115 protein-coding genes and 1 riboswitch (1 of these 116 running past the window's edge) are annotated in these 115343 nt (G+C 27.7%); of the genes, 95 read left to right on the top strand and 20 right to left on the bottom strand.

Annotation, left to right across the window (positions count from 1 at the left end; translation table 11 throughout):
• The 7 genes in view from GFJ41_RS11230 to GFJ41_RS11200 are tightly spaced (at most 36 nt apart) and all read left to right on the top strand, a layout consistent with a single transcriptional unit that may run on beyond the window.
• A protein-coding gene (locus GFJ41_RS11230) for a fused FliR family export protein/FlhB family type III secretion system protein (protein WP_170075342.1) crosses the window boundary here: on the top strand, positions 1–1381 show its 3' portion. The gene continues 452 nt to the left of window position 1, outside the view; only the last 1381 of its 1833 coding nucleotides appear in the window; the start codon falls outside the window, past its left edge; it ends in the stop codon at positions 1379–1381.
• Between the two features lie 13 nt (positions 1382–1394).
• Positions 1395–3452, top strand: a complete 2058-nt coding sequence (gene flhA / locus GFJ41_RS11225) for a flagellar biosynthesis protein FlhA (protein ID WP_170075341.1) — start codon at positions 1395–1397, stop codon at positions 3450–3452.
• A 20-nt stretch (positions 3453–3472) separates the two neighbouring features.
• Positions 3473–4177, top strand: a complete 705-nt coding sequence (locus GFJ41_RS11220; RefSeq protein ID WP_021429636.1) for a sigma-70 family RNA polymerase sigma factor — start codon at positions 3473–3475, stop codon at positions 4175–4177.
• 8 nt (positions 4178–4185) lie between these two features.
• Positions 4186–4959 carry a flagellar hook-basal body complex protein gene (locus GFJ41_RS11215; protein WP_170075340.1) on the top strand — a complete coding sequence of 258 codons (774 nt, stop codon included), beginning with the start codon at positions 4186–4188 and terminating at the stop codon, positions 4957–4959.
• A 9-nt stretch (positions 4960–4968) separates the two neighbouring features.
• Positions 4969–5724: a flagellar hook-basal body complex protein gene (locus tag GFJ41_RS11210; protein WP_035115100.1), complete on the top strand. Its 756-nt coding sequence runs from the start codon at positions 4969–4971 to the stop codon at positions 5722–5724.
• Positions 5725–5741: 17 nt separating this feature from the next.
• On the top strand, positions 5742–6632 hold the full coding sequence (locus tag GFJ41_RS11205; RefSeq protein ID WP_035115097.1) for a flagellar motor switch protein FliM: 891 nt from the start codon (positions 5742–5744) through the stop codon (positions 6630–6632).
• Between the two features lie 36 nt (positions 6633–6668).
• Positions 6669–7787 (top strand): YeeR family protein, encoded by a 1119-nt coding sequence (locus GFJ41_RS11200; protein WP_035115095.1) that lies wholly within the window; start codon positions 6669–6671, stop codon positions 7785–7787.
• 44 nt (positions 7788–7831) lie between these two features.
• Here GFJ41_RS11200 and GFJ41_RS11195 read toward each other — a convergent pair whose 3' ends face one another.
• A complete protein-coding gene (locus GFJ41_RS11195) occupies positions 7832–8017 on the bottom strand; it encodes a hypothetical protein (RefSeq protein WP_114543864.1) in 186 nt (61 codons plus the stop codon).
• Between the two features lie 329 nt (positions 8018–8346).
• Here GFJ41_RS11195 and GFJ41_RS11190 point away from each other — a divergent pair, with 329 nt between their 5' ends.
• From GFJ41_RS11190 to GFJ41_RS11060, 27 genes are all read left to right on the top strand, one after another.
• Entirely contained in the window at positions 8347–8667 is a 321-nt protein-coding gene (locus GFJ41_RS11190; RefSeq protein ID WP_170075339.1) for a MazG-like family protein, read from the top strand.
• 202 nt (positions 8668–8869) lie between these two features.
• The gene (gene murQ / locus GFJ41_RS11185; protein ID WP_170075338.1) at positions 8870–9775 is read left to right on the top strand and encodes an N-acetylmuramic acid 6-phosphate etherase; all 906 of its coding nucleotides are present in this window, start codon (positions 8870–8872) and stop codon (positions 9773–9775) included.
• A 21-nt stretch (positions 9776–9796) separates the two neighbouring features.
• Entirely contained in the window at positions 9797–11158 is a 1362-nt protein-coding gene (locus tag GFJ41_RS11180; protein WP_170075337.1) for a PTS transporter subunit EIIC, read from the top strand.
• Between the two features lie 162 nt (positions 11159–11320).
• Positions 11321–12394, top strand: a complete 1074-nt coding sequence (locus tag GFJ41_RS11175; protein WP_170075336.1) for a DUF871 domain-containing protein — start codon at positions 11321–11323, stop codon at positions 12392–12394.
• A 3-nt stretch (positions 12395–12397) separates the two neighbouring features.
• Complete coding sequence (locus GFJ41_RS11170) at positions 12398–13243, top strand: MurR/RpiR family transcriptional regulator (RefSeq protein WP_035115088.1); 846 nt, start codon at positions 12398–12400, stop codon at positions 13241–13243.
• Between the two features lie 457 nt (positions 13244–13700).
• A complete protein-coding gene (locus GFJ41_RS11165; RefSeq protein WP_170075335.1) occupies positions 13701–14228 on the top strand; it encodes a hypothetical protein in 528 nt (175 codons plus the stop codon).
• Between the two features lie 303 nt (positions 14229–14531).
• Positions 14532–15224, top strand: a complete 693-nt coding sequence (locus GFJ41_RS11160) for a polyphosphate polymerase domain-containing protein (RefSeq protein ID WP_035115085.1) — start codon at positions 14532–14534, stop codon at positions 15222–15224.
• 12 nt (positions 15225–15236) lie between these two features.
• A complete protein-coding gene (locus GFJ41_RS11155; RefSeq protein WP_170075334.1) occupies positions 15237–15905 on the top strand; it encodes a DUF4956 domain-containing protein in 669 nt (222 codons plus the stop codon).
• 10 nt (positions 15906–15915) lie between these two features.
• Positions 15916–17427 carry a CotH kinase family protein gene (locus GFJ41_RS11150; RefSeq protein ID WP_170075333.1) on the top strand — a complete coding sequence of 504 codons (1512 nt, stop codon included), beginning with the start codon at positions 15916–15918 and terminating at the stop codon, positions 17425–17427.
• A 15-nt stretch (positions 17428–17442) separates the two neighbouring features.
• Positions 17443–19509 carry a glycoside hydrolase family 113 protein gene (locus GFJ41_RS11145; RefSeq protein WP_170075332.1) on the top strand — a complete coding sequence of 689 codons (2067 nt, stop codon included), beginning with the start codon at positions 17443–17445 and terminating at the stop codon, positions 19507–19509.
• A 13-nt stretch (positions 19510–19522) separates the two neighbouring features.
• Positions 19523–20659: a HEAT repeat domain-containing protein gene (locus GFJ41_RS11140; RefSeq protein ID WP_170075331.1), complete on the top strand. Its 1137-nt coding sequence runs from the start codon at positions 19523–19525 to the stop codon at positions 20657–20659.
• Entirely contained in the window at positions 20653–22062 is a 1410-nt protein-coding gene (locus GFJ41_RS11135) for a glycosyltransferase family 2 protein (protein ID WP_170075330.1), read from the top strand. Before GFJ41_RS11140 ends, GFJ41_RS11135 begins: the two co-directional genes overlap by 7 nt.
• Positions 22063–22166: 104 nt before the next feature.
• Positions 22167–22937: a LamB/YcsF family protein gene (locus tag GFJ41_RS11130; RefSeq protein ID WP_170075329.1), complete on the top strand. Its 771-nt coding sequence runs from the start codon at positions 22167–22169 to the stop codon at positions 22935–22937.
• 14 nt (positions 22938–22951) lie between these two features.
• Complete coding sequence (locus tag GFJ41_RS11125) at positions 22952–24142, top strand: NRAMP family divalent metal transporter (protein ID WP_170075328.1); 1191 nt, start codon at positions 22952–22954, stop codon at positions 24140–24142.
• Positions 24143–24171: 29 nt separating this feature from the next.
• Positions 24172–24867, top strand: a complete 696-nt coding sequence (pxpB, locus tag GFJ41_RS11120) for a 5-oxoprolinase subunit PxpB (protein WP_170075327.1) — start codon at positions 24172–24174, stop codon at positions 24865–24867.
• Positions 24867–25883: a 5-oxoprolinase subunit C family protein gene (locus tag GFJ41_RS11115; protein WP_170075326.1), complete on the top strand. Its 1017-nt coding sequence runs from the start codon at positions 24867–24869 to the stop codon at positions 25881–25883. Before pxpB ends, GFJ41_RS11115 begins: the two co-directional genes overlap by 1 nt.
• Positions 25884–26152: 269 nt before the next feature.
• On the top strand, positions 26153–26722 hold the full coding sequence (locus tag GFJ41_RS11110) for a hypothetical protein (protein WP_035115068.1): 570 nt from the start codon (positions 26153–26155) through the stop codon (positions 26720–26722).
• 27 nt (positions 26723–26749) lie between these two features.
• Complete coding sequence (locus GFJ41_RS11105; RefSeq protein ID WP_035115066.1) at positions 26750–29920, top strand: ligand-binding sensor domain-containing protein; 3171 nt, start codon at positions 26750–26752, stop codon at positions 29918–29920.
• A gap of 161 nt (positions 29921–30081) precedes the next feature.
• Positions 30082–30930, top strand: a complete 849-nt coding sequence (locus GFJ41_RS11100) for a GGDEF domain-containing protein (protein WP_035115064.1) — start codon at positions 30082–30084, stop codon at positions 30928–30930.
• The gene (locus tag GFJ41_RS11095) at positions 30920–32545 is read left to right on the top strand and encodes a DUF2334 domain-containing protein (protein WP_052169091.1); all 1626 of its coding nucleotides are present in this window, start codon (positions 30920–30922) and stop codon (positions 32543–32545) included. The genes GFJ41_RS11100 and GFJ41_RS11095 overlap by 11 nt, the downstream gene beginning before the upstream one ends.
• 2 nt (positions 32546–32547) lie before the next feature.
• Entirely contained in the window at positions 32548–33804 is a 1257-nt protein-coding gene (locus GFJ41_RS11090; protein WP_035115062.1) for a glycosyltransferase family 2 protein, read from the top strand.
• 11 nt (positions 33805–33815) lie between these two features.
• Positions 33816–35882, top strand: coding sequence for a cellulose biosynthesis cyclic di-GMP-binding regulatory protein BcsB (locus GFJ41_RS11085; RefSeq protein ID WP_035115060.1), 2067 nt, complete (start codon positions 33816–33818; stop codon positions 35880–35882).
• Positions 35883–35891: 9 nt separating this feature from the next.
• Entirely contained in the window at positions 35892–36923 is a 1032-nt protein-coding gene (locus GFJ41_RS11080) for a glycoside hydrolase family 113 (protein ID WP_206001549.1), read from the top strand.
• 75 nt (positions 36924–36998) lie between these two features.
• Positions 36999–38627, top strand: a complete 1629-nt coding sequence (locus tag GFJ41_RS11075) for an EAL domain-containing protein (protein WP_170075325.1) — start codon at positions 36999–37001, stop codon at positions 38625–38627.
• Positions 38628–38649: 22 nt separating this feature from the next.
• Positions 38650–38751, top strand: a riboswitch (purine riboswitch).
• Positions 38752–38848: 97 nt separating this feature from the next.
• Positions 38849–39421, top strand: coding sequence for a xanthine phosphoribosyltransferase (locus GFJ41_RS11070; protein ID WP_035115056.1), 573 nt, complete (start codon positions 38849–38851; stop codon positions 39419–39421).
• A 135-nt stretch (positions 39422–39556) separates the two neighbouring features.
• Positions 39557–39718 carry a hypothetical protein gene (locus GFJ41_RS11065; RefSeq protein WP_170075324.1) on the top strand — a complete coding sequence of 54 codons (162 nt, stop codon included), beginning with the start codon at positions 39557–39559 and terminating at the stop codon, positions 39716–39718.
• Between the two features lie 249 nt (positions 39719–39967).
• Positions 39968–40912, top strand: a complete 945-nt coding sequence (locus tag GFJ41_RS11060; protein ID WP_052169087.1) for a polysaccharide deacetylase family protein — start codon at positions 39968–39970, stop codon at positions 40910–40912.
• A 142-nt stretch (positions 40913–41054) separates the two neighbouring features.
• Here GFJ41_RS11060 and GFJ41_RS11055 read toward each other — a convergent pair whose 3' ends face one another.
• Both GFJ41_RS11055 and GFJ41_RS11050 read right to left on the bottom strand, forming a co-directional pair.
• Positions 41055–41792 (bottom strand): NAD-dependent protein deacylase, encoded by a 738-nt coding sequence (locus GFJ41_RS11055; protein WP_035115054.1) that lies wholly within the window; start codon positions 41790–41792, stop codon positions 41055–41057.
• 242 nt (positions 41793–42034) lie between these two features.
• The gene (locus GFJ41_RS11050; RefSeq protein WP_170075323.1) at positions 42035–43261 is read right to left on the bottom strand and encodes an NAD(P)-dependent oxidoreductase; all 1227 of its coding nucleotides are present in this window, start codon (positions 43259–43261) and stop codon (positions 42035–42037) included.
• Between the two features lie 213 nt (positions 43262–43474).
• On the opposite strand from GFJ41_RS11050, the gene modB reads away from it, so the two are divergent.
• The 4 genes from modB to GFJ41_RS11030 all read left to right on the top strand — a co-directional run bounded on the left by modB (position 43475) and on the right by GFJ41_RS11030 (position 46388).
• Positions 43475–44149, top strand: coding sequence for a molybdate ABC transporter permease subunit (gene modB, locus GFJ41_RS11045; RefSeq protein ID WP_035115048.1), 675 nt, complete (start codon positions 43475–43477; stop codon positions 44147–44149).
• 1 nt (position 44150) lies between these two features.
• Complete coding sequence (locus GFJ41_RS11040) at positions 44151–45197, top strand: sulfate/molybdate ABC transporter ATP-binding protein (RefSeq protein ID WP_035115046.1); 1047 nt, start codon at positions 44151–44153, stop codon at positions 45195–45197.
• 27 nt (positions 45198–45224) lie between these two features.
• Complete coding sequence (locus tag GFJ41_RS11035; protein WP_035115044.1) at positions 45225–46055, top strand: DegV family protein; 831 nt, start codon at positions 45225–45227, stop codon at positions 46053–46055.
• Positions 46056–46241: 186 nt separating this feature from the next.
• Positions 46242–46388, top strand: a complete 147-nt coding sequence (locus tag GFJ41_RS11030; protein WP_021429609.1) for a hypothetical protein — start codon at positions 46242–46244, stop codon at positions 46386–46388.
• A 39-nt stretch (positions 46389–46427) separates the two neighbouring features.
• Here GFJ41_RS11030 and GFJ41_RS11025 read toward each other — a convergent pair whose 3' ends face one another.
• Positions 46428–47483 (bottom strand): PTS sugar transporter subunit IIC, encoded by a 1056-nt coding sequence (locus tag GFJ41_RS11025; protein ID WP_332841143.1) that lies wholly within the window; start codon positions 47481–47483, stop codon positions 46428–46430.
• 273 nt (positions 47484–47756) lie between these two features.
• Here GFJ41_RS11025 and GFJ41_RS11020 point away from each other — a divergent pair, with 273 nt between their 5' ends.
• A complete protein-coding gene (locus GFJ41_RS11020) occupies positions 47757–48203 on the top strand; it encodes a MarR family winged helix-turn-helix transcriptional regulator (RefSeq protein ID WP_021429767.1) in 447 nt (148 codons plus the stop codon).
• 97 nt (positions 48204–48300) lie between these two features.
• Here the strand turns inward: GFJ41_RS11020 and GFJ41_RS11015 are convergent, their stop codons facing one another.
• Positions 48301–49515: a pyridoxal phosphate-dependent aminotransferase gene (locus GFJ41_RS11015; RefSeq protein ID WP_170075322.1), complete on the bottom strand. Its 1215-nt coding sequence runs from the start codon at positions 49513–49515 to the stop codon at positions 48301–48303.
• A 259-nt stretch (positions 49516–49774) separates the two neighbouring features.
• Here GFJ41_RS11015 and GFJ41_RS11010 point away from each other — a divergent pair, with 259 nt between their 5' ends.
• From GFJ41_RS11010 to GFJ41_RS11000, 3 genes are read left to right on the top strand one after another with little or no spacing between them, the layout of a single operon-like run.
• Positions 49775–50725, top strand: a complete 951-nt coding sequence (locus GFJ41_RS11010) for a galactose-1-phosphate uridylyltransferase (RefSeq protein WP_035115039.1) — start codon at positions 49775–49777, stop codon at positions 50723–50725.
• A 17-nt stretch (positions 50726–50742) separates the two neighbouring features.
• Positions 50743–51495, top strand: coding sequence for an exodeoxyribonuclease III (locus GFJ41_RS11005; RefSeq protein WP_025161605.1), 753 nt, complete (start codon positions 50743–50745; stop codon positions 51493–51495).
• A gap of 60 nt (positions 51496–51555) precedes the next feature.
• On the top strand, positions 51556–51882 hold the full coding sequence (locus GFJ41_RS11000) for a hypothetical protein (RefSeq protein ID WP_021429765.1): 327 nt from the start codon (positions 51556–51558) through the stop codon (positions 51880–51882).
• Between the two features lie 35 nt (positions 51883–51917).
• On the opposite strand, the gene GFJ41_RS10995 is transcribed toward GFJ41_RS11000, so the two are convergent.
• Positions 51918–52757, bottom strand: a complete 840-nt coding sequence (locus tag GFJ41_RS10995; RefSeq protein ID WP_025161604.1) for a 3'-5' exonuclease — start codon at positions 52755–52757, stop codon at positions 51918–51920.
• 224 nt (positions 52758–52981) lie between these two features.
• Between GFJ41_RS10995 and GFJ41_RS10990 the strand changes: the two genes are divergently transcribed.
• Positions 52982–54880, top strand: a complete 1899-nt coding sequence (locus GFJ41_RS10990) for a type I glutamate--ammonia ligase (RefSeq protein ID WP_170075321.1) — start codon at positions 52982–52984, stop codon at positions 54878–54880.
• 103 nt (positions 54881–54983) lie between these two features.
• Here the strand turns inward: GFJ41_RS10990 and GFJ41_RS10985 are convergent, their stop codons facing one another.
• On the bottom strand, positions 54984–55364 hold the full coding sequence (locus tag GFJ41_RS10985) for a hypothetical protein (RefSeq protein ID WP_035115037.1): 381 nt from the start codon (positions 55362–55364) through the stop codon (positions 54984–54986).
• Positions 55365–55526: 162 nt separating this feature from the next.
• Here GFJ41_RS10985 and GFJ41_RS10980 point away from each other — a divergent pair, with 162 nt between their 5' ends.
• The 3 genes from GFJ41_RS10980 to GFJ41_RS10970 all read left to right on the top strand — a co-directional run bounded on the left by GFJ41_RS10980 (position 55527) and on the right by GFJ41_RS10970 (position 58746).
• Positions 55527–56321 (top strand): M23 family metallopeptidase, encoded by a 795-nt coding sequence (locus GFJ41_RS10980; RefSeq protein WP_170075320.1) that lies wholly within the window; start codon positions 55527–55529, stop codon positions 56319–56321.
• A 292-nt stretch (positions 56322–56613) separates the two neighbouring features.
• Complete coding sequence (locus GFJ41_RS10975; protein ID WP_021429695.1) at positions 56614–57882, top strand: cation:proton antiporter; 1269 nt, start codon at positions 56614–56616, stop codon at positions 57880–57882.
• A 177-nt stretch (positions 57883–58059) separates the two neighbouring features.
• Complete coding sequence (locus tag GFJ41_RS10970) at positions 58060–58746, top strand: hypothetical protein (protein ID WP_170075319.1); 687 nt, start codon at positions 58060–58062, stop codon at positions 58744–58746.
• A gap of 9 nt (positions 58747–58755) precedes the next feature.
• On the opposite strand, the gene GFJ41_RS10965 is transcribed toward GFJ41_RS10970, so the two are convergent.
• Entirely contained in the window at positions 58756–59874 is a 1119-nt protein-coding gene (locus GFJ41_RS10965; RefSeq protein ID WP_029878033.1) for an MGDG synthase family glycosyltransferase, read from the bottom strand.
• A gap of 94 nt (positions 59875–59968) precedes the next feature.
• On the opposite strand from GFJ41_RS10965, the gene GFJ41_RS10960 reads away from it, so the two are divergent.
• From GFJ41_RS10960 to GFJ41_RS10940, 5 genes are all read left to right on the top strand, one after another.
• Positions 59969–61303, top strand: coding sequence for a YjiH family protein (locus GFJ41_RS10960; RefSeq protein ID WP_170075318.1), 1335 nt, complete (start codon positions 59969–59971; stop codon positions 61301–61303).
• A gap of 19 nt (positions 61304–61322) precedes the next feature.
• On the top strand, positions 61323–62354 hold the full coding sequence (locus tag GFJ41_RS10955; protein ID WP_025161600.1) for a M42 family metallopeptidase: 1032 nt from the start codon (positions 61323–61325) through the stop codon (positions 62352–62354).
• Between the two features lie 292 nt (positions 62355–62646).
• Positions 62647–62958 carry a PadR family transcriptional regulator gene (locus tag GFJ41_RS10950; protein ID WP_021429543.1) on the top strand — a complete coding sequence of 104 codons (312 nt, stop codon included), beginning with the start codon at positions 62647–62649 and terminating at the stop codon, positions 62956–62958.
• 13 nt (positions 62959–62971) lie between these two features.
• A complete protein-coding gene (locus GFJ41_RS10945) occupies positions 62972–63688 on the top strand; it encodes a DUF1700 domain-containing protein (RefSeq protein WP_035115029.1) in 717 nt (238 codons plus the stop codon).
• Positions 63681–64679, top strand: coding sequence for a DUF4097 family beta strand repeat-containing protein (locus GFJ41_RS10940; RefSeq protein ID WP_170075317.1), 999 nt, complete (start codon positions 63681–63683; stop codon positions 64677–64679). The genes GFJ41_RS10945 and GFJ41_RS10940 overlap by 8 nt, the downstream gene beginning before the upstream one ends.
• A 28-nt stretch (positions 64680–64707) precedes the next feature.
• Here the strand turns inward: GFJ41_RS10940 and GFJ41_RS10935 are convergent, their stop codons facing one another.
• On the bottom strand, positions 64708–64896 hold the full coding sequence (locus tag GFJ41_RS10935; RefSeq protein ID WP_035115025.1) for a hypothetical protein: 189 nt from the start codon (positions 64894–64896) through the stop codon (positions 64708–64710).
• A gap of 104 nt (positions 64897–65000) precedes the next feature.
• Positions 65001–65216 (bottom strand): hypothetical protein, encoded by a 216-nt coding sequence (locus GFJ41_RS10930; RefSeq protein WP_170075316.1) that lies wholly within the window; start codon positions 65214–65216, stop codon positions 65001–65003.
• Positions 65217–65447: 231 nt separating this feature from the next.
• Between GFJ41_RS10930 and GFJ41_RS10925 the strand changes: the two genes are divergently transcribed.
• Both GFJ41_RS10925 and GFJ41_RS10920 read left to right on the top strand, forming a co-directional pair.
• On the top strand, positions 65448–66665 hold the full coding sequence (locus GFJ41_RS10925; RefSeq protein ID WP_035115021.1) for a hypothetical protein: 1218 nt from the start codon (positions 65448–65450) through the stop codon (positions 66663–66665).
• A gap of 115 nt (positions 66666–66780) precedes the next feature.
• Complete coding sequence (locus tag GFJ41_RS10920; protein ID WP_052169085.1) at positions 66781–67479, top strand: M15 family metallopeptidase; 699 nt, start codon at positions 66781–66783, stop codon at positions 67477–67479.
• Positions 67480–67506: 27 nt separating this feature from the next.
• Here the strand turns inward: GFJ41_RS10920 and GFJ41_RS10915 are convergent, their stop codons facing one another.
• Both GFJ41_RS10915 and GFJ41_RS10910 read right to left on the bottom strand, forming a co-directional pair.
• Positions 67507–67827 (bottom strand): YlbF/YmcA family competence regulator, encoded by a 321-nt coding sequence (locus GFJ41_RS10915; RefSeq protein WP_021433607.1) that lies wholly within the window; start codon positions 67825–67827, stop codon positions 67507–67509.
• A 187-nt stretch (positions 67828–68014) separates the two neighbouring features.
• Positions 68015–68617 (bottom strand): GNAT family protein, encoded by a 603-nt coding sequence (locus tag GFJ41_RS10910; RefSeq protein WP_206001548.1) that lies wholly within the window; start codon positions 68615–68617, stop codon positions 68015–68017.
• 176 nt (positions 68618–68793) lie between these two features.
• Here GFJ41_RS10910 and GFJ41_RS10905 point away from each other — a divergent pair, with 176 nt between their 5' ends.
• Both GFJ41_RS10905 and GFJ41_RS10900 read left to right on the top strand, forming a co-directional pair.
• A complete protein-coding gene (locus tag GFJ41_RS10905) occupies positions 68794–69939 on the top strand; it encodes an amidase domain-containing protein (protein ID WP_035115622.1) in 1146 nt (381 codons plus the stop codon).
• Positions 69940–70127: 188 nt separating this feature from the next.
• Complete coding sequence (locus GFJ41_RS10900; RefSeq protein WP_021429554.1) at positions 70128–70532, top strand: CBS domain-containing protein; 405 nt, start codon at positions 70128–70130, stop codon at positions 70530–70532.
• Between the two features lie 40 nt (positions 70533–70572).
• On the opposite strand, the gene GFJ41_RS10895 is transcribed toward GFJ41_RS10900, so the two are convergent.
• Together GFJ41_RS10895 and GFJ41_RS10890 are read right to left on the bottom strand one after the other, a co-directional pair.
• Positions 70573–71328: a peptidylprolyl isomerase gene (locus tag GFJ41_RS10895; RefSeq protein ID WP_021429681.1), complete on the bottom strand. Its 756-nt coding sequence runs from the start codon at positions 71326–71328 to the stop codon at positions 70573–70575.
• Positions 71329–71431: 103 nt separating this feature from the next.
• Positions 71432–71878, bottom strand: coding sequence for a hypothetical protein (locus tag GFJ41_RS10890; RefSeq protein WP_021429704.1), 447 nt, complete (start codon positions 71876–71878; stop codon positions 71432–71434).
• Positions 71879–72079: 201 nt separating this feature from the next.
• On the opposite strand from GFJ41_RS10890, the gene GFJ41_RS10885 reads away from it, so the two are divergent.
• Positions 72080–72337, top strand: coding sequence for a TIGR03905 family TSCPD domain-containing protein (locus tag GFJ41_RS10885; RefSeq protein WP_021429622.1), 258 nt, complete (start codon positions 72080–72082; stop codon positions 72335–72337).
• A gap of 49 nt (positions 72338–72386) precedes the next feature.
• On the opposite strand, the gene GFJ41_RS10880 is transcribed toward GFJ41_RS10885, so the two are convergent.
• Positions 72387–72839, bottom strand: coding sequence for a hypothetical protein (locus tag GFJ41_RS10880; protein WP_021429741.1), 453 nt, complete (start codon positions 72837–72839; stop codon positions 72387–72389).
• A 342-nt stretch (positions 72840–73181) separates the two neighbouring features.
• On the opposite strand from GFJ41_RS10880, the gene GFJ41_RS10875 reads away from it, so the two are divergent.
• The 6 genes from GFJ41_RS10875 to GFJ41_RS10850 all read left to right on the top strand — a co-directional run bounded on the left by GFJ41_RS10875 (position 73182) and on the right by GFJ41_RS10850 (position 80438).
• Entirely contained in the window at positions 73182–73370 is a 189-nt protein-coding gene (locus GFJ41_RS10875) for a DUF1858 domain-containing protein (RefSeq protein WP_035115013.1), read from the top strand.
• 160 nt (positions 73371–73530) lie between these two features.
• Positions 73531–74781 carry a SulP family inorganic anion transporter gene (locus tag GFJ41_RS10870; protein ID WP_052169122.1) on the top strand — a complete coding sequence of 417 codons (1251 nt, stop codon included), beginning with the start codon at positions 73531–73533 and terminating at the stop codon, positions 74779–74781.
• 185 nt (positions 74782–74966) lie between these two features.
• The gene (locus tag GFJ41_RS10865) at positions 74967–75419 is read left to right on the top strand and encodes a hypothetical protein (RefSeq protein ID WP_170075315.1); all 453 of its coding nucleotides are present in this window, start codon (positions 74967–74969) and stop codon (positions 75417–75419) included.
• Between the two features lie 160 nt (positions 75420–75579).
• Positions 75580–77814: a formate C-acetyltransferase gene (gene pflB, locus GFJ41_RS10860; RefSeq protein ID WP_150843142.1), complete on the top strand. Its 2235-nt coding sequence runs from the start codon at positions 75580–75582 to the stop codon at positions 77812–77814.
• 443 nt (positions 77815–78257) lie between these two features.
• Positions 78258–79796, top strand: a complete 1539-nt coding sequence (gene glpK / locus GFJ41_RS10855; RefSeq protein WP_021433598.1) for a glycerol kinase GlpK — start codon at positions 78258–78260, stop codon at positions 79794–79796.
• Positions 79797–79871: 75 nt separating this feature from the next.
• The gene (locus GFJ41_RS10850) at positions 79872–80438 is read left to right on the top strand and encodes a hypothetical protein (RefSeq protein WP_170075314.1); all 567 of its coding nucleotides are present in this window, start codon (positions 79872–79874) and stop codon (positions 80436–80438) included.
• Positions 80439–80501: 63 nt separating this feature from the next.
• Here the strand turns inward: GFJ41_RS10850 and GFJ41_RS10845 are convergent, their stop codons facing one another.
• Positions 80502–81269 (bottom strand): hypothetical protein, encoded by a 768-nt coding sequence (locus GFJ41_RS10845; protein WP_035115007.1) that lies wholly within the window; start codon positions 81267–81269, stop codon positions 80502–80504.
• Positions 81270–81347: 78 nt separating this feature from the next.
• Positions 81348–82115 carry a YaaA family protein gene (locus tag GFJ41_RS10840; RefSeq protein ID WP_035115004.1) on the bottom strand — a complete coding sequence of 256 codons (768 nt, stop codon included), beginning with the start codon at positions 82113–82115 and terminating at the stop codon, positions 81348–81350.
• A gap of 91 nt (positions 82116–82206) precedes the next feature.
• On the opposite strand from GFJ41_RS10840, the gene GFJ41_RS10835 reads away from it, so the two are divergent.
• On the top strand, positions 82207–82968 hold the full coding sequence (locus GFJ41_RS10835; protein WP_081949202.1) for a DUF975 family protein: 762 nt from the start codon (positions 82207–82209) through the stop codon (positions 82966–82968).
• Positions 82969–83006: 38 nt separating this feature from the next.
• Here the strand turns inward: GFJ41_RS10835 and GFJ41_RS10830 are convergent, their stop codons facing one another.
• Positions 83007–84629: a carbon starvation CstA family protein gene (locus tag GFJ41_RS10830; RefSeq protein ID WP_035115001.1), complete on the bottom strand. Its 1623-nt coding sequence runs from the start codon at positions 84627–84629 to the stop codon at positions 83007–83009.
• On the bottom strand, positions 84626–85114 hold the full coding sequence (locus GFJ41_RS10825; protein ID WP_500048748.1) for a DUF8052 family protein: 489 nt from the start codon (positions 85112–85114) through the stop codon (positions 84626–84628). The genes GFJ41_RS10830 and GFJ41_RS10825 overlap by 4 nt, the downstream gene beginning before the upstream one ends.
• A gap of 188 nt (positions 85115–85302) precedes the next feature.
• On the opposite strand from GFJ41_RS10825, the gene GFJ41_RS10820 reads away from it, so the two are divergent.
• From GFJ41_RS10820 to GFJ41_RS10805, 4 genes are read left to right on the top strand one after another with little or no spacing between them, the layout of a single operon-like run.
• Positions 85303–85659, top strand: a complete 357-nt coding sequence (locus GFJ41_RS10820) for a GntR family transcriptional regulator (protein ID WP_035114999.1) — start codon at positions 85303–85305, stop codon at positions 85657–85659.
• 11 nt (positions 85660–85670) lie between these two features.
• Complete coding sequence (locus tag GFJ41_RS10815; RefSeq protein WP_021429577.1) at positions 85671–86363, top strand: ABC transporter ATP-binding protein; 693 nt, start codon at positions 85671–85673, stop codon at positions 86361–86363.
• Positions 86356–87180: a hypothetical protein gene (locus GFJ41_RS10810; RefSeq protein WP_170075313.1), complete on the top strand. Its 825-nt coding sequence runs from the start codon at positions 86356–86358 to the stop codon at positions 87178–87180. Before GFJ41_RS10815 ends, GFJ41_RS10810 begins: the two co-directional genes overlap by 8 nt.
• Before the next feature lie 12 nt (positions 87181–87192).
• A complete protein-coding gene (locus GFJ41_RS10805; RefSeq protein WP_170075312.1) occupies positions 87193–88431 on the top strand; it encodes a hypothetical protein in 1239 nt (412 codons plus the stop codon).
• A 53-nt stretch (positions 88432–88484) separates the two neighbouring features.
• On the opposite strand, the gene GFJ41_RS10800 is transcribed toward GFJ41_RS10805, so the two are convergent.
• A complete protein-coding gene (locus GFJ41_RS10800; RefSeq protein WP_025161588.1) occupies positions 88485–88829 on the bottom strand; it encodes a RidA family protein in 345 nt (114 codons plus the stop codon).
• 225 nt (positions 88830–89054) lie between these two features.
• Between GFJ41_RS10800 and GFJ41_RS10795 the strand changes: the two genes are divergently transcribed.
• The 28 genes from GFJ41_RS10795 to GFJ41_RS10660 form a co-directional block, all read left to right on the top strand.
• Entirely contained in the window at positions 89055–90347 is a 1293-nt protein-coding gene (locus GFJ41_RS10795; protein ID WP_021433587.1) for an NCS2 family permease, read from the top strand.
• An 86-nt stretch (positions 90348–90433) separates the two neighbouring features.
• The gene (locus GFJ41_RS10790; protein ID WP_156317171.1) at positions 90434–90595 is read left to right on the top strand and encodes a hypothetical protein; all 162 of its coding nucleotides are present in this window, start codon (positions 90434–90436) and stop codon (positions 90593–90595) included.
• 197 nt (positions 90596–90792) lie between these two features.
• Positions 90793–91764: a sulfurtransferase gene (locus GFJ41_RS10785; protein ID WP_170075311.1), complete on the top strand. Its 972-nt coding sequence runs from the start codon at positions 90793–90795 to the stop codon at positions 91762–91764.
• A 10-nt stretch (positions 91765–91774) separates the two neighbouring features.
• Positions 91775–92458: a TVP38/TMEM64 family protein gene (locus GFJ41_RS10780; protein ID WP_170075310.1), complete on the top strand. Its 684-nt coding sequence runs from the start codon at positions 91775–91777 to the stop codon at positions 92456–92458.
• Positions 92459–92538: 80 nt separating this feature from the next.
• Complete coding sequence (locus GFJ41_RS10775; RefSeq protein ID WP_035114990.1) at positions 92539–93648, top strand: (Fe-S)-binding protein; 1110 nt, start codon at positions 92539–92541, stop codon at positions 93646–93648.
• Between the two features lie 16 nt (positions 93649–93664).
• Positions 93665–94321 (top strand): TVP38/TMEM64 family protein, encoded by a 657-nt coding sequence (locus GFJ41_RS10770; RefSeq protein WP_035114987.1) that lies wholly within the window; start codon positions 93665–93667, stop codon positions 94319–94321.
• An 8-nt stretch (positions 94322–94329) separates the two neighbouring features.
• Positions 94330–94911 carry a CDP-alcohol phosphatidyltransferase family protein gene (locus GFJ41_RS10765; protein WP_170075309.1) on the top strand — a complete coding sequence of 194 codons (582 nt, stop codon included), beginning with the start codon at positions 94330–94332 and terminating at the stop codon, positions 94909–94911.
• Between the two features lie 62 nt (positions 94912–94973).
• A complete protein-coding gene (locus tag GFJ41_RS10760) occupies positions 94974–95846 on the top strand; it encodes a DMT family transporter (protein WP_035114982.1) in 873 nt (290 codons plus the stop codon).
• A gap of 375 nt (positions 95847–96221) precedes the next feature.
• Complete coding sequence (locus tag GFJ41_RS10755) at positions 96222–96380, top strand: hypothetical protein (protein WP_021429484.1); 159 nt, start codon at positions 96222–96224, stop codon at positions 96378–96380.
• A gap of 30 nt (positions 96381–96410) precedes the next feature.
• Positions 96411–97046, top strand: coding sequence for an endonuclease/exonuclease/phosphatase family protein (locus GFJ41_RS10750; RefSeq protein WP_170075308.1), 636 nt, complete (start codon positions 96411–96413; stop codon positions 97044–97046).
• 109 nt (positions 97047–97155) lie between these two features.
• On the top strand, positions 97156–98442 hold the full coding sequence (locus tag GFJ41_RS10745) for a VanW family protein (RefSeq protein ID WP_170075307.1): 1287 nt from the start codon (positions 97156–97158) through the stop codon (positions 98440–98442).
• Between the two features lie 336 nt (positions 98443–98778).
• Positions 98779–99768 carry a protein kinase domain-containing protein gene (locus tag GFJ41_RS10740; RefSeq protein WP_170075306.1) on the top strand — a complete coding sequence of 330 codons (990 nt, stop codon included), beginning with the start codon at positions 98779–98781 and terminating at the stop codon, positions 99766–99768.
• A gap of 123 nt (positions 99769–99891) precedes the next feature.
• Entirely contained in the window at positions 99892–100836 is a 945-nt protein-coding gene (locus GFJ41_RS10735) for a potassium channel family protein (protein WP_170075305.1), read from the top strand.
• Positions 100837–100913: 77 nt separating this feature from the next.
• Positions 100914–102101: a D-alanyl-D-alanine carboxypeptidase family protein gene (locus tag GFJ41_RS10730; RefSeq protein ID WP_170075304.1), complete on the top strand. Its 1188-nt coding sequence runs from the start codon at positions 100914–100916 to the stop codon at positions 102099–102101.
• Between the two features lie 316 nt (positions 102102–102417).
• On the top strand, positions 102418–103140 hold the full coding sequence (gene rpsB, locus GFJ41_RS10725) for a 30S ribosomal protein S2 (protein WP_021433574.1): 723 nt from the start codon (positions 102418–102420) through the stop codon (positions 103138–103140).
• Positions 103141–103203: 63 nt separating this feature from the next.
• The gene (gene tsf, locus GFJ41_RS10720; protein ID WP_025161577.1) at positions 103204–104109 is read left to right on the top strand and encodes a translation elongation factor Ts; all 906 of its coding nucleotides are present in this window, start codon (positions 103204–103206) and stop codon (positions 104107–104109) included.
• Between the two features lie 66 nt (positions 104110–104175).
• Positions 104176–104880 (top strand): UMP kinase, encoded by a 705-nt coding sequence (pyrH, locus tag GFJ41_RS10715; protein WP_021429515.1) that lies wholly within the window; start codon positions 104176–104178, stop codon positions 104878–104880.
• A gap of 24 nt (positions 104881–104904) precedes the next feature.
• A complete protein-coding gene (gene frr / locus GFJ41_RS10710) occupies positions 104905–105462 on the top strand; it encodes a ribosome recycling factor (protein WP_021429446.1) in 558 nt (185 codons plus the stop codon).
• Between the two features lie 2 nt (positions 105463–105464).
• Positions 105465–105668 (top strand): hypothetical protein, encoded by a 204-nt coding sequence (locus GFJ41_RS10705; RefSeq protein ID WP_035114975.1) that lies wholly within the window; start codon positions 105465–105467, stop codon positions 105666–105668.
• A 30-nt stretch (positions 105669–105698) separates the two neighbouring features.
• Positions 105699–106433, top strand: a complete 735-nt coding sequence (uppS, locus tag GFJ41_RS10700) for an undecaprenyl pyrophosphate synthase (protein ID WP_021429498.1) — start codon at positions 105699–105701, stop codon at positions 106431–106433.
• Between the two features lie 12 nt (positions 106434–106445).
• A complete protein-coding gene (locus GFJ41_RS10695; protein WP_021429455.1) occupies positions 106446–107222 on the top strand; it encodes a phosphatidate cytidylyltransferase in 777 nt (258 codons plus the stop codon).
• Between the two features lie 64 nt (positions 107223–107286).
• On the top strand, positions 107287–108438 hold the full coding sequence (locus tag GFJ41_RS10690) for a 1-deoxy-D-xylulose-5-phosphate reductoisomerase (RefSeq protein ID WP_021429534.1): 1152 nt from the start codon (positions 107287–107289) through the stop codon (positions 108436–108438).
• 12 nt (positions 108439–108450) lie between these two features.
• Positions 108451–109470 (top strand): RIP metalloprotease RseP, encoded by a 1020-nt coding sequence (gene rseP / locus GFJ41_RS10685; protein WP_206001546.1) that lies wholly within the window; start codon positions 108451–108453, stop codon positions 109468–109470.
• A gap of 31 nt (positions 109471–109501) precedes the next feature.
• The gene (ispG, locus tag GFJ41_RS10680) at positions 109502–110563 is read left to right on the top strand and encodes a flavodoxin-dependent (E)-4-hydroxy-3-methylbut-2-enyl-diphosphate synthase (protein WP_035114973.1); all 1062 of its coding nucleotides are present in this window, start codon (positions 109502–109504) and stop codon (positions 110561–110563) included.
• Positions 110564–110695: 132 nt separating this feature from the next.
• Positions 110696–112630 carry a [FeFe] hydrogenase, group A gene (locus GFJ41_RS10675; protein ID WP_035114970.1) on the top strand — a complete coding sequence of 645 codons (1935 nt, stop codon included), beginning with the start codon at positions 110696–110698 and terminating at the stop codon, positions 112628–112630.
• A 74-nt stretch (positions 112631–112704) separates the two neighbouring features.
• Positions 112705–113286, top strand: a complete 582-nt coding sequence (locus tag GFJ41_RS10670; RefSeq protein ID WP_170075303.1) for a hypothetical protein — start codon at positions 112705–112707, stop codon at positions 113284–113286.
• Between the two features lie 15 nt (positions 113287–113301).
• Complete coding sequence (locus GFJ41_RS10665) at positions 113302–113904, top strand: hypothetical protein (RefSeq protein WP_035114966.1); 603 nt, start codon at positions 113302–113304, stop codon at positions 113902–113904.
• Between the two features lie 126 nt (positions 113905–114030).
• A partial coding sequence (locus GFJ41_RS10660; protein ID WP_170075302.1) for a HAMP domain-containing methyl-accepting chemotaxis protein occupies positions 114031–115343 on the top strand: 1313 nt, incomplete at its 3' end.

Here is a 115343-nt window from a genome sequence, read left to right as displayed (position 1 = left end):
TAATTACACATATGTTGTAAATATATTTATTCAGTGCTTTATAATCGGATTTAAGATAGCAGTTCCTATAATACTAGCACTTATAATAACAGATTTTATAATGGGTTTAATTTCAAGAAGTGTACCACAATTAAATGTAATGGTAATAGGAATGCCTTTAAAAGTAATTGTTGGAATAATGTTTTTTGTGATTTCATTACCATTTATATTAAATGAATTACATAATTTATTGATTAATATGACTGATATTTTAGATGGAACCTTTAAAGCCACTAGCAAAATGCATGTAACATCTATGGCACCCTTAGGTTTTTTACTTTCAACTGATGACAAAACAGAAGAGCCTACTGGCAAAAAAATAAAAGATGCTAGAAAAAGCGGAAATATAGCAAAAAGTAAAGAAGTTGTAACTACTGTAACACTTTTAGGTGTACTTATGATAATTTATGCTATGTCTGATTTTATAATTGGGGAGCTACAAAGCTATATAGTTCAATATTTAAATACTGGTTTTACAAATGAGTTTTCAATAGTATTGGTAAAAGATTTATTGATGATTCTTTTAATGGGATTTATGAAAATTATAATACCCGTTGGTATGATTATCATACTTTTTTCATCAATAGGAAACCTTATGCAAAGTGGTTTTTTAATGACAACAGATCCATTAAAGCCAAAGTTATCAAAACTAAATCCTATAAGTGGATTTAAAAATATGTTTTCTAAGAAAGCATTAGGAAATTTAATAAAAAGTGTAATCATTGTAACTGTTCTTTTTAAAGTAGGATACTCATTTATGGAGAAAAACTTCATGGGGATAATGAAAACCGGAGATATTTATCTACCATATTTAATGAGAACGATAGTTGAGTTAATTAGAGATTTAATACAAAATATAATTCTTGTTTTAGTAGTTGTATCTACCCTAGATTATGCATATCAAAAGTATGTATATAAAAAAGATCTTAAAATGACAAAACAAGAGGTAAAAGAAGAGTTTAAGCAAATGGAAGGTAACCCAGAAATAAAAGGTAAGATAAAGCAAAAGCAAAGAGAAATGTCATCAAGAAGAATGATGGAATCTGTACCATCAGCTAGTGTAATTGTAACAAATCCTACTCATATATCTATAGCTATAAAATATGAAAAAGGAGCAGATTCTGCGCCAATAGTTGTAGCAAAAGGAGCAGACTTAATAGCCTTTAAGATAAGAGAAATAGCAAAAGAGCATGATATACCTATTATAGAAAATAAGCCTTTAGCAAGACTTATTTATAAAGAAGTAGAGATTGAACAAGAGATACCAGAAAAGATGTATCAAGAAGTAGCAGAGGTATTAGTTGCAGTTTATAAAATAAAAAATAGATATAAAAAAATATAAAAAGAGGTTTTAAATGGAAAAATTAGGACTTAAAAAAAGAACTGATATATTAGTTGGATTTGGGATAATTGGAATTATACTTATGATAATAATTCCACTACCACCTTTTTTATTAGATATAATGCTAGCTATAAATATAGGGCTGTCAGTGCTTATATTACTAATGACAATATTTTCAACTAGTATATTAGAATTATCAATATTTCCAACGATACTTCTAGTGACAACTTTATTTAGGCTAGGTCTTAATATATCATCTACAAGACTTATATTAGGACAAGGATATGCAGGAAATGTTATAGAGTCTTTTGGAAGTTTTGTTGTTGGAGGAAATTACGTAGTTGGTATAATCATATTTTTAATAATAGTAATAATACAATTTGTTGTTATAACAAATGGTTCGAGTAGAGTATCTGAAGTATCAGCAAGATTTACCTTAGATGCAATGCCAGGTAAGCAGATGAGTATAGATGCAGATTTAAATGCAGGAGCTATAGATGAAAAGACAGCTAGAAAAAGAAGAAAAGAATTGCAACAAGAAGCTGAGTTTTATGGTTCTATGGATGGGGCATCAAAGTTTGTAAAAGGCGATGCAATTGCAGGTATAATCATAACTACAATAAACATACTTGCAGGTATAGTTATTGGGGTTGTAATGCTTGATATGGATTTTATGGAATCGATTCAAACTTATACAAGACTTACAATTGGAGATGGGTTAGTAAGTCAGGTTCCTGCATTAATTATTTCAACATCTGCAGGTATATTAGTAACTAAAGTTAATGGCGATGAAAACTTTAGTAGTCAATTAGGAAAACAGTTAATATCAATTCCTAAAGCAGTAATTATGGCAGGTATAGTTTTAGTATTACTAGGATTATTACCTGGATTACCTAAATTATCATTTTTCACTTTAGGTGCAGGAGCTATATTTATAGGCTACACACTTAAAAAAGAAGAAAAAGAGGCCGAAGAGGAAGCCTTATATGAAGTTGAAGCTGCGCCGACAGCTGAGGAAAGTCTGGAAAATGCAGAAGATGTTTCATCTCTTTTAAATGTAGAACCTATAGAGATAGAAATTGGATATGGAATAATTCCTTTAGCTGATGAAAGTAGTGGCGGAGATTTATTACAAAGGATTGTATCTGTTAGAAGACAATGTGCAATTGATATGGGAATAATAGTTCATCCGATAAGGATAAGAGATAACCTACAGTTAAATCCAAATCAATATACTATAAAAATAAAAGGTATACCAGTAACAACATATGAACTTATGCCAAATATGCTTTTATGTATGAACCCAATGGGCATGGACGTAGATTTGGATGGTATATCAACTAAAGAACCTACATTTGGGTTAGATGCCTTATGGATAGAAAAAGACAAAGCAGAAGAGGCAGAATTATACGGATTTACTGTTGTAGACCCTACAACTATATTAGTAACTCACTTACTTGAGACTATAAAATCTAAATCTCATGAACTTATGGGACGTCAAGAAGTAAAGGCGATAATAGATGCTACAAGAGAAAAATACAGTGCAGTTGTAGAAGAGTTAATACCAGATTTAATGACATTAGGAGAAGTTCAAAAAGTATTCCAAAATCTATTAAAAGAAAAGGTATCTATAAAAGATAGAGTCACTATACTAGAAACTTTAGCAGATAATGCAAGAAATACTAAAGATTTAGAGTTACTTACCGAATATGTAAGAATGGCTATGAGTAGAAGTATATGTCTTGAATTAATAGATGAAAACAATTCGATAGTAGTTACAACACTATCTATGGAAATTGAAAATTTAGTAGCTAATAGTTTACAAAGATCTGTAAATGGAACATATCCAGCTATAGATCCAGAAACTACTAATAAGATTTTCAAAGGAATACAATCGACTGTAGAGTCTGTTAATTTTAATAATAATAGACCAATAGTATTAGTTTCTCCTAAGATAAGAGCACCGTTTAGAAAATTAGTTGAAATGGTGTTTACTAACTTAACTATACTGTCATTAAATGAAATACCTAATGATGTACAAATAAAATCTCAAGGGGTAATTAATATATAGTGATTGGAGTTGTTGACATTATGATTAGTAAAGAAGAACTTATAAATCAAAATATGCCTATTGTTAGAAGCATTGCTTCTAAGTATTATACAAATAAAATAGGAATGGAATACGAAGACTTAGTAAGTTATGGGGTTATGGGATTATTAGATGCAAGTGATAAGTTTGATGAAGGAAAAGGCGTTAAATTTTCAACTTATGCTTCTATAAGAATAACATCTTATATAATAGATGAAATTAGAAAACAATCACCAGTATCTAGAGGATGCATAAGTAAAGTAAGATCATATAAAAATTGTATAGAAAATTTACAACATAAAAATTTTAGAGAACCTACAGTAAATGAAATAGCTGACTTTATGGAAATATCAAATGACGAAGTTCATAAAATAAGAAAAAGCACTTTAAATTTAAGTACAAGTTCTCTTGATAATATGGTTTTAGATAGCGAAAATGATTTAAAGCTTATAGATATAATAAAAGACGAGTCTATAAACGTAGAAGCATCAATAGAAAAAGAAGAACTTATAGAAACAGTAGCTAAGGCGTTAGACTTACTAAAGGAAAAGGATAGACTTGTACTATCACTGTATTATTATGAAGAATTGACACTTAAAGAAATTGGCGAAATATTAGGAGTTACAGAGTCTAGAGTTTCACAGTTAAGTAAAAAGGCTATTTCAAATTTAAGAGGTATGATGAAAAAACTAAAATACCTGGATTAGGAGGAAATATGATAAGAGGACTATATGCATCTGTATCTTCGATGTTAAATTTACAGTCGAGACAAAGTATAATAACAAACAATATAGCAAATATAAAAACTAATGGGTATAAAGAAGATAAATTAATATCTAAAAGTTTTGAAGAAATGACTTTATCCAATAATGATAATTACCAAAATGGAAAAGCATATCAACAAATTTTAGGTGGAGTAAGTTTTGGTACTAGAATAGACGAAGTTAATACAAATTTTAAGCAAGGTACATTTGTAGCAACTGAAAATAATTCCGATTTTGCAATCGATGGTAGTGGTTTTTTTCAGATAAGAGACTTTGGTGGAAATACATTTTATTCTAGAGATGGATCATTTAAGGTTAACTCACAAGGATACCTTGTAACAAATGGTGGTCATAATGTTATGGGATTAAATCAGGCAACAGGCGCTAATGAACCTATATATGTAGGTAATGGTAAAATTACAGTTACACCTTCAAACGAGCTTATGGTAGAAGGTGGATCTAGTTATAAATTTTCTATTGTAGATTTTGATGATTACAAAAATCTTAAAAAAGTTGGAGATAACTTATACTCAGGAAATAACCCTAAAAACTCAAATAACTATTCTATAAAACAAGGATATGTAGAAGGGTCAAATGTAGATTACATAAGCTCAGTAACAGAAATGATGGAAACAGTAAAAGAGTTTGAAGCTAATCAAAAAGTTATACAAACTATAGATTCAACATTAAGACAAATAGCTAATGAAATCGGAAATGTAAGGTAGGTATAAAATATGTATAATATAATGCATAATAGTAAGTCTGGGATGTTATCAAGTCAATCTAATATAGATTTGATTTCAAATAATATAACAAATTCACAGACTGTAGGATATAAAAAATTAGATGCTAATTTTTTAGATTTATATCAAGAATCATTACATAAAAATTCATACCCAACTAACTCTACAAGCGTTAGAACTGGTACTGGAAGTAGGATATCTCAAGCAACTAGAAATTATGAACAAGGTGCAATTAAAGAAACTAAAATAAATACTAATTTAGCAATAGATGGAGATGGATTTTTTAGAGTGATGAGATCAGATGGAAGCTATGCATACACAAGAAATGGAGAATTTAATTTAGATTCAACTGGTAAATTAGTAGATGATAAGGGTAATATACTAGATATACAACCTTTAAATGGGAATGGTAAAAATATTGATCTAAAAAATGGAGATTTAAGTATACATAAGAATGGGGAAATATATCTAGATAATAACAAAGTTGGAGTGATTAATTTATATCAACCTAAAGGAGATGCTGATTTTGTATCAGTAGGAGATAATTTATTTACTGCAAAGCCAACTAATGTTGAAGCGGTACAAAATAAAAGCATATTACAAGGACATGTAGAAATGTCTAATGTAAACATGCAAGATGAGATGGTAAATTTAATAATGGCTCAAAGGTCATTTCAGTATAACAGCAAGGGTATACAGGTAGGAGACGATATGTGGTCAATGGTAAACAATCTTCAAAGTAGATAGAATCGGAGGCATATAAAATGGAAATTACAATCAGAGATTATGATTTTAAAAAACCTCAAAGATATTCTGCTGATAATATGAGATTTTTATCACTTATAGCTGAAGACTTTTGCAAGTATATGAATTTAAATATAGCATATGATTTAAAACAGAAAAGCATAAATGCTAAACTTAAAAAAGTAAGGCAAACTAATTTTGAAGAATTTATGAAATCGATTGAATATGACTCGATAATAATAGAACATGACATATTACCCTTAGTAAAGGGACTTATATATCAAATGGATAAAACAGTAGCTCTTACACTTATAGATTTGATGTTAGGTGGAGATGGAAGCTTTAAAAATAAAAATAGAGAACTAACTGAAATTGATAAGCATCTAATTTTGAATATTGCTGAAACTTTTATAAAAAGATTACACATAGTAGAAGGATGTAATAAGCGGGAAGTTTCAAATATTTATACCAATATTGAATCCAGTAATAAGTTTTCAGTAAGTGAGTCTGTACTTATTGCACAAATGACTATGTATAATGGTACCGAAGAAATTGGAAAGATGCATTTTTGCAATCCTTATTGTTGTATGGAGCCAGTACTTGAACAATTAGAAACAAAAAAACTTCTAAAAACTAGAGATATAGAAGGTCAATATGAATTTACCAATGCTATATATCAAAACATTTGTAGTGTAAAGGCTGATATGACTGCAACATTAGGAAATACAAACATATCTGTAAGAGACCTTATTAATTTAAATGTAGGAGATGTTTTGAAACTAGACAATAAAGCGAATGGAGTTGCACTACTTAGCGTAAATAGATATAATGTTTATGAGTGTAAGCCAGGGCTTATAAAAAATAAAAAAGGACTTATTATAGTAGACACAATAGATAAACAACAACCATAGATAACAAAGTTCATTTGTAAAGGGTGAAAATTATATATGACAAAGATACTAAAAAGTAAATATAGTAGCAGTGGCGAACGATGTGTTGATGCATGTCTGAATTATGGTGAATTAAGGTTTATAAACGAAGATGGATCACCTATGAGTATTGAAATACCTCTAGATAAATATGAAGAAGCTATAGCGGACTTTGAAGATAGAATAAAGGAAGGTATGACGCATGCAACATTAGAGCCAAAGGAGATATTAAAAAGAGGAGCTTTTACATACAATCAAGCTAAAATTATAGCTAATGAAGGTAAAGTAAGAGGAGTAGAATTTTTTGAAATTGATGGAAGTGTAGAAACAGAACATATACTAGGCATGTCAGGGTGTATAGAATATGCGCTATCTATATGGAATGGAGATTCGAAAAATGAAGCGCTTATCAAATCTATTTTGAGAAGTATAAAAATTTACGGAGATAAATTTATTGAAAGTATAAACTTGGATAATACTGTGGATAAAAGTGAATACTGTAGATTTGCAAATAGTCTACACTCTACGAATAATTCACTTGATATAGATTTGTATAAATATAGAAACCATACAATAGAAGATGATTTCTATTTAGAAGACGAAAAAAATTATCAAAAGATTAACAATATGAAACTGATATTAGGTATTTTAGGAGGGACATTAGCCTTCTTTATATTGGCTCTTATTACTAACTTTGGGAAATTATTAAATAATTCTTATATATACATATTGCTAAACATAGTAGGAATAGGTGCAGGAGGATTTGCAACAGCTAGATTATCAAAATTAATACTTGATAAATATATAAAAAATACTAATCAAGAAGTTATGGAAATGTTCAATGAAGAAGTTGAAAGAGTTTCAAGAGATAATTTATTAACAGAAAAAGAAATTTACATAATATTAAAAAATATTACCAAAGGTGAATTTTCAAAACTACTTTTAGATATGAAAGGTAGTGTAAATAAGAAAATTTCTAGTGTTAATATAGTTAATAAGGAAAGTAAATTTATATTAGATGCAAGAAGATATGTAATATTACCAAGTGAATATGAAATAAAGCAAGCATTAGACTCACTAGTTAATGGATATAAATCAAAGTTAGATAATGATTATAATGTAGAAAATGTAAAATAACATGAAAAAAAGAGCTATATATATAGCTCTTTTTTATTTAAGTTTTAACTTTCAAGTCCTTTTTTCATTGGAGAGAATACTAACCCTGAAAATATAAGTCCACATAATGCGCAACCTATATAAAGTACAGGAGTTAATACAGGTTTATCTAGTAAATTTCCAGATATACCACAGATTAGTCCTAATAATAAGAACATAACCATATTATAACTTCTTCTCAACCGATCCATTGCTGATTACAACCCCCTTTAAATTTACGAAAATCGTAGGAAGTAAAAACACGAGGTAGCCAATTAAATTTCAAATTAGCTACATATATATATATTAACACAAATTTAATACTAAACCAATAAAACTAGGTATTTTACTGATTTTGTTAATAAGATTTAACATTGAAATTCTATCAAATATGTATTAAAAAAAATATATGAGGATATGCAAGGTTCAGCTACATTTCAAGCTGAACTTTGCTTGTGGAGCAAAAACATGTATATCATCTTCTATCTAAGACTTATGTTATACTAAATATGTTATGTAATTAAAGAAAAGAGGTATAACAATGAACAACAACACATTAGTCAATTTTGAAGAAATTCAAAAACTAACAGAAGTAGATAAAAAAACAATAGAACAAAGGGCTTTAAAATTAACAGAAGAAACAGGAGAAGTAGCACAAGCTATACTTAGTAATATAAATGCATGTGGATGTGGATATAAAAATAAGTCAAAGCATGATATAACTGAAGAATGTTTAGATGTTATTATAGTTGCAAGTTCAATAATAAGTCAAAATTATGAAAATGAAGTAGATATTGAACTTATAAAAGAAATATACAATAAAAAATTAGGAAAATGGAAAGAAAAGTGCAGTCAAAAGTAGAAGTTAACTCATAAAAAGTGAGTTAACTTTTTTAGTTTTAGGAAAATGTATTCTTTTAAAATGCATTGATAGATATAAATTTTTATCATATGTATAAAATAATATTTCTTTATTTATAAAATATATTGAAATCATATTTCAAACATGGTATTATGAAATTACAAACAAGAAAACGAATTCATGGAAATGTGGAGGTAAAAAAATGGATAAATTAAACTTATCGAAATTAACAACAGAAAGTAGAAATCAAAATACATTAAATATAGATAAAGTATCAACTTTAGAAATGGTTAAGATGATAAATGAAGAAGATAAAAAGGTAGCAAATGCAATAGAAATAGAACTACCTAAAATAGCAGAAGCTATAGATGGAATAGTAGAGAGAATGCAAAAAGGTGGAAGGTTAATATATATAGGTGCAGGAACTTCTGGAAGGTTAGGAATACTAGATGCATCAGAATGTCCTCCAACATATGGAGTATCAGAAGAATTAGTTCAAGGATTAATAGCAGGAGGGCAAGAAGCCATATTTAGAGCTAAAGAAGGTGCTGAAGACTCTAAAGAATTAGCTGTATTAGATTTAAAGGACAAGCATTTAAATGAAAATGATACGGTAGTAGGTATAGCTGCATCAGGTAGAACACCATATGTAATAGGGGGATTAGAGTATGCAAATGAAATAGGAGCCCTAACGATATCAGTTACATGTAATGCATACTCACAAGTAGCAAAAGAAGCTAAAATAGCAATATCTCCAGTTGTTGGAGCAGAAGTTGTAACAGGGTCTACAAGATTAAAGTCAGGGACAGCACAAAAATTAGTATTAAATATGCTATCAACAGGAAGCATGATAAAAATGGGAAAAGTATATGGAAACTTAATGGTAGACGTAAAAGCAACAAATGAAAAATTAGTTGAAAGATCTAAAAAAATAGTGTGTGAAGCTACAGGAGTAAGTTTTAAAGAAGCAGAAACTATTTTAAATGAAACTGGTTTTGATGTAAAGTTATCTATATTTATGATCTTGTCAAACTTAGAAAAAGAAGAAGCTAAAGTAATATTAGAAATGAATAATGGATATATAGCAAAAGCTCTTAAAAATATATAAAAATAGATAGGAGGAATTGTAATGACAAACCAAGAAATAGCAAAAAATTTAATTGACTTAGTTGGTGGAAAAGAAAATATTAAAAGTGTACAAAACTGTATGACACGTTGTAGACTTGAACTTTTCGATTATTCAAAAGTTCAAATGGAAGAATTGAAAAAGTCAGAAGGTGCATTGGGAGTAGTTCAAGCAGAAGGACAATTACAAATTATTTATGGACCAGGTAAAGTAAATAAAGTAACTGAAGAAGTAAATAAGATAGTTGGTAAAAAAGTTTTATTAGGTGATGATGCAATAAAAGAAACAAAAGATAAATTAAAGGAAAAAAATAATACAAAATTCAAAAACGCACTTAAAAAAGTTGGAAATATATTTATACCTTTAATACCATTATTTGTAGCATGTGGATTGGTTTTAGCAGTTAACAATATTGCAGGTGTATATTTTGGAGAAGCATATACAAGTACAACTGCAGCTAAGATAATAGGCTTAATAGGAAACGGAGTTTTCTCAGTTTTATCTATATTAGTTGGATTAAATGCAGCAAAAGAATTTGGATCACAAATGCCTATGATGGGTGGAGTACTTGGAGGAATTTTATCATCCCCAGTACTTGCTGATATAAATTTATTTGGAATGACATTAACACCAGGTAGAGGTGGAATAATATCAGTAATACTAGTTGCACTATTAGCAGTTTATATTGAAAAAGGATGTAAAAAAGTAGTACCAGATGTGTTAGACTTATTTATAACACCACTAGTGACACTAACAGTTTCAGTTTTAGTTGCATTATTAATATTGCAACCATTAGGTGGATTTATATCTGATTCAATAGGTTTAGTAGTAGCAAACACTGTAGCATCAGGGAATATGTTAGTTTCTGTTATATCAGGAGCAGTGTCAGGAGCATTATTCCTACCATTAGTTATGACTGGAATGCATCAAGCTTTAACACCTATACATGCAGATTTAATAGCAAGTACAGGGTCAACAGTTTTACTTCCAATACTGGCAACAGCAGGTATGGCTCAAGTTGGGGCTACAATAGCAGTTTTTAAAAAGACTAAAAATAAAAGATTAAAAGAAACAGCAAAAAATGGATTAGTACCAGGTTTTTTAGGCATAGGAGAGCCTTTAATATATGGAGTAACATTACCTCTTGGAAAACCTTTCCTAGGAGCTTGTTTAGGAGCTGGAATAGGTGGAGCAGTAATGGCATTTTTCAAAGTTGGAGCAGTTGCAATGGGAGTATCAGGATTACCACTTGCACTATTAATAGCTGATGGAAAAATGTTTGTATTCTTAATTGGAGTTGTAGCATCATACGTAGGTGGATACTTCTTTACAGAATTATTAGGGTTTGAAGATCCAGTAGAATAAAAAATAGTAAAGGACTGACCTAAGGTTTGGGCACTCCAGATATAATACTAAGTTGTGCTCCCAAAGCTTAAAAAATGCTTTGAAGGTCACTACAAATTAGTATTATATTTGGGCCCAGTAAATAAGGGCAGTCCGTTTTTATATGATGAGGAGGAAGTATTTATGAGTTTAGGATTTTCAGTTTATTTTGGATTAGATAACACAAAGGATGAAAATATACAATTATTAAAAGATGCTAATGAATTAGGATTTACTAGGATTTTCACATCACTTCATATTCCAGAAGCTAATTATGATATTTTAAAAGTTGAAGTGAGAGAGTTTTTTAATTTAGCCAAACAATATGATATGGATATAATTAGTGATATATCTCCAAACACTTTTAAATTTTTAGATTTAGATAACATGGATTTAAAAGGGTTAAGAGATATGGGAGTAAAAACTATAAGAATTGACTTTGGATATACAGAAGAAGAGATATCTAATATGAGTAAAAATGATTATGGTATACAAATACAATTAAATGCGTCTACAGTAACAGAATCATTTTTTAAAAACTTAGATAAATTTTCTCCAAATTATGAAAATATAGATGCACTTCATAATTTTTACCCAAGAATCGGAACGGGAATATCTGAGGAATGCATGCTAGAAAAAAATAAAATTTTAAGTGATAGAGGAATAAAGATATGTGCATTCGTTCAGTCTAATAACAGAAAAAGAAGTCCATTAAAAGATGGATTACCAACATTAGAAGATCATAGAAATAAAGATGTAAGACAAGCTGCAAATCATTTGTTTGCAATAGGAAATCAATCAGTTTTTATAGGTGATTCACTTCCAAGCAAACAAGAGTTAAATGATTTAGCCAATCTATTCACTGAAGGAGTAGAATTAAGAATAAAAGTAGATACTAAAGAGAACGTTTCGTTAAAATTATTAGAAGAAATATATAGTTCACGAACTGATGGAGCAAGGGATGCTATAAGAGCTAGTGAAAGTAGGTTAATATTAAATGGGAATAATATAAAACCTGAAAATACAGTAGATAAAAATTATGGAGATATAACTATAGACAATGAAGGATACAAGAGGTATATGGGAGAGCTTCAAATTTTAACTACAAATCAATCTCACGATACTAGAATAAATAAAGTAGCATCAGTTTTACAAGATGACTTTTATCTATTAAAATATATAAAGGATGGTAAAAAGTTTTATTTTAGAAAGGTTTAAGTTATGAATATTTTAGAGTATATAAAACAAAATTATGAAGATTTTACAGATAGCGAGAAGCTTATAGCTGACTATTTACTTTCTAATAATGAAAGTATAATTAATTTATCAGCTAAAGAAATAGGGGAGATAACAAATACTTCGGCAGCTACATTGATTAGATTTTCAAAAAAATTAGGTTTTGAAAGTTTAAATGAAATGAAGTTAAAGTTATCTATGAGTTTAAGAGATATAAAAGAAAAAGCTGATTTTGAGTATATAAACAAGAAGCTTGAGACAACAGATATCATATATGGGATAAAAAAATCGATTGATAAAGTTATGGATAAAACTGTAAATCTGATTCAAGAAGAAGATTTAGAAAAAGCGATAGATTTGCTTTCTAAAGCAAAGAATATATATATCTATAGCGTTGGAGTTTCAGGATTAGTAGGACAAGATTTTTATTATAAATTAAGTAGAATAAATAAAAGATGTATAGCACATGTGGACACTCACTTACAAATTACTTCATCTATTTTAATGGAACCTGAAGATGTAGCAGTTGCAATATCATATTCAGGAACGACAAAAGAAGTAATAAAGTGTGTAGAAAATGCAAATAAAAATAATGTTCCAGTGATAAGTATAACAAAGGCAAGCATAAGTAATAAGTTGGAAGATTTATCTGATATAACGCTAAAGGTTCCTTATGTAGAAAAATCTTTAAGAGAAGGAGCTATGAGCTCAAGAATATCTCAACTTGCGATAATCGATATGCTATTTATAGGTATGGCTAAAGAAAATATCGAAGAAATAGAAAACAAATTAGTAGTAACAAGAGAAGCGGTAAAAGATTTAAAGTTATAAGTAAAGATAGGGATATAGTTGTATTTTGCTACACAAGCAAAAAGACGCTTGAAATGTAGCTAAAATACAACTATATCCCTATGCTTATTGTGGAAAAGAAGGAGAAGAAGAAGGGTGTAGGTAGTTGATTTTAAACACTTAAAAGTCAGAGACTTTGGTATGAAGATTCAACTACATACACCCTTCTTTACAATACAAAGTAAATCCACAAATTATGAGAAACTAGTGAAAAATATGAAAGAATTTAACTAAAGGAAAACTATTGAATTTAAGTGAATAGATAATATAAAACAAATAGAATAATATTAAGCAAAGGAGTTAACAAATGAATAAAGAAGGAAAAGTTGTAGTAGTCTCAACAATTTTAACAACTGCACTAGTTTCAGGGTTTACTTTATCACAAGCTCCCATTCTTGCAAATGAAGAATATAAAAGGGTAGAGAAGCAAGAAGTAGCTTTGAAAAATATCGAAGATAATATTAATAAACAAGAAAATAAAAAAGATGAAATCACTAAAGAAGATGAAACTACGGTCAAATCTAATGAAAATGAAAAAAAACATAAAAATGATTATTATGTCAATAAAAATTCAAATCAGCAGACATCAATAAATTCTCAGTATAAACCTACAGATGAACAACAAAATCAAGTAAAACCTTCAGTAAATCCGGAAAAGCCAACAGTACCTCCAGTAAAACCTGATGAACCGACAACACCTGAAAAGCCAGTAGAACCTTCAGTAAAACCTGATGAACCGACAACACCTGAAAATCCGGTAGAACCTCCAGTAAAACCTGATGAACCGATAACACCTGAAAATCCGGGAGAACCTTCAGTAAAGCCAGAAGAGCCAACAGTACCTGAAAAACCAGAGGATCCTCTAGTGAAACCAGAAGATCCTCTAGTGAAACCAGAAGAGTCAACAGATAAATCAAATCAAAATAGCACTATAGATGAAGAAATAAGTCCAAATATTTTTAATTAATAATATTAATAAAAAATGAATTTATTAAGTGAATTTTGATAGACAAATTAAAATAACTTAATTTTGATAAATCTAATTAGTAGGTTATATCAAAATTAAGTTATTTTTTATTAAAATTGATGTAGACTGGGTATATCAATTAAGTAAAGAGATATAATTCTAGCTTAGAATAATAGATAAAACCATTTTTTACCATTAAGTAAGTAAAACATTGACTATAATGTCGAAAAAGATAATAAAATATCATAATGTGCTAGAATATAGAGTATATTAACCGGAAAATCTACGTAAGGAGTGTGAAAATTGATAGTAAATAGGAGAGAACTTAAATACCCAATAGGTGAAATTGATTACTATAAAGTTAATGAACTTTTTAAAGAGGTGTTGACTCCAGACCCAAATAATAAAAATTATGGATATCGAATACGAAGCTTATACTTTGATAGTTTAAATAATGATGATTATTATGCAAAAGTAAATGGAGAAGAGGTAAGAAAGAAAATAAGATTGAGGATATATGACACTAACACAGATAAAGTCAAACTTGAAATAAAGCGAAAGATGAATGTAAGCCAAAGAAAAGAAACAACTACTATAAGTAGAGAAGATGCAATTGCTCTCATAAATAAAGACTATAGTGTACTTTTAAAGTATGAAAATGACACAGCTAAATCTGCGTACAATATAATGACTATTGGTCAATATAGGCCAGTGGTACTTGTAGATTATAATAGAAGGGCTTATATACATAATGAAAATAATATACGAGTTACATTGGACAGCGATATAAAGTCTAATGAATTCGATTTTGATATGTTCAATGAAGATATCCTAATGACACCTATTGTAGATTATTATAATGCAGTTTTAGAAGTGAAATTTGACGGGGAATTGTTTTGTTGGATATCTCAAGCTTTAGCTGGTTTAGATACAACAAACAGATCTCTTAGTAAGTATTGTAGTTCAAGACAGTTTTTTGAAAATTATATATTATAAGGATGTGGTGGAATGAAGGAAACATTATACAAATACTTAACAAACCAAAGTGGAGCTATAACAGCTTTTGGGGCATTGGAGACAATGTGTATAGCACTATTACTATCGGTAGTAGTATTTTGGACATATAAAATAACATTTAGCGGAGTTATGTACAATAGAAAATTTAACGTATCTTTAGTAATGCTTACTTTAGTTACAACTATGGTAATGATAGTTATTGGTAGTGATATAGCTTTATCTCTAGGTATGGTAGGGGCATTATCTATAGTTCGTTTTAGGACTGCAATAAAGGATCCAAGAGACACTGGTTATATATTTTGGTGTATAGCAATAGGTCTTAGTGTAGGTAGCTCAAATTATATGGTAGCAATTATAGGTTCATTATTCTTATTTGCAGTTTTATCTATGTTTAGTTTTAGTGGATTTGGAAAAGAAGACAGATATATATTAATAATAAGAGGTTTAAGAGAAAAAGAAGAAGAGATTATGAGATGTGTATTTAACTCATTTAAAGGGAGTCAATTAAGAGCTAAAAATTCAGTAGGAGACAATATAGAAATAATATATCAGATAAAAATTAAAAATAATGAAGATAAAAATATTATAGGTAGCTTATATAGTATAGAAGGGGTTAGTACTGTAAATATAGTTGCTCAAAATGGAGAGACAATAGGTTAGGTGATATATTATGAAAAAAGATATATTTAAAAGCTTTGTAGCAATTGCTTTTATATTTGCAACATTATTAATAGCAGCAAATATAAGTAATATAAAAGAATTATCAAAGAAAGAATTCGAAAAAGCTAAACAAAAAAACTTCAAAACATATCAACAAGAAAGTAAAATAAGCAAAGATTACAACCTACCTATAGTTCTGATTGATACGGATGGAAACAGTATCAAAAGAGAAGATAAAACTGTTGGAGAAATTCAAATTTATGATAAAAAATCAGGATTAAATAGATTAAGTGATACACCGAACCTCACAAGTAGAGCGAGTTTTAAAATAAGAGGAAATAGTACTAGTAAATACCCTAAAAAACAATACATAATAAAACTTATGGATAAAAAGGGTAGGGAGAAAGAAAAAAGTTTACTAGGAATGCCAAGGGATTCTGAATGGGTGTTAAATGCACCTTTTGCGGATAAATCTTTAATGAGAAATTATATAGCATTAGAAACATCTAGCAAAATAATGGGATATGCACCTAGAGTAAAATTTTGTGAAGTGTTTTTAGTAGATAACAAAAGTCTCAATATAGATGATTCTAATTATCAAGGTGTATATATGATGATTGAAAAAATCAATAGAGGAGAAGACAGAGTCGATATAACTAAAACTATAGAGGGAAGAAATGATACTAGTTTCATATTAGCTAAAAATAGACAAAAAGAAGGGGATATAGAAGTTGATAGTTATGGAAAAGAAATTTCATTATATAATAATGGATTAAACATTGAATATCCTAAAAAAGATTTAACACCCGGGAAATACCAATACATACAAAAATATATAAGTGAGTTTGAAAGAATGCTTTATTCTGATAAATTTAATGATCCAGATGTAGGATATAAAAAATATATTGATGATGATTCATTTGTTGATTTTTATATAATTAATGAATTTTTTAAAAATACTGATGCTGGAATTTATAGTACATATATGTATAAGGACTATAATGGAAAAATGAAAGCTGGTCCAGTTTGGGATTTCAATCAATCATTAGGAAATCATACTGAAGATATAGGACAACCATATGACTATAAAGGGTTTTTTATGAATCAAAGACCTTGGTTTGATAGATTAATTGAAGATAAGTTATTTGCTAATAAAGTTGTAAATAGATACAAAGAACTGAGAAAAACTTATTTAAGTGATGAATATTTGATAGGAGAAATCGATAAAGCTCAAGTAAAATTAGGAAAATCAATTGAAAGTAATTTCAAAAAATGGCCAATTAAACTATGTAATCAAGCAGAGGTATTTGAGGAAAATAGTTCAGATTTATTTAGTGATTCGAATATAAAAACTCCACAAGAATATATTGAATTTTTAGATAAGCACTCTCATTTGCTAAAATCCACAGAAGGCAAAGCTAAATCATATGAAGAAGAGTTAAACTTAATGAAAAATTTTATAAAAAATAGAGGGAAATGGATGGATAAAAATATAAATACCTTAAGTAAGTGGGCAATTTAATAGGAGTGAAATTAGATGAAGAGGTTTTTAACTTTTTGTATATTAATATTTTTAATAGGTATAGTTGCATTTGGAAGCTTTATATCAAATGATATTTTTGCAAGAAATAAGACTTATTTTGTGAAAACTAAAGGAAAAGATATTTATATAGCTAAGAATGATAAATGGGAAAATTTAAAAGTCGTAGGTGTAGATTTGAATTCTACTAAACCTGGTGTATTTCCAAGTGAAAATATGATAAGTGAAGAAGAATATTTAAGATGGATAAGTTATATTTATGATATGGGGGCTAACTGTATAAAGGTTTCGCATACAATGGATGCTAGCTTTTACGATGCGCTACATAAATTCAATAAAGATAAAAAGAATCCTATATACTTAATGCAAGGAATTTACTTTGATGAAAAATTGCTTAAAAATGGTAAAGACCCGGAAGGGAAAACTGCATCTGAAGCATTTAAAAATAATATTAAAATTGCAATAGATTCTGTTCATGGAAATTTAAATAACTTAAAAAAATCAGATATATTTGAAAGATATAAGACCGATGTATCAAAATATGTTATTGGGTATAGCGTAGGAATTGAATTTGCAAAGCATGACATAATATATGCAGATATAATGAACCAAAAATCTCCATACAAGGGGAAATATATGTATACAAATAAAGATGCATCTTCATTTGAATCATACTTAGCTAGTATGGGAGATTATTTAACTAAATATGAATTTGCAAAATACAAAAAACAAAGTTTAATAAGCTTTATAGGTACATCTCCATCAAATATAATCAATAACAAATCGAGTAAAGATGAAAAAGAAATAAAAAACTTTGTAGATGTTAGTAATATAAAAAGAACAAGATCACTAAAAACAGGTATAGTTGCTAGTTACAATATATATCCATCTTTTACGGATTTAAAAGAATATCAGGATAATATGGATGAATACTTTAAAAAGATTAATGATCATTATAAAATACCCGTTATAATTGGAGAAATGGGTGTCCCATCAAGCAGGGCAGGAGGAGATTTTAACAAAGATGTTAATAAAGGCTATATTACTGAGCAGGAACAGGGTAAAGCTTTAGTTAGTGCATATAGAGCTATAAAAAAATCGGGAATTTCAGGATGCTTTATATTTGAGTTTCAAGATAGCTGGGCATCTTCATCATGGAATACTAAAGATAGCAAAATATTAGATAGATCAGCGTATTGGAGTGATGCACAAACATATAGTCAAAGTTTTGGACTTATGGACTTTGAGCCAGGTAAAGTAAATGAAACTCCATACCCGGATGATAGCTTAAGTGATTGGAATAATAGTGACATTTTAAATCAAAATGAAAAATTAAGTTTATATGCAAAAAGTGATGATAAGTATATATATTTAATGGTTAAGTCACAAAGAAAGCTGAATTTAAAGAAAGAAGGATTATATATAGATTTAGATGTAACTCCTAAGTCAGGATCAAATAAAAGTACTCAGTATAATCTGAAATTTGATAAACCCGTAGATTTTATAATTAGTATAAATGATAATAAAAATTCGATGGTATCGGTACATGAATACTATAATAGATTTAACTTTTATGAAAACAAAACACTTTATGAACAACGACCAGATTTAATAAAAAATACACCTGATATGGACTATTTCTCACCTATTTATATGGATATAAGACCTAAGATGTATGTTAAATCATTGAATGAGACATTAAATAAAATGAGTTATGAGACTGGCAAATTAACTAAAGGCAATGGAAATCCTAATAGCAAAAACTATAATTCAGCTACAGATTATTATATAGGAGACAATTATGTAGAGGTGCGTATACCATGGGGTCTTATAAACTTTATGGATCCGTCAACAAAACAAATTCAAGATGATTTTTATAAAGAATTTAAGACTAAGCCTCTAAGAATAAATGCTATAAATATAGGAGTAACTGAAAAAGAAGAGAATAAAACTATAAATAGATTAAATAGCAAAGCGTACAATTTAAAGGGATGGAATGTACCTGAGTATCATGAGCGTTTAAAGCAATCTTATTATATAGTTAAAGATGAGTTAAAAAAGTAAAGAGGAAAATTTTATGAAAAATATAGTTGATATATATTTAGTACTGAGCTTTTTTATTTATATAATAGCTTGTGCTGTTATTTATATGATAGCAAAAGATATTTTAAACTTTAGATTTTTTAAAAAAGTAAAAGCTATAAAGCCAAAGTTTGAAGCTGAAATTTTAAAACAATTGAGTTATGTAAAAAATGGAACTGATATATCCAAAATGGATATATCATATGTTATAGAAAAATTAAAATATAAACCCTATATTAAGGTTTTTAATAATACTATAGAAGTTTTTAATAAAGATATAAATAATCATAAATATACAAAAATTTATATGGAGAATTTCGAAGACACAGTAAATCGATATGTCTTAAAGTATAAATTAAAGGATAATACGTTAAAAACATATATGGCTATAAATTTAGGAGAATACAAGCTTAGTAATTACGAAATAAGTGAGTTTTTACTTAGTTGTATAAATGCTAAATCTATATATTTGAGGGTAGCAGCATTAGAATCAATATCGAAAATAGGAAATATAAATACATTGAGAAGTTCTATTGAATACGTATCTAAAGAAGAAAAATATATAAATAATAAAGTTTTCACAGATATAATAAATCAATTTGGAGGAGACAAAAGTGAATTAGATAAATATTTGATAAATGATTTTAAAGAGTTTAATGAAAGCTTGCAAAAAGTAATTGTTGAACATTTTAAAAATAATAAAATTAAATTTGTAAAAGAAGAACTATTAAACATATTAAAAGATAATATGAGCAAAGAAATTAATATAAGTATAGTAAAATACTTTACTATTATAAAGTATGATGAATGTAAGGATACAATCATTGAATTATTAAATAATGGGGATTGGGAATATAGAGCTGTATGTGCAATTGCTTTAAAAAATTATAAGTGTAAATGTAGTGAAAAAGCACTTTTAACAAGTATAAATGATAAAAATTGGCATGTTAGATATAACTCTGCAATAAGCATATTAAAATTTGGTGATAAAGATTTAATAAATTATATATTGGAAAATGATGACAAATATGCAAAAGATATACTTTTCTATGCAATGTTTATGGACAACAAGATATCGTATGAAGAGTATTTAGAAAAATTAGAGGAGATAGAGGTAGAATATCAATGTTAAGATTATTCGTAGATTATTTAAATGCGTTCTTTTTATATTATATGTTTATTTACGCTATAGTATTTTTTATATCTACTATATTTGCTATTTTAAATTTAAATGAAGATAAACGTAATAAAATGTATTTAAACGAACTTTCACTGAAAAGCACAGATAACTATGTACCTGTTTCTATATTAGTTCCAGCGTATAATGAGGAAGAAACAATTTGTGATTGTGTTGAATCGTTATCGTATGTAGATTACCCAGAATATGAAATTATAGTTATAGATGATGGGTCAAATGATGATACTTCTAATAAATTAATAAATAAATTTGAATTAAAAAAAGTTCCAAGACCTATAAGAAGATTGGTTAAATGTAAGAATGAACAATTTATATATGAAGGTTATATCAAAGATGGTATAAAGTTGACATTGGTAAAAAAAGAAAATGGAGGAAAAGCAGATGCATTAAATATGGGCATAAATGTATCTAAATATCCATTGTTTATTTCTTTGGATGCAGATTCAATTTTACAACGTGATTCAATTAGTAATATAGTTATGCCATTTATGGAAGATGATACAACTATAGCTGTAGGAGGTAGTATAAAAGTAGCTAACCAAGTTGTTTTAGACAAAGGTAAAGTTATTAAAGTAATGCCACCTAAAAAGATTCTTACAATATTTCAAACAATAGAATATTATAGAGTGTTTTTAACAACAAGGGTTTGGTTTAATAGTTTTAATGGAAATTTAATAATATCAGGAGCATTTGGGTTGTTTAAAAAAAATGCAGTTTTAAATGTAGGGGGTTATGATACAGATACTGTAGGGGAAGATATGGACCTTGTGGTAAAAATTCATTCCTTTTATAGGAAAAATAAGATTAAATATAAAATTAAGTATGAATATAAAGCTATATGTTGGTCACAAGTTCCGGAAAAACTTAAGGATTTAAAAGGACAAAGAAGAAGATGGCATATAGGTTTAATCACTAGTTTAAATAGTCATAGATACATATTTTTAAATCCTAAATACGGATTAGTAGGTATTTTTTCTTTTCTTTACTTTGTTGTTTATGAAATGTTTTCATGTATAATTGATGTTTTTGGTTTGATTATAATTTTAATATCGTATTTTAGTGGATTACTTAATTTAAAATTTTTAATCACTTTTTTATTTATATATATTTTTTATAGTGTAATAATCTCTTTGACAGCGATAATACTTGAAAACTACATGTTTAAATATATTTTGAAATTATCAACTTTATTAAAGCTCATGTTATTTGCATTTCTTGAAAGTTTTGGGTATAGGCAACTATGTTCATGGTATAGGATAACAGGATTTATTGGATATAGAAAAAGAAAACATCAATGGAATAAAATAAGTAGAAAAAAACAAAATAAGATAAAATAAAATACTGGTATGACTTAATTTAAGTCATACCAGTATTTTTTTATTCATAAAATTTAAGTAGGACAATAAATAAAAATTAAAAATGTCTATAGGGGGAATAGAATTTGTATAAAGTAGATTTAAATAGTGATTTAGGAGAAAGTTTTGGTTGTTATAAAATAGGTATGGATGAGGAGGTTTTAAAGCATATAACCTCAGCAAATATAGCTTGTGGATTCCATGCAGGCGATCCCATACAAATGGATAAAACTGTAAAATTAGCGATGGAAAATAATGTTCAAATAGGTGCTCATCCAGGGTTTATGGATGTTATAGGGTTTGGAAGAAGAGAAATGAAAATTAGTAAAGATGAAGTTAAGGCTTACGTAAAATATCAAATAGGTGCACTAAATTCTTTTGCTATTTCAAATGGAGCAAATATACAACATGTGAAAGCTCATGGTGCTCTTTATAATATGGCAGCGAAAGATTATTATATAGCTTTATCTATAGCACAAGCAGTATATGAGGTTGATAAAAATATAATTCTTCTTGGACTTGCAAATAGTTCAATTATAGATGCCGGTAAAGATGTAGGATTAAGGGTTGCCAATGAAGTATTTGCAGATAGAGCATACAATAGCGATGGAACGTTAGTATCAAGAAGTCTTGAAGGATCTATTATACATGATACAAATATAGCAATAAAAAGAGTTATAAAAATGGTAAAAGAAAACAAAGTAGAGGATATAAATGGAAAATACATAGATATCAAAGCGGAATCTATATGTGTACATGGAGATAACCCTAAAGCTATAGAATTTGTAAAAAGCATAAAATCAGAGCTTATAAAGGAAGGCATAAATATATGTTGCATAAGTGAAGTTATTAAATAATTGGAGGGGTATTTATGTCTAATAAAAAAAACTTAACAGCTCTTATGGGAGCTGCTTTTATAATGGCTACTTCAGCTATTGGACCTGGATTTTTAACTCAAACAGCTAAATTTACAGAGTTATATGGAGCTAGTTTTGGTTTTGTAGTTTTAATTACTACTATATTTTTTGTTGGAGCACAGCTTAATGTGTGGAGAATAATAGGAGTATCTGGGCTTAGAGGCCAGGATATAGCAAATAAGGTTTTGCCGGGATTAGGTTATTTTATAGCTATATTAGTAGGAATAGGAGGATTTGCATTTAACATTGGAAATGTAGGAGGAGCAGCACTTGGGGTAAATGTAATGTTTAATGCCAATGTTACAATAGCTACTTTAGTATGTGGGTTTATAGCGATAGCAATTTTTTTAATAAAAGAATCTGGTCCAATAATAGACAGATTTACAAGATTATTAGCAATTATAGTAATAGTTGTAGTCGGATATGTTGCTATAATAAACAAACCTGATATGTATCAAGTTGTAAAAGGAACATTTATTCCAGAAAATCCAGGAGGATTGATTTTTCCAATAATAACTCTTTTAGGCGGTAGTGTAGGGGGATATATAACTTTTGCAGGAGGACACAGACTTATTGATGCGGGAATAACAGGAGAAGAGAATTTAAAGGATGTAACAAAATCTTCGATATTAGGTATAAGTGTAGCAACTATAGTAAGAATTTTATTATTTTTAGCGGTATTTGCAGTTGTTTCACAAGGATTAAGTTTAGATCCGGAAAATCCAGCTGCATCGGCCTTTAAATATGGAGCAGGAAATTTAGGATATAAATTTTTTGGATTAGTATTATGGAGTGCTAGTATAACATCAGTTATTGGAGCTGCATATACATCTGTATCCTTTATAAAAACGCTTCATCCATTAATAGATAAACATGAAAATAAATTTATAATTTTATTTATATTTATTTCAACATTGATAATGGCAGCAGTAGGAAAGCCAGCAAGTTTACTTATTTTAGCTGGGTCTTTAAATGGATTGATTCTTCCTATTACCTTAGGCGTTATACTATTAGCATCTAAAAACAAAGAAATTGTGGGTGAATATAAGCATCCAAAATGGTTATTAATTTTAGGGATCCTAGTAGTAATAGTTACTGCTGTAGGTGGTTTAATATCACTTAAAGATATAACGAAGTTATTTTAAAAATACTTGGTGGGGGGATAAAATTAGTTATGGAAACAAAATACTTGTTAGCAGGAGATAAAGCTATAGTAGTTGAATTTGGAGACATTATAGATGAAGAGATAAATAGAAAAGTTATAAATTTAATGAAGAATATAGAAGAGTCTAGTTTGATTAACTCTATATATGAGATGATACCAACATATAGATCTCTTATGATAATTTATAATCCATTAAAAATAACATTTAATAACCTTATAAATTCAGTAAAAAATATAGAATGTAATTTGAAAAATTTAGATAAAAGCGAAAAAAATGTAATTAAGATACCTGTATTGTATGGAAATGACTGTGGTCCTGATATATATACTGTTGCAAAACACAATGGATTAAGCATTGAAGATGTTATAAGACTTCATAGTGAAGCTGAATACTTAGTTTATATGTTAGGATTTACTCCTGGGTTTACATACTTAGGGGGAATGAATAGTAAACTAGAGACTCCTAGGTTAGATAATCCAAGGGCTAAAATACCGGAAGGATCTGTAGGCATAGCTGGAAAACAGACAGGAGTATATCCTATAGAGAGTCCTGGAGGATGGCAATTAATAGGAAGAACACCTATTAAATTGTATAATCCTAAAAGAGAAAATCCTATATTATTAAAAGCAGGAGATTATGTGAAGTTTACACCTATAACAAAGGATGAGTTCAATACATTTTTAAATGAAGGGGGGGCTAATTAGTGGGAGCTAAAGTTTTAAATAAAGGATTACTAAGCTTAATTCAAGGTGGTCCTAGGATAGGGTTTCAACAATATGGAGTTCCTGTTTCTGGAGCAATGGATGATTATTCATTAAGAGTTGCAAATGTGTTAGTTGGAAATGATGAATATGAAGCATGTATAGAATCATTAATAATTGGACCCACTATAGAGTTCGATGAGAAATCTATCATAGCAATAACTGGTGGAGATTTAGGTCCTATGTTAAATGGAATTAGAATTGATATGTATAGAAGTTATATTGCAAGTAGTGGAGATATATTATCTTTTTCTGGGATGAAAAATGGATGTAGAACTTATATTGCATTTGGTGGAGGAATAGACGTACCTATTGTTATGGGGAGTAAGTCAACGTATATAAAAGGCAATCTAGGAGGATATAAAGGTAGGGAACTCAGAGATGAAGACTATATAAGACTTTTAAAATTTGATGGGAATATTAACTCAATTTTGCCTAAAAAATATGTAAAAGAGTATGATAAAGAAATTATATTAAGAGCAATAAGGGGGCCACAAGATAATATGTTTGACTCAAAAAATATAAAAACTTTTTATAACTCTGTATATACTATAACAAATGAATGTGACAGAATGGGGTATAGATTATCTGGGGATAAAATTAATCATTTAGATGGTGCAGATATAGTTTCAGATGGAATAGCGTTTGGGGCAATTCAAATTCCAGGACATGGGAATCCTATTATCATGATGTCAGATAGACAGACAGTAGGAGGTTATACAAAAATATCTAATGTTATAAGCGTAGATCTATGCAAATTAGCTCAATGTAAACCAGGAGATAAAGTTAAATTTAAAGAAGTAGATATATATGAGGCGCATAGAACTTTAAAAAAATATGAAGATGAAATTTCTGAAATTAAGAACAATATAAAAAAGTTTGAATTAGTGAATGAAAAATTTTACAGTATAAATTTAAATGGGGTTAATTATAGTACTATATGTGAAGAAATACGTTGAATTTTAACAACTTTTAATAAATAAAAAAATTACCAATATAATTATATTGGTAATTTTTTTATTTATTTTTACTTATACCATTTCACAATCAATATATTTAGGATAAACCTTAACGCTACTCATAATGCATGTTATTTTTAATTTAAATATTTAATAGTATTTTTTAAGGTTCTGTACAAAATTTTAAAAAAATACTAATTTCGACAAAAACTTACAGTTAAAAAGTGTATACTCGTAGTAATAACAAAAAGTATTAAAGGAGTGATTCCATGAAAATAAAATTTGATTTATTTAGACGGGAAAATTCTAACTGTAATGAAAAAAATTACATAGCAGAAAATAACAAAAGCTATTTAAATAGAAAGTATACAGGCTATAGTTACTTAAAAGAATTTAATTTAAATAAAGACTGCTTGGATAAGTCTAATTTTGAATCTGGAGGTAAAGGGTTTTTAAAAAAAATAGATTGGATTAAGTCCAGTGATAGAATAAAAGAAATTAAATCATTAAATGAAGAAGACTTTTATACCTCTGAATTTAAAAAAAATTCACTGTATTATAGATCTATATATATATGTCCTAGCTGCAATAGTCATATGCTTTACAAAATTAGAGCATATAATATAGATACTGAATTTAAAAATAAAAATAAAAGGATACATCATATATATACGTGCCCGGATTGCAAAATATTTTTAGCATCAATTAGGATATATAGCAAAATACATTCTAGATGGATAGGAAATAAGCTTTCGAACTATGCACTTATAAGTGATAGTTACCCAAGATTAAAGTATAAAAAAATTTTAAACTATACTGAAGGTCTACACAGTGATTAATAAGTAAATATTTAGGAGAAAAAATTTATGCAAAGAATAAAATACTTAAAACTATTTATATCTATAGTTTTTGTAATGATACTCAGGGCTGATATTTCTAATGCACAAGAAAGTATAAATTTTAAAAATATAACTATAAACCAAGGATTATCTCAGGGAACAGTACAAGCAATAGAACAAGATAGTAAAGGGCGAATATGGATAGGAACAAATGATGGACTAAATGTTTACAATGGATATGAATTCAAAGTGTATGGTCAAAAAAAAGACCCAAAAAAAGGAATAGCAAATAGTTATATTATCGATATAAAAGAAGATAAGAAAGGCAATTTGTGGGTTGCAACTATAGGAGGGGTAAGTAAAATAAATACTGAAACTGATTCTATAAAAAACTACTATAATAGCAAAGATAATGGGAATTTATCAGATAGTAGTGTTTATGATATTTTAACAAACAAAGATGGGGATGTTTTAATTGCAACAGCAAATGGTGTAGATATATATGATGAAAAAAATGATAAGTTTAAACCAGCTATTAAAAACTTGAATGAACTAAAAAGTAAACACATATACGATATAACTGAAGATGATAGTGGCAACTATTGGATTGGGACTAAAAAGGGACTATATAAATTTGATAAAAAAGATGAAACGGTTGAACAATTTTTGACTAAAGATACTTTTGGAAAAGATTTAACTATATACAAAGTTTATTTTGATGGGGATAAGAACTTATGGGTTGGGACTAGAAATGAAAATCTATATAAAATAGATACAAAAAAAAATAAAATAAAAGAGTATGACCCTCCAGAAGGAATTGATAAAAACTCATCTATAAGAGACATATTACAGGATAAAAATAAAGAACTTTGGATAGCGACAGACTCGGGATTAGTAAAATACGATAAGTTAAAAGATAAGTTTAGAGTTTATCAAAAAGGAAAGTACGATGTAAATGGGTTAACCGATAACTTAATATTTTGCATAATGGAAGATAAAAGTGGTCTTCTATGGCTTGGTACTTATTCTGGTATAAGTATATTTGATTCAAAGACTAATATAAATTACTATAAACATGATCCAAACCCAGAAGATAAGACATCTATTTCAGATAATATGGTAAGTGGGATTTATAAGGATAAGGATGGTGTGTTATGGGTTGGAACAAATTCGGAAGGAGTAACGGTTTTAAATAGAGAAAAGGAAAAAACTTATTATATAAAAAGAAAAGATGGGCTAAGTAGCAACAAAGTGTATGATATAAAGGGAAAAGGAGACATAATAGTAATTTCCACAGATGATGGACTGAATGTAATAAATAAAAAAGAAAAAACGTTAAAGGTGTACAATAAAGATAATGGTTTAAAAAATAGCAATATAAGAAGTGTGCTTATCGATGATGATAATAAAGTATGGTTAGGAACAACTGAAGGGGCTGTAATATTAAATATATCTACAGGTGAAATAGAAGATATGTCTAGCTTGTCATCTAAATATAATATAGAAGATAAATTAAATGGATGTATTTATAAAGATAGCAATGGAATATATTGGATAGGGTATTTTTTAGATGGTGGACTTTTAAAATTTGATCCAAAGACTCAAAAAACAAAATTATATAGGATGAGAGAAAATGACTCAAACTCTATAAGTAATAATTCTGTAAGAGTTATAAATGAAGATAAACAGGGTAACTTGTGGATAGGTACAAATTATGGGCTTAATAAATTTAATCCAAAAACAGAAAAGTTTGAAGTTTACACAATGGAAGATGGATTACCTAATAATACTATATATGGAATAGTTATAGATAAATCAGATCATATATGGGTAAGTACAAATTATGGATTATCAAAATTTGATTACAAAAAAAATGAGTTTACAAACTTTGATATAGTAGATGGATTACAAGGAAGAGAATTTAATGGGAAATCATTTAATATAAGTGATGATGGTGAAATTTTTTTTGGAGGAACAAACGGCTTAAATTCGTTTAGATGTGAAGAGCTAAAGAAGAAGAAATATTATATAGACTTATCTATAGGAGATATATATGTAAATGAAAAAAGATATAACAGTATTGAGGATGTTAATTTTAAATTCAATGAAAATAATATAAGTATAGAGATGTTTTTACCATACTATAAGAATATGAGGGATACTAAGTATTATTATAAGATAGAGGGAGTAGACAAAGACTTTAAAGATGTTAAAAGTAATAAATTAAACCTGGTAAATCTAAACCCAGGTAAATATACTTTAAAGCTTAAGGCAATAAATAATAATGTAGCTGAATCTAATGAAAAAACAATTGAATTTTCTATAAAACCTCCAATTTGGAAAAGTAAAATAGCTATGGTTATCTATGGAATTATATGCATATTTGCTATTTTATACTATGATAGTAAAGTAAAGTTACTAGACTCTATGGTAAATAAAAGAACAAAGGCACTTACAAAGGAAATTGAAAAAAATGAAAAATTATTTAATAAAGTTTTAAGTTTAGAAAAGAAAAAAAATAGCTATTTTGTAAACTTGTCTCATGAATTAAGAACTCCATTAAATGTTATATCATCAACTGAACAGCTAATAAGCATTATGCTTGATAAAAAAGGTTTAAGTAAAGAAAATCTAAAGTATCATATGAGTGTAATTAATAAAAATGCAGAGAGGTTATTAGAATTAATTACAAATTTAATGGATATAGAAAAAATAGAATATGGAAAATATAAAATTAATAAAACTAAGCAAGATATAGTTGAGGTTATAGAAAATGAAGCTTTAAGGCTAAAAAATCATGTAGAATGTAAAGGAATAGATTTGATAATAGATCCAGAGATAGAAGAAAAAATAGTTAGCTTTGATAAAATAGAAATAAAAAGATGCATAGAGAACTTAATAAGTAATGCTGTAAAATACACACCAGAAGGTGGAACTATAGAATTAGGTATAAAAGATCATATAAATGAAGTAGAGATATATGTAAAGGACAATGGAATTGGAATAGATGAAGAACATAAAAAGATTATATTTGACAGATTTAGACAAGTAGTAGATGCAAATGAAGAAATTCAAAACTCAAGTGGATTAGGGCTTACGATAACTAAAGAAATAGTAAACCTACATGGAGGAGAGATTTATATTGAAAGTGAATTTGGAAAAGGTAGTAAATTCATTATAATACTACCAATTGAATAACTAAATAAAAAATAGAATACACTAAGTGTGTTCTATTTTTTATTTTAAAAATTTAAAAGGCAAAAAATGTTAAAAAAAATCGAAAAAACGCGAAAAAAGCAAAAAAAGGAGTATAATATACACATGATTAATTAAGTAAAAAATATAAATAGGAGGGGAAAATGGATAAGTTATCAAAGAAAATAGACTCGTATATGATAGCACTCGTATTAGAATTATTTATTGTTGTAATGATATTATTTATATCAAAAGAAAATACTAATTTTTTATTGAATTTTATCATGCTAGGAATTACATTTTTAATTTCGATAACAACATATATAGGAGGCATTATATTTGGTCTTATATTAACATCAGTAGCAATATTTTTATATGCATCTTTAATATTTTACAGAAACACAGTATTGAATATAGATATAAACTATATATCTTATATTTGGATGTTAAGCATGCCTATCATATGTATGACGAGTGGAAGATTATCTAATGTTATTTTAGCACTTCAACAAGATAACAAAGTATTAAAAGACAAATATAAAAATCTTGTTACAGTTGATGAAGTAACAGGTCTTGGAAATATTAAACATTTCTATTCTACTTTAGAAAAAGAAATGAGTAAGTCAAATCGACACAAAAATAAGCTAACATTAATGATGATAAAGCTTCCTTATTATAAAGAAATTAGAAAAATAATTGGAGAAGAAAAAACATATAACTTAGTTAAAAGTGTAAGCAATATAATAATAGATTCTACAAGGTCTGAAGATGAGAGATATTACTTGGAAAGTGACATGATAGGGATTATAATGCCATATACCGACTTTAATGGTGCAAACACAGTAAAAGAAAGAATTAAAAAAAATATAAGTGAATTAAACTTAGAATTAAATCAAGGTAAGTCATATATAGATATAGATACAAAAATAGCTATTGTGGAATATAAAGAAGGTATAAATGGTTCTATAGAATTTAAAAATTTATGTGAAGAGGAGCTTCAGTATGATGTGTAAAAAGTATATTGCTATAATTCTAAGTATTTTATTAGTTTTTAGCAATAGCAGCCTAGTTTTTGCAGACATACAGAAAAAAGAAAAAGCTCTAATAATATATCAAAATCAAAAAACATTTTCCTACAAAGAGAATGTAGTAAATCACTTAAATGAACTTTTATATAGATTTAATAAGAGAGTAGATAATATATATGTAAATGACTACAAAAAAGGAACTCTAACAAAATATGATTCAGTATTTGTAATAAATATAGAAAATGAAATAAATAATACTGATTTGTTAGATGATTTAACAAATTATAAAAACGGTATATATTGGATAGGAAATAGAATTGAAGACTTATTAAGCTATAGTAATAAGTATGATTTAATATATGATAAAAAGGTAAATAGTATAAATGAATTAAATTATAAAGGGAAAAATCTAACTATTTCTGGAAGTGATTATTTTGATGTAGTTAATACTAGAGGTGAAAATAATAAGGTATTAGCAACTATGAAAGATTCTTATAATGAATATCCTTATGTTATAAACAATAAAAATTTATATTTCATTGCAGAGTACAAAATAGATCAGTCTTTCATATTTGAAGATACTTTAAATGATTTTTATAATATAAAAAACTCTGAAAAAGGCAAAGTATTTGTAAGGATTGAGGATGTGCATTTATTTAGAGATAAAAATAACCTAAAAGAGATTGCAGACTATTTATACTCTGAAGGCATACCTTTTATGATAGCATTAATTCCAGCGTATGTAGATAGCAAAACTGGTAAAATAAATACCATAAAAGATGATCCAGAGTTTATACAAACTATAAAGTATATGCAAGATAGAGGTGGTAGCGTTATTTTACATGGATATATGCATTCTTTAGATAAAAGAGAGATTTCAGGAGAAGGATATGAGTTTTGGGATATGGAAAAAGATGAGCCTATATCTGAAAATATGGAGAACTATGTTAAGGATAGAGTTTTAAGTGGATTAAGAGTGTGTGTAGAACAGGGTATTTACCCTCTCGCTTTTGAAGCGCCTCACTATGCTATGGATCAAAATGGCTATACAGAATTAAAAAAATATTTTTCAACTTATGTTGGGCAATACCAAAACAATAACGAAAACTTTGCTACAAGTAGTTTTCCATATATTATAGAAGGAAGTAAAAACTTCAACATTTTAATTCCTGAGAATTTAGGATATATAGAACGAGACAATAAGTTTTCAATAGATATTATAAAGAATAACTTTTATAAACTTTCTATGGTAAGAGGATACACTGGAGGTTTTTTCTTTCACCCTTATATGAATATAGATTATTTAAAACAAGTTATATCTTACTTAAAAGACAATGATGCAGAGTTCTTAAATTTAAAAGATATAAATAATTATGTAAGAATTGATGATATAAATATAAAATCGAAAGATGGTAAAATAGATGTTACGTATGATAAGAATAAGTCAAATGAAAAATCTAAATCTGAGATAAACTTTGAAAACTCTATGTCTAATATAAATAAGATAATCGTAATATTTATATCTATTGTATTGGTTATATTTACGATAATATTTATATTCTTTAGATTTATAAATAGACGGAAATTTAGAAGGAGATAGTTATGAATAGATTTACTATAGTAGATTACTTATTTTTATTTTCTTTAATATCTATATGGGCGATACTTTTTATAAATATTCTTTTAGCTGCAAGTGGATATGTATATTATCTTAAAAATCTTAACTTCAAAGATGAAAAATTAAAAGAATATCCATTTGTATCTATATTAGTTCCAGCTCATAATGAGGGAAAGGTTATAGGGAAAACTGTAGAGTCATTATTATTATTAGATTATCCAAGAGACAAAATGGAATTAATAGTGATAAATGATAATTCAAATGATGATTCTAAAGATATACTTCAAAGTATAAAAAATAAATATAAAAAATATAATTTCACCATTATAAACACAGATAATATTACTGGAGGTAAAGGAAAATCAAATGCACTAAACATTGGATATCAAGAAGCAATAGGAGAATTTATTGCGATATATGATGCAGATAACACTCCAGAAAAAACAGCACTTAGATATTTAATCCAAACCATAGTAAAAGATGATAAGTTAGGCGCTGTTATTGGAAAATTTAGAACTAGAAATAAACATAAAAACATTTTAACAAAATTTATAAATATAGAAACGTTGAGTTTTCAATGGATAGCTCAAGCAGGACGAAGACAATTATTAGGGCTTTGTACGATACCAGGAACTAACTTTGTATTAAGAAGGACTACTATTGATAAGTTAGGAGGATGGGATACTAAAGCAATAGCTGAAGATACAGAAATAAGTTTTAGAATCTATAAATTAGGACAAAGAATAACGTATGTTCCTCAAGCTGTAACTTGGGAACAAGAGCCAGAGACTATAAATGTATGGATAAAGCAGAGAACTAGATGGGTTAAAGGAAATATATATGTACTAGTTAAGTATATAAAAAATATATTTAAAGGTAAGCAAAATAGAGTATTATTCGATATAGTATATTTCTTCTCAGTATATTTTTTATTTTTAACTTCAGTTGTAATATCAGACTGTATATTTGTTTTAAGCTTACTTAATATAGTACAGGTTAATATACCGTTTAACTTTTGGATTGTATGGGTATTATCATATGTCCTATTTATTTTGCAAGTTAGCATAACTTTATCTATGGAAAAAGGAGAAAGTGGACTTGAAAATATATTTTTAGTTGCAATTATGTACTTCACATATTCACAAATGTGGATATTAGTAGCGATTAAGGGGATGTTTGGACATTTCCAAGATATATTTTTAAAAAGAGAAGCTAAATGGTATAAAACAGAAAGGTTCTAGGGAGGTACTTAATGAGAATAATAACTATAGCATTATCGTTAATACTAACTTTTTCTAATATTAGTTTGATATTTGCAGATAATGAAGATGTAAAAGCATATAAATTTCAAGATGACGTGACTATAAATGGTGTTATTGGAAGCACCGAAAGATTTTTTAATGTATCTCAAAATTGGGATGTTAAGGATTTGAAATTAAATTTAGTATATACAAAAAGTGAGCTATTGGATGTAAACTATTCAACCATTACAGTATTTATTAATGGAGAGCCTGTAAGCTCAAAAAAATTAGATGGAGATAGAAAATACCAGGATAAATGGCAAGTTAATATTCCTAAAGAACTTGTAAAACCAGGATATAATAGCATTTCTATAAAAGCATATAAAACTATATCAGATAAAATATGTAGAGATGATTCTAACACTGCAAATTGGTTAGTAATACATAAACAATCAGATATAGAATTGAATTATTCATTAAAATCTAACTCAAATGAAATAAAAGACTATAATAGTATATTTACAAATATAGGTAATGAGGAGTATGTAGATACAACTTTTGTATTGCCGGATAAGTATAATAGTAATGAATTAAGCTCCATAATGAACTTAATCTTAAATATGGGACAAAAACTAAAAGCTGACAATTTCAAATTGGATGTAAAACTAAAGTCAAATTTAAAAGAATATAATAACAATATTATCTATGTAGGTGGAACAAATGATACATCTACAGATTTTTTGAATTTACTAAGCAATGACGAAAAAAATCAGGCTAAAAATAAAGCTGTTATAAAGCAAGTAATTTCTCCGTTTAATAAAGACAAAAGAATGATTTTAATAATCTCAGATAATAGCAAAGCTCTTAAAAATGCAACTAAATTAATATGTAATAATGAGCTATTAAATGAATTAAATAGTAGCAGCTTCATAATTGATGAAACTAAAGATGTTTCAGATATAAGAAAAGATACTAAAAATAAATTGACTTTAAATGACTTAGGGTATAATGATTTTTTACTTAAGGGACCTTTTTCACAAGAAATTAACTTTGATGTATCTATACCTAAAAATAAAATAAGTACGGCTGGATCAATTTTGAATTTAAAGTTTAGATACGCTAAAAATTTAGATTTTGAAAGATCATTAGTTACTGTATACGTAAATGATAAGCCTATTTCAAGTAAAAAATTATCTTTAGAAAAAGCAGATAATGATAATTTAGAAGTAAACCTTCCAACGGATGTTTTAGGTAAAAATTACTATAAAATAAAAGTTGTATTTAATTTAGAGTTAAAAGATTTAATGTGCGTTACAAGAGATACAGATAACCCATGGGCTTATATTTTGGATAGTTCATTTATAAAGTTTGATTTTAAAGACAATGATAGTTTGAATTTCAAAAGTTATCCGTATCCTTTTATAGATAATCAACAAGCAAATGATATAAACATAGTTGTTTCTAAAGATTTAAACTCTTCAGATTTAAGTAATATAGCTAATATAATTGGAAATATGGGAAGAGATGCAGTTTATAATACAGGAAACTTAAATGTATTAACTGATAGTGAATTTTTAAACACGAATAAAAAAGGAAATCTTATAGTTATAGGAACTCCAGATGATAATAGTATTTTAAAAGATATAAATAAAGACTTATACATTAAATTTGATAAGGATTTTAGTAGATTTGAAAATAACGATAAAATTAAATTTTTAGATGATAAATATTCAAAACAATTATCAACAATACAACTTATAAATTCACCTTATAGTAAATCAAATTCAGCTATTATAGTATCTTCTTTAGATAAAAATAGCTTGAGTTCATCAGTAAGATATTTATCTGACAACAATTTAACCAGAGATTTAAAAGGGGATGCAGCTGTAGTAAATAGAGATGGAGGTATTCAGGACATAAGTTTCAAAGAAAACAACAAAAGAGATGAAGAACCAGAAGATAACTCTGCTAAATTTAAATTAGAGAAATCAAGTTTAACATTTGTAATTATTGCAGGATTTTTATTCTTAACTGTAATAATATCAGCTATATTATTAATATTAAAATATAGAAAGTAGTTGATAATCTTGAAAAAGGTAATAATTTTAACACTTATATTAGTTTTATGTGTAGGCATAGTTGCATATAAACATGATAAAACAGAAGTGCCAGATAAATTAAATTCAGTAAATCTATCTACAGATTATGAAATTAATCAGGCATTACAAGATATAAAAATGTTAAATGCAAATACTGTAAATGTACCTATAGTTATAAAAATACCTTCTTTAGAATCTAACAAAATGATTATAGATGAATATAGTAAAAATAAGGCCATACAGATTATTAAAATCTTAAAAGAAAATAATAAAACAGTAATATTAGAAGCATTTCCATGGATTGATAATGGAAGTAAATATGAAACTGAATATAATCCTAAAGATAAAGAACAATTTTTTAATGATTGGAAAAGTATATTAAGTGAGCTAATTGATGAGGTAGCAGTTCCATGTAAAGTAGATATTATAAATACAGCATCTAATTTCAGTAAGCTTGAACCTTATGAACAACATTGGTGTGACATAATAGACTTTACGAAAAAGAGGTTCAAAGGACTTGTAACATATAAAACTTCATGGTGGTATACTGCTAAATGGGATCTCAAAAGTCAAGAATTATATAATAAAAAACTAAATAACAAATTGTTTTCGAAAGTAGATTTTATATCTATTGCAGCTTATTTTGAGCTTAGTGATAAACCTATAAATACAGTTGAGGAGTTGGTTAAGTGCATAAATAGTTCTACAGTAAATAATAGAAATCAAAATATAAAACAAGAAATTGAGAACTTTGCAAATAAATATAATAAAAAAATTTTTTTAGGGGAATTAGGATTTCCAAGACTTGAATATGCGGCAACACACCCTTGGAACAATAATGTATCTGACTTGGTAAATGGAGATGAGCAAGCTAGATGTTTTAACGCATATAAAATAGCCTTTGACAATGAAAAGTATATTAAAGGGTTTTCTATTTTTGCTGTAGGAGAAAAAAGTAAAGATAAAATGTTTTACCCATCAAAAGAGAGTATGAATTTTATTAAACTATGGTATGAATAAAATGGGAATATATGGTTAGGAAAGATTAAAGATAATATTATTATTAAATACAAAACGATTGAAACGGAGAGAATTATGCTTAAAAAAATAAGTAACATTTTAGTTATTCTCATAGTATTAATACCCATAATTGATAATAATATATATTCACAGGAGAAACCATATAAAAATAAAGTTATAAAAGTTGGATTTTATGATTATAACCCGTATTTTTATATAGAAAAAGGAAATCCAACTGGATATTATAACGATATATTAGACACTATATGCAACGATTTGGGAATTGAATATGAGTATAAATATACCAATATTTTACAAGCAATGAGTATGTTAAAAAATGGAGATTTAGATTTACTTATTGGAATTAATAGAACAGAAGATAGAGTTAATGAATTTGAATTTACAGATAGTTATATAACTTTAGAAACCTACGGTATATACACCAATAAACTTATAGAGTATGGAAATTTAAAAGAGTTGAAAAATCTAAGGTTTGGATATATACCTGGAGAAACTAACTCGAAATGGATAATGGATTTATTAGAAAATAGGGATATAAAAGTAATTCCTGTTGAAGCTCAATCTTATAAAGAGCTTGATGAGTTATTAATAAAAAATGAAATTGATGCTACTATTTCTCATATAAATAATACAAAGTTAAGCGATATGAATGAGATTTTTGAATATTCAACAGGACCTGTTTACATAGCTGGAAATAAAAAAAATAAACAACTTGTAAAAGATATAGATAGCAAGTTAAAGTTGTATTCTAAACAAAAATATAGTCCGATAGATAATCTTAAAGATATATATTTTAATAACAGTGAAGCTGGATACAAACGTAATTTCAATATAATAATTTTAATAGTATCAAGCGTTATTACATTTTTATCATATGTTTTTTATAAAAAAAAATTACCATATATTAAAAAGTGCAAGATGAAAAAAATCATAAGAGAAGATTTGAAGAAAAACAAATATTTTTTATACTACCAACCTATAGTAAATCCTAAAAAAAATGTAATAATTGGATTTGAGGGGTTGTTGAGATTTAGAAAAGATAATAAAATACTAACCCCTTATTTTTTTATAAAAGATATTGAAAATAATGATATGTTATTTGAAACTTCATTACATATATTAAAACTTGCAATAAATGATTATGACATTATAAAAAAATACAATAATATGAAAAACGATGAATTTTATATATCACTAAACATGTCTTTAAATGAAATTGAAAATGATACATTTATAAAACAAATATGTGATATATCAACTTTAATGAATATGAAAAAACATAGTATATGTATAGAAATTTTAGAAAAAGTTGGAATAAATGATTTAAGTAAAATAAATAGATCTATAGAAAAATTAAAAAAATGTGGATTTATGATAGCTATAGATGACTTTGGTGTTGAATATTCCAATTTAGACATATTAGAAAAATTAGATTTTGATATAGTTAAAATAGATAAATACTTTATAGATAGTATAGAAAGTTCCATTTTTGTAAAGGAAATTATTATATTTTTATCTAATATATGTAAAGCCACGAATAAGTCGATTGTATGTGAAGGCGTAGAATATAAATGTCAAAAAGATTTTATAAAAAACATAAAAAATGAAAAGATATATATACAAGGATATTATTATTTTAAACCACTTAGTATAAATGAGATAAATAAAATAAATATTGATTAATACATACTAATGATTTATAATTAGATAAACTGATTACAATATCTGTATAAATTTGACAATAAGGGTCAAGAGTTTCTACCAAATCACCGTAAATGATTTGACTACAGGAAGTTTGTTTATTATTTTTTATAGTAAATACAACTCCTGTCTTTTTAGACAGGAGTTTTTTTAAACTTTCTCAACATTATTTATGCAGTATACTAAAATTTGGAGGCATATTTATGGAAAAGTTAAAAGAAAAAATATTAACTGAAGGAAGAATTTCAGGTAATGATATATTAAAAGTAGATAGTTTTTTAAATCATCAATTAGACGTAGCATTTTTAAATGAAATAGGAAAAGAATTTTCAAAAAGATTTGAAGGTAAAAAAATAGATAAAATACTTACAATAGAAGCTTCAGGTATAGCTATAGCATCTATAGCATCTCAACATTTTGGGAATGTACCTGTAGTATTTGCAAAAAAAGTTGAATCTAAAAATTTAGATAAGGACGTTTATGAATCTGAAGTATATTCATTTACTAAAGCTAAAAATTATACAATAAGAGTTTCGAAAAGGTATTTAAATAAAGGTGAAAACATATTAGTTTTAGATGATTTTTTAGCAAATGGAAGAGCTGCAATAGGTTTAAATGAATTAGTTGAGCAAGCTCAAGCTAACTTGGTTGGAGTTGGAATAGTTATAGAAAAAGGATTCCAAGATGGGGCTAAACTTTTAGATGAAAAAAATATAAATTTACAATCATTAGTAGTTTTAGAGTCAATAGAAAATGGACAAATAAAGTTTAAATAAAAAAGCTGGTTTTAACCAGCTTTTTTTTATGCATTAATTTGTAGAAAAAAATAGATAATAATTTCTGTTAAATAGTCAGAAAATGTTATATAATTTAATTAGGTAAAAAATGGAAATAAAAAGGGGAGGTCCCATATGAGGCTAAAGATAAAACTGGTAATTGGGATTACCTTAGTTTTTATATTTTTGGGGTTAGGTTATATAATTATAAATACGACTATGCGATATCAACAAGAGTTTGGAAGCATTGTATATAATTACAGTGAAAACCAAGAAATCAGAAAAGAAAAAAGTTAATTAGTCTTAAAACAAACTGCGTATGCAGTTTTTTTACGCATTAGATAAACGAATAAAACTTAAAAATAATATATAATGATTTAATAAAATTTAAAAAACAGGAATAAAATTATTAAATTTGTTTTAATTTTTTCAATATGTTACCATTTTGAAATAGTTGTTACGAAGCTGTAATACACATAATGGATTAATTAGAGTATAATGTATATATAATAAAAAGTGACATTAAGTGACAGTAAGGGGGAAGTTATGAAAAAAAATAACAATATTTTTTCTGGCTCTAATAAAAATAAGAAACGGGCAAAACTAAATGTTAAAAGAGCATTTTTACTAATGGTAGTATGTGTAGTTATATTTGGTTCTTTTAATAAAGTTAAAGCTTATGTGGATGAAACAATAAAAGAAAAACAAGAAGAAAAAGTTGCAGAGGAGAAAAGACTTGCAGCAGAAGAACAAAAACGTAAAGAAGAAGAAGAAGCTAAAAAGAAAATGATCGGAGTTAAGCATGGAGCAGAAAGTTACAGCTACAGTGCCGAAAAAGTTGCAGAGAAATTAAAAAGCGGAGATTATTCAAATAATGGAGAAAAGATAGTATTTTTAACTTTTGATGATGGAACATCAACTACGGTTACTCCAGAGATATTAAAGACATTAAAAGATGAAGGTGTTAAAGCTACATTTTTTGTAACAGGATCTAATATAGAACGTGGTGGAAAGAAAGCTGAAGATTTACTAAAGCAAGAGTTTGAAGAAGGACATGCAATAGCAAATCACTCATATAGCCATGATTATGGTATATTATACCCAAATAGAACATTAGACTTAGAAGCTTTCAAAGGTGACTTTAAAAAGACTGATGATATATTAAAAAGAGTTTTAGGACCTTACTTCTCAACAGAGGTTATAAGATGTCCAGGTGGACATATGTCATGGAAAGGTATGGAACCTTTAGATGAATATATGGCTGCTAATAGTATGGCTGCAATAGATTGGAATGCCTTAAGTGGAGATGCTGAAGGTAAAAAGAAATCACCTGAAGAATTATACAACTATGCAGTAAAAACTTCAGAAGGAAAAGAAATGGTAGTTATTTTAATGCATGATACTTATGGTAAAGAAAATACTGCAAAAGCTCTTCCTCAATTAATAAAATACTATAAAGATAATGGATATCAATTTAAAGTATTAGTATAGTGAAGATTAATTAATTGATTATATATTAAAAAGAAGAGGATACGATGTATATAAAGTTACATTGTATCCTCTATATTTTTATTTAAAATAAAAATATAGAGATTAAGTTATATATACAAAATCTCTATATTAATTAAATTTATTAAATTTTATTTAAGGCATTAAATAATACTATATCAATACTATCATTTATAACTAAATCAGCTTTATTATCAGCAGGAGTAGTACTTTTATTTATAAGGATTAAATTCTTACCTTTAAAATAGTCTATAAGTCCTGCTGCAGGATATACTACAAGTGATGTCCCTCCGATAATTAAAGTATCAGCCTTAGATATAGCATTAATGGATCCTTTTATTATAGAATCATCTAAACCTTCTTCATAAAGAACTACATCAGGTTTAACTGTATGTCCACATTTAGTGCAAGTTGGGACATCCTTTGAATTAAGAATGAAATTGGAGTCATAAAATTCATTACAACTAACACAGTAATTTCTATGTACAGACCCATGAAGTTCAAATACATTTTTGCTACCTGCCATTTGATGAAGCCCATCGATATTTTGAGTAATTACAGCTTTAAGTTTACCCATCTTTTCAAGTTGAGCCAAAGCAATGTGAGCATTATTAGGTTTTGCATCAGGATATATAAGTTTTTTCTTATAAAAATTAAAAAATTCCTTAGTATATTTTAAATAAAAAGTATGAGAAACTAATTGCTCTGGAGTTAAAGTAATATTTAATTTCTCATTAAATAATCCGTTGGAACTTCTAAAGTCAGGTATATTAGACGCTGTTGACACTCCAGCTCCACCAAAGAATACTATATTACTACTTTCCTTTAAAATCTGAGTTAGATTTTCTATTTTTTCTGACATTAAATCATCTCCGTTTTAATTTATATAACTATTATATCATATCGTAAAAAGATTTTTATATATGTAGGGTCAATTGAGATTTTAATAGTTTTTATGTAATTAAGAATTTACTTTAATTACAGATTAAAATATTTAATTAAATAAATAGAGGTTGAATAGTTGATGACTAAACACTTAAAGACTGTTTCTTAAGTCTTTGTGTGAAGAAAGCAACTATTCAACCTACAATGCATTAATAAGTTTTACTTTAAATATTCATCTATAGAGGTAGCAACAATTTTAGCAGCTACAACAGCTTCTATAACCGTTTTAGCACCATGAGTAACATCTCCACAAGCGAATACTCCATCACGAGTAGTATGTCCACTATTATCTGTCATAATAAGTCCTCTATTATTAACATCTAAGCCTTTGTTATTAGAAACAATAGTATTTCTAGGAACTTGGCTAACTGCAACTAGTATAGAATTACATTCAAATAACTTTTCGCTATCTTCTACAGTAATTAAAGACGTAGTTCCATCTTCATTAACTACTTTTTTAGTATCAGCTAAAATTATACCTTCATTAACTATTTTTATAGGAGCTTTATAAGTCATGAACTCTACACCTTCTTCAATAGCTTCATGAATTTCAGCTTTAGTTGCTGTCATATTATCAAAGTCACGTCTATATGCTACGAAAACATCTTTTGAACCATAATGTTTAGCACTTCTAGCAGCATCCATAGCAACATTACCAGCACCTATAACAACAACCTTATTTCCTAATTCGTAATTCTTAGGAGAACGTAGGTAATCGATAGCATAGTGTACATGACCTAAGCTTTCTCCTTTTATTTCTAACCTTCTTGGATTCCAAACTCCAGTACCTATAAATATAGAATCATATCCATCTTCAAGTAACTTGTCTAATGTAAGTATAGGACCAACTGTAGCGTTGATTTTAAACTTAACTCCCATATTTTTTAGTATATTGATTAAATTATCAATTATTTCTCTTGGAAGCCTAAATTCAGGTATACCGTATCTAAGAATTCCTCCAAGCTGCTCATTTTTCTCAAACACAGTTATATTATAGCCTTTTTTTGCTAACTCAAATGCAACTGTAAGACCAGCAGGGCCAGATCCAACTATAGCAATGTTTTTTCCGTTGTTGCTTATATTAGAAAAATCAGCATCTTTTAAATAGTTTTTAGAAATTTCTTCTTCTATTTTATAAAACTGAATTGGTTCTCCTTTAATTCCTCTTATACAATTGCCAGCACACTGATCTTCATGAGGGCAAACAATTGCACAAACAGCAGAAAGAGGATTATTATTAAATAGAAGTTCACCAGCTTCTTTTATTTTACCTTCTTTATATAAATTTATTACAGTAGGTATATCTGTACTTATAGGACAAGCACTTTTACATCTAGCATTTTTGCAAACTAAACATCTATTAGCTTCTAAATTTAAATCTAACAAAAAATCACCACCTATATTAATATCTATTATTATACCCCAGAATAAGTACTTATAACATAGGTAAAATGTCGGAAAATGTAAAAATATATAAACAAACGCATATATTTGACTAAGAAATGAGCTGAATATATAATAAAAAGTATAAATTAATAAAGCGTAAAAAGGTTATGAAGAAATTTTATAATCTTTTAATATTTTAGATTGGAGCAATATATGGATATTTCGCCGTTAATTATATCTATCAAAACATCACTTGTGGCAACTTTAATAACTTTTATTTTAGGTATTATTATATCTTATAAAATATTTTGGTATAAAGGAAGATATGAAAGTTTGATAGATACTATACTAACTTTACCACTTGTATTACCTCCCACGGTAGTAGGATTTTTTATATTAATTACAATAGGAAAAAATGGACCTGTGGGAATGATACTTAAAACAATAGATATAAATCTTATATTCACATGGACAGCTACTGTAATTTCAGCTGTAATAGTATCTTTTCCTATAATGTATAGAAGTTTAAAAAGTTCATTTGAGCAAATAGATAATAACATGATATTTGCAGCAAAGACGTTAGGGCTTAGTGAGAAGGAAATATTTATGAAAATAATGTTACCAATATCATACCCTGGGATAATCGGAGCTGTAATTTTATCATTTGCAAGAGCCATTGGAGAGTTCGGAGCGACACTTATGATTGCTGGCAATATACCTGGAAAAACTCAAACTATGCCTATTGCAATATTTTTTGCAGTTGAAAGTGGTGATATGAATAAAGCTATGATTTGGGTTATGATTATCATTGGAATTTCAGCAATTGTAATAACCATATCAAATTTTATATCTAGATCTAGAGATAAAAAATTTGGGAAAGGAAATTAAAATGTCTTTATATGTGGATATAGAAAAAACTTTAAAAAATTATAAGCTAAGGGTATTTATAGACCAAACAAATAAAATTACAGGATTATTAGGGGAGTCTGGGTGCGGAAAAAGCATGACTTTGAAATGCATCGCAGGACTTGAAAATCCAGATAAAGGTAGAATTACTTTGAATGGTAAAGTCTTATATGATTCAGAGAAAAATATAAATTTAAAACCTCAAGAAAGAAATGTGGGATTTGTATTTCAAAACTATGCGTTATTTCCTCACATGACTGTATATGAAAATATAGAAATAGGATTAAAAAATATAGATAAAAAAAGTAAAAATTTAATTTGTAATAAATACATAGAAGATTTTAATTTAGAAAAAGTAAAAAATAATTTACCAAATGAACTATCAGGAGGGCAGCAACAACGAGTAGCATTGGCAAGAGCTTTAGCGAAAGAACCAGATATATTACTTTTAGATGAACCATTATCAGCTTTAGATTATCATTTAAGAGGTGAAATTGAAGAAAACTTAAGAGTTATACTGAATAGATATAAGGGGAGCACAATATTTGTAACACATAATATAAATGAAGCTTATAGAGTATGTGAGGATATAGTTGTATATGATGAAGGTGTTGGAGTAGTAACAAGAAATAAATATGAATTATTCAATAATCCGAAATCTATAAAAGAAGCAAAATTAACAGGGTTTAAAAATATATCAAGATTTAAATTTATAAATGATAATTTGATTTATGCAATAGATTGGAACTTAAATATTGCTATAGACAATGCAAACCAATATAAAAATTTACAATATTTATGTATACGTGAATCTGATATAAAAATTAGCGATAATAGAAGGAGTGATGAGATTTATATGGAAGTTATAAATATTACAGAAAATCCTTTTGACTTTACTATTGTAATAAAAAATGAGAAGTTTAGTAATGCAGCTGTTATTTATATGAATATTAAGAAACATGATATAAATACAATTATAGGTGACTCGATAAAAGTGATTTTTAATAAAGAAAAAATCTGCTTTTTTTAGAAAATTCAAAACAAAGGAGGAGTTGCAATGAATAATTTAAAGATAGTATGTGATAGTTTATCTGATATATCAAAAGAGTTAAGGGATAGGTATGATATCGAAATGGTTTCGTTGACGGTTAGATTTGATGATAAAGAATATAGAGATGGTATAGATTTAGAGCCTAAAGAATTTTATGATATGTTGAGAGATGGAAAATTGCCTCAAACATCACAAGCTACATACTCTCAATTTAAATCTGTATTTGATAAATTTGTAAATGAAGGTAGAGAAATTTTATACATATCAGGATCATCTAGAGCTACAGGCACATATCAAAGTGCAATAATGGCTAAAAATGATACGGATGGTAAAATATATACTTTTGATACTATGAACTTTTCATATGGCTGTGGGATGCAAGTTGTTAAAGCTGCACAAATGGCTAGAGAAGGTGCTAGTATAGATAATATTTTAAATCAATTAGAATATATGAAAGAAAATATGTATGTAGTATTTTCTGTAGATGACTTAAAATACTTGCAAAGAGGTGGTAGGATATCATCATCTAAGGCTGTTATAGGAAATATGTTAGGGATAAAGCCTATATTAGAAGTTAAAGATGGGTTAGTAACACCGGTGGCGCAAGTAAGAGGAAAGAAACATGTATTTTCTAAGATGGTAGATATGACTAAAGAATATTGTGGCGAAGGAAAAGAAATTGCTATAGGACATGGTGATTGTAATCAGGATATGAGTAAATTAAAGGATCTTGCAACTTTGGAGTTGAATCCTAATGTAATTTCAATAGTAGATGTAGGATCTTGTGTAGGTGCTCATGCAGGTCCAGGGATTTTAAGTATATTTTGTGTTAGATAGATAAGTGATATAAATTTAAAAGATAAAAATTAGGCATAGGTCATTGGACTTATGCTTTTTTATGCTTAATGAAATTTGAGATATGTTAGTTAAACTGGCAATTTGTTAAAAAATTACCATCATATTTGGCGTATTTGTAGTCAATTGATTACGATTCGTATACAATTTATGTGGGAGGGGAGAATTATGAAGTTATATGCGCTTTGTTGTATCACTGTTTTAGGTATATTTATATATGGAGGACAAGGAGAAGAGCCTGTAATGAAAGAAGTTTTTAATGAGATTCAAATAGAAGAATCAACAAAACTAGACATTGAAATTTTTTGCGCATAAAAAAAGCACATCATATGATGTGCTTTTATAATATGCTGACTAAGCAGCAGTATCTTCGTCATTTCCATTACCACGTATTATATCAGCAGTAACTATTTTGTAGTTCTTGAATATTGTATGTCCTAAGAATCCAGCAAATACACTTACTACTATACATCCAGCAGCAGCCATTAAAGCAGGAGTTCCGTTTTGTCCAACTGCTACAGCGAAACCAGCTATTGGAGTAGCCATACCTGGAACACTTATTGCAAGAGGTGCAACGTAAGTACTTATTAAAGCAACTACAACACCTGATAATGCTCCACCTATAAAGTTAGTAGTGAATACTGGGATTGGGTTTGCAGATATTATATCTGATTGAGTTAATGGCTCTATAGCAACAGCTATAGTATCTTTCTTATCACCAAACTTCATTCTAGAGAAGAATACAAAGTTCATGAAAGAAGAACCAAATACTGCTAATGCACCTATTGCCATTGGAAGACCAGTTAAACCTATTATAGATGTTAATGCCATTGATGATAATGGAGCAGTAGCAACAACTGTTATTAATCCTCCAAGTATTATACCCATGAATATTGGAGAAGATGTAGAAGCAGCTGTTAAAGCTTGTCCTATTTGCATTAATGTATCATTAACTATTGGGTTCATAAACATAGCTATTGCTCTTGATAATGGAGCAGCAACTAATATTATAACTATTAAGTCAAGACCAGCAGGAGTTTTTTCCTCTAAGAACTTAACAACGAATGATATTAAGTATCCTGCAACGAATCCTGGAAGTATTCCGAATCCTGAAACTGTTAAACCAACTAAAACTGCATAAACTGGAGATACTCCTAAAGCTAATGGTACTAATATACCAGCAGCAACTCCTCCTAAACTACCGTTTGCAGCTCCAACTTGCTCTAAGAAAGAGATTCCAAATTGTTGTCCAAATAATGAAGCGTGGAATGCTTCAACTAAGAAACTTGCGCAAGCAGCACTTGCTAGTGCACCCATAGCTTTCATACCGTGAGGTGCTTTGTAACTGAATAAAGTGAATAATGCCAGTACAACTAATAATAGTGCCGTACTCGTTATAATTTGCATCATAAAAAGTTTTCCTCCTCGTTGATTAAAATAAATAAATGCTTGTTATTGTTTTCCCGCTTTTTGCGGTTATGATTCAATTATATTATAAAAAATTAATTTTGTAAATAGTTTAAATGTAGAAAAATGTAGAAAGAGTTAGAAAATAAAATCAAATTTGAAAAATAATGTTAAAATTGCAACACAATCAGATTGCTGTTTTTGGGTGTTGTCTATACAAAGGAATTAGTGTAAACTAGAATTTGACAATACTTTTAAGGGGGTGGAGGTGAAGAAATGAATGAAATAATAAAAGAAATTATAGACTTCGTATCAAAAACTTTTCCTAAGATACATGCTAGTCTATATCTAGAGTCTTTAAAAGAGTATGCCGCAAATATAAATGTAAACAGAACACAATTAAGAGCACTTGTATTCATAAATAATAATGGGGAAATAACAATGACGGACTTATGCGAAAAATTAAATATAGAAAAAGGAAGTCTTACTACTATGGTAGATGACTTAACTAAAAAGGGATACCTAACTAGAACAAGAGATTCAAGAGACAGAAGAAAATATATATTAAACTTAACAACTTCAGGTGAAGAGATAGCTAAAGACTTTTTAGAAGCATTAGGAACTAGATTAGAATCAAGATTCTTGGAATTAAATGAAGAAGATCGTAATAAATTTATGGATTCTATAAAAAACTTAGAAGAAATACTTATAAAAGAAAGCTAGGGTATGTGCATAAGCACCCAATTTAAGAGACAAGTTAACAGTAAGTGTAAAAAGTGGCGAAAAAATAGACTAATCATTTGATTAGTCTATTTTAAATTTAGTTATTAGTTGCTAAATCATTTTTAACTTCCATATATTTTTCAAGGCCTTCTTTTAAAATATTTGCAGCTTTCTTTAAATCATGTTCATTTAATATATAAGCAAGTCTTATTTCGCTTTTACCTAAGCCTTCAGTTCCATAGAATCCTTCAGCAGGGCAAGCCATAACAGTTTCTCCATCTACATCAAATTCATTTAGCATCCAGATTACAAAATCTTCTGCATTTTCTATTGGCAATTTAGCAAGTATATAAAATGCGCCTGTTGGCTTTTTGCATATTACTCCTTCAACTTTCATTAATTCACTATATAAAACATCTCTTCTTTTCTCATATTCTTCATTAACTTTTTTAAAATAAGTATTAGGAGTTTTGTACAATTCTATAGATCCTATTTGATCAAGAGTAGATACACACAATCTTCCTTGACATAATTTTAAAACCTGAGCAATGAACTCTTTATTTTTACAAGCCAAAGACCCTATTCTTGCTCCACATGCACTATATCTTTTTGATACGCTGTCAACTATTATTACTCTATCTTTTATTTCTTCTATATTTCCGAAGCTTATATAATCTAAGTTATCATAAACAAATTCTCTATAAACTTCATCAGCGATTATCCACAAGTTATTCTCTTTTGCTATATCAGCTAACATATGAACTTCTTCTTTTGTATAAACAGTTCCAGTTGGATTTCCTGGATTTGATATAAGTATTGCTTTAGTATTTTTATCAATTTTAGAACAAATTTCCTCTCTGTTTGGAAGATGGAATCCATTTTCTGGATGCGTAGTTATAGGTTTTACGAAAACGTTTACACAAGAGCTAAAACCATTGTAGTTTGTATAAAATGGTTCAGGCACTAGAATGTTGTCACCAGGATCACAAATAGCCATCATGGAAAATAATAAAGCTTCACTACCACCATTAGTTATAAGTATTTCATCTTTTTCAAAATTCATGTCATATGTAGCATAATAATCAATCATCGCATCTATTAACTCAGGCAAACCTTGAGATACAGCATATTCTAAAACATCGCTATTGAAAGTATTGACAGCATCAAAAAAACCTTTAGGTGTTTTTATATCAGGTTGACCTATGTTTAAATGATAAACCTTTAATCCTTTTTCCTTTGCAGCTGTGGCATAAGGAACTAACTTTCTTATAGGTGAAGATTGCATAGAAATAACTCTATTAGAAAAGTACATTTTTAATACCCCCTGTATTATGAAAAATATGTGAAATCCCCTTACAAGAGAATAATATCATAAACGAAGATAAAAAGCACTCAGTTTTTTCAGATATTATAAGGGTTTTATAAGATTTACAATCTGTGATAAAATATGTAAAATTATAACTATAGATTTACAAAAAATATTATAGCAAAATAGTATTTTGAAGATATTATATTAAGTATATATTTAAAAATTAATTAATTAATAAATACTCTGAATAGAGGTGTTAAATTTGAGTGATTTAAGGGTAGATTTATTTAGTGGAGATGTAATTATATTTGCTCCTGATAGAACAGGTAGACCGACTGATATGAAAAAAATTGAAGATGAAAAAGAATTAGCCGATATTTATGAAGAGAAATGCCCTTTTTGTAGAGGGAATGAAGAACTTTCAGCAGGAACGACTTTTCAAATAAAGGGTGATTCTGGATGGATATGCAAATCTATTTATAATAAATATCCAATAATAGAAGAAGGGTCAATAGGAATAAGTGGAATTCATGAAGTTATTATAGATACATACAGACACAATGGTTCTTTTTATAATATGAGTGAAATTGAATTTAAAAATATGTTTCTCGCATACCAAAATAGGTATAAAGAGTATATAGAAAATAAAGATACTGTATATATTAGTATATTTAAGAACTTTCTTAAGAAGGCTGGAGCATCTTTAGCTCATCCTCATTCGCAAATTATTTCTATGTCTTTAGTACCTAAATATATAAAAAATGAAGTAGAGATACTAAAAGAGTACTATGAAAGTAAAAAAGAAAGTTTGTATGAGAAAGTAATAAATGAAGAAATAAGTTTAAATGAAAGAGTTGTGCATAACGGAGAAAAGTTTTTGGTGTTAATTCCATATGCATCCATGTATAACAATGAAGTTAGAATAATATGTAAAGATAGTTCTAAGTTTGAAAATTTAAGTGAAGTAAACTTAAATGAACTTGCCTATATATTTAAAAAAGTATTTGAAAAAATATACATTGAATGTGGATATATGCCTTTTAATTTATGTATGCATGCGCATCCAAAGGGATTAGAAAATGATAATTTATTTCATTTGCATTTCCATGTAATTCCTAGAAAATATAACTTTGGGGGATTTGAAGTAAGTAATGGAATATATGTATCTTCAACTAAGCCACAAGACTTTGCAAAAAAAATAAAATTTAAGTAGATACAAAGGAGAAAAATATGAAATTTATATCTTGGAATGTAAACGGCCTGAGAGCTTGTGTAACTAAAGGCTTTATGGAATTTTTTAAAGAAATAGATGCAGATATATTTTGTTTGCAAGAAACAAAACTTCAAGAAGGTCAAATTGACTTAGATCTTGAAGGATACTATGATTATTGGAATTATGCTCAAAAGAAAGGTTATTCAGGGACTGCTATATTTTCAAAAAATAAGGCATTAGATGTTAAGTATGGAATAGGAATAGAAGAGCATGATAATGAAGGAAGAGTTATAACATTAGAATTTGAAGATTTTTACTTTGTGACAGTATATACTCCAAATTCACAACAGGGTTTAAAAAGACTTGAATATAGAATGCAGTGGGAAGATGATTTTAGAGATTATTTAAATAGGTTAGATGAGATAAAACCTGTTATAATGTGTGGGGATTTAAATGTAGCTCATACAGAGATAGATTTGAAAAATCCTAAGACAAATAGAAAAAATGCTGGATTTACAGATGATGAAAGAAATAAATTCACAGATTTTTTAAATTCAGGATTTATAGATACTTATAGATTCTTTAATCCAGATAAAGAAGGCGTATATAGCTGGTGGTCATATAGATTTAATGCTAGAAACAATAATGCTGGATGGAGAATTGATTATTTCTGTGCATCTGATAAGTTAAAAGATAGACTTGTATCAGCGGATATTCATACTGAAATACTAGGTTCTGATCATTGTCCAGTTGAGTTAGTAATAAAATAAAACATAAAATCATAATACCTTTAATATAATTTAATAAACTGTTAAATAAAGGAGGGTATTATGAATATAGTACAGCTTAAAGAAAAAGTAAATAAAGGGATAGCTTTAGGAGCTGAAGTTGTTTATATAAAAGAAGAGAGTCTTTTGTTTGGAATAGAGTCTATAGTTAGAAATGAAGATAATGAAAGTGTAGTATTTATAAAGTCTAAAGGAGAAAGCTTAAAAAGTGAAGATTTTATAAACATTATAGATGAAGTATACAATCAAGTTGGAAATGTAAATGTATATGTAGGAAAAGAAAGCAAATTTAGAAATGAAGATAAACCAATAGATGTTGTAGAGTTTGCACAATATGAAAATATAAAAATGTTGTTTTTGAATGCATAAAAATATATAAAAAAGATAAGTCCTAAAATTAGGACTTATCTTCTTTTTTTATACTTAAAACCATGTTTTGATTTTTTCTTACTAGATTTAGGTGAAGCTTTAGGTGTTGGAGCTGGTATATCATCTATTAAAAACTGATTAGTTTTCCCCATCTTATAAGCTAAATCTATAAGTTTCTTATCATCTGAAGTTAAATCTCTTCCTAGTATCTTTTTAAATTCTTCAAACAAAGCAAGGTAGTTAACTTTCTTTTTAACTGATTTAGATCTAGTTCTATTGGATTTAACAGGTGTATATACATACGTATCTGCAACTATATTTTCATCGTAGATATTTTTTAAAACTAAAGCTGTATAGTAAGCATCGTTTAAAGCATCGTGGTATGCTTTGTCTTGTTCAAGCTGTAAAATTTGTATAGCATTTTGAAGGCCGATACTTTGGCCAGTTGGATTATTAAAGTAAGATGATGCATACTGCTGAACGTTTATATATAACTGGGGCAATCCTTTTGAAGGAAGTGAGTAATAATTTATATTTCTGTATAACTCCTTTAAATCTCCAGAACCCCAAACACACATTATACTAGACTTGCTAGAAATAAACTTTCTAAATTCCTTATATACGTTTGAAAAAGAAGGTGCATCTTTTACTTTGTCCAATGTTATATGAGTCATTTTTCCAACGAATGGATGGATGGTTTTATATATATTGGGTTTTACAAAACTACTAAATTTGTCGATTATATTAAAATTAGCATCAAGTTTTATAGCTCCTATTTGTATTATTTCAAAAGGGCATTGTTCATTAGAAAATGTTTTGTTATTTTCTTTATCAAATCCCTGATTAAATTCTAAATCGAAAACTATATATTCCATACGAATCTCTCCTAAAAATTTTTGGTTATTAATTTAGTATACCCTATGTAAAAAAAAAATCATACACAGGATTTTTAAGTAAATTTAAAAAATTAAATATATTGCGAACAAAATACAAATATATTATAATAATATAAATTATATTGCGAATTAAAAGTGTTTTATTCTGAAAAACATTATAAATTGCAAATCATAAAATAAAATCAGTGAATTGGGGGATAAAAATGCAATCTTTATTATATGTTATTGAAAAACATAGTCACAATGAAAAAGATTTAAAGGAACTATTGTCTCAACATGAAAATATAAAATTTGTATCTCTGATGGGAGTTGATCTAGGTGGAAATGCTATAGATGAAAAAATACCTATAGAACTTTTTCTAGATGATATTACAGGATTTTTAAATTCAGGGATACAAACTGATGGTTCTAGTGTTGAATTATACAATATAGCAACATTAAACAATGCAAAAGTTGATTTAATGCCAGATAATGATGCTATTTGGTATATAGATTATAATATGGAAAATATGTGTAATAAGTGCAACTTACCGATAGGAACTTTAAAAATACCAGCATTTTTATTACATGAAGGAAAAAGAGTTTGCTCTAGAGGGATTTTAAAAAAGTCAGAAGAATACACAAAAGAAGTTATAATGAACATAATATCACAACAGCCACATATGCTTGAAGGTCTAGGAATAAGTAGCATAGATGAAATAGAAAGTATAAATCTAACTGCTGCAACAGAACTAGAATTTTGGGTAAACACACCGGAAGATAAAGCTGATATAGAAGCTCTTCATGTATCTCAAAGTTTAAAAGAACAGTATTGGAAAAGAACAAAAGGAATTATAAGAACTTGTCTAGAAAATAGTCTAATAATACTTCAAAATTTAGGGGTAGAACCAGAAATGGGTCATAAAGAGGTTGGAGGAATAACAAGCTCTATTAGTATAGATGGAAAAACTAACCATGCAATGGAACAATTGGAAATAGACTGGAAATATTCAACACCACTTCAATGTGCGGATAATGAATTATTGGCTAGAGAAGTTATAGAAGACGTTTTTTGTAGGAGTGGTTTAGAAGTAACTTTTAAAGCTAAGCCTTTAGATAGTGTTGCAGGAAGTGGAGAACACACTCACTTTGGAATTAGTGCAAAGCTTAAGAATGGAAAGATAGTCAATTTATTTTCACCAGAAGATATGAAAAATGATTATACTACAAAGTTTGGATATGGAGCTTTAATGGGAATACTTAGAAACTATGAGGTACTAAATCCATTCGTTACTTCGTCTAATGATGGATTCAATAGATTAGTTCCAGGTTTTGAAGCACCTGTTTGTATAGTTACATCAGTTGGGCACTCTTACGAACTTCCATCAAGAAATAGATCTATATTAGTTGGACTTATAAGAGATCTTAATAGTCCTTTAGCTACAAGATTTGAGCTTAGATCTCCAAATCCATTATCTAATACTTATTTAGTTATAGCTGGAGCATACCAAACTATAATTCATGGAATAAAGGCTGTTGCTGAGAGTAAATTAGGTACAAAGGAATTAGAGAAGGAACTATCAAAAGATATAGGCGAAAATAGTTTTTATCTAGAAAAAAACAGAGCCTATAGAGACGAAAATGATGTTTTTGAAGATTATGAAGAAGAAGAAAGAAATCAAAGATTTTCAACTCCTCCAGCTACTGTATATGAGAATATGAAAAACTTAGAAACTCAAAGCTATAAGTTAGAATCATTAACTCAAGGAAATGTATTTTCAGATAAAATAATAGATTCATTTAAAGTAGGGGCTATAGATAAATGGAAAAAAGAGCTTAAAAATAGAATTATACAAGATAATATAGATATAATAAGAAGTTTAAAAAAATTACATATAAATGATGATATGGACGTTTTAGATGAAGTGTTATGGGAAGAGATAAACTATATAAAACATTATTTAATGAAAGATACAATGAATAAAAAGTCGTTATTTACAAGAATAAAAGATTCTATAGAAATTGAAGATTATGAAACAGCATCAAATCTTCAAATAGAAATGAAAAAGAAAATGAAAGAAGTTCAACAAAAATATATTCAATATCAAAAAAACATATTTTAATTGTTTTTATACTAGATAAAAAATTATAGAAAACTACTTTTATTTAGAATTTAGAAAGGGATTAAGCAAAGCTTAATCCCTTTTGGTATATTGAATGAACTTTTTATCTGAAAAATATATGAACAGATAAACTTACTATTAATAAATAAGCAATTATAGATGAGTATTGTTTTATTTTTAATTTATTTAAAAAATTTAACTTTGTGCAAGTTGCCATAAACAATACAAATAATAACATAGAACTACTATCAAATATAGAAAAATTAGCTTTTAATGTATAAATATGAGGTATTAAACATGCAAGTGATAGTATTAGTGAAGGTGTATTTAGTTTGCTAAGAGTAGGGAGTACTTTATTTATATTTGATTTTAAAGTTCTAGAGTTCACTATCAAATATATATCAGAAAGTATGTATGATGCAGAATATATTATTATGAATATAGCAGATATAATTCCAAAGATAACCTCTTGATTTTTAATCATATTATCTTCCCCTTTTTAAATAAATTAATAGGTTTAAACAAATAGTTTATATTATTTTATTAAGTTTGATTGTCCATTGTGATTGATATTAAGTTAAATTTTGAATAATTTATATTTAACTTGTCTATATTAAGAAATAGTTATTAAGAAGGAGGAAAAAGTATGATTAAGAGTTTTAAAATATTAATGGCTGTAGGTTTAATAACGACTATGAGTACACTTAATATATATGGAGCAGAAACTGAAAATTCATCAGGTGAACAAATTGTAAAAGATATATACAACTTAAAAATTGAACAAAGAAATATCAATGAAAAAATTTCAGATATAGATAAATCTATAGAAGAAAAAAAGTTAATTCAAAAAGAATCTAGTGATGTAGAAGTTGTTCAATTAAACTTTGTTGATGATGAAAAGAGCTTAAAAGACAATAAAGATTTATTAAAAAATTCTGTAGAGTCAGAAATAAAAGCTTTAGAGGATTCGAAATTACCTTTAAATAATCAAATTAAAAATTTAGAAAATCAAGAAAATAATTTAAAAAATGAAATGAATGGAAAAGTAAATTATGGATCTTGGCCTGTGCCAGGATTTACAGAGTTGAGTTCACCTTTTGGTTATAGAATTCATCCTATAACTAAAGAAAGAAAACTTCATAAGGGTGTAGATATACCTGCTGATTATGGGACTGAAGTATTAGCTACTGACTATGGGGTTGTAAGTTTTTCAGGTATTCAAAATGGATATGGAAATGTAGTGGCTATAAAACATTTTGATGGAAAAACTTCTATATATGGACATAATAGTCAGAACATAGTCAACGAGGGTGATTTAGTATATAAAGGGCAACCTATTGCTAAGGTAGGTTCAACAGGACGATCAACAGGTAATCATGTTCATTTTGAAGTAACGATAAATGGAGAGTTAAAAAATCCTTTAGATATAACTTCTAAATAAAAATTAAAAGCTTATATGATAAAAAATTAAAAGTTTATTATATAAGCTTTTTTATTGTTTGATTTAATAAAGAAAGAATTTTAGTGAATTTATTTTATTCTTGAAATTAGTAATACCAATTATTCAATAAAAATTAAAATAAAAATGTTTTGAAGGTAATTGTTTGAGTTTTTGAAATATAATGAAAAATTATTAAGTAATTGACTTTATATTTCAAGAGTACTATAATTATTAATTGTTTGATAAGAAAACAGTTAGAAATCTAATTAATGGAAAGAATGGGGTGAACAGTATGGAAAATACAATGGAGGCAATTGCTACCAACAATCTATTGTTTATATTTTCAGTAGTAGTAGTAACAGGTATAGTATTAGGTAAATTAAGTGAAATACTAAAATTACCCGATGTAATTTTATATTTAATAGCAGGAATAATAATAGGACCAGCTGTTTTAAATATAATAAGTATAGAAGCTTTTCCAATAGAAAATAATCTTATACTGACTTTCGGATCGGCATTTATATTATATGAAGGCGGTAGAGAGATAAATTTAAAAGTTTTAAATAAAGTTAAAATTAGTGTAGGTTTACTTGCAACTTTAGGAGTTGTAATATCTACAGTTGTAGTTGGATTTGCAACTAGCAAAATTTTCCCAGTATCAATTATGACGGCTTTACTTATAGGTGCAGTCATAGCATCTACAGATCCAGCAGCACTTATACCAGTATTTAAGCAAGTTGCAATAAAAGATAAAATTAAGCAAACAGTAGTAAGCGAATCAGCATTTAATGATGCAGTAGGAGCAATATTAGTAAGTACTTTATTAGCAGTTATAACATCAGGATCATTTTCACTTGGTGAAAGTGCAAAGGAATTATTAATTTCAGTAGTAGTAGGATTAGCAGTTGGAGTTGTTATAGGTTTATTATTTTCACTTTTAGTGTCAGACAAAAAATGGGGTGTATTCCACTCATATGCACCAATAATTTCTGTTTTAAAGGTTGCATTAGCTTATGAAATAGCTACTAAGTTACATGGAAGTGGATATATGGCTGTATTTATAGCAGGACTTATAGCAGGAAATAGAAAATTATTCGGACTATGGGTACCAGATATTGATTTTCATGCAGAACATTGTTTTAGAGAGAGTGTAGGAGCATTATGTAGAATGGCTATATTTATAGTCTTAGGAACTCATGTAGACCTATCTGCACTAGCACAATATTGGTTACCTTCACTATTAGTAGTTTTAGTTTTAATGTTTGTAGCAAGACCATTAGTAGTTTTAATATGTACATTATTTGATAGACAAGCTAAATGGAATTTTAAAGATAAGTTGTTTATGATGTGGGTAAGAGAAACAGGGGTTATACCAGCGGCTCTATCAGGAATAATTGTATCTATGCAACTTCCAGGTTATCAAATAATTTCATCAGTTGTATTTATGACAATTTTAATAACATTAATAGTACAAGCTAGTACTACAAAGATATTAGCTAAAAAATTAGGTTTATTAGAAGATGATAAAAATGAAAATTCTAAAACTGAAAAAGTAGCATAAAAAATAAAGGCTATCTAGGTAAAGTAATATGATCCATATAACTTTCGTTAGATAGTCTTTATTTTTGTGAATAAAAACTATGGAAAAGGAGGAAAAAAAGTAGTTTAATAGAATTTATTTTATATAGAGAAAAATTATAGGAAGATTTGAAATATTCAATAAAATGGAGGTGGATTTATGAAAAAAAGGCTTATAGGAGATGCCTTGGTATATTTTATTGCTCCGATTGTTCTCTTTTCTATATTTAAAGGAGAATCTAAAATATATTCTCTTATGACGACTACTATGATTTTAATTGCATACTCTATGATCATTAAATATAATCAGTTTAGGTTTAATTTTTCAGGTTTGTTTTTTTCAATTGGATACACCTTTATGCAATCTTTAAAGATAGGATTAAATGAGCCTTATCATATATATATATATAATATATATTGTTTAATAATTGCTTCTATAGTTATAGTGATATTAAACTTAGTAGATAGGAACATATTTAAACAGATATACATAGATATATTGAAAATCCTTAATTTCAGCCAAATTCAAGTCATTAACTCAATCAAAAAAAATAACTTATATAAAGAATTTTATAAGCTTACATCAATTGTAATTATCCATATATTAATATTAATTTTAGTAAAATCTCATTCAGTATTTAGCTTAGGAAAAACAGGATATTTGAATAATTTAAACATTGAAGCTTCAATATGTATTATATTTTTTATTGGAGAAGCTGTGCTAATTTCTAAATTTATAAAGAACACAAAATATATATTAACTAAAAGTAATATAAAAAATATTAAATTTGTTACAAATGAATCAAAGATAATAAATATTAATAAATATAAAAATATTAATAAATAAGGGACTATTTTATAAAGTCCCTATTAATTGTGTAACAAAAGATGCAATTTTATTATAATCTATAGAATTTTTAAAATTAATTATATTGTCTACCATGAAGTTTATTCGATCATTTAATCTTTTATCAACTAAAGCATCTAATAAGTTTTTTAAGTCATCTTCATCGTTATATACAATGCCGATACCTTTATCTATTATAAATCGGGCATTTTCTATCTCTTGTCCAACTTTAGGAAGCATGACAACTACTGGAATTTCACTTTTTATAGCTTCAAATAAAGTTGCACCACCAGGTTTTGTTATCAATAATGTATGTTCTTTCAATAGACATGGCATATTTGTTACGAATCCTAAAACATTAATGTTTTTAAGAGGTTTTTTTTCTGTTAATTTATCATAAAGTTTTTGATTTTTACCACACACTATAGTGACTTCTAATGCATCTCCATTTAAGTCTAATAAATCATCTATGTAGTAAAAAAAATCATCTTCCATATCAAATAAACCTCTACCACCACCAACTATAAGTAGCTTATGTTTTTGAGATGAATTTTGTTCTGAGTTATGCTCAAATTCTTTTTTTACAGGAACCCCAGTTACTTTAACTATATTAGGATTTATGCCTTTTTGAACGTATCTATTTTTTATCTCATGAGAAGCTACAAAATACATATTAGTAGTTGGATAAATCCATTCAAGACTATCGACAACGTCAGTAACTACTGTAATAGTTGGAACCTTGAACTCAGGATTTTTAGTTTTAAAATAATCAACACAAGTGCAAGCCATAGGAAACGTTGAAATTATAAGATCTGGATTAGTTTCCATTATATACTGGGATAATTTTGGAGTATACATTTTATAAGCTATATCATGTCTAGAGTCAAATGATTTTTTTAAATAGTAATAATAATTGTATAGTCCAGGAGTATATTTTGTATTAGCTTCATAAAGCTTAACAAGTGGCTTATTCATTTTTGGAACACTTGCACTTATAAAGTTTTGTATAACAACTTTATATGAAGGCTGTTCTTCAAGTATATATTCTTTAATAGCATTAGCTGCACTTATATGTCCGGCTCCAAATTGAGCGGTAAGAATCAATATTGTTTTTTTGGTGTTATTCAATATATCACCTCTTTTTTAAAATTTAATTAATGATAGTATTATACATTTATATAAATATTAAATCAATTATATATTATATGTATGGAGGTAATGGATGGAAGGAATTGATACAAAAGAAAAAAGCAATGAATATAAAAATTTTGAATTAATGGATTCATTTAGAATAGTAATATATTCAATTTGTGGTATTTTTATATTTTTTTTGCCGATAAATTTAAAAGGTTCTACAAATACAATTATATATCATTTATACTTTTTTATTCAATCTAGGTATATAGAATTAATTAAGTTGTATTTATTTATAATGGTATCTATAGGATCTGTATTACCTATAATTAAACACAAAGAAAAGGAATATGATGCACTTAGTAATATAATAAAGTGCATAAAACCTATAAGTATATTATTCATACTTATAATTTTTTCTAAAATTGAATTTAGGGCATATAATAATAGCAGTTTACTATTTATGAGAGATTTTTTGTTTAAATCAGTGATTATTCTATCAATAAGTTCTTTCTTTTTACCTCTTATAACAGAGTATGGTCTAGTAGAAATTTTTGAAGCATATTTTCAAAAATACACTAAAAAAGCTTTTAAACTAAGTGGAAAATGTGTATTAAATATATTAGTGTATTTATTTGTAGATATATTTAGTGGGATGTTTATGACTAGCCATTTATATAAAAAAGGAAAACTTAGACAAAGTGAAGCGTGCATAATGATTTCTTGTTTTTCTTTTACTAGTATTTTAAATTGTTACTATTTAGCAGATGAATTAAGCTTAAAGTCTGTAGCATTTACTATTTTTATGGTTATAAATTTATCCTTAGTTGTTAACTTTTTAATGTGTAGGATATGGCCTTTAAAAGTTAAGAAAAAATCGTACTTATACAAAAGCTGTTACAAAGAATGTAGTTTTAAAAAGGATAAGTTTAAAAATGCGATAAGGAGACATGTATCTACTAAAAAAAATAATAAGTTAATATTTTACATGTTTGAAAATTTTAAAGAATCATTTAATATAATTATGACAATATTACCCAATTTAGTTATAATTATATTTGTAGGAGAGTTTTTAATAAATAATACAGGATTGATTGACACTATAGGTGAAATTACTTACCCAATTATAGAAATGTTTAATTTGCCATCAAAAGTTCAAATAAACGAAGCTTTATGTTTAGGCATGTTTAATGGAGGAAGGTATATAGAACTTATAAATAATGATATAAAAGATATATCTGGTCTTATAATATTTATAATATCTATAGTGCAAACGATATCAATTAATACTAATATGGTATATGTAGATAGTACTGATATTCCGATTAAAAAAATGGAACTTTTAGTGATTGGAATAGAAAAAATATTAATATCTCTGACAATAATTTATTTATTTTACTATTTAATTATAGGAAACTTATAAAAATAGGGAGGTTTAGGTTATGGAATATAAATCTGAGTTAGTAAAAAAATATTTAACGGAAGTGTTAAATATACCAAGTCCATCTGGTTATACTCAAAATATAATGGAGTATATAACAGGAGTTTTAAAAACTTTAAATGTTGATTATAAAGTAACAAATAAGGGTGCTGTAGTTGCTACAATAAAAGGTGATGATGATGAATATCAAAAGACTTTATCTTGCCATGTAGATACATTAGGGGCAATGGTAAAAGAAGTTAAAGCAAATGGAAGATTGGCATTAACTCAAGTTGGTGGATATATGATGACTTCAGTTGAGGGTGAATGTTGTAAAATACATACAAGAGGTGGAAAGGTTTATGAAGGTACTATTCAAACTATAAAACCATCTGTGCATATACACTCTGACTGTAGAGAACTTCCAAGAGTTCCTGCTAACTATGAAGTTGTTATAGATGAGCAAGTTTGTTCTAAAGAAGATACTAAAGAATTAGGAATAGAAGTAGGAGACTTTATATCTTTTGACCCTAGAGTTAAAATAACTGATTCTGGATTTGTAAAATCTAGACATTTAGACGATAAAGCTTCAGTTGCAGCAGCTTTATATGTTATAGAGTATCTAAAGCTTGTTGGAATAAAACCAAAACATACTGTAAACTTTTTCTTCAGTAATTATGAAGAGGTTGGTCATGGATCATCAGCAGCTGTACCAGAAAAAACTAAAGAGTTTATAGCTATTGATATGGGGTGCCCAGGAGATGGTCAAAACTCAACTGAATACGATGTATGTATATGTGCAAAAGATTCAGGAGGACCATATGATTATGAATTAACAAACAGACTTATCCAAATTGCTAAGGATAATAATATAGGATATAAAGTTGATACTTATCCTAATTACGGATCAGATGCAGGAGCTATGTTAAAAGCTGGATATGATGTTAAAACAGCTTTAATAGGTGCTGGAATATTTGCATCTCATGGATATGAAAGAACGAATTTAGAGTCTATTATAGAAACTATAAAATTAGTAACAGAATACGTTAAATAATAAAAGTTAAAAAGTCGTACTTTTCGTAAGTTTTAATTAGTGCTACTATCTAAATTTCCTCCATACAGGCTTAAAAGCATGCCTGTAAATGTCGGTTAAATTTAGATAGTGGCACTTAAACTTTGTGATAAAGTACGACTTTTTTTAGTGAGAGGGAGTAAGGGTAGTGGAATAAAAAATTTAACAAGGTATTGTGTAGCGCACAGTAGTGTGCTATCATATGATTATGACGATGATTAAACAAGGTACTATATAAAGCATAGTAGTTATTTTTATAGAAAGGATGGAGTAAATGAATACACAATTCAAAAAAGGTGTTTTAGAGATATGTGTTCTAGCTCTTATATCTAAAAAAGATATGTATGGATATGAAATAGTTCAAAACATTTCTAAGGTTATAGAAGTGAATGAAGGAACTATATATCCTTTACTTAGACGTTTGACTAAAGAAGGGTATTTTGAGACATATATATTAGAATCAAATGAAGGGCCAGCTAGAAAGTATTACAAGATAACGGGGTTAGGTAAAGAAAATTTAATAAGTCTTATAAAAGAATGGAAAAACTTTACCAACGCAGTAGATTATCTTATTAATTTAGATTAAGGAGGTATTAAGGTTGAATAAAAGAGAATTTTTAGAAATATTAAAAGACTATTTATCTAATCACTTTTCTGATGATGAGGTCAATGATATATTAAGAGATTATGAAGAATACTTTATAGATGGAGAAATAGAAGGAAAAAGTGACTTACAAATTATAGAATCATTAGGATCACCTAAATCTATAGTTAGAGATTTAGTAGGAGAGATGAAAGAAAGCAAAATTAATAATAGCAACAAAAAATTTGATAAATTTCATGACGGTGTAAACCAAGTCAAAATAAGATTAAAAGACAGTTACTATAAAACTAAAGATGTTATAAATAATAAGTTAACTCCAAATTTAAAAAATGATGATGAGGGATTATCAACTAAACTTATAAAAGTACTACTAGCTTGTTTGAGTTTTGGATTAATGTGTATTTGGGTTTTATTTATATTAATGATGGCAAGTGCAGGATTAACTATTGGGGCATTAAACATAGCATTTATCGCGTTATTAGGAACTTCAGGACCATTATTAGGATTAGACAGCTCTATAGCTGCACTTATAGTATTTTCTAGTATAGGAATTATAGGATTTGATATATTAGTAGTACAGGTTTATTTATATATTATGAAGCTAGGAAAAAAAATATATAAGCAATATATAAATTGGTTAAGAAATAAGAAAAAATATATCCATGCAAAAGAAAACAAAATAAATTATAAAGGAGATGATATAGATGAATAAAAAAATAACTATATTTGCAGTTATATTGATTGCTATAGGAATTATAGGGACTATATCATCATCGATAGCTGCAGTACCATTTGCAACTAACTATATAAATGAATGTGCAAAAAAAGCAAGTGAAAAAGTTACAATATATGAAAAGCAGGTTGATGTAAAACAATTAGACATAGACACTAAAAATATAAACGTAGAAATTAAAAAAATCAACTCTGACAAACTTAAAATTGTTCAAGTAGGTACTTTAAATAATAATACACTGACTATAGATAACAAAGAAAACACATTTGATATAAAACAGAATGAAGAAAATAGACATATAGATATGGAAATTCAGGGATTTGGGGATGCTGTAATAAACATGCTAAACTTAGCTTCAAATAAAATAATTGTGTATGTTCCAAATAATGTAGATATACAAGCTAAAACTAGATATGGAGATCTAATTATAGCGGATAAGGATGTATTAAATGAAAGAGTAACTTTTTCAACTGAATACAGTCAAATAACATTACCAAAAGAAGTTAAAAGTTTAGAGAACTTAACTATAAGTTCAAATGGAGATATAAATCTAAAAGCTAGTGAAATATTAGGAATAAAGAATATAAATATAAGTACTACTGCAGGAGTATATTTACAATCTATGCCTGATGATGTATTTATTGAAAATATAGAAAACTTTATACCAGAAACATTTAATATAATAGCAACAAAATATTCACCTAGTATAAACATAGAATCTACAGTTCCTATTGCAAAAAAATTAAATATAGACAATAAAAATGGAATGACGTATTTAGATTTACCTACGGATAAATATAATATAGAATTTAATTTAGATGCATCTGAGAATATATACTTTGAAGATGAACAAGATAATAATCAGGAACCTATGAAAAAATTTAATGGAACTATAAAACAAAATGAAGAAAATCAAAATAAATATAATGTAGATATAAAATCACAAATAATAAATATTAGAAATATTTAAAAAGGAGCTTTAAAAGCTCCTTTTTTTATTAATTATAAGAGTTAAAGTCAGATTTATTTGACAAATAAGTAGCCATAGCTAACATTCCAACTCCTAAAGTGAATTTTGCTTGTTGCTTAACTGCATATTTAGCAACAGGTACAGTTACTTTTCTTGTTTTTGGACTAACTAAGCTAAGACCTGTTAAGACTGTAGCAGAAACTGCTGTAGCTGTCATTACAGGATGTTCTTTAGCATAATCCTTTATATAGTCAACTGTAGTTTTTGGCTCATCAAAACACTCAAAACTTGTACCACAGCAACATTCATCATAAGGATAGTCTACTTTAGACTCATAGTTGTCTTTTTTTTTACTGCATTTTCCACATCTTCAGCCATGTCGTTTGTTTTATCAACCACATCATGCGCAACACCATTAGCTTTTGATAAAAGGTCACTAGCTTTTTGTTCAGCTTTTTCTATATACTCTTGTCCTTTTTTAGTATAATCATCAATTTGATTATTAATGTTTTCATTATTTATTTTGTTATTATTCAAATTAATCACTCCAATCAACTATAATTTAGTGTTTTGATATAAATTTTAATTCATATATATCTTATGTAATAAAAGAAAATTTATAGTAAGAAAAAAATAAATTTAAAGGTAATTTTTGTATATATTTTAGATATTATTAGTAACCACACAAAGATACTTTCATATAATTAGTATTAAGCATATTAATTTGCTTAGTTAAAATAAAATACAACAAAGGGGTTTTGACTAGCTATGAGTACAATGAGAAAAAAGAAAAAATGTTATAATAGCTGTTCTGTAAATATAGGTTGCAATCCAAAAAAAGAAAAAGAAAGCTACTGTGAACCATGCAAAAAACCAGTTTATAAAAAATGTGAACCGGTAAAAAAATTAGAACCAACTTGCTGTCCTCCAGGGCCATGTGATGATTGTGAAATAAAATTTGATGATACATGTGTTAAGTTAGCACAAGAAGCTGAGAGATTATTTAAAAAAGCTTTAGATTGTGAATGCTTGGCTGTAGAGTCATATGAAGAAGCTAAAGAATTTGATAAAAAAGCTAAAGCGTTAGAAGCTAAAGCTAAAAAATTAGCTAAAGAGTCTATGGATAATGAAACAGAAGCTGAAAAACTTAGAAAACAAGCGAATCAACTTTTATGTAAATCGGAAGATCTTTGTGCAAGAGCGAAATGTTTATACAAAGAAGCGGAGCAAGCAGGAGATGAAGCAGAACAATACTGTGAAAAAGCTAAATGCTTATATGAAAAATCTCAAAATGTAAATGAACAAGCAAAATGTCTATATTCTCAAGCTATGAAGTGTGATGAAAAGGCTATGAAGTGCTACAAAGTTGCTGGAGAAAAGATAAAAGAATACGAAGGTAAATCTAAAAAATGTGAAGATATGATGAAAAAATGCCAAGAAAAAATTGCAGGATGTTATGAAATGGAAGACTGTAAGCCGAAAAAATCTTGCTACGTGGATTTAGGAATAGAAGAACCATGTAAAGAAAAGAAATCATGTAAGCCATGCAAACCAATTCATACATGTAAAGAAGAAAAATCATGTAAACCAATTAACACATGTAAAGAAGAAAAACCAAGTTGTACATGCGAACCTAAATATGTAAGTCCAACTTATTGTAAACCTAAAAAAGAAGTGAAACAATCATGTGGATGTGAATTTAATTTCTGCAATGGACACAACAATAATCAAAATGATGATGAATATTGTAATTTAGACGATATAATGTTAATCAAAGAAGAGGAAACTGGATTATATATAAATCCTATATATAATATGGAACCAATGCAATATATGGGTGAGTTTGCAAATAAATATCCATCAATGGATGAGCCATATATGTATATGGAAAATATGGGAATGGAAGAAATGCAAGATATGTGGATGAACTATTATATGTATATGCAAAATATGATGAACAATATGATGTATAATTTAGAGGATTAATTAAATAAAAAAATCAAAGCTCATAGTTATTAGCTATGAGCTTTGATTTTTTTGGCGTAAAATAATAATATAATATATGTATAGTTAATTTTAATTAGAGAAAGGAAAAGCTATAATGTCTTTAAAAAAAATTTTATACGTAGCTATAATTAGTTGCGTGATTTTAGTATGTATTGGGTGTAATACATTTAATGAAAAGAAAGAATCTAATGAGGAAAAAGTAACTAAAAAAATAGAGAAAGAAGAATTTAAACCTTTATTTGAAGTTCGAAATATTCCAGATAATATATATGAAAAGATGATTGGGAACTCTATTCCTGATAAAGATTCTGTTGATAAAGATTCTTTGGATTATTTAAAAATAACATACTATGGATTTGATAATAAGCCACACATAGGAGATATGGTAGTTAGTAAAAAGGTATCGAAAGAAGTTATAGATATATTTAAAGAACTTTATGAAAATAAGTATCCTATAGAAAAAGTAAGTATAATTGATAATTATGGTGCAGACGATGAATTATCTATGTCCGATAATAATACATCTTCGTTTTGTTATAGGGTTGTAGACGGATCAAAAGTATTATCAAACCATTCAAAAGGATTAGCTATAGATATAAATCCTCTTATTAATCCTATGGTCAAAAATGGAGTTGTAAGCCCTAAGAAAGGTCAAGATTACATAGAAAGAAATGAAAATATTAAGGGGATGATAAAAAAGGGTGATGCATGCTATAATGCCTTTACTAAAAGAGGGTGGACATGGGGTGGAGAATGGTCTAATTTAAAAGACTATCAACACTTTGAAAAATAAAAGAGACGTAATCGTCTCTTTTATTTTTTATTTAGTTAATTCAGATTCTATTTGTTTATATAAGTTTTCCATCATCGTATTAAAATTCCTATTTGCATTCATATAATTAGAAACTAGAGGATGATTAAAAAATTTATCATAGTCTCTATTTAATTGACTTATTTTTTTTGATGCATCCTCTATCTTATATCTAGAATATATAAGGTTTTTCTTTTTTACATATTCATCAAATTGTTTTCTTAAAGTTGAATTTCTATCAAGATCTTTCTTTGCTTTATTCATAGTTTTAAACTCGCTAGTATTTCTTATGCACAATGCTAAATCTTTTGCCTTATCATTAATATTCATAAAATACCCCCTTGAAAAGTATAAACTAACTTAATAATATATTATAAAAATAAATAATAAGTGTTACTTATCTTTCAAATTAAAGTGTAGCAAAATTAACAATTATGAATAATATATACTATGAAGTACAAAGACATATAAGAACCTTACAACGTGGAAAAAGAGACCTTTATTTCAAAGGTCTCTTTTATATTACATCAGTCATAATGTTGTTATCTATGAAATTTTCATTTTCATCACAAGGGAATAAATCTTTTAAGAATATATTTCTTAAAATTCCATATTCATTTTCTTGTTGAGTTTTAAATTCAAACCCTTTATTTAAAATATTGTTTATGCTGTGAATATTATCTACAGCAGCTACTGTTAATATATATTTTTTACGTTGAGATTTAGCTATATCTATTCTTAAATCAAGTAATTTACTTTGAAGCGAATTTCCTCTGTACATAGGATGAACCATAACAAAACCTGATATATAAGTGCTTTTAAAGTCTTCAACAGAAACTCCTAAAGAAGATAAAAGTTCTAAATCCTTTACGCTAGGGACATCACAAAGAGCACAAGCAATAAGATCTAAACCTACATAACAACCAATTATAAAACCACCGTTATCGACGGTTTTTTTTAATCCGGCATGATCTCTACTTTTTAACCAATTTTTATTATCCATAGAATTACTCACTTCTTCGTAGAGTTTTGAGACATCACCAAAATTTTCCTCACTTAAAAAACGAAAATTTGCATATATATTATTAGTAAGAACATTATTTACTTTAGACAGTTTCATTTTTGTTAGCAACTGAGCACCTCTTTCCTTTAATTTAATGTTAGACAATTATACCATAAATTTAATTATATTTGGCTAAAAAAATGTGAAAACTATATAAAATATTATATTAGCTTTGAAATACTCTATATTCTTAAGATAAAGTCTATTATTTGATAGGAGGAACAAACTTGAACATAAAAAATACAAAAGGCAAAAAACTAAGGAGAATATTAGTATTAGCAGGAATTTGTATTATTACTACAATTATTTTAAACAATAAAAATGAGCTAAAGTTGAATGCATTTATAAGAGGAAATGAAATTGTAAAAGCTAATAAAGATCCAGAAAAAGAACAATTTCAACTTTTACTTGAAAATTTGTTTGATCATAGAAATGAGGCTATATTGACTAAAAATGATGATGTTTTGAAAAAATTATATGATGTAAATCATAAATTTGGATTATGGGCATATGAACAAGAAGTGACTAAAATGAAATATTTAGAAAACTGGTCATATAAGCAAGGTGTTAAATTTAATGATATAAAAACTAGAGTTAAAATTAGTAAAGTAAAAGAAAAAGAAGAGAATTTATATGGAATTATATGTTCTGTATCTACTGAATACAATTATTCTTATGAGAATCAGCCAGATATGAAAAATATGTTTAGGATAGGAACATATCATTATCTTAATATGAGAATTGTAGATAATGAATATATAATTACAAAAGAATGGTATACTGACCCATTTGCAGATTCTCTTCATCTGGATAACATAAAATCAGATGATATTAGAAATTATATATTGGCTCAAGAAAAGAAGGATGCAAACTTAACTACTGAACAGATTAAAGCAATTGACTATGCACATAAATATTGTGGAGCTGCAGCAGATGAAGAGCATGGAATGAAATTTAACTCAAAATATAAAGATTTCAATCCCGATGGAGGAGATTGTGCAAACTATGCATCTCAAATTATGTTTGAAAGTGGAAGATTCAAGAAAAATGGAACATGGAATTACGAAGGAACAGAAGGAACTAAAGCTTGGGTAAATGCCCAAGGATTTAAAAATTATTTGGTATATAGTGGAAGAGGATCATTAATAGGAAAAGGTTCGTACGAAGAAGTGTACAAGCTAGCATATAGCATGACTCCTGGAGATATAGTTGCTTATGAGAAAAATGGTAGAATAACTCATGTATCTACAGTCACGGGAGTAGATTCTAAAGGATATCCACTTGTAACGTGTCACAATACTGATAGGTTATTAGTTCCTTGGGATTTAGGTTGGAGTGATAAATCTATAAAGTTTCATTTAATAAAAGTTAATTATTAATAATAAAAAAGCTATTTTTATTAAAATAAAAATAGCTTTTTTATTTTAAGATATTAAAAAGTCGCTTAAGCAAAATGAATTTTTTTAATTAGAAATAAAATCTAATTTATTCAAATCTTATTAAATATATGATAAAATATGGATAGATGTATTTTTAAGTTTATACTACTTAATAGGAGGTGTAGTATTTGAATATACTATTTTTTATAACACCCAAAAGTGAAGTAGCATATATATATGATGACTATACAATGAGACAGGCATTAGAGAAGATGGAGTATCATAGATATTCTGCTATACCTATTATAAATCGTGAAGGCGCGTATGTAGGGACTATTACAGAGGGGGACTTACTATGGTATCTAAAGAATGATTTGAATTTAGAATTAAAAGCCATAGAAGATGTATATGTATGTGATGTGAAAAGAAGAATGGACAATAAACCTGTATCTATAAATGCAAATATAGAAGATTTGATATCTAAATCTATGAACCAAAACTTTGTGCCAGTTATAGATGACCAAAATATTTTTATTGGGATAATTAAAAGAAGAGATATAATTGAATATTGCTATAAAAAGATAAAATCATAAAAAAGATAACTAATGTTTAGCCATTAGTTATCTTTTTTTATTAGTCGTTTAATTTTACTAAATTATTATACTTAGCTTTTAAGTCATTTATTTTTGAAGAGTAAACTTCATTTTGTTTTTGGTACATTAAGCTTTTAGCTATTTCTTCCTTAACTTCATCAAGTTCAGATTGACCACCTTCGTGTCTATCCTCTACTTTTATTAAGTGATATCCGAATTGAGTTTTAACTGGACCTTGTACGTCGCCTCTATTCATATTAAATACAGCTTCTTCGAACTCAGGAACCATTTGTCCTCTAGGGAAAGTACCTAAATCTCCATCAGCATCTTTAGATGGGCAAGAAGAATGCTCTCTAGCTGCTTCTTCGAATGATATTTCATTACTATTTATTTTGTTTAATAAGTCATTAGCTAATTCTTCAGTATCAACTAATATGTGTTTAGCAGATGCTGTTTCAGGTTTAACAAATTTAGTTTTGTTAGCTTCATAGAAGTTAGCTATTTCTTCATCAGTTAATTTAACAGATGCTAAAACTTTATTTATAGAATATTGTTTTAACATATTTTCTTCTATTCTTTTCATTTCAGCTTTGAAGTTTTCGTCATTATGTAAATTTTCGTCTTTAGCTTCAAGGTAGAATAACTCTTGATTTACTAAATCTTCTAGTAATCTTTTTTTACCTTCTTCTGTATTAAATTGCATAGCTTGGTATGGGTCTAAGCTTTTTAAAGCATTCTCGATATCAATATTAGTTATTTCTTTTTCACCGATAGTGGCTAAAACTGTTCTTTCCATTATAATAACTCCTTTTTATTTGATTATTAATAGTATTTTACTACTAAGATAAATAATATCAAAAAATACTAAATATGTCTAATATTTCAAAAAACTAATAATTTTAGTATCTAAGAAACATAAATAGCATTAAAGCAGATGCTAGTATACCAACAACGCCTTCTTCAAGTTTGTATTTATAAACTTTTAATATAGAAATATACATATATGTAAATAATAATGATAGCTTAATTAAAAACCACATAATACTAATAGGGAATATATAGTAACTTAATGTGGAGAAAATAAATGATAAAAGCGTTGAAATTTTATAAAAAACTTCTATCTTTTTTTCGAAATTATTTGAAGTTTTCATATAAATTACATAACTAATAATATATATTATACAAACTGAACTATATGCAATAAAAAAGTATATTGCTATTTTATTAAATTTATAATCTGTAAGGATTATTCCTATAAACCAAAACATAACCCAAAACATAAGAAATAAAAATTTAAATAAATTATTAAATAAGTTTAGTTTGTTTTCTTTTAATACATCACTCATAAGTATCACATCCTAAAAGGTAATCTAATAGATTATATACACAATCTATCTAATATATTCAGAGCAAATATAGCTATTATTATAATTATAACTACTAATTGATATATATAAAATATAAATTATAAAAAAATATTTAAAATCCTCATAAATTATACTGTTTATAAATAAATATGTATAAAATATTAAAATAAGGTGATGTGTATGTATAGATATTATACTAGTGGTGTTTGTTCAAAATCAATTTTATTAGACATAGAAGGAGATATGTTAAAAGATGTAATATTTGAAGGGGGTTGTGCAGGGAATTTAATAGGAATTAAAAATTTGATTGAAGGAAAGAATATTGATGAAATTATAGAAGCATTTGAAAAAATTCCATGTAAAAATAGAGAATCATCTTGCCCAGATCAGCTTGCGAATGCGCTTAAAATATATAAAAAGTATGTATTAAAAGAGTAATATAAAAAAGCTTCTACATTAATTTAGTAGAAGCTTTTCCTTTGAAAAATTATTTAGTTACAACTATTGCAATTTTTTCATCTTTATTATAACTTATTTGAACTAATTGGTTCTTTTTAACTTTCTCTAACTCTTCGCCACCATATTTTATTTGTAACTTATCAACTCTTTTACCTTGTTTTATTATAGCTACATATTCTTTTTTACCCTTTTTCTCAAGGCTTATTAAATTTCCAACAAAAGGTTTGAAGTTTTGATATTTGTCGCCTTGTTTTTTGATGTAAAAATAAGTACCAACAGCGATAACAAGTACGATTCCGAATAATACCCAACCATTAACTTTAAAGTATATACCTGTCATCCAAACAACTAACATTATGATCATAGGAATAATACTCTTTTTAAGTAATAATTTCCCCATTATTTCATTAGCTTTTTTTTCAGGGCCAGACATTGTTTTAGATCTAGCGTATGATGCTGCGAATTTGTCTTTTAAGCTCATATTAATCCTCCTAGATTATTTCAAATTTAAATTATGATAACAAGTTATGCTTGAAATTTAAAATATATTTATAGTATGTACAAGTTTCACAATTAAATTTATATTCAAGCAAGCATAAATATATAACATATTTTATCATAAAAACATTAAAAAGAAAATAAATGGGAATGTAAAATTTTAATGTAAAATAAAATTTTACCATAATAAAGATTTTCATGCTTTTAATTATTAACAAAAAATTAAAAATGTAACGTATGTTACGGAAAAAAGTTTAAAAATATTATAATATTAAGATATAATAAAATTAGAAAAATACGAACTATTATTAAAGGAGAATTTAAAATGAAAATAGATAAAAATACCTTAATAGGCGATTTAATTAATAAAAAACCAAACTCAGTAAATGTTTTAATGTCTTACGAAATGGGATGTTTAGGTTGTCCTTCAGCACAAATGGAAACTTTAGAACAAGCTGCATATATACATGGGATAGATTTAGAAGAATTACTTCAAAAACTGAATGAAATTTAAAAAATACGAAAGATACTTCGATTGCGGAGTATCTTTTTTGTTTTTAACACAAATTTTAAAAATTATGTATGGACTTTATCAAAAAATAGGATTAATATATTAAATGTTGCAATATTTAGTTTTGGAAGGAAGTGTTTTCGTGTCACCAAAGTTATTTAAAATGATTAAAGATAATGAGCTTACTAAAGATCAAGTTGGAAAAGATATAATAGCAGGTATAATAGTTGCTATAATAGCTTTACCGCTTTCGATAGCATTAGCTATATCTTCAGGCGTATCACCAGAGAAAGGTCTTATAACTGCTATATTTGCAGGGTTTGTAATTTCTCTTCTAGGTGGTAGTAAGGTTCAAATAGGAGGACCTACAGGAGCATTTGTTGTAATTGTTTATGGAGTAGTTAAAACTTATGGAATAACTGGACTTATAACATCTACAATGATGGCAGGAATTATATTAGTAGTTATGGGACTACTTAGATTTGGATCTTTAATAAAATATGTACCACAAACAATTACAGTAGGATTTACAAGCGGAATAGCAGTAACATTACTTACAACTCAATTAAAAGATTTTTTTGGATTTAAAATAGCGGATGTGCCAGCAGAGTTTATAGGCAAAGTTGAAAGCTATATACAAAACATATCTACTTTTGATATAGCATCATTTCTAATAGGTCTATCTTGTATTTTAATTTTAGTTTACTGGCCTAAGGTAAATAAAAAGATTCCAGCTTCAATAATAGCGCTAATAGTTTCTACATTAGCTGTAAATTTATTGAACTTACCAACAGACACAATAGGTACTAGATTTAGTGAGATATCATCTTCAATACCTAAGCCACAAATACCACATATGGATGTAAAAACAATTATAAACTTAATAAATCCAGCACTTACAATTGCACTATTAGGAGCTATAGAATCACTACTTTCTTGTGTAGTTTCAGATAATATGATAGATGATAAACATGATTCAAATATGGAACTTGTAGCACAGGGATTAGGAAATATAGCATCTTCTTTATTTGGAGGAATTCCTGCAACTGGAGCTATAGCAAGAACTGCTGCAAACGTAAAAAATGGGGGGAGAAGTCCTATATCAGGAATGGTACATGCTATAACATTATTACTTATAATGGTTATTCTTATGCCTTTTGCAAAGCTAATACCAATGACGACTTTAGCAGCTATACTTATTATTGTTTCATATAATATGGGAGAATGGTCTCATTTTAAGGAACTATTATCTTCAAGTAAATCAGATGTTTTAGTACTGCTTATAACTTTTACATTTACAGTAGTATTTGACTTAGTATTTGCTATTGGAGTAGGTATGGCAGTTCATTATGTATTTAAATTTATAAAATCTAGACAAGAAAAAGACGAAGAAGAAGAATTAGAAGCTGCATAATAAAACTTTAGTAAATAGTTATTTTCTTTGCATAATTGTCAAAAAAGGCAATATAAAATGCTACGTTAATAATTATTTATTAAAATAATTCTTTTAAAAGCATGAATTAATATATTAATTCATGCTTTTTTTGTATAAAATTGGGAACACTAAAGAGTAATAATATTGAGATTTTGGAGGATGTAATGAAAAAATTATTATTTTTATTGTGTTTAATGATGGTATTTACTGTTGGATGTTCTAAGGAAGTTGTTGAAAATAGAGTTGAAGTTGAAAAAACAATCCCATCTGGAGTGGAAGGGGATATAGGTAAGGGTAGTATAATAGTTACTACTAATGTTTCAAATTCAGAAGATGGCTCTATTCCTACTGTATATAGAGATGAAAAAAAAGGTTTGGGACAAGTTGGACTTAGCTCAAAAGACTTTGATGATTCTAGAGTAAGTTATATATATATAGATGGAAAGTTAAATACAGTTGAAAAGCTAGGGAAAGAAAGTTCTGTTACGTTAACTATATGTGATAATGATTTAAAAGAGGGTAAACACAAAATTGAAGTTGTTCAATTTGATAATGATAAAACAAATGGAACTCCTATAACTTACAAAAAATGTGAATATGAAATATATATCAGATAAGTTGTTTAAAAACATATATGAATTTAAATTTATAAATTAGAATAGATTTATAAAATTATTACCAAATAAAGATGAAGTGTATAAATTTTATTATAAAGGTAAGTAATAAAGTAAATAAATTTATAAGATATATTTAAAGAAATATGTAGGAGGCAACTAAATGTATAATACAGCTTGGAAAAATTTTAAAGATGGAAAGTGGAGTAAGGAGATTGATGTTAGAGATTTTATACAATTAAATTATACTCCATATGAAGGAGATGGGTCTTTTTTAGTTGAGGCAACAGAAAACACAAACGCATTAATGGATGATATGATGATATTATTTAAGAAAGAGAGAGATAACGGAGGAACTTTGGATGTAGATACTAAGACAGTATCAGCGATAGATGCTTATAAACCAGGTTATATAGATAAAGAAAAAGAGGTTGTTGTAGGATTACAAACAGATGAACCTTTAAAGAGAGGTATAATGCCTTATGGTGGGATAAGAATGGTAGAAACATCTTGTAAGGCTTATGGATTTGAACTAGATAAAAAAGTAAAAGAAATTTTCACTAAATATAGAAAAACTCATAATCAAGGTGTATTCGATGCATATACAGAGGAAATGAGATTAGCAAGAAAATCAGGAATAATAACTGGATTACCTGATGCATATGGAAGAGGGAGGATTATAGGAGACTACAGACGTGTTGCATTATATGGAGTTGATAGATTAATTGAAGATAAAATTAGCCAGAAGAATAGTTTAGATGTAAGTGTAATAGATGAAGATATTATAAGATTAAGAGAAGAAATATCAGATCAAATAAAAGCGTTAGAATCACTAAAAAAAATGGCTGAAAGTTACGGGTTTGATATATCAAGACCAGCTGAAAACTCTAGAGAAGCAGTTCAATGGTTATACTTTGGGTACTTAGGAGCTATAAAAGATCAAAATGGAGCGGCAATGTCATTAGGGAGAACTAGTACTTTCCTAGATATATATTTTGAGAGAGATTTAAAAAATGGAGAAATCACAGAGGAAAAAATTCAAGAGTTAATGGATCATTTTGTAATGAAGTTAAGAATGGTTAAGTTTCTTAGAACTCCAGAATACAATGATTTATTTTCAGGGGATCCAACTTGGGTAACGGAATCAATAGGAGGTATGGGTATAGATGGAAGAACATTAGTTACAAAAAATTCTTTTAGAATTTTACATACATTGTATACGCTAGGTCCATCGCCAGAGCCAAATCTAACTGTTTTATGGTCAAATTCTCTACCAAAAGGATTCAAGGATTTCTGTTCTAAAGTTTCAATAGATACAAGTTCTATACAGTATGAAAATGATGACCTTATGAGACCTTATTGGGGAGATGATTATGGAATTGCATGTTGTGTTTCTGCTATGAGAATAGGTAAACAAATGCAATTCTTTGGAGCTAGAGTTAACTTAGCAAAAACACTTCTTTATTCGATAAATGGTGGAATTGATGAAAAACTAGGAATTCAAGTTGGCCCTAAATTTGAGGTTATAAGATCTGAGTATTTAAATTATGAAGAGGTGATAGAAAAGTTTGATTTATTTACAGATTGGTTAGCGAATTTATATATAAATACTCTTAACGTAATACATTATATGCACGATAAATATTCCTATGAAGCTTTAGAGATGGCGTTACATGATAGAGATGTATTTAGAACTATGGCTTGTGGAATAGCTGGATTATCAGTATGTGTGGACTCTCTATCAGCTATTAAATATGCAAAAGTTAAGCCAATAAGAAATGAAGCTGGTATAGCTATAGATTTTGAAGTAGAGGGAGAATACCCTAAATATGGTAACAATGATGATAGAGTAGACAATATAGCTATAGATTTAGTAAAAAGTTTTATGAATAAACTAAGAAAGAATAAAACTTATAGGAATTCATATCATACCCAATCAATACTAACTATTACTTCTAATGTGGTTTATGGAAAGAAAACAGGAAATACTCCTGATGGAAGAAAAGCAGGCGAGCCATTTGCACCAGGAGCCAATCCTATGCATGGAAGAGATGTTAGTGGAGCATTAGCTTCCTTATCATCGGTTGCTAAACTTCCTTATGAACATGCTCAAGATGGAATTTCTAATACATTTTCAATAATTCCAGGAGCTTTAGGTAAAGATATAGAAGAAAGAACTTCAAATCTAACTGCAATGTTGGATGGTTATTTTGGACAAGGTGCACATCACCTAAATGTAAATGTATTTGATAGAGAGATGCTTATAGATGCAATGGAAAGACCAGAAGAATACCCTAGATTAACAATAAGAGTTTCTGGGTATGCGGTACATTTTACAAAACTTACTAAAGAGCAACAATTAGATATTATAAATAGAACATTCCATATGGGTAAATAAATTTAAAATAGGTGTGATTATATTCACACCTATTTTAAATTATTTTTTGTATCATATGTATTTATAGATATAGTTAAATTGCATTATTTCTATAATAAAGCAAATTTAAGATTTAATATCTAAAATAATAAAATTTAAAAAAGGAATATTAAATTATTTTCAGTAATTATATTATATATATAGCAAATCTAATAATATGCAGATATAATTTTGAAATTCCTAGTTGAAAATGTTACTATTGAATAATTGTATTAATGCAAATTATAATAGGTAGAGATGCTCAATAAAATAATAATAAAAACTAATTAGCATACCTTAGACAAAAAAAGACTAATTTTAGATTGATAATATACATTAATTTACTTAAAAATGTGTATATCGAAAGGAGATGAAATTTAGTGAAAGGTATTGATTAAGATATACTCTTTCGCTGAGGATAAATTATGGAAAAAAAATATATAATAGCATTAGATCAAGGAACTACTAGTTCAAGGGCAATATTATTTGATAAATATGGTAATATAGTTTCAACTGCACAAAAGGAGTTTACTCAAATATACCCAAAGGCTTCTTGGGTTGAACATAATCCTATGGAAATTTGGGGAAGTCAAAGTGGTGTACTAAGAGAAGTTCTAGAAACATCTTTTATAAGACCTGATGAAATTGCAGCAATAGGTATAACAAATCAAAGAGAAACTACAATTGTATGGGATAAAAATACGGGCAAACCGGTATATAATGCTATTGTGTGGCAATGTAGAAGAACAGCAGACATATGCGATAAGTTAAAAGATAAAGGCTTAGAAGCTACTATAAAAGAAAAAACAGGACTTTTGGTAGATGCATATTTTTCAGCTACTAAAATAAATTGGATTTTAGAAAATGTAGAAGGTGCAAGAGATAAAGCTGAAAATGGAGAGCTTTTATTTGGAACTGTAGATACATGGCTTATATGGAATTTAACGAGAGGAAAAGTTCATGTTACAGATTATTCAAATGCATCAAGAACAATGCTTTTCAATATAAAAGATTTGAAATGGGATGAAGAAATTCTAGGTGAATTAAACATACCAAAGAGTATGTTGCCTGAAGTTAGACCATCTAGTGAAATTTATGGATACACAGATTCGGAAATGTTAGCTGGTGCACAAATACCTATAGCAGGGTGTGCAGGAGATCAACAAGCTGCATTATTTGGGCAAACATGTTTTGAGCAAGGTAGTGTTAAAAATACTTACGGAACTGGGTGCTTTTTATTAATGAACACAGGTGATACGATAGTTGAGTCAGAAAAAGGATTATTGACTACTATAGCGTGGGGAGTAGATGGAAAAGTTAACTATGCTTTAGAAGGAAGTATATTTGTTGGAGGAGCATCGATTCAATGGTTAAGAGATGAACTTAGGCTAATATATGATTCAGGACAATCGGAATACTATGCAAATCAAGTTCAAGATACTAATGGAGTTTATGTAGTTCCTGCATTTACAGGATTAGGGGCTCCTTATTGGGATATGTATGCTAGAGGAGCTATATTTGGATTGACAAGAGGAGCAAAAAGAGGTCACATAGTTAGAGCTACATTAGAATCTATAGCATATCAAACAAAAGATGTTTTAATGGCTATGCAAGAGGATTCTAAAATGCAGTTAAAATGTCTTAGAGTTGATGGAGGAGCAAGTGCAAATAACTTCTTAATGCAATTCCAATCAGATATATTAAATGTGAATATTGATAGACCTAAAATAATAGAAACTACAGCTTTAGGGGCTGCATATCTTGCAGGTCTTTCAGTAGGGTTTTTCAAAAGTATAGAAGAAATAAAAGAAAAATGGGAAATAGACAAGGAATTTACACCGAGTATGGATGATAGGAAAAGAACTATTTTATATAAAGGATGGAAAAGAGCAGTTGATAGAACTCTCTTATGGGCTAAAGAAGATGAAGAATTGGCGAATGAATTAAGCAGTATAAACAACTAAAAATATATAAAATATTTCTATATTTGATTCATATAATTAAAATAGATGTTATATGTAAAATATGGAGGTATAAATATGAAAAAGTTAAAAAAATTTTTTTGCTTAATATTTATATGTATATTGGTTTTAAGCGGATGCAACAACAAGGTTGATGTTAAAGGTAATAATGAATCTGAGATACAAGTATCTAGTAATTTAAATACTGATAAGCAAAATGAGGAAAAAAACTCAAAAACTTATGAAGCTAAAATAATAAGTATGGATTCTAATACAAGTGAAAAGAAAATAATAAGTGATATCAAAATCGATGATAATTTATCTATGAATGATAAAGTAAATATAATTATCAAAGAAGTATCAAAATTACAATTTAAAAATGCTCCAATAGAGTTAATTAAAATAGAGAATAATATAGCTTACATAAATATTAAAGAAGACAAAGTAAACAAATTTTGGAGCAATAAATTTTTTCAAGGAAGTACAGGAGCTAGTGTAACAATATACACAATTGTTGAAAGTTTACTCCAACGAGATTACAAAGGTAAATGGATTGATGGCATATACATTACTTATGAAGGAAAAACAAATGTAGAGTTTGATCATATAGACGTTGACTTCTTTGGTAGTGTAATAAAAAGATAATAAATCAATTAAAAAGGTAACTATATAATTTTATTCCTAAAATTATATAGTTACCCTTTTGTTTTACTTGTTTTTTGATAAACAATTTTCATTTAATAATTTAAATCCATAATCCTTTGTTAATACTTCAATTAATTCGTCATAATTGTATTTAGGATAATTTATTATGCAATATTTAGTATCGTCCTCTAATTTATCGAATTCATTATAAACGTCAAATGTAGTAGACATTTTAGCCATATCATCTCTAAGTTTATCCATATCAACTAATATATGAGCAAATTCAAAATCAAGAGACTCATTAACTATCATATCAGCAATTGTGCTCAATAAGCTTTCTTTGTTTTTAAATTCTATTTTTATTGAATTATTTTTATATTTATCTAACTTAATTGATAACTCGTTCAAACAACTATCTAAATCATTATTCACAAAGTTTACAAACTCTTCTTGGCTAAATAATGATTGAATATCTGATATTAATAAATTGTTCATATGTTCTTCCCAAAGTAAAAGTCCAAATTTAGAATAACTAGAATCAGATACAGGCTCTCCTTTATAGTTTTCAAATCTTGGATGAAGTCTGTCATGATGTTTTGATATTGATACTCTAAATAAGTTCCCCTCATGGCCTAATGGGATACAGTTTATAATAAACTTATCTAAATCACTTCCAATAAAAACTTTTTCACTTAAAAGTAGCTCTTTTGTTTTATCTAAATTTTCTTTTGAAAAATCTATGTTTTCATTACTTAAAGCCATTCTAAAAATAATTTCTTTATATGTTTTATTTAATATATTATTTAACTCTTGTGTGTAGTTATACTTCATAGTCAGAAACCTCCAAATTTTAAGTCAAATGATATATACCCAAAATAATACTTTTTAATCTAAAAATAATAATTGTTACTATCTAGTAAATATTATTGAATTACTATCAGATAAATTTGCATTAAAAGTATATCCATCGTAATTAAAGTTTTTAATACCTTCTATAGAATCTATTTTGTTTTTAATTATGTAGCTAGTTAGGTTACCCCTAGCTTTTTTTGAGTAAATACCTATAACTTTATAAGTATTACTACTTTCTTTGAAGTCTTTAAACTCTACATTTACAACTTGAAAATCTTTAGATAATTTTTTAATATTTATAGCTTTAGAATATTCATTTGATGATAAATTAAGCAGAGTTTTATTTTCCTGATTATTAATTTCATTATAAATATAATCAGTTATTTTTTCTTTCCAAAATTTATACAAGTCATTTCCTTGTTCATTTTTTAATTTAGCTTTCATTTCAAGTCTATAAGATTGTATCATATCTAAAGGTTTTAGTACACCATACAAACCTGATAAGATTCTTAAATGAGCATTTGCAAATTCAAAGTCTGACTCATCAAATTCATTTACTTTAATGCAATTAAATACTTGACCATCAAAAGCAAGTAAAGCTTGTAAGTATTTGCTAGATTCAGTCCCTAATGTTTGATATCTATCAAAATTTAAATTAGTTAAGTCATTGCTTAGATTCATTAGATCACTTATTTCATCTTTAGTTAACTTTTTTAAAATAGAGATAAGATACTTAACTTCAGACTCAAAAAAAGGAGTAGAAGACTTGAAATTAGTGTTTATATCAAAACTCATAGTTGTTGCGGGGGAAATTATTGTTATCATTAAAAATCACCTCGAAAAAATTTTTTATATAATATATATATCAATAAATTAATAATTTAATCAATAAATAAAAAGTTTTTAATATAATATAATGTATGTAGTTTTAAATGTCATACAAATTAAAAATAAGGGGGCGTTTAAAATCGATAGAGTTCAACTAAAAGAATTATCGAAAAGTCAATTAAAGGGAAATTGGAAGATACCTGTATTATTGACACTATCTTATAGTGTAGCATCTATAATAATAAGTATGTTGCAAGGACAATCAGACTCTATGTTATTAGCTTTAGTAATGTTTGTAGTGTCATTTGGATTTGGAGTATTTATAACTATAGGAATTCCTAACTTTTACTTAATGTTTGTTGAAAAAATGGGGAATGGTTCTTTTTCAGATGTTTTAGTTTCTAAAAGTAAATTTATAAAGGCATTAATATATACAGTTATATTATCTGCAATTGTATTTGTAGCTACATTTATTATAATAGGTATAGCACTAGGCGGAACAGTTGTATTTACTTTTTCGGAATCGGGATTCGGAGCAGGATTTATATTTGGAATTTTGGTGATATTGGTACTGTTAATACTTTTAACTATACTTGAACTAGCTTTAATGCTAACTCCATATATAATAATAGAACATGAGCACTTAGGTACTATAGAAGCTATGGGATTAAGTATAAAAATGATGAAGGGTAATAAATGGAAATTTTTTGTTATAGAGTTAAGCTTTATAGGCTGGGCTATTTTATCTGCACTTACATTTGGAATAGGTTTTTTATGGCTAATTCCATATATAAGTTTAACTCAAGCAAACTTTTATAGAGATTTAAGTTTTAACTATTTAAATAAATAAAAAATAAGCTATCTTTTTTAAGATAGCTTATTTTTTATTTATTTAAAGTTTTTTATTTTTTCTTTTTTTATAAACATAATAGCTTCTTTTATTAATATAATAGCTAAAACAAGCAAAAGAACTGCTATTATTACAAGTGCATAATTGACCCCTATATTAGCTTTTATATTAAAACATAATGATACTATAGTAACTATAAACATAAAAATGATAGGAATTATAAATTCTTTAAAGCTCTTATTTGAATTAGCAAGCCATATAGCTATGGCCATTAATGCTATTGCTGCTAAAAGTTGGTTTGCAGATCCGAATATAGGCCATATTTTTTCATATCCCATAACAGCTAAAAGACCAGAACATACAACTGTTATAGTTGTAGAAACATACATATTGCTAAGTGGATTGACTTTTGTAGCTTCTTTGTTGTTCAATCCATTTGTATCGAAAAACTCTTGGAATATAAATCTACCAAGTCTAGTAGCAGTATCTAAAGATGTAAGCGCAAATGCAGATATAGCAAGTGATGTAAATGTTTTACCTATGCCGAATGGTATACCAAATGATGCCATAAAATTAGCGATTCCTTCAGAGAATACGTTGACAGGTCCACCGTTTCCTAATAAACTTCCAAATTGTTTGTTAGAAATATAAGCTACAGTTATAAGAGCAACAATTGCAAGAAGACCTTCTATAAGCATAGCTCCATAACCTATTTTTTTAGCATCGGATTCTTTATACAATTGTTTTGAAGATGTACCAGATCCAACAAGTGAATGAAATCCTGAAATAGCTCCACAAGCAACGGTTACAAATAGTACAGGGAATAAGTATTGACCTCCGACATTAAAGCCTATAAATCCATCCATTTGTATTTCTGGTCTTAATATAACAATACCTAAAAGGGCTCCAATTATCATTGCATATAATAGATAAGAGTTAAGATAATCTCTAGGTTGAAGTAATATCCAAACTGGAGTTACAGAGGCTATGAAAATATAGATCATAAGTAATATTATCCAAGTTTGTTTACTTAAAGCTATAGGGAATAAAAAACCTAAGTAAATACATCCAAATAACATTAGAACACCTACTACAGAAGCTGGAATTAAAGGCATTTTAAATCTATAAACTGCTATACCAAACAAAATTGCTAAAGCTATAAAAAATATTGAAGCGCTAGCAGCTTGTGGGGTAGAAACAAAGTTATCAGCCACTATATTTGCAAAGGCTGCAACAACTAAAACTAGAGTTAACCAAGCAAATAATGCGAAAAGTTTTTTCCCCTTTTTACCCATGTTGGATTCTATTATTTCACCTATAGATTTACCCTCATGCCTAATAGATGCAAATAAAGAACCAAAGTCTTGAACACCACCAAAGAAAATACTACCTATTAATACCCAAAGGGCAACTGGTATCCAACCAAATATAGCTGCTTGGATAGGACCTACTATAGGACCAGCACCAGCAATTGAAGCAAAGTGATGTCCAAGTAATACTGGAGATTTAGCAGGAACATAGTCAACCCCATCATATTTAGTATGAGCGGGTGTTTTTCTTGTATCATCTACTCCCCATTTTTTAGCTAAATATCCACCATAACATACATATCCTATAAAAAGAATAAGTGCACTTATTAAAAGTAGTGTTAATGAATTCATAATAAAACCTCCTTATAAAAATGAATAACATCTTTAGAATCGCAGTTATAAATAAATTCATTTGTGGATTTATCAAAAAGAATTATTCTGAGTGATGAATAGCCTTTAAGTCCTAACATATAGCTTTTTCTTTTTTTTATCTTGGGTATTTTAGATTTTAAAATTTTATCGATATGATTTGTAGATACAAAGAGAGTTATAGTTGTAGACATGTGATTTTCATCGACTTGTACAAGGTCATTCATAGCAAAATCAGTAAAAGATAATAAGTTTTTTTCTAAGTAATCAATGGATAGATTATCTAATTCTTTTGCAAATACATACTCTTTATTATCATAAGACCAAATTACTCTTTTTTTATTTAAGAAGTATTTTGAATTGGTAAGTATATACTCCCCCATAAAATCAAAATTATAGCCAGACACTTTATAGTTTTCGTATATATTAAATTGATTTTTCATAGAGGATTTAAGTTTATCTAAAATAAAATCACCTCCTTAATTTATTTATATAAATATAAGGGCTTTATTATGTATGGGTTAACAAATTAAATGTATTTATATATATAAATGACTTTATACTTAAATTTACAGTTGAACTCTAAGTGTACTATATATATAATACACTTAGAGGTGTACTATTTGCATGGTACAGTGATACGGAGGTGAAAATTATGAGTTTTATTCCAAACGATAAAGAACCAGTATATATTCAAATTATACGATATATAAAGCAACAAATTGTAATAGGCGAATTAGGAATAGGAGATAGCATACCGTCAAGGAGAGATATGGCAGTTATGATAAAAGTAAATCCAAATACTGTTCAAAAAGCATATAAAGAAATGGAAGAAATGGGGATAATAACGACTCATAGAAACTATCAAAGTAATATAACGGATGATAGTTCTATAATAACAAAAATAAAGGAAGATTTAATAAATGAATCCATGGATTCGTTTATAGCAAGCATGAAAGCTATAAATGTTAAAAAAGAAGAAGTTATAAACATAATAAATGATAGGTTTTAGGAGGGGTAAATTTGATAGAAATAAAAAATGCTAGTAAAAAGTACAAAAAAGTAAAAGCATTAGACAATATATCCTTTGAAATCCATGAGGGAAAGATAACTTGCATTTTAGGAATAAACGGTGTTGGAAAGTCGACTATTTTGAAATCTATATGCGGACTTGTAAAATTAGATAGAGGTGAAATATTAATAGATGGAGAAAAAATAGATTATAAAACATATGAAAAAGTAGCTTTTGTCCCAGATGTGGACAACTATTTTGCACAACTTACAATAAAAGAAAGTTTTGAATTTATGAAAGAATTTTATAAAAAATGGGATAGAGAAAAAGCATATGATATGCTGAAATTGTTCAATTTGACTGATGATAAAAAAATTTCAGAGCTTTCAAAGGGAAATATTGCTAGGGTTAAAATTATACTAGGCTTTGCTCAAAATGCTAAGTATACTATATTAGATGAACCATTTTCAGGAATAGATATATTTAAAAGAGAAGATTTTTTAGGTGTAATGACTAAGTATGTAGGTGATGAACAAAGTATAATAATAACTACCCATGAGATTGCTGAAATTGAAATGATAGCAGATGACGTAATTCTTATTGATGAGGGGAAACTTTCTCTAGTTTTCAATGCAGAAAAGACTCGTGAAGAAGAAGGAAAATCAATAATAGATAAAATGAGGGAGGTATATAAAGGTGAATAGGATACTCACTTTATATAATATAGAATTTAAAAGAATATACAAACTTTACTTCTTGCTTATAGGAACCTTATTGATAGCTAACTTAGCTGGAGTTATGAAAACTTTATATGATTCTGTAAAAAGGATTAGTTTAGAAAATAATTTGCCTATGAATATAGATATATTGAAAACTAATTTAGGTTATAGTTTTGTAAATGAATTTACAAAAAATGATATATACGTATATGGGAGTATGGCTTTAGGAGTAGCGGTATTATTTTGCTTATTATATGCAACTATTATATGGTATAGAGACTACTATTCAAAAAGTAAAACCATATATACATTATTAAGCCTTCCACAACCAAGATTTAATATATATATAGCTAAGCTAATTATGGTAATTGTTATGATATATGGAGTGATCGCATGTCAATTTTTATTTTGGTATATTGATTTAAATATTATAAAAATACTTGCAGGAATAAGTTCTCCAAATTTTGCGAACGTATACTCTAATATGATGCAGTCAGTTAATCAAATAAATGTAGTATCACCATACTTATTAGATTTTTTAATGATAGATTCATTTGGGGTAATACTTGCTGTTGTAGTTATATTTACTGGAGTGTTAATAGAAAGATCATTTAAAAAAGTGGGAGTATTATTAGGGGTTGGATACATTTTAATTACTATAATAGGATATGTATTTATAATAGGATTAGATAGTGGGATTTTAGGAAACTTACTACTAAATCACATAATGTATTATATTTTACTGCTTATGGTATCTATCTTGATTTCGTATAGATTAATAAATAAAAGGGTTTGTGTATAAAGGAGGATTTATATGAATAAAAAATTATCAATTACAATTTTAGGATTAGCAGTATTCTCTTTTATACTAGTTTTATTAGGGGTTATTATAAATCAACCAAAGCATGAATTAGTAGATATAAAGGGAGATAGGAATGAAATTGGAGATGTATTATTTATATCTCAAACTCAAAATGGATTGTATGGAAATGTTCAAACTATAACATCAAAAGATAAATTTACAGTGAAAAAGAATTCAAAGTCAATATACAACCTAAGTGAAAATATTAAGGTGAAAGATGAACATAAGGAAATGTTTAAAAATGTACATCAAGATAATCAGAGATATTGTAGTGAAGAAAATATAGGATACATAGAGGATATGGGAATAAACTATACAGGTACAGGAGATGCTAACTTAAGTTTTAAAATAGTTAATAAAAACCTTAGGAGTGGTAATGTTGAAGAATATGATTTAAATTTACCAAAAAGTTTTGATGGAGAAAGTAATTTTTCTTATGGACTAACTGTTGGTATTAAAAATGAAGATATATATATATTATCTAGTGTATCTGAAGATGTTGAGTACTCTGCAAAAGGAAATATTACAGGTAGTGGTGATGTAGCAATTGATATTTATAAATTTAATTTAAATAAAAAAGAAATTGATAAAGTTGGAGAATTTGTTCAAAAGAAAAAAGATAGTGAAATAATAATAAGTAATAATCAGATATGTTTTGAATATGAGGATAAATTGTATTCAACAATAGAAACTTATCCCAATGATAAAAAGAAAAATGGAGAAGTATATTTAATTTATTATGATATGAAAAAAAATAAGTTTGAATATATGGAAGGACCTATAATTAATAATAAGGATATTGAATCAATCGATACAGATACAATTCAATATAGCATAGAAAATGGAAAATTATATTTACTTAACAAAAATGATAGAGATGAGAGTTATACAAATATAATTCAATACACAATCGATTTGAAAAATAACAAAATAAATAAAAACAAAGAGTATAAAGTTGAAAAATTAAATGAAATGTCACATATAGAATCTTTTAGAGTTATAAATAAAAAGCTGTATCTTTGTATGGGAAGTTATAAGCCGATTAGAGGAGAGTACTCTGGTGATGAGGATTTGAAAAATGCTATAGTTGTAGTAGATGAAAAAAATGGGAATACTTTGTATATGGGAGAATATATAGAGGATAAACCTGAGGATAGTATAAACTTTATATTAAAAAATAATGAAATTTAATTTTAAAGCTATAAAATACAAATAAACTTGTGTTTTATAGCTTTTATTCTTAATTATTTAACTGCTGCAGTAACAGACATCTCAACTAATAAAGCTTCTCTAGCTAATCTAGCTTCAACACAAGCCCTAGCAGGCTCAGAACCCTCGTTTACCCAAGCATCCCAAACAGAGTTCATATCAGCAAAGTCTTTCATATCTCTTAAATATATAGTTACAGATAATATATGATCTTTATCAGAATCATATTTATTTAGTAAATCTTCTACTTTTTGTAATACCATCTTAGTTTGTTCCTTAACATCACCTTCTCCGTGTGTTTGACCACATAAATATATTGTGTTGTTATGTACAACTGCTCTACTCATTCTACCAGTTCCTTCATATCTTTTTATTTCCATTTTACAATTTCCTCCCATAACATTAAAAAATTAAGTTCAATATTTAATTATAGATGAATATAAAAACATTTTCAATTACATAATAATACAAAGTATAAAATGAAAACACATACATAAACATACAAAAACAAAAAAATATTCGAAAAAATGTGCATAAAAATTTAAAATGTGATATTATAGAGTTCTGTGAAAAAACAAAATTCGACAGAAAGAGTGAGGACGTAAATGGAGAAGTATTTTAAACTTAAAGAAAATAATACTACGATAAAAACAGAAATTTTAGCAGGTATTACTACTTTTATGACAATGGCGTACATATTAATAGTAAATCCTAGTATATTATCTGCAGCAGGAATGGACTATGGAGCGGTATTTACAGCTACAGCTTTATCTGCAGTTATAGCTACCCTTATGATGGGATTATATGCGAAATTACCATTTGCTTTAGCCCCAGGGATGGGATTAAATGCATTTTTTGCATATACGATAGTAATAGGAATGGGATATTCATATCAATTTGCATTAACAGCAGTATTCTTAGAAGGACTTATATTCATAATGTTAACATTATTTAATGTGCGTGAAGCTATTGTTGATTCTATTCCAAATAACATAAAGAAAGCTATTTCGGTAGGTATAGGACTATTAATTTCACTAATAGGATTAGAAGGAGCTGGAGTTATAGTTCATCCTGAAGGTGGAGGAACTATATTAGCTCTTGGAAATATAGTTTCAGGAACTGGATTACTAGCTTTAATAGGTATATTAATAACAGCTGTATTATTAGCTAAAAACATAAAAGGTGCATTATTTATAGGAATGATAGTTACAACTATAATTGGAATACCTATGGGTGTTATAGATATACCAACAAAAGTAATGAGCATGCCTCCTTCAATTTCATCAACTGTACTTAGCTTTGAGTGGCATAACATATTCTCTTTAGATATGGTTATAGTGTTATTTACACTATTATTTATGGATATGTTTGATACTATAGGGACTTTAGTAGGAGTTGCTACAAAAGCTAAAATGTTAGATGAAAATGGGAAAGTACCAAACGTTAAAAAAGCATTATTTGCAGATGCAGTAGGAACTACTATAGGAGCTTGTCTAGGGACAAGTACAGTAAGTACTTTTGTTGAAAGTGCATCAGGAGTTGCAGAGGGTGGAAGAACAGGTCTTACAGCTGTATCAACTGCAGTTATGTTCTTTTTAGCATTATTCTTTGCACCTTTATTTTCTATAATAACTCCAGCTGTTACAGCATCGGCACTAGTATTAGTTGGATTATTTATGATAGAGCCTATAAAAGAAATAAATTTAGAAGATTTTACAGAAGCTATTCCAGCATTTTTAACTATAATAATGATGCCTTTATCATACTCTATAGCTGATGGTATAGTATTTGGTGTTATATCTTATATAATATTAAAATTATTCTCTGGTAGAGCTAAAGAAATAAGCATAACTACAGTAATTATAGGATTTGTATTTATACTTAAATTCTTAATATAGATATTTTAAAGGCTTGCCTCTTTAGGAAGAATAGAAATATAAATTGTGAGCAAAATAATTTATAAAATGATAAAGAGGTGAAAATGATGGCTAAGAAAAATAAAATATTTAAAGAAATGGGGCATAAAATGGAAGAACTAGGCCATGATATGTCAAAAGGTATACAATCTTTTTCAAACTCAGTAGAACATACAGGAGAAAAAGTTGCAAAAGATATGAAAAAAGCTAGTAAAAAAATGTTTAAATAATAATAAAAAAAGACTAGAGTTTGCTCTAGTCTTTTTTTATTATTAAATTATTTAAACTATATAAATAGATAAAAGCTATATTGAATAACAAAGATATAGATTTTTTCTATAATTGATGTAATATCTATTATGATATAATCCAAGATGTAATACAGAAAGTGACAAAAAATTCTTAAAAATTCTTTGGGGGGATTTATATGAAAGTTAGAAATAAAAAAGTAATATTAATCGTTAGTTCATTATTAATAACTAGTGGACTAGTAGTAGGTTGTGCTGATAAAAAAAGTGAACAAAACACTAACACTACAAATAATGAGCAGAGCTTACAAACAACAAAAGAGGATTATACATATGAAAATAATGAATACTTCACAAGTGTAGACTGGCTAAATAAAAATTTAAAGAATAAAGATATATTGATAATAGACGCTAGAAGTGAAGATGACTATAATAAAGGTCATATACCAGGCGCTATAAATGTAGCTTGGCAAAGTTTTTGCAAAATGGAAGGCAAAGCAGGAGACAAGGATTGGGGAACTCTTTTAGATAAAGATCAATTATCTAAGATATATTCAGATCTTGGAATCGACAAAAATAAAAAAGTTATCGTTTATGCCCAGAAAAATGGATGGGGTGAAGACGGACGACTAGCTTGGATGTTCAAAGAAACAGGAGTAGATGTTAGAATGTTAAACGGAGGAATGGACCTTTGGAAATCTAACGGAGAAGAAATATCTAAAGAAAAAGCAGATCCTAAGAAATCAGAGTATGTTATAAAAGAGCTTAAAAATGATATAAATATAGATACAAAGACTTTAAAAGAAAAAATGAATGATGTTAAAATAATAGATACAAGAGAAAAAGATGAGTATGATGGCGCTAATAAGTTTGGAGAAGCTAGAGGTGGACATATACCTAAATCTATAAATATACCATTTAATGAAGTGTATAATGAAGATGGGACTATAAAATCTAAAGCAGATTTAGAAAAGTTATTCAAAGATGAAGGTATAAATAAAGATGATGAAATAGTTACTTATTGTACATCTGGAATTAGATCAGGACATATGGCATTAATTTTAAAGTCAATAGGGTATGATAATGTTAAAAACTATGATGCATCTTACTATGAGTGGGCAGGAGATAAAACTAATCCTGTTGAGAAATAAGAGGTAAAATATGAGGAAAAAATCTTTAGTTGTAAAAATAGGAGTTTTACTTTTGATTATAGGTATATATTTATTTGTAGGACCTATTAATCGATTTATAAATCAAATGATATTTTATTTAAGTATGGTAAATTTAGAAAGCTTAAAACAGTATATTTTATCATTTGGAATCTGGGCGCCAATTATATCATTTATTTTAATGATACTTCAGTCCGTAGCCGCTCCATTGCCTGCATTTTTAATAACATTTGCAAATGCAGCATTATTTGGATGGGTAAAAGGGGCACTTCTTTCTTGGACTAGTGCTATGGCAGGGGCAGCACTATGCTTTTATATAGCACGATTTTTAGGAAGAGATACAGTAGAAAAACTTACAAGTAAGTTTGCAATTGATAGTGTAGATGAATTTTTTAATAAGTATGGAAAACATACAATATTAATAGCAAGATTACTTCCATTTATGTCATTTGATTTAGTTAGTTATGCGGCAGGATTAACATCTATGAGCTTTATATCATTTTTTATAGCTACTGGAATTGGTCAGATTCCAGCAACTATAATATATTCTTATGTTGGTGATATGCTTACTGGCGGTGCTAAATTAATGATGATGGGAATTCTTACGCTTAGTGCTATAAGTGTTTTATTATATGTACTAAAGAAAATATATAATGACAAAAATAAGGTTAGTTAATATTTAGTATAAGAAATATCCCAGATTTGTTAATCGAATTTTGGGATATTTCATTTTGTATATATGAGAGGTGAGGTTGAATGGAGCTAAATGAAAATTTAAAAAACAAAGTTAAAGATGACGAAAATAAATGTATAAATTGTAAGCTATGCTTTCACAATTGTCCTATGATGAAAGAGTTTGAGAATTCACCAAAGGATTTAATGAATAGGATTTTAACGGATAGTATAGATATAAGAAAAGTTGCATATTCATGTATGCTTTGTGGCTTATGTACGAGTAAATGCCCTAAAGGGATAGACTTAAAATCCACATTTTATAAAATACGAAAATATGCAGTTTTAAATAATAAACAAGAAGTAAAAAGAGATGGATACAAAGTTGTTAGGTTTCATCAAATGAATAGTTTTTCACCTGTATTTTCAAAAAGCTTAAAAATCAATAATAATAAAACGGTATTTTTACCAGGATGTAGTTTAAGCAGTTATAGTGAAGATATTGTTTTAAAGACATATGAATACTTGAAGCAGTATTACACTAATATTGGGATGACTTTAAAGTGTTGTGGAAAACCCACATTATCAATGGGAGATGAAGATAAGTTTAAAAAATATTATTCTAGCTTAGAAACGTATATAAAAAAAGAAGGAATAGACGAAATTATAGTTGCATGTCCTAATTGCTACAATACCATAAAAAATTACAGTAAAAATATTAGGGTAAAGACTGTATATGAAGTTATAAATGAAATTGGAGTTACGGATAATTTGAAACATAAGTATGAAGGAATAGAGGTAGCAATCCATGATTCATGTTCCACAAGACATGAAAAACAAATACATGAAAGTGTTAGATGGATATTAAGAGAGCTAGGGTTAAATATAATCGAGTTTAAAAATAATAAAAAAGATACTGTTTGTTGTGGAGCTGGAGGTATGGTCGGAGTAACGAATTATAAACTTGCTTTAAAACAGATGAATAGTAGGGCTGATGAGACTGAGTGTGAAAATATAGTTTGTTACTGTGAATCATGCTGTGAATCATTGTTAAATTCAAATAAAAATATACTCCATATATTAGATTTACTATTCAATGAAGAAGTTATAAACAAAAATTTATTTACACAATCTAAGACAAAAACACTTAATAAATGGATTACAAGATATAAAACAACTACACTATGCAAATGATTAATTGGAGGTTGGTATGAATTATAAATTTAGTAAATTTTTAAAAGTATTGTTATCGGGAATTATAATTTTTGTAATTGGAAGTATTATATACAAAATTTTAAACATGGATATAGGACCAAATGATATACAAAAGTATGTTACTTCATTTGGGAAACTAGCACCTTTAGTATATATTATAATGTTTGCATTAGTACCTTTAACTCTTTTTCCAGATTCAATCTTAGCAATTGGAGGGGGACTTATATTTGGATTAACTAAAGGATATATATACACACTTATAGGAGCGCTTATAGGGGCGAGTTTATCTTTTTATATATCTAGAAAACTTGGAAGAAATTTTGTGAAAAAAATTACGAAAGAAAAATTAGATTATATAGAAGAAATGATAAACACAAAAGGTTTTTTTGTGATTTTATTACTTAGGCTTATACCGTTGTTTCCGTTTGATGTGATTAGTTATGGAGCGGGTCTTACAAATATAAAATATAGAGATTTTATATTTGCAACTATAGTAGGTACTATTCCGGGTATTCTTGTCTTTACAAATATTGGGGCTCAATCGGTTGATATAGGTAGCAATAGTTTTTATCTATCAATAATGGCACTTATACTGCTAATTTTATCGTCAATAGTTTTAAAAAATAAGTTTATAAATACACAGAAGAAGTAGGTGAAATTATGTTAGATACACACGGTAGAAAGTATGTAGATCCAATTATAAATTGCGGAGCTAATTTTTTTATTAAACTAAATTTAACTGCAAACAATGTAACTGTTATAGCTTTGCTTTTAGGAATATTGACAAGTGTATTTATATATATAGATATGAGTATACTTGCAGTTATAACTCTTTGGATTTCAGGATACCTAGATGCTGTAGATGGTTCTATAGCTAGGAAAACAAAAACAACATCTTTATTTGGAACGTTAATGGATATAACTTTTGATAGAATTGTTGAAACTTCTATAATATTATCATTAGCAATGAAGTACTCAAATGCAAGAATTAATTTTATTGTGCTACTTATATGTATTATAATTTCAATGACTATATTTTTGACAGTAGGAGCTTTAGTAGAAAAAAAAGGTATGAAATCTTTTTATTATCAAGCTGGAGTTGCTGAAAGAAGTGAAGGGTTTTTAATGCTTAGTTTAATGATACTAGTTCCAAACTATATAGTAATTTTTACAAATTTATTTTCGGCTATTATATTTATAACGATAATACAAAGAATAATAGAAGCTAAGAAGATATTGTAAAAACACCTTTTATTATATGTTATACTGTATACAATACATATTTAGCTACGGAGGTGTGAAATTTGGGAAAATTAAATAATTTAAGTGATAGAAATAAAGGAATTGTATTTATAATTTTATCTGCATTTGGGTTTGCAATGATGTCAGCTTTTATAAAGCTATCGGGTGATTTACCTAGTATCCAAAAAACTTTTTTTAGAAATTTAGTATCATGCATAATTGCATTTTCATTAATACTAAAATATAAAGAAAGTGCGTTTGGAAGTAAAGAAAATAGAAAAATATTAATTTTAAGGTCTATATTTGGGACTTTAGGAATAATACTAAATTTTTATGCTATTGATAGATTGGTTTTATCAGATGCAAACATGTTAAATAAATTAAGTCCATTTTTTGTAATAATTTTTTCAGCTATATTCTTAAAAGAAAAAATTAAGTCAAATCAAGCTGTAGCAGTAATAATAGCATTTATAGGAGCTTTGTTTATAATAAAACCTACTCTGAATTTTGCTATAATACCATATGTTGCAGGGATTTTAGGGGCAATATTTGCAGCAGCAGCGTATACTTGCCTAAGAGTTCTTGGGGGAAAAGAAAAATTTTACACTGTGGTATTTTTCTTCTCATTATTTTCAACTGTTTCAATATTTCCATTTGCCATTATGGCATACAAATCTATGACAATTATACAGTTTGTATATTTAGTTTTAGGAGGAGTTTTTGCAAGTATTGGACAATTCGGAGTAACACTTGCATATAAATATGCACCGGCTAAGGAAATATCTATATTTGATTATTCAAATATAATATTTTCAGCTATTATAAGTATATTAGTATTTAATGTGATTCCGGATAAGTACAGTTTTATAGGCTATATAATAATATTTTCAGCATCGTATTACATGTTTTTAAATAATAAAAAAACTAAAAAATAGATTTGAATTTATAAAATTTTAAAATGTGTACACTATATATAAAAAGTATAGTTTATTGTGTTGACAAAATATGATTTATGATATATAGTATATTGTATACAATATGGAAATTCCTTAAAATAGATAAAATAAATAAATGCTTAGTTAATTAGAGTGCTATATAATATTAAAAATTATTATATAGCACTCTTTTTTTTCTTCACAAAAAATGACAAAAAAACATAAAAAATAATATTTTTCTATTGAAAACGAACAGGTGTTTGATTTATAATAAGTATTGAAGGAACAGTTGTTCGGTTAAAGTTTAGTAATAAATAATGACACATATGAATATAAATAGTATAAATTATTAATTTATGAAGGAGAGAAAAACCAATGATGATATCAAATAGAAGACTAGAGGAAATAACTATAAATAACCTAAGAAAGGGAGATGTTAGCATAGGAGAACTAGATGAATTATATAAAAAAATGGGATTCTTATTTGTTATAAATCAAGGTAAATGTACAAGGATAAAAAAAGAAAGAAGTTAAAATTTATGCAACTAAAATTTAGGAGGATAAATGAAAATTATAACTTACAATATTCATAAAGGTATGGATGCACACAATAAAGATACCTTAAATGGATTATTAAGTTTTTTTAAAAAGATAAATGCAGATGTAATATGCCTTCAAGAAGTTCTAGAGAGTATACATTATAAAATTTTAAATGATTTAAATATAAAAGGTTACTTTTTTAAAACTGTAGAGCTAAAAGGTGATAATTATGGAATTGCTATATATTTTATTAAATGTGTAAATCACATAGATGGGTTTTATTTAAGTAGTAAGAAAGAGCAAAGGGGATTTATTCATACTCAATTTTTTATAAATAACAAATTAGTTAATATAATAAATACTCATTTAGGCTTAAATGAGGAAGAAAGAAAAATACAGATTGAGGAAATTTATAGTTATGTAAATAATTTAAGAGGAAAAATTATTATATGTGGTGATTTTAACCAAACAAATATAAAAATAAAAGATTATTATGACTTATCTATATTGTTTAGTTGTGAAAATATAGAAACATTTCAACCTAGTAAATCTAGAATAGATTATATATTTATGTCTAAAAATCTAAGACCGAGTAGATATAAAGTTGAATTTATTGATTTATCTGATCATTATCCTGTAATAGGAGAATTTATTATATAAATATACAAGCCTCTACAATTGTGACAATAAAGTTACATATACTTAAGAAACGTTGTTTTATAAAGTTCATTTAAATATAATTATCTTAAGCAAAGTAGGGGGGAATGAAATGCAACAAAATGTAGCAGTGGAAGAAAAAAAAGAAAGAGTAAGACTTGATATTACATCAAAAAAAAATTTAAGTATTATAGCAGCAATTATTTTAACACTTATAATAATAGCATCGATAGGCATAAAATCATTTAATAACAAGTATATTTACAACGGCAAGATAGCTACCAATATGTATATTGGAAATGTAAATGTTTCAGATCTTACACCTAATGAGGCTAAATTAGCTGTAGCCAATGAATACAAGCCTAAGAGTATAGATGTGGATTACAATGATAAAAATTTTATAATAAATCCGAATCAAATTGATTTAAAATACGATGTAAATAAGTTTGTTGATAATGCATATAAATTTAACAAAACTGATTCGTATTTTAAGAATGTAGAAAGAGTTATTGCACTTCAAAGAGGAAAAAAAGAAGTAATAGCTATAAATCCTACATACAATGAAAAAAAATTAGACTCAGCATTAGATGAAATAAGTAATAAGGCGAATAAAAAAGTTGCTGATGCAAAGCTATATATATCAGATTCAGGAAGCTTTAATATAACACCAGAGGTTATAGGACAAGAATTGGATAAAAAATCCAGTAAGGAAAACATAAAAAAATATTTAGCTGAAAACAAATTTAGTGGTATGGCGCTTTCAATAAAAAGCGAGAAACCAAGCATAACTGCGGATATGCTAAAAAGTGTAGACTCATTATTGGCGACTCACAGTACTAGATACACAAATTCATCTGCTAATAGAGCTTACAATATAGTTAAGGCATCTAATAGTACTAGTGACATAGTACTTATGCCAGGAGAAGAGTTTTCATACAATACATCAACAGGACCTAGAAGTAGATCTAATGGGTATAAAGATGCACCTGTAATTGTAAATGGTAAGGTACAAGATGGATCTGGAGGGGGAGTATGTCAAGTATCTACAACTATATATAATTCAGCTCTTTACTCAGGGCTTGATATAACAAATGTTAGAAACCATTCATTGCCATCTACATATGCGCCTAAAGGAAAAGATGCAACAGTTGCTTATGGATCTATAGATTTAAAATTTAAAAATCCATATAAACATCCTATATATATAAAAAACTCAGCGTATAATGGAACAGTAACAAGCACTATATATGGTAGTTCAAAGGATAAGCAAAATATAAGTGTGGTAACTGAAAATGTGGGAAGTAGTAACGTAGTTAAGACTTATAGAGAATTTAAAGATTCTAACGGTAAAGTAACAGAAAAAGAGTACATAACAACGAGTTCGTACAAGAAAAAATAAAATTAATAATAATATACTAAATAATATATATATATATCCGTATATAATTTTAAGGATTATAGTTGTTTGACTTCTATGAATCTATTAAATTGTATACGGATATTTTTGTAAAGACTAAAGCACCTCTATATTGATTTTCAAGAATTTTTAAAAAGTTTAAAGGTAATAATAATTGGGTATGACCACAAAAATAAACTAATAACACTGAAACGATACAAAAACACAAAAAAATATAAATGTGGTCATGTAATACTTATTAATTACAATTATTTCCAAAGTTGTTATAATATAACTAAGGATAGAAAATGTTTGCATGCATATTGGGAGGGAGATTATTTGGTATATATAGGAAAAAGGTATGAGATTGTAGAAGAAATAGGAAGATGTTCTAATTCGTGTCTATATAAAGGCAGAGATTCTTACGATAAGCAGCTGGTCATTATAAATATCATAGATAAAGGAATAATTAGAAGTGAAAAATTTATATCTAACTTAATTGATGAATCAACATCTATAAATGAAATTAATTCGCCAAATATACTTAAAGTAAAAGATGTAGGGATGGATAAGCTTGAAAATGGAACGGAATTATACTATGTTATAAGTGAGTATATGGAAGGTAGTACTTTGAACCAATTAACTAAATTTCATAAATTGAATATGGATGAAATAATTATAATTTTTAGACAAATATTAAATGCACTAGAAGTAATACATAGCTATGATATATATCATGGATGTCTACAGCCAAGTAACATAATTATAGATGAAGGATATAATGTAAAGTTAAGTAATATTGGAATTATAAAATCTAATAATAAAATTTTTAATAATGGAATAAAAAGATTTTCTAAAAACTTAAAGTATATGTGTCCTCATCAAATTTGTCTAGGATATACAGATAAAAGTAGCGATTTTCACGCTCTAGGAGTAATTTTGTTTGAATTGATATTTGGAGAACACCCTTATGGAGAAGCAAAAAGTGAAGAGGAACTCATAAGAAGAATGGACAAGGGTATATGCTGGAGAAAAATTGACACCGGAAAAAGTCCAGAAAAAATTATAAATATAGTAAAAAAACTGTTAAGTCGAAAGCATAGATACCAAACGCCTCAAGAAGTTATGATAGACTTAAGTGAATATCTATATGAAGTTGAAAATATATGTGGAAAAGATGAAGAAAATGAAAATATTGAACAAGATTTAATAGTACATAAAGATGAATATGTAAAAAATAAAAAACACATACATAGATTTAGTAAATTTGCAGCATTAGGAGCAATTGCCATTGTTTCTTTTTTAGTGCTCGGGATGACTATAAAATAAAACTGTTTCAAAGTTAATCTTTGAAACAGTTTTTTTATACAACTAATGAAGTTATTATATTATGAATAAAATTTAATTAATATCAAAAAATAATAACCATAAAAATTGGAGGACGTATAGTCGATGATTAAACAAAATATAAACTTTAAAAAAAAACAATGCATAGATTATACTAATTTAATATTTGATGAAGTTGTTATTATAAATAGTGATAAACTACATGAATTGAGTAAAAACAAAAATATAGATTTTTCCGATGCTTTATTTAAAAAAGATGTGATATTTGATAATTGTAGATTTGAAAAAAATATTACTTTTAAAAATATTACCTTTGAAAATAATGTATCCTTTAAAAATTGTGTTTTTTGTGGAGATTGTATCTTTAAAAATGTAGAGTTTAGCAGAGAATTAACTGGTGAGAAAATTTTTATACATTCAAAAATAAAAGGTCAAAAGGTTTCATTTGAAAATATAAAAAACTTGCCTAGATTAGACGGAATTATTTTTAGTAATTGTACAAAGGTTTTATTAAAAGATATAAAGTATGGTAAAAATAATTATGAAAATGCAAAAATTAATTATAGAATAGCAAAAAATCAATGTAGCATAACTGGAGATTATGAAAAACTTGGACACTATTATTACATGGAAAGATATTATGGAGGTAAATGTATAAAAAGAAGTGGATTTAGAGGTAATATTCAATATATAAATGCTAAATTTATAGATTTTCTATCAAGAATAATAATTGGATATGGAGAAAAGCCTCTAAATATTTTTATAATATCTTTTTTTATAATCAGTTTGTTTGCTATTTTATATATGGTAACGGGAGTTAAATATAATGATAAAATAATAAAAATAGGTGAAGTTAAAAATATATATGAGTTAATTAAAAATTATATTGATTTATGGTATTTTAGTATGATTACATTCAGTACGGTAGGATATGGAGATATGACAGTAATTAATATAGCTGGAAAAGCTCTAGTAAGTATAGAAGTTTTTCTTGGAGTAACTATGGGAGCATCATGGGCTTCTGTAATTTTTAGGAAAATGTCAAGATAGTAAATAATTACTAGATATATATTTAAGTAAATAAGTGAAAAATTAATATATACTTATTAACTTAAGAAGGTGAAAAAATGACATTAGGAGTAAAGAAAATCATATCATTTATTTTAATTTTAGCATTTGTAACTCCATATACTATATTTGCAACAGAAAAAGAAAAAGAAGTAGATAAGTATTCTTTATCATCTATACTAATAGACCAAGATACAAATAGAGTTTTATATGCTAAAAATCCAGATGAAAAAAGACCATTAGCTAGTTTAAGTAAAATGATGACGTTTTTAATAGCTATAGAAGCTATTGAAAACAAGCAGGTAAGTCCTAAGGATAAAATTAAAATAACTAAAAAAATAGCATCTGTAAAAGGATCAAGTTATCATTTGAAAGAAAATGAAGAAGTAGAGCTAATTGAACTGATGAAAGGATTAATGATAGTTTCTGGAAATGATGCAGCAATTGCTATAGCTACTCATATAGGTAAAAGTCCAGAGCAGTTTGTAAAAATTATGAACAAAAAGGCTAAAGATATAGGAATGAGCAATACTCATTTTGTGAATCCTCATGGACTACCTATATATGACTTACAAAATCCTAAGGCTCAACCAAAACAAAATATATCAACAGCTAGAGATATTGCAACCCTTGGTAAGTATATGTTTGATAATTATGAAAAACAAGTTACATCAGTTACTGATATGGTTACCTACTCAAATCCAAATAGAGGATTTGAAAAAAACAACACTAACCCTTTATTAAGAATAATACCTGATGTTGATGGAATTAAGACTGGATACACAGGCAATGCAGGATACTGTTTATCATTTTCAATGAATGTAAAAAAACAAAATGATATGCGAAAATATAGAGTTATAGGTGTGTCTTTAGGTGCTAATCATAAAAATAAAAGATTATCAGCATCATTAGACATGCTAAATTATGGGAAAGAGAATTATCATACAGAAAAAGTAATACGTAAAAATGATTTAATAGGTAAAAAATATATAAAGGGATTAGAAGAATTAGAAGTAGAGCTTAGAACTAAAGATGAATTATATACAATCTTAGGAAATGAAGAAAATTTAAATACACAGTTAACTTTAAAAGAATTAGAATATCCTATTAAAAAGGGTGATGTACTAGGTGTAATTAAATACTATACTGATAATGGAGAAATCTTGGGTAGTATTGATATAGTTAGTGCGAAAGATGTGGATGATGCTTCTTTAATCACTAAAGTTAAAATGTTGTTTTCAAAATAGTAAAAAAATAAGATAGAGTATTAACTCTATCTTATTTTTTATGGGTAAAAAAATGAAAAATTAATTTATGATTTAAGTTGAATATATTTTTGAAAATTTGGCAATAATTACTTAGGGAAATGAAGAAAAATAGAAAATAATAGTACATATATAATAAGGATATAAAATTTATAAAAGATATTGTAATTTATAATGGGCTATGATATACTAACTGAGGTAAAAAAATAAAATAACGCACGACTATGTGATCTCTAAAAGGTGCCTAGAGGGTTTTTTAGAGAGTTGATCAAGTCGGAGGTAAAACCAGGAGGAAAAAATGGCAGTAATATCAATGAAACAATTATTAGAAGCTGGTGTTCATTTCGGACATCAAACAAGAAGATGGAACCCTAAGATGGCTCAATATATATTCACAGAGAGAAATGGAATATATATAATAGACTTACAAAAAACTGTTAAAAAAGTTGAGGAAGCTTACAGATTCACTAAAGAAGTAGCTGAAACTGGAAGACCTATATTATTCGTAGGAACTAAGAAGCAAGCTCAAGAAGCTATAAAAGAAGAAGCTGAAAGATGTGGAATGTTCTACGTTAACGAAAGATGGTTAGGTGGAATGTTAACAAACCACAAAACTATAAAGACTAGAATAGACAAGTTAAGAAAGTTAGAAAAAATGGAAGAAGAAGGAGTATTCAACGTTCTTCCTAAGAAAGAAGTTATAAAATTAAGAGCTGAAAAAGAAAAATTAGAGAAATACTTAAACGGTATAAAAGATATGCCTGAATTACCAGCTGCTATATTCGTAGTAGACCCAAGAAAAGAAAACATAGCTATACAAGAAGCTCACAGATTAGGTATACCAGTAATAGGTATAGTTGATACAAACTGTGATCCTGAGCAATTAGACTTTGCTATACCAGGTAACGATGACGCTATAAGAGCTGTTAAGTTAATAACTGGTGCTATGGCAACTGCTATAATAGAAGGAAGACAAGCTATAGCTGATGATCAAGAAGAAGTAACTGAAGATCAAGAATAATAAAATAATTTAATGGTAAGGGGGCATACCCTTACCATTAGTAATATATAGGAGGGAATACCAATGGCTATAACTGCACAAATGGTTAAAGAGTTAAGAGAAACTACAGGTGCCGGAATGATGGACTGTAAAAAAGCTTTACAAGAAGCTGAAGGAAATATGGAAAGAGCTATAGATTTATTAAGAGAAAAAGGATTATCTAAAGCTGCTAAGAAATCTGATAGAATAGCTGCTGAAGGATTAGTTGCTATAGAAATGAACGCTGATAACACAGTTGGTGCTATAGTTGAGATAAACTCAGAAACAGATTTCGTTGCTAAAAACGAAGATTTCAAAACTTTCGTTAAAGATGTTGCTGAAATGGCTTTAGCTACTGAGAAAGAAGATGTAGCTGGATTATTAACTGAATCTCACAAAGAAGGAGCTTTATCTGAAGTATTAAACAACAGAATAGCTACTATAGGAGAAAAGTTAGACATAAGAAGATTCGAGAAAGTATGTACTAACGGACAAGTTGCAGGATACATCCACGGTGGTGGTAAAATAGGTGTATTAGTTGAATTAGAAACAGAAGCAAGAGATGCTGACGTATTAGCAATGGGAAAAGATATAGCTATGCAAGTTGCTGCTATGAATCCTAAGTATGTTTCTAAAGACGACGTAGACCAAGACTACATAGCTCATGAAACAGAAATATTAACTCAACAAGCATTAAATGAAGGAAAACCAGCTAATATAGTTGAAAAGATGATAAAGGGAAGATTAGAAAAACAATTAAAAGAAGTTTGTTTAGTAGAGCAAACTTTCGTTAAAAACCCAGATTTAACTATAAAGCAATTAGTTGCAGACGTTGCTAAAAAAGTAGGTTCTGAAATAAAGGTTGCTAGAGTCGTAAGATTCGAAGTTGGTGAAGGTATAGAAAAGAAAGAAGAAAACTTTGCTGAAGAGGTTGCTAAGCAACTTAAGTAATTAACCAAAAGAGAACACTTCGGTGTTCTCTTTTTTAAAAAGTGGATTAACTAAGGAGGATTTCAAATGACAAAGCCGATGTATAAAAGAGTATTACTTAAATTAAGTGGAGAAGCACTAGCTGGAGAAAAAGGATTTGGTATAAACAATGATGTTGTAAATGAGATAGCTAATGCTATAAAACAAATTCAAGGTATAGGTGTAGAAGTAGCTGTAGTTGTTGGAGGAGGTAACTTCTGGAGAGGAAGAACATCAGAAGGTATGGACAGAACTACTGCTGACTACATAGGAATGTTAGCTACAGTTATGAATGCTATGGCTCTACAAGATGCTCTTGAAAACATAGATGTATTAACAAGAGTGCAAACTGCTATAGAAATGAGACAAATAGCAGAACCTTATATAAGAAGAAAGGCAGTTAGACACTTAGAAAAATCTAGAGTTGTTATATTCGGAGCGGGAACAGGAAATCCTTACTTCTCAACTGATACAGCAGCTGCACTTCGTGCTGCAGAAATGGAATCAGAAGTTATATTATTAGCAAAAAATGTTGATGCAGTATATGATAAAGATCCAAAGGTACATGCGGATGCTAAAAAGTTTACAGAACTTAGTTATATAGAAGTTTTACAAAAAGAACTTAAAGTTATGGACTCAACTGCTACATCTTTATGTATGGATAATAAGATACCAATAAAGGTATTTGAACTTTCTACAGAGAATATAATAAAAGCGGTTATGGGTGAAAATATAGGAACTACTGTAAAATAATAAACTTTTAAGGAGGAAAATATAATGAGCGCACAAGTAAAAAAACAATTAGAAGAAAAAATGAATAAAACAATAGAAGCTCTTAAATCAGAATTTACTACAATAAGAGCAGGAAGAGCTAATGCTCAAATGTTAGATAAAATAAGAGTTGATTACTATGGAACACCAACTCCTGTAAATCAAGTAGGGGCAATATCAGTTCCAGAACCTAGAACTTTAATGATAAATCCTTGGGATAAGACTGCTATGGCTGAAATAGAGAAAGCTATAAGAAATTCAGATTTAGGATTAAACCCAACTAATGATGGACAAGTTATAAGAATATCAGTTCCAGCTTTAACAGAAGAAAGAAGAAAAGAATTAGCTAAACAAGCTGGTAAAGTAGCAGAAGAGTTTAAAGTTAGATTAAGAAATGAAAGAAGAGATGCTAACGATAAACTTAAAAAAATGGAAAAAGATGGCGATATAACTGAAGATGATTTAAAGAAATCTCAAGATGAAGTTCAAAAATTAACTGATAAGTTTGTAAAAGAAGTAGATGCGTTATTAAAAGCTAAAGAACAAGATATAATGGCGGTATAATATTGGAAAGTTATTATAACTTATTAGGACTTCATACTGAAGAAGTAGAGAGCTTTTTTAAAAAAGAAAATAAACAATATACTATAACTACTATAAATGGTTACAAAGATCAAGATACTTTAATTATTCCCAGAGTTATTAAAATATCTAAAGTAAGAAATAGTATAGAAATAATACAAACATACTTTGCTGACTCCTTAAAATAGGAGTCAGAAAATTTTATTGGGAGGTAGTTTATGAATAAAAACACTATATATGACATAAACTTAAGTAACGTACCTACTCATATAGCAATAATAATGGACGGGAATGGGAGATGGGCAAAAGAAAGACTCCTTCCAAGAACAGTGGGTCATAAAGCTGGAGTTGAAGCTATAAGAGCTGTAACTAAAGAGTGTTCAGCATTAGGGGTAAAGCACTTAACTTTATATGCATTTTCTACAGAAAATTGGAAAAGACCAAAGTTAGAGGTAGATGCTTTAATGAACCTACTATATACATATCTAAACAAAGAGCTTAAAGAACTACATAAAAATAATGTAAAAATAACAACTATTGGTGATATAGATGTATTACCTGGTAAATCTCTAGATGCTATAAAAAATGCAATTGATATAACTAAAGATAATACTGGATTAAACTTAAATATAGCATTAAATTATGGTAGTAGAAATGATATAAAAAATGCAGTTGTAGATATAGTAAAAAATTGTAAAAGTGGTAAAATAGATATAGAAGATATAACTGAAGATACTATAACAAAATATTTAAGCACTAAGTCTATACCGGACCCAGACTTAATTATAAGAACTAGTGGTGAACAGAGAATAAGTAACTTCTTATTATGGGAAATTGCATATTCAGAATTTTATTTTACAGATGTATACTGGCCTGACTTCGATGGGAATGAAGTAAGGAAAGCTATATATGTTTACCAAAGTAGAGATAGAAGGTTTGGTGGACTTAAGTAAGGAGATTATTTTATGGTTGTAAGAATCATTGCTGCATTAGCGCTAATACCATTATTACTATTTGTAATATATGGGGGGCTACCACTATATATAGCAGAAGCTATTATAGGAATTATTGCATTGGATGAGTTTTATAAGGCATTTAAAAGTAAAAATATACAACCTATAAGTATTTTAGGATATTTATTTGCCGTATACTTGTCTTTAAAGCATATTTTAAATTTGAAAAATGAATACACATATGTAATTGTATTTTTACTATTTTTGGTAGGAATAATTTATATTTTATCAGGCAAGAAAAATATTATAGATTTTTCTATAACATTTATAGGGATATTTTATGTTCCTATATTCTTAGATTATATAGTTTTAACAATTAATGATTTTAAATTAGGTGCAATTTATGTATGGTTGATATTTATTATATCATTCATGACAGATACATTTGCATATTTTAGTGGGTATTTATTTGGAAAACACAAACTAATACCTACAATAAGTCCTAAAAAGACAATCGAAGGCAGTATTGGTGGAATTTTAGGATCTACAATTTGTTGTGTAATATTTGGCTATATCTTTAAGTTAGATATACCCCACATGGTTTTAGTGGGAAGTATAGGAAGTATTGTAGCACAATTTGGAGATCTATTTGCATCAGCTATAAAAAGATACGTAGGAATAAAAGATTATGGAAAATTAATACCAGGACATGGTGGTATATTAGATAGATTTGATAGTGTTATACTAGTAGCACCATTTGTTTATTATGCAATATATTTATTTATTTAGCTTCAGGGGTTTCTGAAGCTTTAATTGTATAATATTTAAATTATCAGAAAGGAATACAAAGGCAATGAAAAGAATATCAATATTGGGGTCAACAGGTTCTATAGGAACTCAAACGTTAGATGTAGTGAGAAAAAATAAAGATAAGTTTGAAGTAGTAGCTATATCTGCAAATAGTAGCATAAATTTATTATTAGAACAAATAACTGAATTTAAACCAAAGTATGTTGCTGTATACGATGAAGATAGTGCTAAAGCATTAAAAAATATGATACCAAGCGATATAGATATAAAAGTTTTAAGTGGAATGGAAGGCTTGGTACAAATATCATCTTTAGATGAAATAGATGTACTTTTAACTGCTATAGTAGGTATGATAGGTTTAGTGCCTACTCTCGAGGCAATAAAAAAAGGTAAGACTATAGCACTTGCAAACAAAGAAACTTTAGTTACAGCAGGTCAATTAGTAATGGAAGAAGCTAAGAAAAGAAATGTAGATATACTTCCTGTAGATAGTGAACATAGTGCTATATTTCAATGTTTAAATGGTGAAAATAACAAAGAAATAGATAGTATAATTTTAACTGCATCAGGAGGACCATTTAGAGGTAAATCTAAGCAAGAACTAGAACATGTAACTAAAAATGAAGCATTAAAACATCCGAATTGGAGTATGGGAAGAAAAATCAGCATAGACTCATCAACTCTTATGAATAAAGGATTAGAAGTTATAGAAGCTAAATGGTTATTTAATGTAGAACCGGATAAAATAGATGTAGTGGTTCACCCCCAAAGTATAATACATTCTATGGTTCAGTTTGTAGATAGTTCTATAATTGCTCAGATGGGATGCCCTGATATGAAATTACCTATACAGTATGCTCTAACATATCCAAATAGACTACTTAATGATTTTGAAAGATTAGATTTTTCTAAACTAAGCAGTTTAACATTTGAAAAGCCAGATTTAAATACATTCCCATGCTTGAAACTAGCTTATGATAGTTTAAAAATGGGAGGTACATATTGTGCAGTATTAAATGCGGCAAATGAAGTTTTAGTAAATGAATTCTTAGAAGATAAAATTAAGTTTTACGATATTCCTAAGTATATTGAAAAAACGTTAGAAGCACATAAAAGTATAGAAAAACCGACATTAGAAGAGATATTACATATAGACAATTGGAGCCGTGAGTTTGTAAAACAGTGTATAAAATAGGATGGTGAAAATATGAATATAATAACTATATTAATAGCTATTTTAGCTTTTGGTGTGATAGTTTTTATTCATGAACTTGGACACTTTTTATTTGCAAAAAAAGCAGGTGTTAGAATTCATGAATTTGCTATTGGTATGGGACCGAAAATATATAGCTTTAAAAAAGGTGAAACCGTATATAGCATAAGGCTACTTCCTCTTGGAGGATATGTTGCTATGGAAGGTGAAGATGGAGACTCGAATGATCCAAGAGCATTTGGAAATAAGAGTATACTTCAAAGGGCAAGTATATTATTTGCAGGACCATTTTTTAATATATTACTTACAGCTGTGATTTTAGCTGGTATATACATGTATCAAGGAATGCCAAGCACAACATTGAAAGAAGTTATAAATGGAAGTGTTGCTCAAAAAGCTGGTATTCAAGCTGGGGATACTGTAACTGAAATCAATGGTAATGATATAAAAAATTGGAATGAGTTAAGCAAAAACATTCAAGATTCTAAGGGAAAAGAGTTAAAATTAACTATTGATAGAAATGGAAAAGAAAAAGAAATAGAGGTTACTCCAGAGTCTAAAGAGGGTAACTATATAATAGGTATATATCCAGAAAATAAAAAAGATATTCTGGGATCATTTGGAATGGCTATAAAATCAACAATAGCTATGTTAAGTCAAATGATTGCATTTTTAGGTAAATTAATAACAGGAAATTTACCAGGTGGATTAGAAGGGTCAGTTGCAGGACCTATAGGTGTAATAAGCATAGTTGCAGATGCTACAAAAGTAGGTGTAATTAATGTGTTATATTTAGCAGCTGTAATAAGTTTAAACTTAGGAGTATTGAATTTACTTCCTATACCAGCTCTTGATGGAGGAAGATTATTCTTCTTATTTATAGAGTTTTTAAGAGGTGGGAAAAAGATAGATCCAGAAAAAGAAGGTATGGTAAATCTAATTGGATTTGGAGCATTAATGGTGTTTATGTTATTTGTAACATATAAAGACATAGTTAGATTAGTTGGAATGTAGCAACGTTTTACTAGAAAGTGAAGGTGAGATTATGAGTTACGAAAGAAGACTTAGTAGAGAAGTTAGTGTAGGAAGTTTAAAGATAGGTGGGAATAATCCTATATCTATACAATCTATGACAAATACAGATACAAGAGATGCAAAAGCTACAATAGAGCAAATTAAAAGATTAGAAGAAGTTGGATGTGATGTAGTTAGAGTCGCTGTTCCAGATATGGAAGCTGCTAAAAATATAGGTGAAATTAAGAAAAATGTAAATATACCTGTGATTGCAGATATACATTTTGACCATAGGTTAGCTTTAGAGGCTATTGACCAAGGGGTTGATGGAGTTAGAATTAACCCAGGAAATATAGGTAGTATAGAGAAAGTTAAGATGGTTGTAAATAAATGTAAAGAAAAAAATCTTAAAATAAGAATAGGTGTAAATGGAGGTTCATTAGAAAAAGAACTTCTAGAAAAGTATGGATCTGCTACAGCTGAAGCTCTTGTAGAAAGTGCTCTTGGGCATGTTAAAATACTTGAAGATTTAGATTTTTGCAATATTGTTATATCGCTTAAATCATCTGATATTTACAAAACTATAGCGGCATATGAACTTATATCTAAAAAAGTTGATTACCCTCTTCATATAGGGATAACAGAATCAGGAAGTGTAAAAAAAGGAACTATAAAATCTTCTATAGGAGTAGGTGCTCTTTTATTAAAAGGAATAGGAGATACTATAAGAATATCTCTGACAGGAGACCCTACAGAAGAAGTTATAGTAGGTAAAGAGATACTTAGAAGCTTGGATTTACTAAATGATAAAATAAAGGTTATATCTTGCCCAACATGTGGAAGATGTAATATAGATCTTATAAGTGTAGTAAATGAAGTTGAAGAAAAAATCAATAAAGTAGATAAGGATATGACTGTTGCTATAATGGGATGTGCAGTTAACGGTCCTGGAGAAGCTAAAGAAGCAGATATAGGAATTGCAGGAGGAAAAGGGGAAGGATTATTATTTAAAAAAGGTGAAATAATCAGAAAAATAAAGGGCGATAACTTAGTTGAAGAGTTGTTGAATGAGATAGATAAATTTAATAAATAATAAAAAGTTAAGTTGAGACATTATGTTTCAACTTAACTTTTTTTTTACAAAAATTAATTGGAATATTATGTTACAATAATGGAGAAGTTAATTAATAATGTAAATTTAATTTCTATTTAAGGAGAGTTCAAAATGGGAGATAATAAATCAACAATAATTCAAAGTTCATTGGGATCTGTTTTCACAGTGTTTAGTGAAGAAGAGCTAAAGCAAATTACTGATAGTAGTAGAAAGATTGCTATTTCAGGTAAAATAAATAACCCCGGAATTATAGAAGTTCCGGAAAGTGCAACACTTAAGGATATTATAGATTTAGCTGGAGGAATAATAAAAAATAGAGATTTTAAAGCAGCTCAATTAGGAATTCCATTTGGAGGTTTTTTAACAGAGGATAGTTTAGACAAAGAACTAGACTTTACTTTGTTTAATTCAGAGTGTAGTAGAACCATAATAATTCTTTCTCAAGAAGACTGTATAGTTCAGTATGCTAAATTCTACATAGATTTCTTAATGGGAAAAATGAAAGATGATAAATTTAAAAAATATGCAAAAGTTAAAAACGAAATAATGGAAATGTGGAAGATATTAGATAGAATTAGTAAAGGTAGATCTAATATGAGAGATATTTTCATATTAAGGGAACTTGCAAATGAAGTAAAAGATACTTTAAATCAAAAACACAATATAATGCAAGAAATAATAGATAAGTTTTATGAAGAAATAGAAGAACATATAGAAGATGAAAAGTGCTATACAGCTCAATGTAATAATCTTGTTAAGCTTACAATAACAGGTAAATGTATAGGATGTGGAGCGTGCAAAAGAGCTTGTCCTGTTGATTGTATAGTAGGAGAAAGAAAAGAACAACACTATATTGACTACAATAGATGTACTCATTGTGGGCAATGTATAGCATCATGCCCAGTTGATGCAATAACTGCTGGAGATAATACTCTTAAATTTTTAAGAGATTTAGCTACTCCTAATAAAATTGTAATTACTCAAATGGCACCAGCTATAAGGGTAGCTATAGGAGAAGCATTTGGATTTGAACCAGGGACAAATGTTGAGAAGAAAATTGCTGCTGCACTTAGAAAGTTAGGTGTAGACTATGTATTTGATACTACTTGGGCAGCAGACCTTACAATAATGGAAGAAGCAGCGGAACTACAAGAAAGATTAGAAAAACACTTCGCAGGGGATGAAGATGTTAAGCTTCCAATACTTACATCTTGTTGTCCTGCTTGGGTTAAATTTATAGAACAAAACTACGGAGATATGTTAGATGTTCCATCAAGTGCAAAATCACCAATGCAGATGTTTGCTACAGTTGCTAAAGATTTGTGGGCTAAAGAAGAAAAAGGGCTTAGTAGAGATGAAGTAACATCTGTAGCTATAATGCCATGTATAGCTAAGAAGTATGAGGCATCAAGACATGAATTTTCAAGAGGTCTAAACTATGATGTAGATTATGTTATAACGACTAGAGAACTTATAAAAATATTTGAAGACTCAGGAATTGATTTAAAAGAAATTGAGGATCAAGAAATAGATCAAGTTTTAGGTGAATATACAGGAGCTGGAATAATATTTGGAAGAACTGGTGGTGTAATTGAAGCTGCAACTAGAACAGCAATAGAAAACATGACTGGTAAAAAGTTAGAAAATGTAGAATTTACTTGCTTAAGAGGATGGGATTCATTTAGATCATGTGACTTAGAAGTAGATGGAATAAAGCTTAGAATAGGAGTTGCATATGGACTAAAGGAAGCTGGTAAAATGCTAGATAAAATAAGAGCTAAAGAAGAATTTTTCCATGCAATAGAGATAATGGCGTGTCCAGGTGGATGTGTAGGTGGCGGAGGTCAACCTAAAGCTAAAAAAAGAATTGAAAGTATAGAAAAAAGAGCAGAGGGATTAAACAACATAGATAAATCATCTGATTTAAGAGTATCAAAGGAAAACCCAGCGGTACAAGCTATTTATGATAAATATTTAGGAAAACCATTGAGTCATAAGGCACATGAACTTCTTCATACAAAGTACTTTGTTAAAGTAAAAAAATAAATATTTCATTTAGATAAATAAAATTTGATTTTATAGGGATAATATGAATGTAGTCTGTTGGAAGGAGAATTTTTATGCGTAATATTAAAATATTATCAATGATTTGTATCATAATTGGTAATGTTTTATTAGGTGGATGTAGTTTTTATAAAAGTACTAATCATAATTCAAACAATAATGAAAGTGTTAATCAAAATGGATTAAGCATCTTTGAATATAATGAGCAATTTACTAATTCATATAAAAAATATATAGAACCTCTATATATAGAAGAATTTGATAATGCTGAAAAGTTTTTGAAAAATCAAGAACTAACAAGTAATACAGACTATCTTGATGAATACAAAAATTTACTAATAATATGTGAAAGGCATATATCAGGATTTAAGAAAGATATGAATAATTTGGTAATGCAAGATTTAAAACTCACGGATATGAATAATGATTTAGTAGAAAATAGCAATATTTTAATAGCTGAAATAAATAGTAAGATAAATGCTTTGGAATCCATCCCCAGCGAAAAACATTCTTTAGATTCAGAGAGTTTTATAGATTATATAGAATCAAATTTTCAAATATCTGAAAGAATTACGGATAAGTTTGAAAATTCTATAAAAAGTATAAAAAGTTATTTAAATATAGAATTAAACAAATAAACTTGGAGGTAAATCATGAAATATTCAAAACTTGTAATGTTAGGATTAATAGGAGTACTTACTTTTGGAGCTGTAGGATGTACAAATAAAACAGCACAAAACACAGAAGAGAAAAAGGTAACACAATCAACAACTGAAAATTCAGACAAAAAATATACAGATATGACTTTAGAAAATTACAAGACAGAGTTTGGAAAGTTATATCAAAGTAATATGGCTAGATTAGATAACTACAATGGTTATGAGCAAATAAGAGTAGATGAAGCTACAAAAGATTACCCAGGAAATGAAAAATATGTAGCAGATTTAAAGAAAGATTATGAAGAAAGCAAGAAGAAAGTCGATGAATTTACAACATCACTTAAAAAAGTTGATACTAAAGATCCTAAAGTTAAAGAAATGAATGATAAATTAATATCTGAATCAGAAAAATTAAGTAAAGAATTAGATACTAGAATAAAAAAATTAGGTGAACTACCAAGTGATTTAATGGCTAAATCAGAGGTTGAATTTAGACAAGGATTAAGTGATACATTAAAAGTTGATGAAAATGTAAAATCAGATTTTACTAAATTTATGAATGACACAAAAGAATTCTTTGGAGTAAAAACTAAATAGATAAAAAAATAAAAAAGGCTTTATAAGCCTTTTTTATTTTTATTAAATAAAATCTAAAGTGTTAAAGCGTTTGTCCGTATCATAATTACAAATAAATTAAAAATTAAGGGGTAAGGAGATACGTTTATGAGAAACTGGAAAATAAGTAAAAAATTAATTATATCTTTTGGTATTTTATTAATTATTACAGCATGTTCAAATTTTTATGCTATAAATAATCTGAGAAAATCAGAAAAGCTAAGCAATCAGTTATTTGAAGGACCTTATAAATCAACAAATCAAACTATGAAAATTCGTAGAGATTTAGTTTCTATTGGGAGGAATATGGGAAATGCAATGATAGAAAAAAGTCCGGAGTATTATGGAAAGATAGTACGAGAAGACTTTGATAGCGTTGAGGAAAATATAAAGTTACTTAAAAGTTCATTTGATGGAGATAAAAAATTAATAGATGACATTGAATCATCTATTGTAAAATTTAGGGAGCAATTTGAAATAGTTCAATCGGCTATGGAAAGAGGAGACTACAATGGAGCTATAAAAATCACTGAAAAAAACACACCATATTGGGAAGTTTATAACAAGTGCGTTGAAACAGCAACAGCTCTTAATGAAAAGGCCGAGGCTAGAGGAATAGAGTTTAATAAAGAGGTAAAATCAGTTTCTTCAAAAGCTACTTATATATCAATAGCCAGCAGTATTTTTGCCATAGCAGTAGGGATAATAATATGCATATACATAACAAGAAGTTTAAAGAAACCTATAGAAGAACTTGAAGTAGCAGCTAATAAAATGGCTAGTGGAGATTTTGATATTTCGGTAAGTTATGAATCGAAAGATGAACTAGGAACTTTATCAAGTAGTATGGATAAAATGAGTAGAGAAATAAAAGAAATTATAACTGATACAGTTAGAGTTTTAGGAGATGTTGCATCAGGGAACTTTAACACAGAGACAAATGCAAATTACATAGGGGTTTTTAAATACATTCAAAATTCTATAAATAAAATAACAATTGATTTAAGTGAGACAATGGAACAGATAAATACTGCAGCTGAAGAAGTAGGAGCCGCATCAGATCAAGTTGCCAGTGGATCTCAAATGCTATCACAAGGAGCAACAGAACAAGCAAGTGCAATCGAAGAATTATCTTCTACTATAAATGAAATATCTGAAAAGATAAAAGGAACTTCAGAAAATGCAAAGCAAGCGAACTCTTTAACTTTAAATGCGGCAAAACAAGTTCAAGAAGGTAATGATCAAATGAAAGAAATGATCAAGGCAATGGAAGATATAACATTTACATCAAATGAAATTGGAAGAATAATAAAGACAATAGATGATATAGCATTCCAAACTAATATATTAGCATTAAATGCAGCAGTAGAAGCAGCAAGAGCAGGAGAAGCTGGTAAAGGATTTGCAGTAGTTGCAGATGA

The organism is Paraclostridium dentum (assembly GCF_012922555.1).
Lineage (GTDB): Bacteria > Bacillota > Clostridia > Peptostreptococcales > Peptostreptococcaceae > Paraclostridium > Paraclostridium dentum.
Note: the sequence above shows the minus strand (reverse complement) of the source record. Positions and strands in the feature narration are given on the sequence as shown.

What these genes read in the sequence shown, in the direction of transcription:
- flhA (WP_170075341.1), top strand. Translation starts at nt 1,395, where the DNA reads ATGGAAAAATTAGGACTTAAAAAAAGAACTGATATATTAGTTGGATTT.
- GFJ41_RS11220 (WP_021429636.1), top strand. Translation starts at nt 3,473, where the DNA reads ATGATTAGTAAAGAAGAACTTATAAATCAAAATATGCCTATTGTTAGA.
- GFJ41_RS11215 (WP_170075340.1), top strand. Translation starts at nt 4,186, where the DNA reads ATGATAAGAGGACTATATGCATCTGTATCTTCGATGTTAAATTTACAG.
- GFJ41_RS11210 (WP_035115100.1), top strand. Translation starts at nt 4,969, where the DNA reads ATGTATAATATAATGCATAATAGTAAGTCTGGGATGTTATCAAGTCAA.
- GFJ41_RS11205 (WP_035115097.1), top strand. Translation starts at nt 5,742, where the DNA reads ATGGAAATTACAATCAGAGATTATGATTTTAAAAAACCTCAAAGATAT.
- GFJ41_RS11200 (WP_035115095.1), top strand. Translation starts at nt 6,669, where the DNA reads ATGACAAAGATACTAAAAAGTAAATATAGTAGCAGTGGCGAACGATGT.
- GFJ41_RS11195 (WP_114543864.1), bottom strand. Translation starts at nt 8,017, where the DNA reads ATGGATCGGTTGAGAAGAAGTTATAATATGGTTATGTTCTTATTATTA.
- GFJ41_RS11190 (WP_170075339.1), top strand. Translation starts at nt 8,347, where the DNA reads ATGAACAACAACACATTAGTCAATTTTGAAGAAATTCAAAAACTAACA.
- murQ (WP_170075338.1), top strand. Translation starts at nt 8,870, where the DNA reads ATGGATAAATTAAACTTATCGAAATTAACAACAGAAAGTAGAAATCAA.
- GFJ41_RS11180 (WP_170075337.1), top strand. Translation starts at nt 9,797, where the DNA reads ATGACAAACCAAGAAATAGCAAAAAATTTAATTGACTTAGTTGGTGGA.
- GFJ41_RS11175 (WP_170075336.1), top strand. Translation starts at nt 11,321, where the DNA reads ATGAGTTTAGGATTTTCAGTTTATTTTGGATTAGATAACACAAAGGAT.
- GFJ41_RS11170 (WP_035115088.1), top strand. Translation starts at nt 12,398, where the DNA reads ATGAATATTTTAGAGTATATAAAACAAAATTATGAAGATTTTACAGAT.
- GFJ41_RS11155 (WP_170075334.1), top strand. Translation starts at nt 15,237, where the DNA reads ATGAAGGAAACATTATACAAATACTTAACAAACCAAAGTGGAGCTATA.
- GFJ41_RS11150 (WP_170075333.1), top strand. Translation starts at nt 15,916, where the DNA reads ATGAAAAAAGATATATTTAAAAGCTTTGTAGCAATTGCTTTTATATTT.
- GFJ41_RS11145 (WP_170075332.1), top strand. Translation starts at nt 17,443, where the DNA reads ATGAAGAGGTTTTTAACTTTTTGTATATTAATATTTTTAATAGGTATA.
- GFJ41_RS11140 (WP_170075331.1), top strand. Translation starts at nt 19,523, where the DNA reads ATGAAAAATATAGTTGATATATATTTAGTACTGAGCTTTTTTATTTAT.
- GFJ41_RS11135 (WP_170075330.1), top strand. Translation starts at nt 20,653, where the DNA reads ATGTTAAGATTATTCGTAGATTATTTAAATGCGTTCTTTTTATATTAT.
- GFJ41_RS11125 (WP_170075328.1), top strand. Translation starts at nt 22,952, where the DNA reads ATGTCTAATAAAAAAAACTTAACAGCTCTTATGGGAGCTGCTTTTATA.
- pxpB (WP_170075327.1), top strand. Translation starts at nt 24,172, where the DNA reads ATGGAAACAAAATACTTGTTAGCAGGAGATAAAGCTATAGTAGTTGAA.
- GFJ41_RS11110 (WP_035115068.1), top strand. Translation starts at nt 26,153, where the DNA reads ATGAAAATAAAATTTGATTTATTTAGACGGGAAAATTCTAACTGTAAT.
- GFJ41_RS11105 (WP_035115066.1), top strand. Translation starts at nt 26,750, where the DNA reads ATGCAAAGAATAAAATACTTAAAACTATTTATATCTATAGTTTTTGTA.
- GFJ41_RS11100 (WP_035115064.1), top strand. Translation starts at nt 30,082, where the DNA reads ATGGATAAGTTATCAAAGAAAATAGACTCGTATATGATAGCACTCGTA.
- GFJ41_RS11095 (WP_052169091.1), top strand. Translation starts at nt 30,920, where the DNA reads ATGATGTGTAAAAAGTATATTGCTATAATTCTAAGTATTTTATTAGTT.
- GFJ41_RS11090 (WP_035115062.1), top strand. Translation starts at nt 32,548, where the DNA reads ATGAATAGATTTACTATAGTAGATTACTTATTTTTATTTTCTTTAATA.
- GFJ41_RS11085 (WP_035115060.1), top strand. Translation starts at nt 33,816, where the DNA reads ATGAGAATAATAACTATAGCATTATCGTTAATACTAACTTTTTCTAAT.
- GFJ41_RS11075 (WP_170075325.1), top strand. Translation starts at nt 36,999, where the DNA reads ATGCTTAAAAAAATAAGTAACATTTTAGTTATTCTCATAGTATTAATA.
- GFJ41_RS11070 (WP_035115056.1), top strand. Translation starts at nt 38,849, where the DNA reads ATGGAAAAGTTAAAAGAAAAAATATTAACTGAAGGAAGAATTTCAGGT.
- GFJ41_RS11065 (WP_170075324.1), top strand. Translation starts at nt 39,557, where the DNA reads ATGAGGCTAAAGATAAAACTGGTAATTGGGATTACCTTAGTTTTTATA.
- GFJ41_RS11060 (WP_052169087.1), top strand. Translation starts at nt 39,968, where the DNA reads ATGAAAAAAAATAACAATATTTTTTCTGGCTCTAATAAAAATAAGAAA.
- GFJ41_RS11055 (WP_035115054.1), bottom strand. Translation starts at nt 41,792, where the DNA reads ATGTCAGAAAAAATAGAAAATCTAACTCAGATTTTAAAGGAAAGTAGT.
- modB (WP_035115048.1), top strand. Translation starts at nt 43,475, where the DNA reads ATGGATATTTCGCCGTTAATTATATCTATCAAAACATCACTTGTGGCA.
- GFJ41_RS11040 (WP_035115046.1), top strand. Translation starts at nt 44,151, where the DNA reads ATGTCTTTATATGTGGATATAGAAAAAACTTTAAAAAATTATAAGCTA.
- GFJ41_RS11035 (WP_035115044.1), top strand. Translation starts at nt 45,225, where the DNA reads ATGAATAATTTAAAGATAGTATGTGATAGTTTATCTGATATATCAAAA.
- GFJ41_RS11030 (WP_021429609.1), top strand. Translation starts at nt 46,242, where the DNA reads ATGAAGTTATATGCGCTTTGTTGTATCACTGTTTTAGGTATATTTATA.
- GFJ41_RS11025 (WP_332841143.1), bottom strand. Translation starts at nt 47,483, where the DNA reads ATGATGCAAATTATAACGAGTACGGCACTATTATTAGTTGTACTGGCA.
- GFJ41_RS11020 (WP_021429767.1), top strand. Translation starts at nt 47,757, where the DNA reads ATGAATGAAATAATAAAAGAAATTATAGACTTCGTATCAAAAACTTTT.
- GFJ41_RS11015 (WP_170075322.1), bottom strand. Translation starts at nt 49,515, where the DNA reads ATGTACTTTTCTAATAGAGTTATTTCTATGCAATCTTCACCTATAAGA.
- GFJ41_RS11005 (WP_025161605.1), top strand. Translation starts at nt 50,743, where the DNA reads ATGAAATTTATATCTTGGAATGTAAACGGCCTGAGAGCTTGTGTAACT.
- GFJ41_RS11000 (WP_021429765.1), top strand. Translation starts at nt 51,556, where the DNA reads ATGAATATAGTACAGCTTAAAGAAAAAGTAAATAAAGGGATAGCTTTA.
- GFJ41_RS10995 (WP_025161604.1), bottom strand. Translation starts at nt 52,757, where the DNA reads ATGGAATATATAGTTTTCGATTTAGAATTTAATCAGGGATTTGATAAA.
- GFJ41_RS10990 (WP_170075321.1), top strand. Translation starts at nt 52,982, where the DNA reads ATGCAATCTTTATTATATGTTATTGAAAAACATAGTCACAATGAAAAA.
- GFJ41_RS10985 (WP_035115037.1), bottom strand. Translation starts at nt 55,364, where the DNA reads ATGATTAAAAATCAAGAGGTTATCTTTGGAATTATATCTGCTATATTC.
- GFJ41_RS10980 (WP_170075320.1), top strand. Translation starts at nt 55,527, where the DNA reads ATGATTAAGAGTTTTAAAATATTAATGGCTGTAGGTTTAATAACGACT.
- GFJ41_RS10975 (WP_021429695.1), top strand. Translation starts at nt 56,614, where the DNA reads ATGGAAAATACAATGGAGGCAATTGCTACCAACAATCTATTGTTTATA.
- GFJ41_RS10970 (WP_170075319.1), top strand. Translation starts at nt 58,060, where the DNA reads ATGAAAAAAAGGCTTATAGGAGATGCCTTGGTATATTTTATTGCTCCG.
- GFJ41_RS10960 (WP_170075318.1), top strand. Translation starts at nt 59,969, where the DNA reads ATGGAAGGAATTGATACAAAAGAAAAAAGCAATGAATATAAAAATTTT.
- GFJ41_RS10955 (WP_025161600.1), top strand. Translation starts at nt 61,323, where the DNA reads ATGGAATATAAATCTGAGTTAGTAAAAAAATATTTAACGGAAGTGTTA.
- GFJ41_RS10950 (WP_021429543.1), top strand. Translation starts at nt 62,647, where the DNA reads ATGAATACACAATTCAAAAAAGGTGTTTTAGAGATATGTGTTCTAGCT.
- GFJ41_RS10940 (WP_170075317.1), top strand. Translation starts at nt 63,681, where the DNA reads ATGAATAAAAAAATAACTATATTTGCAGTTATATTGATTGCTATAGGA.
- GFJ41_RS10935 (WP_035115025.1), bottom strand. Translation starts at nt 64,896, where the DNA reads ATGACAGCTACAGCAGTTTCTGCTACAGTCTTAACAGGTCTTAGCTTA.
- GFJ41_RS10925 (WP_035115021.1), top strand. Translation starts at nt 65,448, where the DNA reads ATGAGTACAATGAGAAAAAAGAAAAAATGTTATAATAGCTGTTCTGTA.
- GFJ41_RS10920 (WP_052169085.1), top strand. Translation starts at nt 66,781, where the DNA reads ATGTCTTTAAAAAAAATTTTATACGTAGCTATAATTAGTTGCGTGATT.
- GFJ41_RS10915 (WP_021433607.1), bottom strand. Translation starts at nt 67,827, where the DNA reads ATGAATATTAATGATAAGGCAAAAGATTTAGCATTGTGCATAAGAAAT.
- GFJ41_RS10910 (WP_206001548.1), bottom strand. Translation starts at nt 68,617, where the DNA reads ATGAAACTGTCTAAAGTAAATAATGTTCTTACTAATAATATATATGCA.
- GFJ41_RS10895 (WP_021429681.1), bottom strand. Translation starts at nt 71,328, where the DNA reads ATGGAAAGAACAGTTTTAGCCACTATCGGTGAAAAAGAAATAACTAAT.
- GFJ41_RS10890 (WP_021429704.1), bottom strand. Translation starts at nt 71,878, where the DNA reads ATGAGTGATGTATTAAAAGAAAACAAACTAAACTTATTTAATAATTTA.
- GFJ41_RS10885 (WP_021429622.1), top strand. Translation starts at nt 72,080, where the DNA reads ATGTATAGATATTATACTAGTGGTGTTTGTTCAAAATCAATTTTATTA.
- GFJ41_RS10880 (WP_021429741.1), bottom strand. Translation starts at nt 72,839, where the DNA reads ATGAGCTTAAAAGACAAATTCGCAGCATCATACGCTAGATCTAAAACA.
- GFJ41_RS10875 (WP_035115013.1), top strand. Translation starts at nt 73,182, where the DNA reads ATGAAAATAGATAAAAATACCTTAATAGGCGATTTAATTAATAAAAAA.
- GFJ41_RS10870 (WP_052169122.1), top strand. Translation starts at nt 73,531, where the DNA reads ATGATTAAAGATAATGAGCTTACTAAAGATCAAGTTGGAAAAGATATA.
- GFJ41_RS10865 (WP_170075315.1), top strand. Translation starts at nt 74,967, where the DNA reads ATGAAAAAATTATTATTTTTATTGTGTTTAATGATGGTATTTACTGTT.
- pflB (WP_150843142.1), top strand. Translation starts at nt 75,580, where the DNA reads ATGTATAATACAGCTTGGAAAAATTTTAAAGATGGAAAGTGGAGTAAG.
- glpK (WP_021433598.1), top strand. Translation starts at nt 78,258, where the DNA reads ATGGAAAAAAAATATATAATAGCATTAGATCAAGGAACTACTAGTTCA.
- GFJ41_RS10850 (WP_170075314.1), top strand. Translation starts at nt 79,872, where the DNA reads ATGAAAAAGTTAAAAAAATTTTTTTGCTTAATATTTATATGTATATTG.
- GFJ41_RS10845 (WP_035115007.1), bottom strand. Translation starts at nt 81,269, where the DNA reads ATGAAGTATAACTACACACAAGAGTTAAATAATATATTAAATAAAACA.
- GFJ41_RS10840 (WP_035115004.1), bottom strand. Translation starts at nt 82,115, where the DNA reads ATGATAACAATAATTTCCCCCGCAACAACTATGAGTTTTGATATAAAC.
- GFJ41_RS10835 (WP_081949202.1), top strand. Translation starts at nt 82,207, where the DNA reads ATGTATGTAGTTTTAAATGTCATACAAATTAAAAATAAGGGGGCGTTT.
- GFJ41_RS10830 (WP_035115001.1), bottom strand. Translation starts at nt 84,629, where the DNA reads ATGAATTCATTAACACTACTTTTAATAAGTGCACTTATTCTTTTTATA.
- GFJ41_RS10820 (WP_035114999.1), top strand. Translation starts at nt 85,303, where the DNA reads ATGAGTTTTATTCCAAACGATAAAGAACCAGTATATATTCAAATTATA.
- GFJ41_RS10805 (WP_170075312.1), top strand. Translation starts at nt 87,193, where the DNA reads ATGAATAAAAAATTATCAATTACAATTTTAGGATTAGCAGTATTCTCT.
- GFJ41_RS10800 (WP_025161588.1), bottom strand. Translation starts at nt 88,829, where the DNA reads ATGGAAATAAAAAGATATGAAGGAACTGGTAGAATGAGTAGAGCAGTT.
- GFJ41_RS10795 (WP_021433587.1), top strand. Translation starts at nt 89,055, where the DNA reads ATGGAGAAGTATTTTAAACTTAAAGAAAATAATACTACGATAAAAACA.
- GFJ41_RS10790 (WP_156317171.1), top strand. Translation starts at nt 90,434, where the DNA reads ATGGCTAAGAAAAATAAAATATTTAAAGAAATGGGGCATAAAATGGAA.
- GFJ41_RS10785 (WP_170075311.1), top strand. Translation starts at nt 90,793, where the DNA reads ATGAAAGTTAGAAATAAAAAAGTAATATTAATCGTTAGTTCATTATTA.
- GFJ41_RS10780 (WP_170075310.1), top strand. Translation starts at nt 91,775, where the DNA reads ATGAGGAAAAAATCTTTAGTTGTAAAAATAGGAGTTTTACTTTTGATT.
- GFJ41_RS10775 (WP_035114990.1), top strand. Translation starts at nt 92,539, where the DNA reads ATGGAGCTAAATGAAAATTTAAAAAACAAAGTTAAAGATGACGAAAAT.
- GFJ41_RS10770 (WP_035114987.1), top strand. Translation starts at nt 93,665, where the DNA reads ATGAATTATAAATTTAGTAAATTTTTAAAAGTATTGTTATCGGGAATT.
- GFJ41_RS10765 (WP_170075309.1), top strand. Translation starts at nt 94,330, where the DNA reads ATGTTAGATACACACGGTAGAAAGTATGTAGATCCAATTATAAATTGC.
- GFJ41_RS10755 (WP_021429484.1), top strand. Translation starts at nt 96,222, where the DNA reads ATGATGATATCAAATAGAAGACTAGAGGAAATAACTATAAATAACCTA.
- GFJ41_RS10750 (WP_170075308.1), top strand. Translation starts at nt 96,411, where the DNA reads ATGAAAATTATAACTTACAATATTCATAAAGGTATGGATGCACACAAT.
- GFJ41_RS10745 (WP_170075307.1), top strand. Translation starts at nt 97,156, where the DNA reads ATGCAACAAAATGTAGCAGTGGAAGAAAAAAAAGAAAGAGTAAGACTT.
- GFJ41_RS10735 (WP_170075305.1), top strand. Translation starts at nt 99,892, where the DNA reads ATGATTAAACAAAATATAAACTTTAAAAAAAAACAATGCATAGATTAT.
- GFJ41_RS10730 (WP_170075304.1), top strand. Translation starts at nt 100,914, where the DNA reads ATGACATTAGGAGTAAAGAAAATCATATCATTTATTTTAATTTTAGCA.
- rpsB (WP_021433574.1), top strand. Translation starts at nt 102,418, where the DNA reads ATGGCAGTAATATCAATGAAACAATTATTAGAAGCTGGTGTTCATTTC.
- tsf (WP_025161577.1), top strand. Translation starts at nt 103,204, where the DNA reads ATGGCTATAACTGCACAAATGGTTAAAGAGTTAAGAGAAACTACAGGT.
- pyrH (WP_021429515.1), top strand. Translation starts at nt 104,176, where the DNA reads ATGACAAAGCCGATGTATAAAAGAGTATTACTTAAATTAAGTGGAGAA.
- frr (WP_021429446.1), top strand. Translation starts at nt 104,905, where the DNA reads ATGAGCGCACAAGTAAAAAAACAATTAGAAGAAAAAATGAATAAAACA.
- uppS (WP_021429498.1), top strand. Translation starts at nt 105,699, where the DNA reads ATGAATAAAAACACTATATATGACATAAACTTAAGTAACGTACCTACT.
- GFJ41_RS10695 (WP_021429455.1), top strand. Translation starts at nt 106,446, where the DNA reads ATGGTTGTAAGAATCATTGCTGCATTAGCGCTAATACCATTATTACTA.
- GFJ41_RS10690 (WP_021429534.1), top strand. Translation starts at nt 107,287, where the DNA reads ATGAAAAGAATATCAATATTGGGGTCAACAGGTTCTATAGGAACTCAA.
- rseP (WP_206001546.1), top strand. Translation starts at nt 108,451, where the DNA reads ATGAATATAATAACTATATTAATAGCTATTTTAGCTTTTGGTGTGATA.
- ispG (WP_035114973.1), top strand. Translation starts at nt 109,502, where the DNA reads ATGAGTTACGAAAGAAGACTTAGTAGAGAAGTTAGTGTAGGAAGTTTA.
- GFJ41_RS10675 (WP_035114970.1), top strand. Translation starts at nt 110,696, where the DNA reads ATGGGAGATAATAAATCAACAATAATTCAAAGTTCATTGGGATCTGTT.
- GFJ41_RS10670 (WP_170075303.1), top strand. Translation starts at nt 112,705, where the DNA reads ATGCGTAATATTAAAATATTATCAATGATTTGTATCATAATTGGTAAT.
- GFJ41_RS10665 (WP_035114966.1), top strand. Translation starts at nt 113,302, where the DNA reads ATGAAATATTCAAAACTTGTAATGTTAGGATTAATAGGAGTACTTACT.